The organism is Streptosporangium sp. NPDC049376, assembly GCF_044466505.1.
GTDB lineage: Bacteria > Actinomycetota > Actinomycetes > Streptosporangiales > Streptosporangiaceae > Streptosporangium.
Genome location: NZ_JBITMT010000007.1, coordinates 226,393 through 337,532 on the forward strand (window position 1 = coordinate 226,393; position 111,140 = coordinate 337,532).

96 protein-coding genes (1 of these 96 running past the window's edge) are annotated in these 111,140 nt (G+C 69.8%); 43 read left to right on the forward strand and 53 right to left on the reverse strand.

Annotated features, from left to right (window positions below):
• Nucleotides 1-150, reverse strand: partial view of a hypothetical protein gene (locus ACIBVQ_RS20510; RefSeq protein WP_352011318.1) — the 5' end (the start) only. 450 nt of this gene lie to the left of the window's left edge; 150 of the gene's 600 nt are visible here — the first part of the coding sequence; the start codon lies at nucleotides 148-150; its stop codon lies beyond the left edge, outside the window.
• A 197-nt stretch (nucleotides 151-347) separates the two neighbouring features.
• Here ACIBVQ_RS20510 and ACIBVQ_RS20515 point away from each other — a divergent pair, with 197 nt between their 5' ends.
• Entirely contained in the window at nucleotides 348-899 is a 552-nt protein-coding gene (locus tag ACIBVQ_RS20515) for a hypothetical protein (protein WP_352011317.1), read from the forward strand.
• Nucleotides 900-956: 57 nt separating this feature from the next.
• On the opposite strand, the gene ACIBVQ_RS20520 is transcribed toward ACIBVQ_RS20515, so the two are convergent.
• Nucleotides 957-2,075, reverse strand: coding sequence for a hypothetical protein (locus tag ACIBVQ_RS20520; RefSeq protein WP_399179160.1), 1,119 nt, complete (start codon nucleotides 2,073-2,075; stop codon nucleotides 957-959).
• Nucleotides 2,072-2,602 carry a sigma-70 family RNA polymerase sigma factor gene (locus ACIBVQ_RS20525; protein WP_362775535.1) on the reverse strand — a complete coding sequence of 177 codons (531 nt, stop codon included), beginning with the start codon at nucleotides 2,600-2,602 and terminating at the stop codon, nucleotides 2,072-2,074. The genes ACIBVQ_RS20520 and ACIBVQ_RS20525 overlap by 4 nt, the downstream gene beginning before the upstream one ends.
• Before the next feature lie 199 nt (nucleotides 2,603-2,801).
• Between ACIBVQ_RS20525 and ACIBVQ_RS20530 the strand changes: the two genes are divergently transcribed.
• Together ACIBVQ_RS20530 and glgX are read left to right on the forward strand one after the other, a co-directional pair.
• Nucleotides 2,802-3,230: an OsmC family protein gene (locus ACIBVQ_RS20530; protein ID WP_352011314.1), complete on the forward strand. Its 429-nt coding sequence runs from the start codon at nucleotides 2,802-2,804 to the stop codon at nucleotides 3,228-3,230.
• A 331-nt stretch (nucleotides 3,231-3,561) separates the two neighbouring features.
• Nucleotides 3,562-5,679: a glycogen debranching protein GlgX gene (gene glgX, locus ACIBVQ_RS20535; RefSeq protein ID WP_352011313.1), complete on the forward strand. Its 2,118-nt coding sequence runs from the start codon at nucleotides 3,562-3,564 to the stop codon at nucleotides 5,677-5,679.
• A 10-nt stretch (nucleotides 5,680-5,689) separates the two neighbouring features.
• Here glgX and ACIBVQ_RS20540 read toward each other — a convergent pair whose 3' ends face one another.
• On the reverse strand, nucleotides 5,690-6,079 hold the full coding sequence (locus ACIBVQ_RS20540; RefSeq protein WP_352011312.1) for a hypothetical protein: 390 nt from the start codon (nucleotides 6,077-6,079) through the stop codon (nucleotides 5,690-5,692).
• Between the two features lie 126 nt (nucleotides 6,080-6,205).
• Here ACIBVQ_RS20540 and ACIBVQ_RS20545 point away from each other — a divergent pair, with 126 nt between their 5' ends.
• A complete protein-coding gene (locus ACIBVQ_RS20545; RefSeq protein WP_352011311.1) occupies nucleotides 6,206-6,928 on the forward strand; it encodes a dihydrofolate reductase family protein in 723 nt (240 codons plus the stop codon).
• Between the two features lie 41 nt (nucleotides 6,929-6,969).
• Complete coding sequence (locus ACIBVQ_RS20550; RefSeq protein WP_399179163.1) at nucleotides 6,970-8,007, forward strand: ATP-dependent DNA ligase; 1,038 nt, start codon at nucleotides 6,970-6,972, stop codon at nucleotides 8,005-8,007.
• Nucleotides 8,008-8,019: 12 nt separating this feature from the next.
• Here the strand turns inward: ACIBVQ_RS20550 and ligD are convergent, their stop codons facing one another.
• On the reverse strand, nucleotides 8,020-9,015 hold the full coding sequence (gene ligD, locus ACIBVQ_RS20555) for a non-homologous end-joining DNA ligase (RefSeq protein ID WP_352011309.1): 996 nt from the start codon (nucleotides 9,013-9,015) through the stop codon (nucleotides 8,020-8,022).
• A 370-nt stretch (nucleotides 9,016-9,385) separates the two neighbouring features.
• Between ligD and msrB the strand changes: the two genes are divergently transcribed.
• Nucleotides 9,386-9,787 (forward strand): peptide-methionine (R)-S-oxide reductase MsrB, encoded by a 402-nt coding sequence (gene msrB / locus ACIBVQ_RS20560; RefSeq protein ID WP_399179166.1) that lies wholly within the window; start codon nucleotides 9,386-9,388, stop codon nucleotides 9,785-9,787.
• A gap of 226 nt (nucleotides 9,788-10,013) precedes the next feature.
• On the opposite strand, the gene ACIBVQ_RS20565 is transcribed toward msrB, so the two are convergent.
• The 3 genes from ACIBVQ_RS20565 to hemG form a co-directional block, all read right to left on the reverse strand.
• Nucleotides 10,014-10,637 carry a hypothetical protein gene (locus ACIBVQ_RS20565; protein WP_399179168.1) on the reverse strand — a complete coding sequence of 208 codons (624 nt, stop codon included), beginning with the start codon at nucleotides 10,635-10,637 and terminating at the stop codon, nucleotides 10,014-10,016.
• A 63-nt stretch (nucleotides 10,638-10,700) separates the two neighbouring features.
• The gene (gene hemQ / locus ACIBVQ_RS20570) at nucleotides 10,701-11,342 is read right to left on the reverse strand and encodes a hydrogen peroxide-dependent heme synthase (protein ID WP_386190635.1); all 642 of its coding nucleotides are present in this window, start codon (nucleotides 11,340-11,342) and stop codon (nucleotides 10,701-10,703) included.
• A gap of 62 nt (nucleotides 11,343-11,404) precedes the next feature.
• Nucleotides 11,405-12,844: a protoporphyrinogen oxidase gene (hemG, locus tag ACIBVQ_RS20575; protein ID WP_362775528.1), complete on the reverse strand. Its 1,440-nt coding sequence runs from the start codon at nucleotides 12,842-12,844 to the stop codon at nucleotides 11,405-11,407.
• A gap of 132 nt (nucleotides 12,845-12,976) precedes the next feature.
• Here hemG and ACIBVQ_RS20580 point away from each other — a divergent pair, with 132 nt between their 5' ends.
• Complete coding sequence (locus ACIBVQ_RS20580; RefSeq protein ID WP_399179170.1) at nucleotides 12,977-13,930, forward strand: DUF4349 domain-containing protein; 954 nt, start codon at nucleotides 12,977-12,979, stop codon at nucleotides 13,928-13,930.
• 5 nt (nucleotides 13,931-13,935) lie between these two features.
• Here ACIBVQ_RS20580 and hemE read toward each other — a convergent pair whose 3' ends face one another.
• Complete coding sequence (gene hemE / locus ACIBVQ_RS20585) at nucleotides 13,936-14,973, reverse strand: uroporphyrinogen decarboxylase (RefSeq protein ID WP_399179172.1); 1,038 nt, start codon at nucleotides 14,971-14,973, stop codon at nucleotides 13,936-13,938.
• A gap of 626 nt (nucleotides 14,974-15,599) precedes the next feature.
• On the opposite strand from hemE, the gene ACIBVQ_RS20590 reads away from it, so the two are divergent.
• Nucleotides 15,600-16,196: a DUF3000 domain-containing protein gene (locus ACIBVQ_RS20590; protein WP_352011302.1), complete on the forward strand. Its 597-nt coding sequence runs from the start codon at nucleotides 15,600-15,602 to the stop codon at nucleotides 16,194-16,196.
• Nucleotides 16,193-17,419, forward strand: coding sequence for a ribonuclease D (locus ACIBVQ_RS20595; protein WP_362911602.1), 1,227 nt, complete (start codon nucleotides 16,193-16,195; stop codon nucleotides 17,417-17,419). Before ACIBVQ_RS20590 ends, ACIBVQ_RS20595 begins: the two co-directional genes overlap by 4 nt.
• Nucleotides 17,420-17,491: 72 nt before the next feature.
• On the opposite strand, the gene ACIBVQ_RS20600 is transcribed toward ACIBVQ_RS20595, so the two are convergent.
• Together ACIBVQ_RS20600 and ACIBVQ_RS20605 are read right to left on the reverse strand one after the other, a co-directional pair.
• Nucleotides 17,492-17,833, reverse strand: coding sequence for a YciI family protein (locus ACIBVQ_RS20600; protein WP_399179284.1), 342 nt, complete (start codon nucleotides 17,831-17,833; stop codon nucleotides 17,492-17,494).
• Between the two features lie 195 nt (nucleotides 17,834-18,028).
• A complete protein-coding gene (locus tag ACIBVQ_RS20605; protein ID WP_362775521.1) occupies nucleotides 18,029-18,661 on the reverse strand; it encodes a DUF1524 domain-containing protein in 633 nt (210 codons plus the stop codon).
• Nucleotides 18,662-19,074: 413 nt separating this feature from the next.
• Between ACIBVQ_RS20605 and ACIBVQ_RS20610 the strand changes: the two genes are divergently transcribed.
• The 3 genes from ACIBVQ_RS20610 to ACIBVQ_RS20620 all read left to right on the forward strand — a co-directional run bounded on the left by ACIBVQ_RS20610 (nucleotide 19,075) and on the right by ACIBVQ_RS20620 (nucleotide 22,854).
• Nucleotides 19,075-20,274 (forward strand): thiolase family protein, encoded by a 1,200-nt coding sequence (locus ACIBVQ_RS20610; RefSeq protein ID WP_362775519.1) that lies wholly within the window; start codon nucleotides 19,075-19,077, stop codon nucleotides 20,272-20,274.
• Nucleotides 20,271-22,355, forward strand: a complete 2,085-nt coding sequence (locus ACIBVQ_RS20615; RefSeq protein ID WP_399179174.1) for a 3-hydroxyacyl-CoA dehydrogenase NAD-binding domain-containing protein — start codon at nucleotides 20,271-20,273, stop codon at nucleotides 22,353-22,355. The genes ACIBVQ_RS20610 and ACIBVQ_RS20615 overlap by 4 nt, the downstream gene beginning before the upstream one ends.
• Nucleotides 22,356-22,464: 109 nt before the next feature.
• A complete protein-coding gene (locus ACIBVQ_RS20620; protein WP_399179176.1) occupies nucleotides 22,465-22,854 on the forward strand; it encodes an SSI family serine proteinase inhibitor in 390 nt (129 codons plus the stop codon).
• Nucleotides 22,855-22,858: 4 nt separating this feature from the next.
• Here the strand turns inward: ACIBVQ_RS20620 and ACIBVQ_RS20625 are convergent, their stop codons facing one another.
• On the reverse strand, nucleotides 22,859-24,346 hold the full coding sequence (locus ACIBVQ_RS20625) for an amino acid permease (RefSeq protein ID WP_362911604.1): 1,488 nt from the start codon (nucleotides 24,344-24,346) through the stop codon (nucleotides 22,859-22,861).
• Between the two features lie 142 nt (nucleotides 24,347-24,488).
• Here ACIBVQ_RS20625 and ACIBVQ_RS20630 point away from each other — a divergent pair, with 142 nt between their 5' ends.
• Nucleotides 24,489-25,169: a DedA family protein gene (locus ACIBVQ_RS20630; protein WP_399179179.1), complete on the forward strand. Its 681-nt coding sequence runs from the start codon at nucleotides 24,489-24,491 to the stop codon at nucleotides 25,167-25,169.
• Here ACIBVQ_RS20630 and dxs read toward each other — a convergent pair.
• The gene (gene dxs / locus ACIBVQ_RS20635) at nucleotides 25,114-27,048 is read right to left on the reverse strand and encodes a 1-deoxy-D-xylulose-5-phosphate synthase (RefSeq protein WP_362775511.1); all 1,935 of its coding nucleotides are present in this window, start codon (nucleotides 27,046-27,048) and stop codon (nucleotides 25,114-25,116) included. The genes ACIBVQ_RS20630 and dxs overlap by 56 nt on opposite strands.
• 119 nt (nucleotides 27,049-27,167) lie before the next feature.
• Here dxs and ACIBVQ_RS20640 point away from each other — a divergent pair, with 119 nt between their 5' ends.
• Both ACIBVQ_RS20640 and ACIBVQ_RS20645 read left to right on the forward strand, forming a co-directional pair.
• The gene (locus ACIBVQ_RS20640; RefSeq protein WP_399179181.1) at nucleotides 27,168-28,124 is read left to right on the forward strand and encodes a neutral zinc metallopeptidase; all 957 of its coding nucleotides are present in this window, start codon (nucleotides 27,168-27,170) and stop codon (nucleotides 28,122-28,124) included.
• Nucleotides 28,125-28,314: 190 nt separating this feature from the next.
• On the forward strand, nucleotides 28,315-29,085 hold the full coding sequence (locus ACIBVQ_RS20645) for a neutral zinc metallopeptidase (RefSeq protein WP_399179183.1): 771 nt from the start codon (nucleotides 28,315-28,317) through the stop codon (nucleotides 29,083-29,085).
• Nucleotides 29,086-29,091: 6 nt separating this feature from the next.
• Here ACIBVQ_RS20645 and ACIBVQ_RS20650 read toward each other — a convergent pair whose 3' ends face one another.
• The 5 genes from ACIBVQ_RS20650 to ACIBVQ_RS20670 form a co-directional block, all read right to left on the reverse strand.
• Nucleotides 29,092-29,574 carry a hypothetical protein gene (locus tag ACIBVQ_RS20650; RefSeq protein ID WP_399179185.1) on the reverse strand — a complete coding sequence of 161 codons (483 nt, stop codon included), beginning with the start codon at nucleotides 29,572-29,574 and terminating at the stop codon, nucleotides 29,092-29,094.
• A 421-nt stretch (nucleotides 29,575-29,995) separates the two neighbouring features.
• Nucleotides 29,996-30,415 (reverse strand): hypothetical protein, encoded by a 420-nt coding sequence (locus ACIBVQ_RS20655; protein WP_352011290.1) that lies wholly within the window; start codon nucleotides 30,413-30,415, stop codon nucleotides 29,996-29,998.
• 460 nt (nucleotides 30,416-30,875) lie between these two features.
• Nucleotides 30,876-31,361, reverse strand: a complete 486-nt coding sequence (locus ACIBVQ_RS20660) for a hypothetical protein (protein WP_399179188.1) — start codon at nucleotides 31,359-31,361, stop codon at nucleotides 30,876-30,878.
• Nucleotides 31,362-31,775: 414 nt separating this feature from the next.
• Nucleotides 31,776-32,168 carry a hypothetical protein gene (locus ACIBVQ_RS20665; RefSeq protein ID WP_362775500.1) on the reverse strand — a complete coding sequence of 131 codons (393 nt, stop codon included), beginning with the start codon at nucleotides 32,166-32,168 and terminating at the stop codon, nucleotides 31,776-31,778.
• Between the two features lie 82 nt (nucleotides 32,169-32,250).
• A complete protein-coding gene (locus ACIBVQ_RS20670; protein WP_399179190.1) occupies nucleotides 32,251-39,249 on the reverse strand; it encodes a LamG-like jellyroll fold domain-containing protein in 6,999 nt (2,332 codons plus the stop codon).
• Between ACIBVQ_RS20670 and ACIBVQ_RS20675 the strand changes: the two genes are divergently transcribed.
• The gene (locus tag ACIBVQ_RS20675) at nucleotides 39,239-39,385 is read left to right on the forward strand and encodes a hypothetical protein (protein WP_399179192.1); all 147 of its coding nucleotides are present in this window, start codon (nucleotides 39,239-39,241) and stop codon (nucleotides 39,383-39,385) included. The two genes, ACIBVQ_RS20670 and ACIBVQ_RS20675, sit on opposite strands and share 11 nt — an antisense overlap.
• A gap of 502 nt (nucleotides 39,386-39,887) precedes the next feature.
• Here the strand turns inward: ACIBVQ_RS20675 and ACIBVQ_RS20680 are convergent.
• From ACIBVQ_RS20680 to ACIBVQ_RS20700, 5 genes are all read right to left on the reverse strand, one after another.
• On the reverse strand, nucleotides 39,888-40,664 hold the full coding sequence (locus ACIBVQ_RS20680; RefSeq protein ID WP_399179194.1) for a M48 family metalloprotease: 777 nt from the start codon (nucleotides 40,662-40,664) through the stop codon (nucleotides 39,888-39,890).
• Between the two features lie 424 nt (nucleotides 40,665-41,088).
• Nucleotides 41,089-43,857 carry an aconitate hydratase AcnA gene (acnA, locus tag ACIBVQ_RS20685; RefSeq protein WP_352016149.1) on the reverse strand — a complete coding sequence of 923 codons (2,769 nt, stop codon included), beginning with the start codon at nucleotides 43,855-43,857 and terminating at the stop codon, nucleotides 41,089-41,091.
• A gap of 196 nt (nucleotides 43,858-44,053) precedes the next feature.
• Nucleotides 44,054-44,782 carry a metal-dependent hydrolase gene (locus ACIBVQ_RS20690; RefSeq protein WP_352016150.1) on the reverse strand — a complete coding sequence of 243 codons (729 nt, stop codon included), beginning with the start codon at nucleotides 44,780-44,782 and terminating at the stop codon, nucleotides 44,054-44,056.
• A 293-nt stretch (nucleotides 44,783-45,075) separates the two neighbouring features.
• Nucleotides 45,076-45,633, reverse strand: coding sequence for a hypothetical protein (locus ACIBVQ_RS20695; RefSeq protein ID WP_362911613.1), 558 nt, complete (start codon nucleotides 45,631-45,633; stop codon nucleotides 45,076-45,078).
• A 271-nt stretch (nucleotides 45,634-45,904) separates the two neighbouring features.
• Nucleotides 45,905-47,167, reverse strand: a complete 1,263-nt coding sequence (locus ACIBVQ_RS20700; protein ID WP_399179197.1) for an MFS transporter — start codon at nucleotides 47,165-47,167, stop codon at nucleotides 45,905-45,907.
• A 149-nt stretch (nucleotides 47,168-47,316) separates the two neighbouring features.
• On the opposite strand from ACIBVQ_RS20700, the gene ACIBVQ_RS20705 reads away from it, so the two are divergent.
• Both ACIBVQ_RS20705 and ACIBVQ_RS20710 read left to right on the forward strand, forming a co-directional pair.
• Nucleotides 47,317-48,114: a PadR family transcriptional regulator gene (locus ACIBVQ_RS20705; RefSeq protein ID WP_399179199.1), complete on the forward strand. Its 798-nt coding sequence runs from the start codon at nucleotides 47,317-47,319 to the stop codon at nucleotides 48,112-48,114.
• A 7-nt stretch (nucleotides 48,115-48,121) separates the two neighbouring features.
• A complete protein-coding gene (locus ACIBVQ_RS20710; protein ID WP_399179201.1) occupies nucleotides 48,122-48,760 on the forward strand; it encodes a DUF1707 domain-containing protein in 639 nt (212 codons plus the stop codon).
• Nucleotides 48,761-48,796: 36 nt separating this feature from the next.
• Here ACIBVQ_RS20710 and mug read toward each other — a convergent pair whose 3' ends face one another.
• The 4 genes from mug to ACIBVQ_RS20730 form a co-directional block, all read right to left on the reverse strand.
• Nucleotides 48,797-49,375: a G/U mismatch-specific DNA glycosylase gene (gene mug / locus ACIBVQ_RS20715; RefSeq protein WP_399179203.1), complete on the reverse strand. Its 579-nt coding sequence runs from the start codon at nucleotides 49,373-49,375 to the stop codon at nucleotides 48,797-48,799.
• A gap of 9 nt (nucleotides 49,376-49,384) precedes the next feature.
• On the reverse strand, nucleotides 49,385-50,794 hold the full coding sequence (locus ACIBVQ_RS20720; protein ID WP_352016156.1) for a sugar porter family MFS transporter: 1,410 nt from the start codon (nucleotides 50,792-50,794) through the stop codon (nucleotides 49,385-49,387).
• Between the two features lie 169 nt (nucleotides 50,795-50,963).
• Complete coding sequence (locus ACIBVQ_RS20725; RefSeq protein ID WP_399179205.1) at nucleotides 50,964-52,136, reverse strand: VLRF1 family aeRF1-type release factor; 1,173 nt, start codon at nucleotides 52,134-52,136, stop codon at nucleotides 50,964-50,966.
• 136 nt (nucleotides 52,137-52,272) lie between these two features.
• Nucleotides 52,273-53,199, reverse strand: a complete 927-nt coding sequence (locus ACIBVQ_RS20730; RefSeq protein ID WP_399179207.1) for an LLM class F420-dependent oxidoreductase — start codon at nucleotides 53,197-53,199, stop codon at nucleotides 52,273-52,275.
• Between the two features lie 146 nt (nucleotides 53,200-53,345).
• Here ACIBVQ_RS20730 and ACIBVQ_RS20735 point away from each other — a divergent pair, with 146 nt between their 5' ends.
• The 3 genes from ACIBVQ_RS20735 to ACIBVQ_RS20745 all read left to right on the forward strand — a co-directional run bounded on the left by ACIBVQ_RS20735 (nucleotide 53,346) and on the right by ACIBVQ_RS20745 (nucleotide 57,463).
• Nucleotides 53,346-54,455 (forward strand): hypothetical protein, encoded by a 1,110-nt coding sequence (locus ACIBVQ_RS20735; RefSeq protein ID WP_399179209.1) that lies wholly within the window; start codon nucleotides 53,346-53,348, stop codon nucleotides 54,453-54,455.
• A gap of 61 nt (nucleotides 54,456-54,516) precedes the next feature.
• On the forward strand, nucleotides 54,517-55,269 hold the full coding sequence (locus ACIBVQ_RS20740) for a Clp protease N-terminal domain-containing protein (RefSeq protein ID WP_352016160.1): 753 nt from the start codon (nucleotides 54,517-54,519) through the stop codon (nucleotides 55,267-55,269).
• 64 nt (nucleotides 55,270-55,333) lie between these two features.
• Nucleotides 55,334-57,463 carry a hypothetical protein gene (locus ACIBVQ_RS20745; protein ID WP_399179211.1) on the forward strand — a complete coding sequence of 710 codons (2,130 nt, stop codon included), beginning with the start codon at nucleotides 55,334-55,336 and terminating at the stop codon, nucleotides 57,461-57,463.
• Between the two features lie 180 nt (nucleotides 57,464-57,643).
• Here the strand turns inward: ACIBVQ_RS20745 and ACIBVQ_RS20750 are convergent, their stop codons facing one another.
• From ACIBVQ_RS20750 to ACIBVQ_RS20760, 3 genes are all read right to left on the reverse strand, one after another.
• Nucleotides 57,644-57,919 (reverse strand): carbohydrate-binding protein, encoded by a 276-nt coding sequence (locus ACIBVQ_RS20750; protein WP_362911622.1) that lies wholly within the window; start codon nucleotides 57,917-57,919, stop codon nucleotides 57,644-57,646.
• Nucleotides 57,920-58,176: 257 nt separating this feature from the next.
• Nucleotides 58,177-59,424 (reverse strand): class I SAM-dependent RNA methyltransferase, encoded by a 1,248-nt coding sequence (locus tag ACIBVQ_RS20755; protein ID WP_399179214.1) that lies wholly within the window; start codon nucleotides 59,422-59,424, stop codon nucleotides 58,177-58,179.
• A gap of 62 nt (nucleotides 59,425-59,486) precedes the next feature.
• A complete protein-coding gene (locus ACIBVQ_RS20760; protein ID WP_399179216.1) occupies nucleotides 59,487-61,529 on the reverse strand; it encodes an APC family permease in 2,043 nt (680 codons plus the stop codon).
• 115 nt (nucleotides 61,530-61,644) lie between these two features.
• On the opposite strand from ACIBVQ_RS20760, the gene ACIBVQ_RS20765 reads away from it, so the two are divergent.
• Nucleotides 61,645-62,310, forward strand: coding sequence for a TrkA family potassium uptake protein (locus ACIBVQ_RS20765; protein WP_352016165.1), 666 nt, complete (start codon nucleotides 61,645-61,647; stop codon nucleotides 62,308-62,310).
• Nucleotides 62,310-62,978, forward strand: coding sequence for a TrkA family potassium uptake protein (locus ACIBVQ_RS20770; RefSeq protein ID WP_352016166.1), 669 nt, complete (start codon nucleotides 62,310-62,312; stop codon nucleotides 62,976-62,978). Before ACIBVQ_RS20765 ends, ACIBVQ_RS20770 begins: the two co-directional genes overlap by 1 nt.
• A gap of 66 nt (nucleotides 62,979-63,044) precedes the next feature.
• On the opposite strand, the gene ACIBVQ_RS20775 is transcribed toward ACIBVQ_RS20770, so the two are convergent.
• The 6 genes from ACIBVQ_RS20775 to valS all read right to left on the reverse strand — a co-directional run bounded on the left by ACIBVQ_RS20775 (nucleotide 63,045) and on the right by valS (nucleotide 69,630).
• Nucleotides 63,045-63,707, reverse strand: a complete 663-nt coding sequence (locus tag ACIBVQ_RS20775; protein WP_352016209.1) for a DUF3159 domain-containing protein — start codon at nucleotides 63,705-63,707, stop codon at nucleotides 63,045-63,047.
• 32 nt (nucleotides 63,708-63,739) lie between these two features.
• Nucleotides 63,740-64,132: an OB-fold nucleic acid binding domain-containing protein gene (locus ACIBVQ_RS20780; RefSeq protein ID WP_352016167.1), complete on the reverse strand. Its 393-nt coding sequence runs from the start codon at nucleotides 64,130-64,132 to the stop codon at nucleotides 63,740-63,742.
• 48 nt (nucleotides 64,133-64,180) lie between these two features.
• Nucleotides 64,181-64,882: a DUF3710 domain-containing protein gene (locus ACIBVQ_RS20785; RefSeq protein ID WP_399179218.1), complete on the reverse strand. Its 702-nt coding sequence runs from the start codon at nucleotides 64,880-64,882 to the stop codon at nucleotides 64,181-64,183.
• 48 nt (nucleotides 64,883-64,930) lie between these two features.
• Nucleotides 64,931-65,374, reverse strand: coding sequence for a dUTP diphosphatase (gene dut, locus ACIBVQ_RS20790; protein WP_352016169.1), 444 nt, complete (start codon nucleotides 65,372-65,374; stop codon nucleotides 64,931-64,933).
• Between the two features lie 277 nt (nucleotides 65,375-65,651).
• Nucleotides 65,652-66,854, reverse strand: coding sequence for an AI-2E family transporter (locus tag ACIBVQ_RS20795; RefSeq protein ID WP_352016171.1), 1,203 nt, complete (start codon nucleotides 66,852-66,854; stop codon nucleotides 65,652-65,654).
• Between the two features lie 274 nt (nucleotides 66,855-67,128).
• Nucleotides 67,129-69,630 (reverse strand): valine--tRNA ligase, encoded by a 2,502-nt coding sequence (valS, locus tag ACIBVQ_RS20800; RefSeq protein ID WP_399179221.1) that lies wholly within the window; start codon nucleotides 69,628-69,630, stop codon nucleotides 67,129-67,131.
• Nucleotides 69,631-69,759: 129 nt separating this feature from the next.
• Between valS and ACIBVQ_RS20805 the strand changes: the two genes are divergently transcribed.
• Nucleotides 69,760-70,056, forward strand: a complete 297-nt coding sequence (locus tag ACIBVQ_RS20805) for a DUF4235 domain-containing protein (protein WP_352016173.1) — start codon at nucleotides 69,760-69,762, stop codon at nucleotides 70,054-70,056.
• Between the two features lie 63 nt (nucleotides 70,057-70,119).
• Here the strand turns inward: ACIBVQ_RS20805 and ACIBVQ_RS20810 are convergent, their stop codons facing one another.
• The 5 genes from ACIBVQ_RS20810 to ACIBVQ_RS20830 form a co-directional block, all read right to left on the reverse strand.
• Entirely contained in the window at nucleotides 70,120-71,493 is a 1,374-nt protein-coding gene (locus ACIBVQ_RS20810) for a trehalose-6-phosphate synthase (protein ID WP_352016174.1), read from the reverse strand.
• A gap of 53 nt (nucleotides 71,494-71,546) precedes the next feature.
• Nucleotides 71,547-72,479 carry a hypothetical protein gene (locus ACIBVQ_RS20815; RefSeq protein ID WP_399179224.1) on the reverse strand — a complete coding sequence of 311 codons (933 nt, stop codon included), beginning with the start codon at nucleotides 72,477-72,479 and terminating at the stop codon, nucleotides 71,547-71,549.
• A 79-nt stretch (nucleotides 72,480-72,558) separates the two neighbouring features.
• On the reverse strand, nucleotides 72,559-72,858 hold the full coding sequence (locus ACIBVQ_RS20820; RefSeq protein ID WP_184715811.1) for a DUF4193 domain-containing protein: 300 nt from the start codon (nucleotides 72,856-72,858) through the stop codon (nucleotides 72,559-72,561).
• Nucleotides 72,859-73,151: 293 nt separating this feature from the next.
• Nucleotides 73,152-74,450, reverse strand: a complete 1,299-nt coding sequence (locus ACIBVQ_RS20825; RefSeq protein WP_386190631.1) for a sensor histidine kinase — start codon at nucleotides 74,448-74,450, stop codon at nucleotides 73,152-73,154.
• 80 nt (nucleotides 74,451-74,530) lie between these two features.
• The gene (locus ACIBVQ_RS20830) at nucleotides 74,531-75,184 is read right to left on the reverse strand and encodes a response regulator transcription factor (protein WP_184715809.1); all 654 of its coding nucleotides are present in this window, start codon (nucleotides 75,182-75,184) and stop codon (nucleotides 74,531-74,533) included.
• A gap of 219 nt (nucleotides 75,185-75,403) precedes the next feature.
• Here ACIBVQ_RS20830 and ACIBVQ_RS20835 point away from each other — a divergent pair, with 219 nt between their 5' ends.
• Nucleotides 75,404-75,571, forward strand: coding sequence for a hypothetical protein (locus ACIBVQ_RS20835; protein WP_184715807.1), 168 nt, complete (start codon nucleotides 75,404-75,406; stop codon nucleotides 75,569-75,571).
• A 65-nt stretch (nucleotides 75,572-75,636) separates the two neighbouring features.
• Here the strand turns inward: ACIBVQ_RS20835 and ACIBVQ_RS20840 are convergent, their stop codons facing one another.
• Nucleotides 75,637-76,455, reverse strand: coding sequence for an inositol monophosphatase family protein (locus ACIBVQ_RS20840; RefSeq protein ID WP_399179226.1), 819 nt, complete (start codon nucleotides 76,453-76,455; stop codon nucleotides 75,637-75,639).
• Nucleotides 76,452-78,437: a prolyl oligopeptidase family serine peptidase gene (locus ACIBVQ_RS20845; protein WP_362775458.1), complete on the reverse strand. Its 1,986-nt coding sequence runs from the start codon at nucleotides 78,435-78,437 to the stop codon at nucleotides 76,452-76,454. Before ACIBVQ_RS20845 ends, ACIBVQ_RS20840 begins: the two co-directional genes overlap by 4 nt.
• A gap of 134 nt (nucleotides 78,438-78,571) precedes the next feature.
• Between ACIBVQ_RS20845 and ACIBVQ_RS20850 the strand changes: the two genes are divergently transcribed.
• On the forward strand, nucleotides 78,572-79,534 hold the full coding sequence (locus tag ACIBVQ_RS20850; RefSeq protein WP_352016179.1) for a ferrochelatase: 963 nt from the start codon (nucleotides 78,572-78,574) through the stop codon (nucleotides 79,532-79,534).
• On the opposite strand, the gene ACIBVQ_RS20855 is transcribed toward ACIBVQ_RS20850, so the two are convergent.
• The gene (locus tag ACIBVQ_RS20855; protein ID WP_399179229.1) at nucleotides 79,525-80,727 is read right to left on the reverse strand and encodes a lytic murein transglycosylase; all 1,203 of its coding nucleotides are present in this window, start codon (nucleotides 80,725-80,727) and stop codon (nucleotides 79,525-79,527) included. The two genes, ACIBVQ_RS20850 and ACIBVQ_RS20855, sit on opposite strands and share 10 nt — an antisense overlap.
• Nucleotides 80,728-80,917: 190 nt before the next feature.
• Here ACIBVQ_RS20855 and ACIBVQ_RS20860 point away from each other — a divergent pair, with 190 nt between their 5' ends.
• The 3 genes from ACIBVQ_RS20860 (at nucleotide 80,918) to sepH (ending at nucleotide 85,346) form a co-directional block, all read left to right on the forward strand.
• Complete coding sequence (locus ACIBVQ_RS20860; RefSeq protein ID WP_352016181.1) at nucleotides 80,918-82,075, forward strand: MFS transporter; 1,158 nt, start codon at nucleotides 80,918-80,920, stop codon at nucleotides 82,073-82,075.
• Between the two features lie 87 nt (nucleotides 82,076-82,162).
• Entirely contained in the window at nucleotides 82,163-83,488 is a 1,326-nt protein-coding gene (locus ACIBVQ_RS20865) for a D-arabinono-1,4-lactone oxidase (RefSeq protein WP_399179231.1), read from the forward strand.
• Nucleotides 83,489-83,933: 445 nt separating this feature from the next.
• A complete protein-coding gene (gene sepH, locus ACIBVQ_RS20870; protein WP_399179233.1) occupies nucleotides 83,934-85,346 on the forward strand; it encodes a septation protein SepH in 1,413 nt (470 codons plus the stop codon).
• 69 nt (nucleotides 85,347-85,415) lie between these two features.
• On the opposite strand, the gene ACIBVQ_RS20875 is transcribed toward sepH, so the two are convergent.
• A complete protein-coding gene (locus ACIBVQ_RS20875) occupies nucleotides 85,416-87,020 on the reverse strand; it encodes a PH domain-containing protein (protein ID WP_399179235.1) in 1,605 nt (534 codons plus the stop codon).
• Nucleotides 87,017-87,622: a PH domain-containing protein gene (locus ACIBVQ_RS20880; protein WP_399179237.1), complete on the reverse strand. Its 606-nt coding sequence runs from the start codon at nucleotides 87,620-87,622 to the stop codon at nucleotides 87,017-87,019. The genes ACIBVQ_RS20875 and ACIBVQ_RS20880 overlap by 4 nt, the downstream gene beginning before the upstream one ends.
• 470 nt (nucleotides 87,623-88,092) lie before the next feature.
• On the opposite strand from ACIBVQ_RS20880, the gene ACIBVQ_RS20885 reads away from it, so the two are divergent.
• The 8 genes from ACIBVQ_RS20885 to ACIBVQ_RS20920 all read left to right on the forward strand — a co-directional run bounded on the left by ACIBVQ_RS20885 (nucleotide 88,093) and on the right by ACIBVQ_RS20920 (nucleotide 101,230).
• On the forward strand, nucleotides 88,093-88,659 hold the full coding sequence (locus ACIBVQ_RS20885) for a YbhB/YbcL family Raf kinase inhibitor-like protein (protein ID WP_399179239.1): 567 nt from the start codon (nucleotides 88,093-88,095) through the stop codon (nucleotides 88,657-88,659).
• Nucleotides 88,660-88,842: 183 nt separating this feature from the next.
• Complete coding sequence (locus ACIBVQ_RS20890; RefSeq protein ID WP_362911636.1) at nucleotides 88,843-90,426, forward strand: hypothetical protein; 1,584 nt, start codon at nucleotides 88,843-88,845, stop codon at nucleotides 90,424-90,426.
• A 76-nt stretch (nucleotides 90,427-90,502) separates the two neighbouring features.
• Entirely contained in the window at nucleotides 90,503-92,758 is a 2,256-nt protein-coding gene (locus tag ACIBVQ_RS20895) for a SulP family inorganic anion transporter (protein ID WP_399179241.1), read from the forward strand.
• A 152-nt stretch (nucleotides 92,759-92,910) separates the two neighbouring features.
• Nucleotides 92,911-94,356, forward strand: a complete 1,446-nt coding sequence (locus ACIBVQ_RS20900) for a DNRLRE domain-containing protein (protein ID WP_362911638.1) — start codon at nucleotides 92,911-92,913, stop codon at nucleotides 94,354-94,356.
• A 4-nt stretch (nucleotides 94,357-94,360) separates the two neighbouring features.
• A complete protein-coding gene (locus ACIBVQ_RS20905; protein ID WP_399179244.1) occupies nucleotides 94,361-95,602 on the forward strand; it encodes an MFS transporter in 1,242 nt (413 codons plus the stop codon).
• Nucleotides 95,599-96,552: a hypothetical protein gene (locus ACIBVQ_RS20910; RefSeq protein WP_362911640.1), complete on the forward strand. Its 954-nt coding sequence runs from the start codon at nucleotides 95,599-95,601 to the stop codon at nucleotides 96,550-96,552. The genes ACIBVQ_RS20905 and ACIBVQ_RS20910 overlap by 4 nt, the downstream gene beginning before the upstream one ends.
• A gap of 599 nt (nucleotides 96,553-97,151) precedes the next feature.
• Nucleotides 97,152-99,788: a S8 family serine peptidase gene (locus tag ACIBVQ_RS20915; RefSeq protein ID WP_399179246.1), complete on the forward strand. Its 2,637-nt coding sequence runs from the start codon at nucleotides 97,152-97,154 to the stop codon at nucleotides 99,786-99,788.
• Nucleotides 99,789-100,201: 413 nt separating this feature from the next.
• Complete coding sequence (locus ACIBVQ_RS20920; protein ID WP_399179248.1) at nucleotides 100,202-101,230, forward strand: MmcQ/YjbR family DNA-binding protein; 1,029 nt, start codon at nucleotides 100,202-100,204, stop codon at nucleotides 101,228-101,230.
• Nucleotides 101,231-101,357: 127 nt separating this feature from the next.
• Here ACIBVQ_RS20920 and ACIBVQ_RS20925 read toward each other — a convergent pair whose 3' ends face one another.
• From ACIBVQ_RS20925 to ACIBVQ_RS20935, 3 genes are all read right to left on the reverse strand, one after another.
• Nucleotides 101,358-102,785, reverse strand: coding sequence for a DUF4041 domain-containing protein (locus tag ACIBVQ_RS20925; RefSeq protein ID WP_399179250.1), 1,428 nt, complete (start codon nucleotides 102,783-102,785; stop codon nucleotides 101,358-101,360).
• Nucleotides 102,786-103,176: 391 nt separating this feature from the next.
• The gene (locus ACIBVQ_RS20930; RefSeq protein WP_399179252.1) at nucleotides 103,177-103,482 is read right to left on the reverse strand and encodes a hypothetical protein; all 306 of its coding nucleotides are present in this window, start codon (nucleotides 103,480-103,482) and stop codon (nucleotides 103,177-103,179) included.
• A 2-nt stretch (nucleotides 103,483-103,484) separates the two neighbouring features.
• Nucleotides 103,485-103,814, reverse strand: a complete 330-nt coding sequence (locus tag ACIBVQ_RS20935) for a hypothetical protein (protein WP_399179254.1) — start codon at nucleotides 103,812-103,814, stop codon at nucleotides 103,485-103,487.
• Between the two features lie 415 nt (nucleotides 103,815-104,229).
• Here ACIBVQ_RS20935 and ACIBVQ_RS20940 point away from each other — a divergent pair, with 415 nt between their 5' ends.
• The 3 genes from ACIBVQ_RS20940 (at nucleotide 104,230) to ACIBVQ_RS20950 (ending at nucleotide 106,078) form a co-directional block, all read left to right on the forward strand.
• Nucleotides 104,230-104,697 (forward strand): hypothetical protein, encoded by a 468-nt coding sequence (locus ACIBVQ_RS20940; protein WP_399179256.1) that lies wholly within the window; start codon nucleotides 104,230-104,232, stop codon nucleotides 104,695-104,697.
• Between the two features lie 202 nt (nucleotides 104,698-104,899).
• Nucleotides 104,900-105,580, forward strand: a complete 681-nt coding sequence (locus ACIBVQ_RS20945) for an FHA domain-containing protein (protein ID WP_362911660.1) — start codon at nucleotides 104,900-104,902, stop codon at nucleotides 105,578-105,580.
• Between the two features lie 81 nt (nucleotides 105,581-105,661).
• The gene (locus ACIBVQ_RS20950) at nucleotides 105,662-106,078 is read left to right on the forward strand and encodes a hypothetical protein (protein WP_399179258.1); all 417 of its coding nucleotides are present in this window, start codon (nucleotides 105,662-105,664) and stop codon (nucleotides 106,076-106,078) included.
• Nucleotides 106,079-106,110: 32 nt separating this feature from the next.
• Here the strand turns inward: ACIBVQ_RS20950 and ACIBVQ_RS20955 are convergent, their stop codons facing one another.
• The 4 genes from ACIBVQ_RS20955 to ACIBVQ_RS20970 all read right to left on the reverse strand — a co-directional run bounded on the left by ACIBVQ_RS20955 (nucleotide 106,111) and on the right by ACIBVQ_RS20970 (nucleotide 109,284).
• Complete coding sequence (locus tag ACIBVQ_RS20955; RefSeq protein WP_399179260.1) at nucleotides 106,111-107,451, reverse strand: serine/threonine-protein kinase; 1,341 nt, start codon at nucleotides 107,449-107,451, stop codon at nucleotides 106,111-106,113.
• Nucleotides 107,452-107,811: 360 nt separating this feature from the next.
• Entirely contained in the window at nucleotides 107,812-108,309 is a 498-nt protein-coding gene (locus ACIBVQ_RS20960; protein ID WP_399179262.1) for a hypothetical protein, read from the reverse strand.
• A gap of 46 nt (nucleotides 108,310-108,355) precedes the next feature.
• Nucleotides 108,356-108,547: a hypothetical protein gene (locus ACIBVQ_RS20965; protein ID WP_399179264.1), complete on the reverse strand. Its 192-nt coding sequence runs from the start codon at nucleotides 108,545-108,547 to the stop codon at nucleotides 108,356-108,358.
• Nucleotides 108,544-109,284 (reverse strand): XRE family transcriptional regulator, encoded by a 741-nt coding sequence (locus ACIBVQ_RS20970; RefSeq protein WP_399179266.1) that lies wholly within the window; start codon nucleotides 109,282-109,284, stop codon nucleotides 108,544-108,546. The genes ACIBVQ_RS20965 and ACIBVQ_RS20970 overlap by 4 nt, the downstream gene beginning before the upstream one ends.
• Before the next feature lie 154 nt (nucleotides 109,285-109,438).
• Between ACIBVQ_RS20970 and ACIBVQ_RS20975 the strand changes: the two genes are divergently transcribed.
• The 3 genes from ACIBVQ_RS20975 (at nucleotide 109,439) to ACIBVQ_RS20985 (ending at nucleotide 110,834) form a co-directional block, all read left to right on the forward strand.
• The gene (locus ACIBVQ_RS20975; RefSeq protein ID WP_399179268.1) at nucleotides 109,439-109,636 is read left to right on the forward strand and encodes a hypothetical protein; all 198 of its coding nucleotides are present in this window, start codon (nucleotides 109,439-109,441) and stop codon (nucleotides 109,634-109,636) included.
• A gap of 7 nt (nucleotides 109,637-109,643) precedes the next feature.
• Entirely contained in the window at nucleotides 109,644-109,826 is a 183-nt protein-coding gene (locus ACIBVQ_RS20980) for a hypothetical protein (RefSeq protein WP_399179270.1), read from the forward strand.
• Nucleotides 109,827-110,294: 468 nt separating this feature from the next.
• A complete protein-coding gene (locus ACIBVQ_RS20985) occupies nucleotides 110,295-110,834 on the forward strand; it encodes a GIY-YIG nuclease family protein (RefSeq protein ID WP_399179272.1) in 540 nt (179 codons plus the stop codon).
• Nucleotides 110,835-111,140: the final 306 nt, after the last annotated feature.

The window sequence follows — 111,140 nt, forward strand, 5'->3', positions numbered from 1 at the left end:
CGCCAGTTCGTCGATCGCGGCGACGAGCTCCCTGCGCGGTGTCCCCGTCCAACGCCGGTGGATCACCCGTTCCAGCACGCCGCAGTCCCGGCTGCCGTCCCTCGGCAGCGGATCGCGGTGGCCCGTGCGGGCCGGTCCGGGGGTCCTCATCCGAAGCGCTCCGTCCTGACAAAGAATTGCTCTCCGGTGGTAAACGTCCGTCGCAGCGGAGTTCATTACGAGCGGCGGCCGGATATTCATTGATCCGCGAGGGCGCGAGAGCGGCCCCTCCCCGGCGGACGCGTCGTTTCCGGCCCGTCCCCGCCCTCGGAAGACGGCCGGTTTCACCCCCACCAAAAGGATCGAACATGACGACCAGCCTGAAAGCCCTGGGAGCGGTGTGCGGCGCGCTTTCCTGCCTGCTCACCGGTCCCCCGGCCACGCCGGTGCCGCCCTCCGTCGAACGTCCCTCCCCGTGCCAGGCCGACGTCGCGCGGGCGGTGGCCGAACAGCTCGCGAAGGCACCCGACGGGCGTTTCGTCCCGCCGGACACGGTCTCCTACGACGACGGCGCCGAGGTGATCACCTTCCGGCCCCCGTCGTGCGGCCCGGCCAGGCGTGGCGCCGAGCACGACTGCGACGAGGACGGCGTTCCCGGCAACGCGGTCTGCCTCTACGACCGCAGGGCCTACGAGGGATCACGGCAGGCCATCAAGGTGCCGGGCACGAGGAGGATCGACGGGATCGGCCTCTTCATGTCCCTCAGGAACGACCGCCCCTTCGTCTTCCTCGTCAAGAGGAACCGGGACGAGGAGGGGACCTGTTTCCCCGGCGGGTCGGGATACGGCAATCTCCGGGGTGTCGCCGACCGGCGCTGGGTCAACGCCCATCCCAGCCTGCGTGAGTGCCCCGGCCGATGAGAGGGCGACGGCGCCGTACGGTTTGGGCGGGATCGCACCGTACGGCGCCGCCGCCGGTCATGAGGTCAGGCCGGGACCGGCGACCCACCGGGCGGTGAGGTAGGTCCGGTACTCCTCGACGGCCGGGCGCGGTTCCCCCGGGCCTCTGAGCCTGATCAGCTCGGTCGCCAGCAGCCCCCCGGTCGCCGAGCTGACGACGAACACCCCGAGCAGCGGCCCGTCCTCGAACCCGAAGGCCCGCCCTGGCCTGCCGTTGCGGTCCCTGACCTGCCCGATGTCCCGCAGGTCGTCCTGGGCGGCGAGCGTCCGCCACAGAGCCGCGCGGAGGTCGGGCTCGACCACGTCGTGAGAGTGCAGGTCCTCGACGGCCCTGACCAGGCGGTGCGTGCGCGTCATGCCCGCCTGCGGCTCCCCGTCGAGCAGCTGGTCGCGCAGCTCCTCCTCGGAGCGCGACAGAGCGGCCGCCCTGGGGCCGAGGTCCGCCGCGGCGCCGGTCTCACCGTTCTCACCGCCCTCGGTGGCCGTCGCCTGGTCGGCCCCTGGCGTGATACCGGCCCAGCCGCCGCTCCCGAACGGCCTTCCGTGCCTGCGCGTCCTGTGGTAGGTGCCCCGATCGTCCTGCGGCGTCCAGCGGCTGACGACCCACGGTGTCATCCGCGAGGTCGTGCCGTCCCGGGTGACGCTGGTGGCCAGCAGCCACTCCTCGGTCTCGACGTAGCTCCACGGCCCCTCCTGTCTGCCCGGGCGGGAACCGGCGAGCCGGGCCAGGCCGAGCAGTCCTGCCGAGGCCCGGGGGAAGGACGACATCGGGAGCGGATGGCCGCGCAGCGGCTCGACCGCCGACAGGTGAACGATCCGTGCCAGGTCCGCGGTGATGGGCGGGCCGGTGCGCGAGGCGGCGGCGCCCGGCGGCGGGCCCTCCCCCGCCCCCTGCCGGTCTCCCGGCTGTCCCCGCTGCACGACCCTCGGCAGGACCGCCACCGCGACGGCGGTCGCCAGCAGGGCCACCACCAGGACCGACCCCCTGCCCCGCGCCCGCCGGGGGGTGCTCTCGCTCATGATCCGCCGTAGGACCTCCTCCTGCCCGTCGCCCATCCTCCGCCGCGCCTCGTGCGGGGGCACGGGGTTGCAGCGGACCATGAGCTCGCGGAACCGGTCTCGTCCCCGCGCCCTCACCGGCCTGCCTCCTCGCACCACAGGCACATGCCCCGCAGCAGGTCCGCCAGCCTCATGCGGGCCCGGCACAGCCGTACCCTGACCGCGTTCGGCGTCAGACCGAGAACCCCGCCGATCTCATCGATCGCGAGGTCCTCCCAGTAGTGCAGGCGGAGGACCTCTCCGTCCTTGGGGCGCAGGCGCGCCATGGCCGTCTCCATCGCGGTCCTGACCTCTTCCTCGTCGTGTGTCCCGTCACCGGACAGCTCCGGTGGCAGCTGTCTCAGCAGCGCCATGAGGCGCTGTCTGCGCCCCTCTCCGCGGGTGGCGTTGCGCACGTGCCCCCAGGCGACGCGGTACAGCCAGGCGACGACGGCGCGGTCGTCGTCCCTGGGAATCCTGTTCCTCTTGCGCCAGGCCGTCTGGAAGGTGCACGAGGCGACGTCGTCGGCCCCGGTGAAGCCGACCCGGCGCGCCGCGTAGGCCCAGACGGGCTCGTAGAAGGCGCGGAACATCTCCTCGAACCACTTCTCCTCGTCCTCCGGCACGGTCGCCCCTTCCCCACCTGGCGTCATGTTTCTTACGTCCACCACCAAGGGATCGATTACAGATTCCATTCGTAAAGTAACGCCGGGTAATCGAATCGCCTCGGGAACGGGGGCGACGGACGGCTCCGGGGACAAGCCTCGTGATCTCGGCGAGTAGGGTCGTTCCTGGTTAACGCTTCGTGATCGAAAGGACATCGCCATGGCGACGACACGTACCGCGACGACCCAGTGGAAGGGCTCGCTCCTCGACGGATCGGGCACCGTCTCGCTGGACTCGTCCAAGGTGGGCACCTTCGACGTGTCCTGGCCCTCCAGGGCCGAGCAGGCCAACGGCAAGACCTCGCCCGAGGAGCTCATCGCGGCGGCGCACTCCTCCTGCTTCTCGATGGCCCTGTCCCACGGCCTGGCCCAGGCGGGCACCCCGCCGCAGTCCCTGGAGACCAAGGCCGAGGTGACCTTCCAGCCGGGCGAGGGCATCACGGGGATCGTCATCTCCGTCCGCGGCCAGGTCGAGGGCCTGTCCGCGGAGGAGTTCCAGAAGGCCGCCGAGACGGCCAAGGCCAACTGCCCGGTGAGCAAGGCCCTCTCCGGCACCACGATCAGCCTCAACGCCGAACTGGTCGGCTGATCGAGCGTGTCTTCCGGCCGCGCCCGCCTCAGCGGCGCGGCCGGGAGACCTGCGTCCCATCCCCGCGAGGCGGGAAAAGCGCAGGTTAAAGCCTTGCGGCCAGGCGTTCCACCCGGTGACCCCGGGCGCGTACACTCAGGCGACCCCCATTCAGCCGGGCGGGCCGTCCCTCTTTCACGGCCACCGTCCGGCCGAGACCGCCGAGACCGTCAGAGGAAAGTCCGCACACCTTGTGAGCTCCCGCCCCCTCGTTTCGTGTCCCCCGGACCAGGGTGAGGAAGGCGACGGCACCTGTGCGCACGAGGGCTAGCTGAGGGAGATTGAGGGCCGAATGCGCGAGATCTGGCCGGGAGAGCCTTACCCCCTGGGCGGCACGTGGGACGGCGCGGGCACCGGCTTCTCGGTGTTCTCCGAGGTCGCCGAACGCGTCGAGTTGTGCCTGTTCGACGACGACGGCCGTGAGGAGCGCGTCGACCTGCCCGAGGTGGATGGTTTCGTCTGGCACGGCTACTTCCCCGGGGTCGCCCCCGGCCAGCGGTACGGCTACCGCGTGCACGGCCCCCACGACCCCTCGCGCGGCCACCGCTGCAACCCCGCCAAGCTGCTGCTTGACCCCTACGCCAAGGCGGTCGAGGGCGAACTGAGGTGGAACGAGTCGCTGTTCTCCTACCCCTTCACCGACCCGGCCAGCAGGAACGACGACGACAGCGCCCCCTTCATGCCGAAGAACGTGGTGGTCAACCCGTTCTTCGACTGGGGGAACGACCGGCCGCCGCGCACGCCGTACCACCAGACCGTGATCTACGAGGCGCATGTGCGGGGGCTCACCATGCGCCACCCCGCGGTGCCGCCCGAGCAGCGCGGCACCTACGCGGGGCTGGCGCACCCGGCGGTCATCGACCACCTGCTGGCCCTGGGCGTCACCGCGGTCGAGCTGATGCCGGTGCACCAGTTCGTGCCCGAGCACGCGATGGTCGCCCGCGGGCTGACGAACTACTGGGGCTACAACACGATCGCCTACCTGGCCCCGCACGCCGCCTATTCGAGCTCGGGGCAGCGCGGCGAGCAGGTGCTGGAGTTCAAGGCGATGGTGCGGGCGCTGCACGACGCCGGGATCGAGGTCATCCTCGACGTGGTCTACAACCACACGGCCGAGGGCGACCACATGGGGCCGACGCTGGGTTTTCGCGGCATCGACAACGCGGCCTACTACCGGCTGCACGACGGAGACCGGCGCTACTACCTCGACTACACCGGCTGCGGCAACTCCCTCAACGTCCGCTCCCCGCACGCGCTGCAGCTCATCATGGACTCGCTGCGCTACTGGGTCCTGGAGATGCACGTGGACGGCTTCCGGTTCGACCTGGCCTCCGCCCTGGCCCGGGAGCTGCACGACGTGGACCGGCTGAGCGCCTTCTTCGACCTGATCCAGCAGGACCCGGTCATCTCCCAGGCGAAGCTGATCGCCGAGCCGTGGGACGTGGGGCCCGGCGGCTACCAGGTCGGCAACTTCCCGCCGCTGTGGACCGAGTGGAACGGCAAGTACCGCGACAGCGTGCGCGACTTCTGGCGCGGCAACGGCTCGGCGCTGCCTGAGCTGGCCTCGCGGCTGACCGGTTCGGCCGACCTGTACGCCACCTCGGGGCGCCGTCCCGTCGCCTCCATCAACTTCGTCACCTGCCACGACGGGTTCCCCCTCACCGACCTGGTCTCCTACGACCGTAAGCACAACGAGGCCAACGGGGAGGACAACCGGGACGGCACCGACGACAACCGCTCGTGGAACTGCGGCGCCGAGGGTCCGGTCGACGACCCGGAGATCACCTCCCTGCGCCGCCGTCAGCGCCGCAACCTGCTGACCACCCTGTTCGTCTCGCAGGGCGTGCCGATGTTGCTGGCCGGCGACGAGTTCGGCAGGAGCCAGGGCGGCAACAACAACGCCTACTGCCAGGACAACGAGATCTCCTGGATCGACTGGTCCCCGGCCGGGACCGACAAGGAGCTGCTGGACTTCGTCAGGGGGCTGTCCGAGCTGCGGCGCGAGCACCCCGTCTTCCGGCGGCGCCGGTTCTTCCACGGCCGCAAGGCCGAGGACGGCACCCGCGACATCGTCTGGCTGACCCCCTCGGGCGAGGAGATGTCGGCCGCCGACTGGCACACCGGCTACGCCAAGTCGCTGGCGGTCTTCCTGAACGGCGCGGCCATCACCGAACCCGGCCCGCGTGGCGAGCCGATCGTGGACGACTCGTTCCTGCTGCTGATCAACGGCCACCACGAGGACCTGACCTTCACCGTCCCCGGCGCCAGGTACGGCGCGCGCTGGCTGTCCGTGCTGGACACCGCGCGGGAGGGCGGCGACGAGGCCGCCCACGAGGGGCCCTGGCCCGCCGACGCCCACGTCCCGGTGACCTCCCGCTCGATCAGGATCCTGCGCTGCCGACGCCCCTGACGGCGCCTCGCTAGGGCCTGGTCAGCAGGATGAGGACGAAGGTGGTCAGCCCGGCGAGAAGGTGCAGCAGGATCGTGAGGACCGGCGGGCGCTGGCCGGCGCCGCGCGCGTGACGGCCGCCGCCGAGCCAGCGGGTGGACATGGTGAAGCCGAGCAGGGCCGTCAGCGCGAGCGCCCCGAACGCCAGCCAGGCCAGCACCCGGCGGTCGGTGACCAGGTAGGCGCCCCAGCAGCTCAGGGCCGACATGGCGAGCATCGGGTGGGCGAAGAGCAGCGCGGCGGGGAAGCGGGTGACCTTCGCCGCCTGGCTGCGTGGCCCGCCGTGGAGCAGCCACAGCCGCAACAGGCGGACGCCGAACATCGCGGTGATCAACCACGTCACGATCGCGGCCAGCCCCACACTGCCTCCCCGTCTCTTTTGCCGCATCATGTAACGCCACTCGCCCCGATTTCACCGGAAGTGTCGAATCCGTTACCGAACGTTCTCACGGGAGGGCCGTACGGTCTCCTGTGCCAAGGTAGGAGGATGCGTCTCATCCACCCGGCCGCCTCCGACGAGGTCGATCTCGCCCGGCTCTACGCCTACCCCCGCGAACGGTGCGTCCGGCTCAACATGGTGGCCAGCGCCGACGGGGCCGCCTGGCTCGACGGGCTGTCCGGCGGATTGTCGGGCCGTGGCGACCGGCGGATCTTCGGGGTGCTGCGCGGGCAGGCCGACGTCGTCCTGGCCGGCGCCACGACGGTCAGGGCCGAGGGGTACGGCCCCGCCAGGCCCCGGGAGTCGTGGCGTCACCTGCGTGCGGGGCGTCCTGCGGCGCCGCCGGTGGCCGTGCTCACCCGGCTGCTCGACCTGGACCTCGAAAGCCCGCTGTTCACCGAGGCCGAGCCGTACGCCAGGACGATCGTGGTCACCTGTGAGGCGGCTCCCGCGCGGCGGCGTGCGGAGACGGCCGAGGTGGCCGAGGTGATCGTGGCCGGTGGCGACCGGATCGACCTGGCCGCGGCGCTGGCCGAGCTGGCCTCACGCGGCCTGGGGCGGGTGCTGTGCGAGGGCGGCCCCAAGGTCAACGCCCAGCTCGCCGAGGCCGACCTGGTCGACGAGCTGTGCCTGACGGTGAGCCCGATGCTGACCGGCGGCCCCGCGGCGCGCATCCTCAACGGCCTTCCGGCGTCGGTCCGGCTGGACCTGGCCCACGTCCTGGAGGAGGACGGTTTCCTGTTCACCAGGTATGTCCGTCCTCTCCGGTAGAAAGGTCAGGCTAGCCCGACGAACAGACGACGAGGAGTGACATGAACCTGCCGCTGCGGCCCCCGGTCGCACCGATGCTGGCCAAGGCCGTCAAGTCCCTGCCGCCGCAGGACGGCACCATGCTCTACGAGCCGAAGTGGGACGGCTACCGGTGCGTCGTCTTCCGCGACGGCGACGAGGTCTACCTCGGCAGCCGCAACGAACGGCCGTTCACGCGCTACTTCCCCGAGCTGGTGGAGGCGGTGCGGGCGGAGCTGCCCGAGCGGGTGGTGGTGGACGGGGAGATCGTCATCCGCGGCGGCCAGGCGCTCGACTTCGAGGCCCTGCAGCAGCGCATCCACCCCGCGGCCTCCCGGGTGAGACTGCTGGCCGAGCAGACGCCCGCCTCGTTCGTCGCCTTCGACCTGCTTGCCCTCGGCGACGAGTCCCTCATGGAGGTCCCCTTCGCCGAGCGCAGGGCACGCCTTGAGTCAATCTTCGACGACGCGGGCCGGAGCATACGGCTGACACCGGTGACCACCTCGCAGGAGCGGGCGGCCGAGTGGTTCGAGACGTTCGAGGGCGCCGGGCTCGACGGCATCGTGGCCAAGCCCGGCGGCCTGCCGTACCAGCCGGACAAGAGGGCGATGTTCAAGGTCAGGCACGAGCGCACGGCGGACGCCGTGGTCGCGGGCTACCGCGAGCACAAGTCGGGGCCGGTGGTCGGCTCCCTGCTGCTCGGCCTCTACGACGCCGAGGGCGCCCTGAGGCACGTCGGCGTCGCGGCCTCCTTCCCGATGAAGCGCAGGGCGGAGCTGGTCGAGGAGCTGGCGCCGTACGTGAGCCAGGACGGTCACCCGTGGAGCGCCGAGTCCCTGCCCGGGGCGATCTCCAAGTGGAGCGCGACCAAGGACCTGTCGTTCGTGCCGCTGCGGCCCGAGCTGGTGATCGAGGTCGCCTACGACCACATGGAGGGCACGCGTTTCCGGCACACCGCCCACTTCCGCCGCTGGCGCCCCGACCGGACCCCGGAGTCGTGCACGTTCGAGCAGCTCGAACAGCCTGTCTCCTACGACCTGGACGACATCCTGGCCCGCTGAGGGGCCGGTGGATCAGTCTCGCGCCTTGCTCGGCTGCACCCGCTTCGGCTCGCCGGGCATCTTGGGGTAGTTGGGGGGATAGGGCAGGTCCTGCGCGCCGTCGCGTTCGTACCATTCGAGCAGTGGCTCGATCGAGAAGGCCTGGTCGTCGATCGCGGCGTGCACGTCGCCCAGCTTGGCGAAGCGGGCCGGAACCGTACGGATGTCGAAGTCGCGCGGGTCCGCGTCGGCCAGCTCCTCCCAGGTGAGCGGGGCCGAGACCGGGGCGTTCGGCCTGGCCCGCACCGAGTAGGCGGCGGCCAGGGTCCGGTCGCGGGCGTTCTGGTTGTAGTCGATGAAGATCCGCTCGCCCCGCTCCTCCTTCCACCAGGCGGTGGTGGCCAGGTGGGGCACCCGGCGCTCGACCTCGCGGGCGAGGGCGATGCCCGCGTGGCGCACCTGGACGAAGTCCCAGCGCGGCTCGATGCGCACGGCCACGTGGACGCCCCGGCCGCCCGAGGTCTTGGCGAAGCCGGTCACGCCGAGCTCCTGGAGGATGTCGCGGACCGTGAAGGCCACCTGCCGCGCCTGCGCGAAGCCCGTTCCCGGTTGCGGGTCGACGTCGACGCGCAGTTCGTCGGGGTGCTCGGTGTCACCGGAGCGCACCTGCCAGGGGTGGAAGTCGATGGTGCCCAGGTTGGCGCAGTAGGCCAGGGAGGCGACCTCGGTCACGCACAGCGCGTCGGCGGTGCGCCCGCTGGGGAAGCGGACCGTGGCCGTGCGCACCCAGTCGGGTCGCTTGACGGGCATCCGCTTCTGGTAGATCTCCTCCCCCTCGACCCCGTCCGGGTAGCGCCTGAGGTGGGTGGGACGGTCGCGGAGGGCGCGCAGCGCCCCCTCGCCCACGCTCACGTAGTACTCGACGAGCTCCCGCTTGGTCACCCCGATCTCGGGGAAGTAGACCTTGTCGGGATTGGTGACCTTGATCACCCTGTCTTCGACAGTGAGTTCGATGTACGGCGACGGCATACGTCCGACCGTACCCCTTGTGAGCCTTCAGGGGCCCGCTCCCACACGACGGGTCGTGGGGCGGGTCCGTCCCGGAGCCGCCGCGGCGGCGGGACCGCGTACTCGACGGGACGGACCACGTGACCGTCCGCCTGCTCTCCGGTCCGAGCGCTGGCGCGTCACCCGGCCGGCGGCGTTCTTCGGCCGTCCTGTTGATCCTCGGACGACCGGGCGGACGATCTCACCCTTCAGCAGGAAGGCGAAATACCCCCCACATCTCTAAAGACGCCAAAACCGGCATAAATGGATGCTTCGCCTCCAAGATTTTTTCCTCCCGGGTGTACGGCGGGAACCACCCGGGGACACCGCCGGGAGCGCATAGGCTTGAGGGATGGAAAAGGTGGTCAAGAGCGACGCCGAATGGCGCGTCCAGCTCTCTCCCGAGGAGTTCCACGTGCTCCGCCAAGCGGGCGCCGAGCGCCCCTTCACCGGTGAGTACGTCGACACCAAGACCGAGGGCGTCTACAGCTGCCGGGCCTGCGGGGCCGAGTTGTTCCGCTCGGACACCAAGTTCGACAGCCACTGCGGCTGGCCCAGCTTCTACGAGCCGTCGCAGTCGGAGGCGGTGACCCTGATCGAGGACCTCTCGCTGGGCATGGTCCGGGTCGAGGTCCGGTGCGCGACCTGCGACTCCCACCTCGGTCACGTCTTCCACGGCGAGGGCTACGGCACCCCGACCGACGACCGTTACTGCATCAACTCCGTGTCCCTGCGGCTCGAACCCGCCGAATAACCGGCGCCCGGCGCCCCGCGACGCGATCCCCCATGGGAGCGCGGGAGCCCGGCACGGCACGGCGCCATAACTCAAAGTACGCTACCGCCTCCGCAACGTGTTCTTGCTCAGGGAGCAACCGTGCATCTCCGGCACAGGTGGGAGATCGTCGAGACCATTGGCCGGGTGATCACCCAGCGCTGCAGGATCTGCGGCAGGACCAGGGTCCGGGTGAGATGACCCGTCGTCACTTCGGCTCGGGGTAGGTGAGGCGGCAGTCACGGTCCTTGGAGCCGATGATGTTCGCCAGGACGGGGTTGCCGTTCTCGCCGAACCTCGCCTGGACGAAGACCACCGGGTTCGGATCGCCGACCTCCCCGACGAGATAGTCACGACCCGTCTCGCAGAGCTTGAGGGCCTGCTTGGAGTTGCTCGCGGAGTCGGGAAGGTCGGTGTAGATGCGCAGGTAGCCGCCGACGATCCGGATGTCCTTCAGACGCTTGGTCGCCTTGTGCTCGACGAAGTAGGCCAGCGCCTGCTTGTCGGTGTGCTTGGACAGCCCCCCGGCCTTGGCCTCCTGCCCCTTCTTCGCCTTACGCGGCTTGTCGGCCGTGGCCTTCTCCGCGGCCTTCCCGGTGGCCTTCCCAGGGTCCTTCGCCGGGCCCTCCGTCTCGGCGGGCGCCGCCACGGGGGCGGTCACCAGCGCCCGCCCCATCTCCTGCTCCTGCGTGCGCGCGCCCGGCCGCAGCAGCGAGCCGCCGAGCACCAGCAGCGCCGCGACCAATGCGGCCGCCCCGACCAGCGCCCGGAGCGTCCCCGGGAGACGGGACCAGCTCCGGCTCCTCCTGCGGCGGTTCCCGCCCGTTTCCATCCTCGGCCTCACAGACGGCGTCGTTCTCCCCGGGCCTCCCCCGGGGGCGGTGTCATGGCGCCGCTACGGCAGCGCGGCGATCAGCTCTCCGGCCGGCTTGCGGACGCCCGTGTAGAAGGGGATCTCCTCCCGGGTGTGCAGCCGTGCCCGCGCGCCCCGCAGGGTGCGCATGAGGTCGACGATGCGGTGCAGTTCGTCGGCCTCGAAGGCGAGCATCCACTCGTAGTCGTTCAGCGCGAAACAGGCGACGGTGTTGGCCCTGACGTCGGGGTACTCCCGGGCCATCTTGCCGTGCTCGGCCAGCATCGCACGGCGCTCGGCGTCCTCCAGGAGGTACCACTCCAGGGAGCGGACGAACGGGTAGACGCAGACGTATCCGCGTGGCTCCTCCTCGGCGAGGAAGGCCGGGATGTGCGACTTGTTGAACTCGGCGGGCCGGTGCAGCGCCATGACCGACCAGACGGGCTCGGCCAGCCGCCCCAGCTCGGTGCGGCGGAACCTGGAGTAGGTCTCCTGCAGATCGTCGGCGGACGGCGCGTGCCACCAGAACATGAAGTCGGCGTCCGCGCGGAACCCGGCGACGTCGTACAGACCCCGGGTGACCACGTCCTTCTCCGCCACCTGGGCCAGGAGGTCCTCGACCTCGTCGGCCATGCCCTCGCGGTTGGCCGGGCAGCGCTCGCGCAGCCGGAAGACCGACCACATGGTGTAGCGGATCACCTGGTTCAGGTCGCGTGCCTTCGGCCGCGGGTTCCCGTCCGTCGTCCTCACCCCTTCGTCAGCGAATCAGCTTTCCCATGCCATTGTCCCGCCGGATCCAGGTGGTCCAGAATCCGGGCCGCCGCGGTACGGGCGGTCGCGACGCAGGCGGGGACGCCGAGGCCGTCGTAGGCGGCGCCGCACACGGCCAGGCCGGGCTGCGAGGCGACGGCCGCGCGGATGCGGGCCACCCGGTCGAGGTGGCCGACGTCGTACTGCGGCAGGGAGCCGCCCCAGCGGGTCACCCTGGAGTCGCGGGGCAGCCCGCGCGCCCCGGCGACCTCGGCCATCTCCTCCACCGCCAGGGCGACCAGATCGGCGTCGTCGCGCTGGAGCAGCGCCTCCTCGCCCAGGCGGCCGACGGAGCAGCGCAGCATGACCAGATCGGGGTCTGCCTCGGCCAGGTGCGGCCACTTGACCGAGCTGAACGTGGCGGCCTTGACCGCGCGCCGCTCGACGGGCGGGACCAGGTAACCGCTGCCGGTCGGCGGTACGGGGAAGGCCGCCCTGGGGTAGGCGAGCGTGACGACGGCCATGCTGGCGTACTCGATCCTGGCCAGCTCGGCCGCGGCCCCGGGCACCTCGGCCGCGAGCAGGCGACCGGCCGCCGGAGCGGGCACCGCGACGACCACGGCGTCCGCCTCGATCACCTCGGGCTCGGGCACCGGCCCCGCGACGAGACGCCAGCCGCTCTCGGTACGGCGCAGCTCCCTGACCGTGACACCGGTCCTGATCTCCGCGCCGGAGGCCTCGGCGACGGCCGCGGGCAGGGAGCCCATGCCCCGGTGCAGCGTGGTGAAGACCGGCCCTTCCTTCCGCGCCCCGGTGACGATCTCGCGGGCGGCGGTGAGCAGTGACCGCTCCGACCTGGCCGCCGCGGCGATCCCGGGCATCGTCGCCTCAAGCGACAGGCGCTCGGCCCGGCCCGCGTAGACGCCGCCGAGCATCGGCTCGACCAGCCGCTCGACGACCTCCTCGCCCATCCTGGCCCTGATGTAGGAGGCGACGGAGACGTCGGTCGTGACGAGGGTGGCGGGCAGGACGCGATCCAGTGGGACACGCGCGAGACCGGCGGGGCTCAGCACCCCCGACCTGACCAGCGCGGCCAGGTCCGAGGGGACGCCCATGACCTGCCCCGCGGGCATGGCGCGCAGCGCGCCCCTGCTGAGGATGGCCGCCTGGGTCGTCGCGGGGTCGCGTAGCTCCCCGCCGAGGCCGACGTCCTCGGCCAGGGCCCTGCCCTCGGGGCGCCGCGCGAGCATGGCCTCCGCCCCGGCGTCCACCTGGACACCCGCGACCTCGGAGGCGAACAGCTTGCCGCCGATCCGCCGGGCGCCGTCGAGCACGGTCACCCGGACGCCCTCACCGCCCTGCCTGAGGTACCACGCGGCCGCCAGACCCGCGATCCCCCCGCCGACGACCACCACATGGCACCGGTTGCCTTCCATGACTCCTGACCGTACCTCCCGCCATGGCCGCCCGCGTGTCTCCCCCCGCCCCGTGGCGGGCCGTACCGGAACGTGATGCCATCGTGATCCCCCCGGCAAAACCACGCCGCCGCCGGGGCCGTCTCCAGGGGCATGAGAAAACTCGCGTACGGCGTGTGCGTGACGGCCATCGCGCTGTCCCTGTCCTCCTGCGCCGGACAGAGCATGCGATCGATCCCGGACTCGGGTGGCTCCGCCGAGAACCAGGCCGCACCGGCGATGGCCGAGTCGTCCCCCCGGCCGAGGAAAGAGGCCGCACCCAAGCGGGACGAACAGGTGAAGCTGGTCGCGCAGGATCGGGTGATCATCTACACGGCCGAGCTGACCGTCCGCGCCAAGGACGTCGTCGCCGCGGCCGACACGGCGCGGCGGATCGTCACCACGGCGGGCGGCTACCTGTCCACGGAGAAGTCGGACACCGGCTACGGTGACCGCGCCTCGACCAGCCTGACCTTCAAGGTCCCGCCCTCGGCCTACCCGGGGGTACTGCAGCGCCTGGGCGGGGAGCTGGGCAGACGGGAGTCCCTGCAGCAGAACACCGAGGACGTCACCGAGCAGGTCGCCGACGTGGAGAGCCGGCTGCGGTCGTCGCAGGCCGCGCTCGACTCGCTGCGCTCCCTCATGAAGAAGGCCAAGACGATCGGTGAGGTGCTGGACGTCGAGCGGGAGGTCTCGGCACGCGAGGCCGACCTCGAATCCCTCCAGGCCCGGCAGAAGACGCTCGCCTCGCAGACGAGCATGGCGACGCTGACGCTGAACCTGATCGGTCCTGAGGTCACCGTCGAGGAGCCGGAGGAGGAGTCCCCCGGTTTCCTCGGCGGTCTGCGCTCCGGCTGGCGGTCCCTCGTCTCGGCCGTCGGGATCGGCCTCGTCGTGCTGGGCGCGCTGCTGCCCTGGCTGGCCGTACTGGGCCTGGTCGGGCTGGCCGTGGTCCTCCTGCGGCGCCTGTTCAGGGGCGGGTCCGCGCCCGCCGCACCGGATCGGGAGCCGGTCGAGCCCGCCGAGCCCGCCGGGGTCTCCGGGCCGGCTGAGACCGAGGAGACCTGACGGCCTCAGCGGGTCGAGGCCTCGTGGACGAAGTCCGTCAGGCGGGCGAGCTGGTCGGGATCGGTCGAGGGCAGCACGCCGTGGCCGAGGTTGAAGACGTGCCCCTCGGCCTTGGCGCCGCGCGCCAGGATGTCGGCGGCCCTGCGTTCGACGACCTCCCACGGGGCCAGCAGGATCGCCGGGTCGAGGTTGCCCTGCAGCGCCCTGCCCGGCCCGACGCGCCTGGCGGCCTCGTCGAGCGGGACCCGCCAGTCGACGCCGACCACGTCCGCCCCGGCCTCGCCGAGCAGCCCGAGCAGCTCGCCGGTGCCGACGCCGAAGTGGATGCGCGGGATGCCCAGGTCGGCCAGTTCCTCGAAGATCCGGGTGGTGTAGGGCATGACGAACTCGCGGTAGTCGTCGGGCGCCACGGCGCCGACCCAGGAGTCGAAGAGCTGTACGGCCGAGGCCCCGGCGTCCGCCTGGACGCGCAGGAAGCCGACGGTGATGCCGGTCAGCCGCTCCATCAGGGCGTGCCACAGGTCGGGCCTGCCGTACATCATGGCCTTGGTGTGGTCGTGGTTCTTGGAGGGGCCGCCCTCGATGAGGTACGAGGCCAGGGTGAACGGCGCGCCCGCGAAGCCGATGAGAGGGGTCGAGCCCAGCTCGGCGGTCAGGGCGCCGACGGCCTCGGTGACGTAGGAGACGTCTCCGGGTTCGAGCGGGCGGAGCCTGCCGATCCCCGCGGCGTCCCTGATCGGCTCCGCGACGACCGGGCCGACGCCGGGCTTGATGTCGAGGTCGATCCCGATCGCCTTGAGCGGCACCACGATGTCACTGAAGAAGATCGCCGCGTCGACGCCGTAGCGGCGCACGGGTTGCATGGTGATCTCCACGATCAGATCCGGGGTCGCGCAGGCGGTGAGCATGGGCACCTCACCGCGCACCGCCCGGTACTCGGGCAGCGAACGACCGGCCTGCCGCATGAACCACACGGGAGTGCGGGAGACGGGCTGGCGGCGGCATGCGCGCAGGAACGGAGAGTCGGCGAGCTCGGGAGTCACCCCACCAGGGTGCCATGCCGGTGACGCGGTCCGTTCTTCACGGCTGCTGAGCGTCGTTCTGGGTATGAAATCACCGGTTATTAAATGAGATCACACCTAACAACACCCAGACAGCTTCAAGTCATGATGACGATAGGGTTCTACCCGTTTCGAGCGCTTCGTCCGCCGCCCCACCGGCTGGAATCCTGGAGCGGAGCGCCCCGGGAGGCTCCGGGCCGCGCGAAGCGATCATGTTTCCGGGTACAGTTCCTCCCATTGACGAACCTGGCCCAGCCCTCGGCTGAGCCAAATGTTCGCCAAGTCACCGCGCGGCATCATTCCGGCACCACTTTCGGGACACGCCGAGCACGTTGCGCGGAAATGTCGGCGCGACGTGCCAACGTCGGACCACGACCCGACGAAAGGCCTGTGCGATGTCCACGATGTGGAGTTCACCTGAGCACCGCGGTGAGCACTGCGCTTCCTGTGCCGACGAGCGGGTGTCCGGGCAGCCCCCCCATGCCTTCCCCCACTACGCGGACGTGCCCGCCCCCCACCGGGCGGCGGCAGTGGCTTGATCGGTCCCGATGGCTCCTACACACACCCCAGTGGTCCCCATGCGTTCAGTTCCGACCTACGCTTCCGGTATGACCGCCGGTGACGCGCCGCCCGCTCCCGCCGCCTTCACGCGCGCGGCAGCCAGCATGCGCCCCACCGAGGTCAGACCGGAGATCGAGCTGGAGGACATCCCGGCGCCACAGCGCCTCGCCCCCTACTCGGCCGCCATCGGCGCGTCGGTCTACCGCGACGACGACGAACTCGCGGTCGGCCGTCTCATCATGCTCTTCGACCCGGACGGCCAGCGCGGCTGGGACGGCCAGTTCCGGCTGGTCGCCTACGTCCGGGCCGACATGGAGCCCGAGATCACCGAGGATCCGTTGCTCGGCCCCGTCGCGTGGAGCTGGCTCACCGAGTCACTCGACGCGCACGGCGTCGCCTACGCCGCCGCCGGAGGCACCGTCACCAAGGCGGTTTCCGAGGGCTTCGGCAACAAGGACGGAGATCCGGTGACCACGGAACTGGAGCTGCGCGCCTCCTGGTCTCCGCTGGAGGAGGACCTCTCCGGCCATGTCGCCGCCTGGTGCGATCTGATGTGCCTGGCGGCCGGTATACCACCCCTGCCACCCGACGTGGCGAGCCTGCCGCCACGCCGTCGCGAAGATCCGGAGTCCTTCCGAACGTGACCGACGAGACAACCATCGTTCCGCTGCTGGAGCCGCGAGAGGGAATCCCACCCGTCATCGAGGACGAAGCCGACCTCGCACGTGTCGTGCGCGCCTTCGCCGAGGGCACCGGGCCGGTCGCCGTCGACGCCGAACGCGCCTCGGGATACCGCTACAGCGGACGTGCGTATCTGGTACAGCTGCGCCGCGCCGGTGCGGGCAGCGCGCTGATCGACCCGACCCACTGCCCCGACCTGTCCGGGCTCGACGAGGCGCTCGCCGACGCCGAGATCGTGCTGCACGCCGCCTCCCAGGACCTGCCGTGCCTGGCCGAGCTGAACTTCCATCCCCGGGAGCTGTTCGACACCGAGCTGGCCGGGCGGCTGCTCGGCTACGAACGGGTCGGCCTGGGGATGATGGTGGAGAACGTCCTCGGCCTGAGGCTGGAGAAGGGTCACTCGGCCGCCGACTGGTCGACCCGGCCGCTGCCCGAGGACTGGCTGCGTTACGCGGCGCTCGACGTCGAGGTCCTGGTCGAGTTGCGTGACGTCCTCTACCAGGAACTCGACGCCAGCGGGAAGCTGTCCTGGGCCCAGGAGGAGTTCTCCGCGGTGCTGGCGCACAAGTCCCCCGCGCCCCGCTCCGACCCGTGGCGGCGCACCTCGGGCATCCACAAGGTCCGCTCGCTGCGCGGGCTCGCCGTGGTCAGGGAGCTGTGGACGCTCCGCGACCGGCTGGCCAGGGACTCCGACCTCGCACCCGGCCGGGTCCTGCCCGACGCGGCGATCGTCACCGCGGCCCTGGAACAGCCCCGCACCACCAAGGCGCTCACCGAGATCCCCCCGTTCACCGGCCGTAGCGCCCGCAGGCACCTGCGTGACTGGCTGGCCGCGATCGGCAGGGCGCGCGCGCTGCCCGAGGCTCAGCTCCCGCAGCCGAGCGCGCCGGGTGACGGACCGCCGCCCGCCAACCGGTGGATGGACCGTGACCCGGCCGCCGCGCGACGCCTGGCCGCCGCGCGGACCGTGGTGGCCGCGCTCGCCGACGAGCACCACATGCCGACGGAGAACCTCGTCCAGCCGGACGCCGTCCGCCGCCTGACCTGGGAGCCGCCGGCCGTCATCGACGACGAGACCGTCGCGGCCCGGCTGCGTGAGCTGGGCGCGCGGGAGTGGCAGATCGGGCTGACCGCCCACCCGATGGCCAAGGCGCTGCGCCGCCTTGAGACCAAGGGCGAGGCCTGATCCAGGCCGTTCGCACGGCTGTGCCCCTCGGGGCCGTTTTCGGCTGAGGCCGTCACGGCCCGAGGGGCGCCGTCATTTCGGGGGTTCGATCGGCCGGATCTCCACCGCGCAGATCCTCGCGTCGGGCCAGCGGGCGGCGATCTCCAGGGCGCGTTCCTCGGTGGCGCAGTCGATCACGCAGTAACCCGCCAGATGTTCCTTCGCCTCGATGAACGGCCCGTCGGTGATCATCGGGTCCCCGTCCCGCACCCGGACGGTCCTGCCCCGTGACCTGTCGGCCAGGGCGTCCCCGCCGGCCCACTCCCCCGAGGCGGTCAGTTCCGCCGCCAGTTTCCTGGCCTCGTCCATCAGGCCGTCCTGTTCCGCGTTCGACAGGACTTCCCAGGTTTCGGGATTGTTGTAGATCATCAGCATGTACTTCACGCGTGCGTTCCTCGCTGTCACGGCACCTGGAACGGGCATCTGTTCACAGGGTTGTCGAAGCGGTGGACGGTAGCAAGGCCCGCTTTTCCGGCGAAAGTGAAACGGCACTCCGGAAACGCCCGATTTCACCGTCTCCCTCGGTACGGCCGTCGCCCGTCGTGGGGCGGCGGCCGTACCCGGAGAGGGTCAGCAGGAGGAGAGCATGTCCTGCAGGGCGGCCTTCTCCGAGCTCTGCAGGGTCAGGTCGTAGGCCCACTTGACCTGGATCCAGGCCGAGGCGTAGGTGCAGCGGAAGCCGGGCAGGGAGGGCTGCCAGGTCGAGGGGTCCTGGTCGCTCTTCTGCTGGTTGACGTTGTCGGTGACCGCCCACAGCTGGGGACCGTCCAGGTCGTTGGCGAAGGCCTGCCGCTGGGCGGTGGTCCACGCCCAGGCCCCCGACCGCCACGCCTCGGCGAGCGGAACCATGTGGTCGATGTCGATGTCACTCGCGGCGGTCCAGGTGGCGCCGTCGTAGGGGGAGTACCAGCTTCCCGAGACCGCCGCGCAGCTGGAGTTGACGACCACGCCGGAGCCGTCCCGCTTGAGCACGGTCTCCCTGGTGTTGCACGTGCCGCTGATGGTGATCCAGTGCGGGAAGAGGGTGCGGCTGTAGGTGTCCTGGTGCGACTCGCTCTCCACGGTGAGCGTGTCGAGCCTGGCGGCGGCGGTGGACGGCGAGGGGATGCCGGGCGGGACGGCCCATGCCGTACCGGTGGTGAGGGTGGAGGTGAGGAGAACGGCGGTGAGGGCGGCGAGAGCCGCGGTGACGACTCGTCTCACGAGTGGCCCCTTCTGTCTCCCGCCCCGGCCAGTGGGAGGTCTGGGCTTCACGAGGCGGGAACAGACGGAACTTCTCAAGCGAGAATAACCACACAAATATCAGTGTTTGACGATGATATGGATATCGATTAGGCGGATAATGCCGCCAACCATCCAAAAAGGAACCTCTACCTGCGGCGACACCCGAAAAGGTCGTCGGACGGATGCCTTTTATCACCCCAAACAGGGAGCGAATTCCCGGTTAATCGATATTTCCGAGAAATACCCTCAATCGTCATCTCAATTTGAAACCCGATATATCAGCATCCGCTCGATGTCCGCCGCGACAGGGACGTGGCGCGCCCGGTCGTGCCAGGGGTTGTTACCGACGAGTAGCATGGACGGGTAGCCACCCAGCAACGAGGAGCGAACCCGTGCCTTCGTCTCGTGACGTCGTATTCGTCGACGGTGTGCGCACGCCCTTCGGCAAGGCGGGCCCCAAGGGTCTGTACGCCGAGACACGCGCAGACGACCTGGTGATCCGTGTCATCCGCGAACTGATGCGGCGCAACCCGAACCTGCCGCCCGAGCGCGTCGACGAGGTGGCGATCGCGGCCACCACGCAGATCGGCGACCAGGGCCTGACCATCGGCCGTTCGGCCGCCGTTCTGGCCGGGCTGCCCAAGACGGTGCCCGGTTACGCGATCGACCGGATGTGCGCGGGCGCCATGACCGCGGTGACCTCGGTCGCCGGGGGCATCGCCTTCGGCGCCTACGACGTGGCCATCGCCGGGGGCGTCGAGCACATGGGCCGCCACCCGATGGGCGAGGGCGTCGACCCCAACCCCCGCTTCCTCGCCGAGCGGCTCGTGGACGGCTCGGCCCTGGTCATGGGCATGACCGCGGAGAACCTGCACGACCGTTACCCGTCGATCACCAAGGAACGCGCGGACGCCTTCGCCGTCGCCTCCCAGGAGAAGGCCGCCAAGGCCTACGCCGACGGCCGCATCCAGCCCGACCTCGTCCCCGTGGCGACCCGCTCGGCAGAACGGGGCTGGGGGCTGGCCACCGCCGACGAGGCTCCCCGCCCCGGTACCACCCTCGACGGGCTGGCCCCGCTCAAGACCCCCTTCCGCCCGCACGGCCGGGTCACCGCGGGCAACGCCTCCGGCGTCAACGACGGAGCGACCGGCTGCATCGTGGCCGCCGCCGACGTCGCCGAGGAGCTGGGCCTGACGGCCAGGATGCGCCTGGTCTCCTACGCCTTCGCCGGTGTCGATCCGGAGGTCATGGGGATCGGCCCCATCCCCTCGACGGAGCGGGCGCTGCGCCTGGCCGGGCTCTCGGTCTCCGACATCGGCCTGTTCGAGATCAACGAGGCCTTCGCCGTGCAGGTTCTGGCCTTCCTCGAACACTTCGGCATCGCCGACGACGACCCCAGGGTCAACCCGTACGGCGGCGCCATCGCCTACGGCCACCCGCTGGCCTCCTCGGGGGTGCGGCTGATGACGCAGCTGGCCCGTCAGTTCGGTGAGCGCCCCGCCGTACGGTACGGCGTGACCACGATGTGCGTCGGCATGGGCATGGGCGGAACGGTCGTCTGGGAGAACCTCGCCTGGGAGGGCACGAAGTGACCGACAACGGAAGCAACCTCGAAGAACTGTTCCCCGACGAGGTCGTCACGAAGGCGATCGTCCACGACGTCGAGCTGCCCTACGGCGCCGGCCTCATGGCGCTGATCACCCTGGACAACGGCTTCGACCACACCAAGCCGTCCACCTTCGGCCCGGCGGGGCTCGCGTCGCTGGGCGAGGCGCTCGACGCGGTCGCGGCCAGGAACGACCTTGCGGCCGTCGGCGTCGTCGGCAAGCCGTTCATCTTCGCGGTCGGCGCTGACCTCAAGGGCCTCCCGGTGATCACCGGCCGGGAGCAGGCGCTGCGGATCGGCGAGCTCGGCCACCGGGTGTTCCGCCGCCTCGGCGAGCTGGACGTGCCGTCGTTCGCGTTCGTCAACGGCGCGGCCATGGGCGGCGGCCTGGAGATCGCCCTGCACTGCACCTACCGGACCGTCTCCTCCGGCGTGACGGCCGTCGCGCTGCCCGAGTGCTTCCTCGGCCTGGTGCCCGGCTGGGGCGGCACCCAGCTGCTTGCCCGCCTCGTCGGCCCGGCCGCCGCGATCAGGCTGATCATCGAGAACCCGCTCTCCCAGAACCGCATGATCAAGGGCCGGGAGGCCTTCGAGGCGGGCGTCGCCGACGCGATGTTCGAGCCCGCCGACTTCCTTGAGGAGTCGCTGCGCTGGGCGGCCCGGGTGCTGCGCGGCGAGGTGACCGTCTCCCGGACCGACCACACCGCCGGCGACTGGTCCAAGACCCTCGCCGACGCCCGCTTCCTGGTCGACATGAAGCTGCGTGGCTCCTCCCCCGCCCCCTACCGCGCCCTCGACCTGATCGAACTGGCCCGTACCGCCTCCCGCGACGAGGGTTTCGCCGCCGAGGACCGGGCCCTGGCCGACCTCCTCATGGGCGACGAACTGCGCGCGGGCCTGTACTCCTTCGACCTGGTGCAGCGCAGGGCCAAGCGGCCCGCCGGGGCCCCGGACCGGGAGCTGGCCCGCAAGGTCACCAAGGTCGGCGTCGTCGGCGCGGGCCTGATGGCCTCCCAGATGGCGCTGCTGTTCGCCCGCCGTCTTGAGGTTCCGGTCGTGCTGACCGACCTGGACCAGGACAGGCTGGAGCGGGGCGTCGGCCACGTGCACGCCGAGATCGACAAGCTGCTCGGCAAGGGCCGGCTGTCCGCCGACCAGGCCAACCGGCTCAAGGGCCTGGTGACCGGCTCGCTGACCAAGGACGCCTTCGCCGACGCCGACTTCGTGATCGAGGCGGTCTTCGAGGACCTCGGGGTCAAGAGGAAGGTGTTCGCCGAGGTCGAGGAGGTCGTCTCCGCCGAGTGCGTGCTGGCGACCAACACCTCCTCCCTGTCGGTGACCGAGATGGCCGCGGGCCTGCGGCACCCGGAGCGGGTCGTCGGGTTCCACTTCTTCAACCCGGTCGCCATGATGCCGCTGCTGGAGATCGTCCGGGGCGCGGAGACCGACGACGCCGCCCTGGCCACGGCCTTCACCGTCGGCAGGACGCTGAAGAAGTCGTCGGTGCTGGTCAAGGACGCGCCCGCCTTCGTGGTCAACCGGCTGCTCACCCGGTTCATGGGCGAGGTCATCGCCGCCGTCGACGAGGGCACCCCGCTTGAGGTCGCCGACCACGCGCTCGACGGGCTCGGCCTGCCGATGACCCCGTTCACGCTGCTCCAGCTCGTCGGTCCCGCCGTCGCGCTGCACGTCGCCGAGACCCTGCACGCCGCCTTCCCGTCCCGCTACGGCGTCTCGGAGAACCTCGCCCGGCTGGTGGCCGAGGGCAGGCCGGGGGTCTACGCCCCCGACCTGTCGCTGGACCCGCAGGCCACGGCCCTCTTCTCCGGCGGGTCCTCCCCCTCGACCGCGCAGGAGGTACGGCTTCGCGCCCTGCGCGCGCTGGCCGAGGAGATCCGTCTCATGCTCGACGAGGGCGTGGTCGCCGCGGCCCAGGACATCGACCTGTGCATGATCCTCGGCGCGGGCTGGCCGTTCCACCTGGGTGGCGTCACCCCTTATCTCGACCGTACGGGCGTCGCCGAGCCCCGTTTCCTTCCTCCCGGCGTCGCCTCCGTCCCGGCGTGACGCCTACGGTGGCCGTCCCGCACGGGGGCGGCCACCGCCGGGTGATCCTTGGGACGATCCGGTTGCGATCTTTGCCCGGGGGCGGGAGTGACCGGGAACAACGGATGGCATGAGAACCGCCAAGATCGTGTCCGCCGTCCTGACGTTCGCCGCCGCGGCCGCGCCGTCCGCGCTCTCCGGCGCGGTCTCCGGGGCGCTCCCCGCCTCGGCGGTCGTGCTGAGCCTGTCGGTCGGCGGCGGTCCCGCCAGGAGCGTCCTGCTGCGCTGTGGCCGGGCCGAGTCCCGCCCCTCCTTCACCACCGCCTGCGGCATGCTCGGGAGGTTCGGGGGCGACCTGGCGAGGATGACCTACGACGTCGACAGGATCTGCGGCCGGAAGCACGTGGCGCACGCCGTGAGCGCCTCGGGGACATGGGAGGGCAGGCCGGTGCGGTTCGAGCACACCTATGACAACCGGTGTGAGATGACGGCCCTCACCGGCCCGGTGTTCTCCTTCTGACCTGCTACGAGCCGGTCTCGGCCGAATGGGCGACGCGACTGTGGCGGTAGCCGTACAGGGCGTAGATGACGACTCCGATGATCATCCACACCACGAACCTGAGCCAGGTCTCCACCGGCAGGTTGAGCATCAGGTAGAGGCAGGCCAGCACCGACAGGATCGGCACCAGCGGTACCAGCGGCGTACGGAACGAACGCGGCAGATCCGGACGGGTCCGGCGCAGGATGACCACCGCGATCGAGACGACCACGAACGCGAAGAGCGTGCCGATGTTGACCAGCTCGGCGATCGTGGACAGCGGGACCAGCCCCGCCAGCACGGCCACGACGACGCCCATGATGATCGTGATCCTGGCCGGGGTGCCGAACCTGGGGTGGACCCTGGCCAGGCTCCGCGGCAGCAGGTTGTCGCGGGACATCGCGAACAGCACCCGTGACTGGCCGAGCATGAGGATCATCACGACGGTGGTGAGACCGGCCAGCGCGCCGACGCTGATGAGCGTGGCCGCCCAGGTCTGTCCGACGGCCTTGAAGGCGTCCGCGAGCGGCGCGGCCTCACTGAGCTTGGAGTACGGCTGCATGCCGACGACGACCAGGGAGACCGCGACGTACAGGACCGTGCAGATGGCCAGTGAGGCGATGATGCCGATCGGCAGGTCGCGCTGCGGGCGGCGGGTCTCCTCCGCGGCGGTCGCGACGATGTCGAAGCCGATGTAGGCGAAGAACACGATCGCCGCCGCGCCGAAGATGCCGAAGACGCCGAAGGCGACCGGTGTGACCCCGAACAACACCTGGATCAGCGGAGCGGCCAGGCCCTCGACCGCGGGCGTCTGCTGCGCCGGCGGGACGAACGGCGTGTAGTTCTCCGCGTTGAGGAAGAACAGCCCCGCGACGATGACCAGCAGCACCACGGCGACCTTGATCGCGACGATGATCAGATTCACCCGGGACGACAGCTTGACCCCGGCGACCAGGACCGCGGTGAGGATCAGCACGATCAACGCGGCCGGCAGGTTGAAGGCCGCCCCTTCCCCCGCGATCGCATCGGGCAGATGTATCCCGTAGGAGCTCAGCAACGACGTCAGGTAGCCCGACCAGCCGACCGCGACGACCGCGGCCGCCAGGGCCATCTCCAGCGTCAGGTCCCACCCGATGATCCAGGCGGGGAACTCGCCGAGTGTGGCGAAGGAGAAGGTGTAGGCCGAACCGGCGACGGGCACGGTCGAGGCGAACTCCGCGTAGCAGAGCGCGGCCAGCGCGCAGACGACTCCGGCCACCACGAACGACAACGCGACCGCGGGTCCCGCCAGGTCTCTGGCGACCCGCCCGGTGAGCACGAAGATTCCGGTGCCGACGATGACGCCGATCCCGAAGACCGTCAGGTCGAGCGCGGAGAGATCCTTGCGAAGCCGGTGCTCGGGGGCCTCGGTGTCCCTGATCGACTGCTCGACCGACTTTACGCGTAATACTCCTCTGGCACGTTGCGCACCCATGGGGTCCTCCTTGACCATCCACAGTCGCCCACCTTTATGGAGCAAGTCATGCCCAACCGATCAGTCGCTGAACGGTGATACTCGGGGTTCTTTAGGGGAAAATCCCGATGTCCGCCTGCCCGTCCAGAGGAAGCATGGGGTCATGCTCTTGGACACGCTGGGCCAGCTGGACCCATTCCTGGTCGGCGCGGTGCTGCTGGCGCTGCTCACGCTGGACGGTTCCCTGCTGATCGGGACCGTGGTCCCCGGGGACGCCGCGATCGTCGTGGCGGGAACCGCGCTGACCGGCCCCGCCGAGATCGCGGTCGCGGCGCTGGCCGGGGTCGTGGGCTGTTTCCTCGGCTCGACCGGCGGCTGGCTGATCGGCCGCCGGTACGGCTCGCGCGTGCGTCACAGCAGAGCGGGCCGGTGGATCGGCGAACGCCGCTGGAGCAGGGCCGAGCGGGTGGCCATGAGTGAGGGAGGCGGCCCCGCCCTGGCCGCCTCCTACTTCCTGCCGCTGGTCAACGGGCTGACCCCGGTCCTGGCGGGGAGCCTCGGCGTGCCGTACAGGAGGTTCATCCGCTGGGCGGTTCCCGGCAGCGCCCTGTGGGTGACGACCTATCTGACGCTCGGCTCCGTGGCGGGCACCTTCGCCCGTGAGCACCAGCACCTGCTGGTGCCGATCGCCGCCTGCGCCACCGTACTGGCCGTCGGCCTGTTCGTGATCGTACGGCGCAGCCGCGCCGCCAGGGCGGCCGTCTCACCGGCCGCCGAGGCGACGGCGGTCAGCGGGCCGGCTGGTTCTCCAGAGCCGGAGAGCGCCGCGCGACCGCCTCGGTGATCTGGCGGGCGATGTCCTGCGCGGTCAGCCCGATGTCGCCGAGGATCTTCGCCCGCTTCGCGTGGTCGAGGAAGCGCTGCGGGATGCCGTGGGTGCGGACCGGGACGTCCACGTCGGCGTCGCGCAGCACCCTGGCCACCGCGTCGCCGACGCCGCCGACCCGGCCGTTGTCCTCGACGACCACGACCAGCTTGTGCGCGCAGGCGGCCTTGACCAGGGCCTCCTCGTCGAGAGGCTTGACCCATCGCGGGTCGACCACGGTCGCCGAGATGCCCTGGGCGTCGAGCAGCGCGGCCGCCTCGACGCACAGCTCGGCCATCGGGCCGACGCAGACCAGCAGCACGTCGGAGTCGCCGCCCTGCCGCCCCTGGCGCAGCACGTCCATCTCGCCGAGCCGTCCGACCGCCTCGATCTCCGTGGACACCGGCCCCTTGGGGTAGCGGACCACGCTCGGGCCGTCCTCGATCGCGACCGCCTCGGCCAGCAGCTCGCGCAGGCGCGGCTCGTCACGCGGCACGGCGATCGACAGGCCGGGGACGACCTGCAGGATCGACAGGTCCCACATGCCGTTGTGGCTGGCGCCGTCGTCACCGGTCACACCCGCCCTGTCGAGCACGACGGTGACCGGCAGGCGGTGCAGGGCGACGTCCATGAGCAGCTGGTCGAAGGCCCGGTTGAGGAAGGTCGAGTAGAGCGCGACGACCGGGTGCAGCCCGCCGAGGGCCAGGCCCGCCGCGCTGGTCAGCGCGTGCTGCTCGGCGATGCCGACGTCGTAGAGACGCTCGGGGTAGGCCTCGGAGAACGGGATCAGGCCGACCGGGCCGAGCATCGCGGCGGTGATGGCAACGATGTCCTGGCGTTCTGCGGCCAGCCGTACGATCTCCTCGCTGAAGACGTTGGTCCAGCCGTGCGGCTTGGGCTTCTCCTCGCCGGTCAGCGGGTCGAAGGCGCTGGGCGAGTGGAAGCGGTCCTCGTCGTGGTTCTCCGCGAAGGAGTAGCCGAAGCCCTTCTTGGTCAGGACGTGCACGATGACCGGGCGGCGGAAGTCGCGGGCCTTGCGCAGCGCGGCCTCGACGGCCTGCTCGTCGTGGCCGTCGACCAGGCCGATGTACTTCAGGCCGAGGTCCTCGAACATCACCTGCGGGGCCAGGACGTCCTTGATGCCCTTCTTCACGCCGTGCAGCGCGTCGTAGACCGGGGAGCCGACCACGGGGACCTTCGCCAGGTTGTCCTTGACGAACTCCAGCATGTCCTCGTAGCGCTGGGTGGCGCGCAGCGAGGCCAGGTGCGAGGCGAGACCGCCGATGGTCGGCGAGTAGGAGCGGCCGTTGTCGTTGACCACGATGATCAGCGGCAGGTCCTTGTGGGCCGCGATGTTGTTGAGCGCCTCCCAGGCCATGCCGCCGGTGAGCGCTCCATCGCCGATCACCGCGACGACCGTGCGGTCGTTCTCGCGGCGCAGCCGGTGGGCCTTGGCCAGGCCGTCGGCGTAGGACAGCGCGGTCGAGGCGTGCGAGTTCTCGATGACGTCGTGCTCGGACTCGGCCTGGCTGGGGTAGCCGGACAGGCCGCCCTCCTGCCGGAGCCGGTCGAAGTCCGCCGCCCTGCCCGTGAGCATCTTGTGGACGTAGGCCTGGTGACCGGTGTCCCACAGGATGCGGTCGCGCGGGGAGTCGAAGACCCGGTGCAGCGCGATCGTCAGCTCGACCACACCGAGGTTGGGGCCCAGGTGACCGCCGCCACGCGCCGTCGAACTGATCAGCAGATCCCGGATCTCCGCGGCGAGCCGGGGCAACTCGTCCGCCCCCAGCGCCTTCAGGTCCCGTGGTCCCTTGACCGAATCCAGCAGACTGCCAGGCCGTCCGGTCCGCTCGCTCACGGAATCATCCCCTCTGTCGGTCAGCGTCAGAGCCGAGTCTAGTTCGCATGACGGACACCTCCCCCGGGGACGGCGATTCTGCACACTTTATCCACACTTGCAATACCCTTTGCCTCACCATGCGCACTTCCCCCTCCGGGCAACAACCATCACTCACCACCGCGATCACGGCATCTCTCCTGCTCGTGGTCGTCGGCGCCGTGAGTGCGTGCGCTCCCATCGGTCCCTTCACCGGCCCCCTCGGTGGCGCCAAGCCCGCCACAGCCGCCTCGGCCACCACGAACCTCAGCACCCCCGCGGCCGACTCACCGGCGGCCAAGCCGTCCCCCCAGCACTCCCGGCTCTCCGGGGGCGCGCAGCGGGAGGCGCCCACCGGGCGCGCCGCCGCCACGACCAGCCCCCTCTACCGGGTGCGTGGCGTCTCCTCGTCCTCACGGTGCCTGGCGGGGGGAATCCGCGAGGGAAGCGCCTCCTCGTACCGGACGTTCATGACCCGCATCACCCGCTGTCTCGACCGGGTGTGGAGGGCGCGGCTCACCGCCGCCGGCCTGCCCTTCTCCCGCCCGGCCCTGCGCTTCACCACCACGACCAAGGTGACCAGCCCGTGCGGGCGGTGGCCGGCCAAGGCCGCGGGGTTCTACTGCTCGACCAACCGCACGATCTACATCGGTGTGCTCCGCGAGGCGCTGAGCAACCCCTACCCGATCAACCACGCCCAGTTCATGGCCCACGAGTACGGTCACCACGTGCAGAAGCTCATGGGCGTCATGGACTACTACGGCAGGAGCGTCTGGAACGCCAGGCTCTCGACCAAGCTCGCCTTCTCCCGCCGCCTCGAACTGCAGGCCGACTGCCTGGGCTCGGCCTTCCTCCGCCAGGTCTCCGCCGACCTGTCCGTCGAGCAGGCCGACTGGGACTCGATCATCGAGTGGGTCACGGCCAACGGCCACAAGAACTGGATCAGGAACGACCACGGGAAGGGCCGCAACCAGGCCTACTGGATGCAGCGCGGCTTCGAGGTGGGTTCCCCGTCGGCGTGCAACACCTGGTCCGCCTCCGCGAGCACGGTCTCCTGACCTCTTCCGTCGCTTTCAGGATTTTTCGCGTTATCTCTTCGGATGCCTCTTATCTCAGCTTTCGGTCGTCTTTAAACCGCCCTCGGTCCGCCTATCAGGCTTAACATCCGATATCCTCCGTTTCGTTGACCATACCCACCAGGGGCATTTCGCTTTACCCCCCTCTTTACCTCCATTAAGGTTCGGGATCATGCGTATCCCCGCCATCTCCCTTGTTTCCGGTGTGCTGGCGAGCCTGCTGTTCGCCGGTACGGCCGGCGCGGCCCCCTTCGCGCAGGCGTCCGTGAGCAAGGACCCCACGAAGAGCAACCCGATCTACGACAGCGGGCGGTTCAGGATCAAGTCGTGCGACGAGCAGCCGACCCAGCCCGACGACCTCGACGCCGCCCGGGTCGACCTGGAGTTCCTGCTCGACTGCCTGAACACCGGCTGGGGAGACCATCTGACCGAGGCGAATTTCTCGTTCTCCAGGCCCAAGCTCGTCACGACCACCCGGACGGACCTGCAGACCGGCTGCGGCAAATACCCCAAGACCGCCCAGGCCGTCTACTGCCCGAACAACCAGAGGATCACCTTCCGGCTCGACCGTGACATCCTCTCCAAGCAGACAGAGCTGCTCCTGTTCGCGACGATCGCCCACGAATACGGTCACCACGTGCAGCAGCTCACCGGGATCATGACGTCGTATCTCAACCGCAAGTACAGGAACAAGGCGGCGGAACTCGACGCGACCCGCAGAATGGAGCTCCAGGCCGAGTGCTTCGGCGGCGCCTTCATCGGAAGCGTCTGGATGTCCCTCGGCCGCCGCAAGAGGGACCTGGACTACATGATCAAGGTCGCCATCGGCAACGCCACCCACGGCAAACACGCCAACATCGCCTACTGGATCCGCCGAGGCTTCGCCGCCGACTCCCCCGACGCCTGCAACACCTTCACCGCCCCGGCCTCCAAGGTCGCCTGACTCCGTTCATCTTCGAGGGGCGTCGTCCAGCCGGGTTCTGCCCCTCAGAACGGGACTGTTCGATCGGCATGCGCAGTCCTGCCTCTTGGCCTGGACACACGGATCAGGCCGGCCATGAAGGACGGAAGAACGGTCAGACTTGTCCTTCTGGTCTGTCAGGTGGTCCATGCCTCTTATCCACGTACTGTGCTCTTCGGCCGTGACACCGATGACGGCGTTTCCGGGGTTCGACCTCGTGACGAACTCCGGCTCTCCAGGATCAAGCGCCAGCTCCTGGGCCAGCCGGACGTCACCTGGCTGATCCAGACGCCCCGCCCCGGAGGGAGACGGCAGGAAGGTCCCGTCACGGTCGATCACCCCGTTCCGGCGCGCGACGTTCTCCCACTGCCGGTTGACCTCCCCGAGGTGATCCTCGCTTTCCTCGTCCACGGCCGCAGGGGGCTCGACCCCGGTTGAAATCACAAGCCTCCACGCGTCCTCCGGCCGCATCAGGCCTCCCGACGCCGTACGCCCAGCACGACAAGACCGGCTTTCTCAAGCCGAGAGTCACGCTCTGGAGGGTTGGCCGTTTCCGTCCATGAGTACCGCCGTGATGCCGAGCAGGAGAACAACGTCCTCTTCACCGCGGTTTCAAGAGCTCGAAGGTTCGGTCCTCACTCTCAAGACCGTTGGAGGGCGTGCTTACGAACACGACCCGGCCGCCGAGAAGGTGGTTCATTTGGCGACGACCCACCGGACCACCCGCAAACAGTCGATTCAATGTGTCGGCCCACGCTGTATTGCACCTTTTCAGCGGCCAGCCGGATCACCTGAAAAAATCACGTCCGCCGCGGTCACAATGTCGAGCCCGTGAGGGCACCAGGCCTTCAGCTGAGTCGTCTCCAGCCTTCAGGACCGGAGACCATGACCCTCAAAGACAGCGGAGATCCCAGAAGCCGCCGTCGTGATGGTTGTCCTGAAGTTCGACGATGATCCGCCGACGACCGCCGTTCTCCTTCGGATCGTCCATAGGAGAAGCAGGGGGACCGAAAGGTTCCCAGACGTTGACCGCCAAGTCACCCTCTCCGACAGGGGTGATTTTCGCGGTCCGATAGTACGTCAGCACCTCTTCGGCCGAGGCTTCCGTCTCGATCTCAAAACGAACGTGATAGTTGCACAGATCGGCGCCTGGTCTCACTTCGCTCTGTGGCTCGTAGTCCCCGAGATCGCTCCCCTTCGGCAGGGGGTAGCCCAGAGCCCGGTCAACCAGACCGGCCAACTGATGGTCGTGCATCCACGCCGGTGTCATGACGACCACGTAAAGCAGCAGAACCGGCGCGAGCACCCACACTGCACGACGAGGCCATCGCTTCCACGGACCCGACTCGCTTCGTTTCCCTTCCGAAGAGGCAACCAACGTCCCACCGCCCTTCCACGAGTACCCTCTTCCTCCTCATCTTCCCGCATCCTATGGCTTTTTCAAAGCCCTAACAGAATGAATCATCCAATAACGACCGGCGAATCACGCGGGCACGACAGGCACATGCCAATCAAGAATTTTCTCGCACGGTCACCGAATTGCACGTAACGGAAACCATGACCAACGGCTCATCATCAATCCTCAAGAAGGATGATCCATTCAAGCCCAAATACAGCTCCGCCCGTCGGCCTCTTCGCGAAGAAACCGACGGGCGGAGCTCACCTCACCTTAGGCACCTATGGACCACAGCAATCAGAATCCAGCTAAGGCATGAAGCGCGTTTCATCTTCTTGTTTAAGTGCAACCCAGTGAACGGGAAACTGAATTATCGTCAGGTCTGATCCAGGCTCACGATCAGAAGCGTCTCCGGCCTGGTCGACGCCTTGATCGCTTTGCTGATCCCGTCTGGATAGGTCCGGCGTTCCTCGGAGTAGAGCGGCTGGAAATCCAGATATACGCCTTTCCATGCGTTCGACCTCATCTCAACCCCTTCGGGAGCCACCTCCCTGACAACCACCCATTTGCGGTCACTCAAGAGATCACGGGCCTTGCGGGACGCATCAGGGCCGTTCACGCCCCCGACATCGATGACGAGCAGATTCGTGACTTCGATTCCCGCTCCATAGTCCCCTTCGTCGGTGTCCTCTCCCAGCACCTTGCCGATACCACGCACCTCGTCGAGGACAGCCGGATCGACTTGAGTCTTCCCAGAGAACACCCCGCACCCCGACGTAAGGAGGCATGCGCCAAGGAAAACCACAGCCACGCCGAGGAGCCGACCTGTTCGTCGCACGCTCCCACCTATGATCAAGAACATTTCCTTGCAGACACCGCCTCATATCATCTACGACCCAGAGCGCGATCCAGGGCTCTTTGGGTAGCCCTTCCGGAAACGTATCTCTCCGTCTCCGCCCCGTCTCGTTATCCCCGCTGGTGAGCTGCATCCCTTCATCATCCTTTCGAAACCGATGAGCCTTTCCATCCTCCTCACCAGGCATCTTCAGAACGGTCGGCTCAGGGCTGCCCGGCCAAACTGGAGCGTCCTGCGAACTACTCAGTGCTTGCCTGCGGGTTCAGGATGAAAAGCTCATTATTCAGCACAAGTAGCGCACCAAATCAAACCTTGCAAAAATTCAAAGCACAGCCCGTTCTCCATTAAATCCATGGGCTGGTGAGGCCGAAGTTTCGGCCCCACCAGCCCATGGAACAACCTCAACCGTGAAGTCACGGATTACCGGTAAGAGATCTCTATTTCAAGGACGGGGCTCTTTGGCCTATCCAAAAGAGATACCTGGACATATCTTTCGTCCACGACCTTGCCAGCTTGTGCCACACAGGCCGAGCACTCGCCTTCCGACTTTTCGTCCATCTCCCACCCGTCTTTCTTAAACCTCCCAAGGATATCTCCTACCGACATTGAACGGTCAGCCTCGAAAGACAGATAAACCCCGCTGACACCCGAATCGCAGCTATTGTTTTCTGAGATCGTTTCTGCAATATCTGGCGCCAGTAGCGCCAAAGTTGCGTCTTTCAGACTATTGGCATCCTTCTCAGCCTGAGCAACGCACCTCTTCTCGCGAGCGATGACATTGCGACCATCATCAGCACATCCGACAGCTAGCACGAATGCCAGAGCAACACAGATTGATACAGAGATAATTCTCGATGGCAAGGCTTACACCATCCTAAGAGATTACAGATTCCGATTACCAGAGCGTACCATCCTTATAGAGGCTTCTGGCAACATCGAAGAGCGACTGAGCGAAGAAGTAGTTCACCCCTCTTGGGGTTTGAACTCGTGCTACAAGTTCATCTTTATGCGCCTTCCCATACCTCCTCCCTACCTCATTGTTGTGAGGATCCCTCACTGAATCGCAGCGCCCATACCTACCTTTTCCTCCACAACCATCTGCAGGCCAGTGAGTCTCTTCGTGGATTTGACCGAACTCTGCGGCCTTTTTCTCTCCGATTACTATGGCCAGCACCGCCTGCCATATGAAGTGACGTACCGCATTCCTCTCCCCAGTCTCCTTTTTTATTCGGCTGTGAACATAGTTCCAGACTGTCTGAGTGATGTCTTTGGTAGCCTTGCAGATGTTGAAGTTCTTAAAGCACCAATCTTTTTCTTTTGGCGTTGGATCAAGTCCGTTCTGCCCCCCTGAAGGGTCATCCAGCTTAGAGGAGGAAGAAACAAGAACTATTGAACTGATCGATAGTTTCCCATGCTGTTTTGCCGGATAAAGATTCAGCAATGCTGACCAGAGCCGCTCAAGTTCGGTTTTGTTCCAGTCGGCTATCTCATAGAGGAGCATGTAAGCTTTCCGCGCTTCCTCGGTTGCATTCCAGAAGCGTTCTGGCGCCGGCCTACCGTTCTCTGTAAAGCCTGCCCTCTCCCCTTCTTCTGCCGAGAAGAGCGGCGGTATCCAGCCCAGCCCATCGTTCTCCACATTGACACGTCCGCCCGGAGTGGTGGGTTCCGGAGCATATCCGGGAATGATCGATATAGATCCAGACTGCGGAGAGTAAGCATCCGGGTAAACTACACGGTCGGGTATCCCGGAGATGCCCCATGAAGACGATGTATCCCGCGAGACGTGTCCGGTGGGATCAACGTTGCTCAGGGGAGCGGCATTACCGTAGGTGTAACGGTTGCCCTGGACCGATGGGTCCGGGTTGAGGGTGGCGGTGTCGCGGGAGGTGAAGGCGCCGGTGCCGGGCTGGTACCAGCGGGCGTTCATGTTGACCTTGCCGGTGTCCGGGTCGGTGTACTCGCCCTGATAGCCCAGCCCACGGGTGGCGCCGGTACGCTGGATGACCTGCCCGAACGGGTCGTAGGCCGTCGAGTCGGTCAGCGCGGTGCCGGAGAAGGTCCCCACCAGGTCGCCGTGCAGGTCGGTCATGGCGCCCACGGCGGTGGTGCCGCCCTCCTGCAGGCCAAGCAGTCCGCCGAACGGGTCGCGGCCGTACTTGGCCTGGACGGCTCCGACGCCGTCGGTGACGGCGGCGATGTCGTTGGTCAGGCCGGAGTAGACGTAGCGCTGCTGGTCGGTGCCCTTGCTGCGGGAGACAACCCGGCCTAGGGCGTCGTAGCCGTAGCTGACGTCACCGTCGGAGACGAGCCGGTCGAAGGCGTCGAAGGCCAGGTTGCGGGTGGTGCCCGCCTTGGTCTCGGTCGCCGTCGTGCCGCGGGGGGTGTAGGTGTAGTCGGTACCGTCCCCAGACAGGAGGCGGTTGCGTTCGTCGTAGGTGTAGGTCGTGGACCCGGCCTTGGTGCGGTTGCCCGCGTCGTCCCACTCGTAGCCGGTGACGGCGCCGCCGGGGGCGGTCCAGGAGGTTAGCCTGCCGGAGCGGTCGTAGGTGTAGGTGTTGGCGCCCGCCCCTGCGGTGCCGACGGTGGTCTTGCCGGTGAGGTTGTCGTCCTTGTCCCACCCGTAGGTGATCTTCGCCAGCTGGGTGCCGGAGCTGTTCTTCAAGGTGTGGGTGGCGACACGGTCGACGGCGTCATAGGTGTAGGCCTGGCTGTTGACCGTCCCCGCGGAGGTCTGGCTGGTCAGCCGGTCGGCGTTGTCGTAGCCGTAGGTCCAGGTCCGCCCGGTCACCGGGTCGGAGGCGGTGGCCAGCCGGTTGGCGTTGTCCCAGGTGAAGCTCGCCGTACCGGTCGGGTCCACCCGCTGGGTGGGGTTGCCCAGGTTGTCGTAGGCGTAGGTGGCGACCTGGGTGCCCGCCTTGGAGACCTTGGTCAGCAGGCCGCGGTCGTTGTACTCCAGGGTGTAGTCACCGAGCGTGGTGACCCGGCCCGCCTGGTCGTAGACGGCGTCACGGTCGGGGGTGGTGACCGAGGCTCCGCTGCCGGCCTGCTTGGTGACCTGGTTCAGCGGGTCGAAGGTGCGGTCGATGCGCACCCCGCCCGGCTGGATGGTGGACACCGCGTTGCCGCTCGCGTCGTAGGCGGTGGTCCAGGTGCGGTCAGCGGCATTGGGGTGGGCGGTGGTGGACGGCTCGATCACCGACTCGGCCAGGCCCAGGCTGTTGTAGGTGGTCCAGGTGGCGTTGCCCCGCCCATCGGTGACGCGGGTACGGGCGCCCGCGGCGTCGTAGCCGAACGTGGTGGTGATCGTCTTGGTGGCGGAGACCGGCTCGACCAGCGAGGTCAACCTGCCCGCCGCGTCGAAGGCGCGGGTGGTGACATGTCCTTCGCCGGAGGTCGTGCTGGTCGCGTTACCGGCCGGGTCGTAACCGGCGCTGACGGTGCGCACGGTGGCGCCGGTGCCGTCCAGGTCCTTCACGTCGGTCTTGCGGCCGGCCAGGTCGTAGACGGCCTCGGTGGCGTTGCCCAGCGGGTCGGTGACCTTGGTCTGGCGGCCCTGGATGTCGTAGGCGAACGTCGTGGAGTGACTCAACGGGTCGGAACTCGCGGTGACCTCTCCGGCGGCGTTGACCGTGAAGGTGGTGGTCTTGTTGCCCGGCGCCACGGATTTGGTGAGGTTACCGGCGTTGTCGTAGGTCAGCTTGGTGGTGTAGGACGCGGTGGTCGGGACACGCTCGATCTGCGTCTGGGTGATCTTCCGCCCCAGGTCGTCGTAGGTGGCCTCGCCCCGCGCCCCGGTCGGGCTCACCGTGGCGAGTTGCTCGCCCAGCAGGTCGAACTCCGACACCCACACCCCGCCCGGCCCGGACGATCCCGGGTCGGTCTGGCGCACCGGGCGTCCCAGCGCGTCATAGTCGGTCTTGGTGACATACCCTCGTGGATCGGTCGCCTGGGTACGGCGGCCCGCCGCGTCGTAGACGAAACTCACCGTCGGGGTGACCGCGCTGCCGCCCGGCGGGGTGTAGGACGGCGAGGTCACCGAGGTCAGGCGGCCCGCCTTGTCGAAGGCCGAGGTGATGGTACGGCCCTCGGCGTCCACACTGTGGGTGACCTCGCCCGCGGTGTTGTAGCCGGACGTGGTCGTCGGCCTGCCGTTGACGGCGGCCGCGCCGTTCTTCTCGATCGCCACCTGCGGCGCCTTGGTCTCCACCAGTTGCCCGACGATGTCGTAGCGCATCGTGGTGGTGAAGTCCGCCGCGGTGGCCCCGGAGACGTTACCCCGCGGATCGGTCTGCGACGTCAGCAGACCACGGTCGTCGTAGGTGCTGGTGGTGACCAGGTCGTCGGCGCCGTTCTCCACCGTCTGCCGGGTCACCTGGTTCAGGGTGTTGTAGACGTAGTCGGTGGACTCGGTGCGGGTGGTCCCGGCGCCGGTGAAGGTCTCGTTCGTGACGTTGCCGGCCGCGTCATAGGCGAAGGCGGTCTTGCGCTTGAGGGAGGCCGGGTCAAGCGTGGTGGAGGTCGTACGGCCCGCGGCGTCGTAGACGGTCTCGACGGTGGTCTTGCCGCCTCCGGTGATCTTCTTGGTGAGGTTTCCCGCCGCGTCGTAGGTGTTGTCCTCCAGCACCACGTCCACGGGGGTCGTGGAGCCGTTCAACCGCACGTCGTCGGCGGTCACCTGCGACAGTCGGTTGTCGGTGAAGTAGGTGTAGGAGGTCTTGCGGCCCATCGCGTCGACCTTGGCGCCCAGCCGCCCGGCCGGGTCGTAGGTGTAGGACTCCAGCACCTTGTCCTGTGGGGCCTGCGGGCTGACCGGGCTGCCGGTCCAGTTCTTCAGCGTCTTCGTGGCCAGTTCACCGCGGTTGGTGTAGCCGAACGTGGTCACCGTGCCCATCGGATCGGTCGCCGAGATGCGTGCTCCGATGTTGTCCCAGGTCGATTGGGTGACGCCGCCTTCGGGGTCGGTGACCGTCTTCAGACGGCCGTTCGTGTCGTAGGTGTAGGTGGTGGTGCGCGCCGCATCCCCACCGGTCACATCCGACAGGGTCTCGGTGAGCTTGTTGCCGTCGGCGTCGTAGGTGAAGGTCACCTTGGCGGTGTGGGTGACGTCGGTGACCTCGTTCTTCACCCCGGCCCCGGTCTGGGTGAGCACTCGGCCGAGCCCGTCGTAGGTGAACGTCGTGGTCACTCCGGCCGGGTTCGCCGTGGAGATCTCCTTACGGGAGGTCACCCTGCCGACCGCGTCATAGGTGAACGCGACGACCAGGCCGGACGGGCTGGTCGTCTCGGCCAGGTCCCCGGCCGCGGTGTAGCGGTAGGTCGTCTCGTTGTTCCTGGCGTCCTTGCCCGACTTCACCAGTCCCGCCGGGGTGAGACCTCCGCCGACCGCCGCCTCGGTGCCGTCGGTGTAGGTGTAGGTCACCGACCGGCCACTGGAGAAGTCCGGCGTCGCCGGGGTGGTCACTTTCGCCAGTTCACCGTAGGTGGTGTATTCGGAGGTGGTGGCGTAGGTGTTGTCGGTGGCGCTGGTCGAGCGGGCGTCCCGACCGGCGGTCACCTGGTCGTTGCGCGGGTCGAACTCGTCGCCGGTGTTGCGGTAGTAGGAGCGGTAGGTGGTCTGGCAGTTCCCCGCAGCCCGGCAGGTCGTGGCCGCGGTGATGTTACCCCGGGCGTCGTTGACCTGTTTGACGGTGTTGCCGTTGGGATCGGTGACCTTTGCCAGGAACCCGCCGGTGTCGTAGGTGTAAGAGGTGATCTTGCCGAGCTGGTCCTTCCGGCTCACCAGACGGTCACCGCGCCAGGCGTCGTGAGTGTACTCAAGAGAGTTGTTCTTGGGGTCGGTCACGATGACCGTCGCCTTGCCGGTGTTGGCGTTGTAGGTCTTGGCGCCGAGCTTCCACAAACCGCCGTTCTGGTCGGTGTGGGTCTTGAGCCGGTCGGTCACCGCGTCGTAGGTGTTGGTCACCCAGACCCGCCCCGACGCCTGGGTGATCTTCGTCAGCTCGTACGGCGCCGCCGCCTGCGCCGCGTAGTGCGCCTGCACCTCCTGCAGGGTCAGCGGCCGGTCGTACAGCGCCACTTCGTCGATCGATCCGGTGTAGGGCAGCCCGCCCGAGGTCGGGGCCGCAGGCCAGGTGCTGTAGTACTCTCCGGCACCGACGATGGCGTAGTCGATCCGTTTCGGACTCGGTGCGCCGGTCAGCACGCCGACCTGCTGGCCGTCGAGGTACATCCGCTGCTCGGTCTCGGTCAGGGTGAGCACCACATGGTGCCAGGCGTTGTCGTTGACCGTCCCGGACGAGGTGATCGGGGAGATCGGCGTGCCACTCTTCCGCTTGCGGAGCTGGCCGCGCAGTTTGCCGTCGGTGCCCACGTACAGCAGACCCTGCTCCTGGAACGTCCAGTCGTCGGTGAAGTTGGCCAGTGTCATCACGATGCCTGAGCCGCTGGTCTTGAACCAGGTCTCGAACGAGGCCGTGCCCTGCAGCCGGTTCAGGCTGTCACCGGGCAACTCCACACTGGCGGTGCCGTTGAAGGAGGCCGCGGTGTCGGTGGTGCCCGCCAGCGCGCCAGACTGGCCCAACGTCACGCTCTCGTAGGTTCCCTTGCCCGCGCCTCGGCCGGAGTCGGCGGCGTCCGTGCCGGTGGTCTCGTTCAGCCGCCAGTACCCCAACGGGTCGGAGTTGAGCACATTGGTGCGGTACAGCGATCCGGTGGCGTACTCGATCGTGGTGCAGTTCGGTGCCGCGACCGGTGCGCACACCTGGGTCAGCTGGTCCCCACTGTAGGTGTAGGTCCAGGTCAGGGCGGTGCCGTCGACCGGCGGGGTGGACACCGAGGCCACGCGGTCACCGCTGTAGGTGAAGGTCAGGAACCGTCCGCCCGGCGCGGTGACCTGAGTCAGCTTGCCGCCGGTGTCACGTTCCAGGTCCAAGGCGCGGTTACGGGCGTCGGTGATCTTCGTCAGGCGGCCCTGGGCGTCGAACAGATAGGAGGTGGAGGACTTGTCCATCAGCCGCCACCCACCGCCGCTCACTTCGCCGAGGGTGGCGTACATGCCGGGCGGCGGCTGGAAGGTCCCGTCCCCGTTGGCGGCGAACCGTACCTGTCGGCCGTCGGGGTAGGTCACCAGCAACGTGTCCACCGCGCCGCCCGTCTCGGGCTGGACCTTCATGTCGAAGCGGGTCGACCAACCGGCCCCGAACAGGCCGTCGCGGCGGGGGTCCATGCTGTTGTAGGAGCGCACGATCGACAGTGACGGTCCCGCGCCGGCCACCGTCGCGTCGGTGGCCGAGGTGGTGTAGTTCCCCGCCAACTGGTGGAACTCCTGACCGTTGACGCCCCGGGTGGCCAGCTGCGAGGTGATGGCGGGCTGACGCACCCCGGTGGTGAAGGTCCAGGTGCCGCTGGTGGTGGTGGCTCCGCTGTGGGCGTCCTTGATCTTCACCTCCCACCAGTACTGCTTACTCCAGGCCAGCTTGTAGGCCGTGGGCACCCGCCAGGTCGTCACATCCTCAGCCAGCTCCCCCGAGGACTGACAACCACTGCCGGTCATGTTCTCGTTGTCACAGATCTTGAAGGTGAACTGGACCGGGTAGTTGTCGTCGTTGCTGTGCCCCTCGACCACCAGCAACGGGGTACGGGAGTCCACCAGCATCTGATCCGTCGGGAACAACTGCGTCACCGACGGCGGCTGCCCCGTGGGATCAGGATCCACAGGCGGCGGGCACACCCCGTAGTCCGTCCAGAAGCCGCCGAATCCACCGCCGGGCGTCTGACCCACCGACTCCAGACGCGCGTGCCAGATGTGGCCGTTGTAGGCGACCACCGACCCCGCCGGATACAGGGTTGTCGAGTTGTAGTACGGATACGACGAACAGTAGTCAGTGAAGGTCATACTGCGTGCCTCGACCGGCAACGCCCCCTTCGGCAGCGCGGCCTTCCTCGCGACCGACGCCGCCACCTTGACCGAGGTGGCCGTCGCCTTCGCAGAGACCAACGAGGGCAACCCGGCCGCCGAACCAGACAACTGATCCGGGGTGTCAGGTAATCCTCCGGAAATGGTTACTTCCACGGCAGCCACGGGTAAGGCGCTGATCGGCACCAGGCCGGGAAGAACCGTAAATAAGATGAGAAGAATCCAGCGGGCTGATTTCCGCCATGACGGATTACGGCGCAAGGGCGCACCTTCCAAACTAATCAGCACGAAGTCCGATACCTCTGCGTCAGCGCATGGCGCAGCAGACCCATCCGGGGCCTAGGGAACATTCGGGGATGCTTCGCGCAAACGATCAAAATGTACACATCGATCACCCGTGCACACAAGATCTACATAAAGGGTAAATAAAGTGATCATTTTGGCGCTATCCGGCAACGCCGGATCTCGCATGAGCCATCACTCGCGGTAGCTTTCAACCGCCCAACGGGGGCGCCAACAACAGCGACGCGAAATCGACACCGCCGTTACCCGATTTCTCGAAAACAAAACACCTTTTTTGGTGAATCCTTCGTTTCACGACCGCGAATCCCAGGCCGTCACTCACGGGCCAGGGATCTCAGACCGTTCACCCGCTGGATCAACATGGAATGAGCCGGCCCGGAAGACACCAAGCCGAGGGCGGGGAGCCGGAGGGCCTGCGGCCTCGGGGTCGTGTGGACCTTCACGAGCATGGAGGCGAGCAGGGCGGGGCGGCCCAGTTGTACGGCGGCGCCCCGGTCGGCGGCCAGTTCCCGGTAACGGCTGAGCGGTCGCAGCGGAAGTCGGGCCAGGGCGATGAGGACACCGGCCACCGCGATGGGCAGCCCCGTCTCGAACAGTTCGCCGAGTCCGCGGCCGGCCCAGGCCAGTGCGATGGCGAACGAGCCGGCCAGGGTCGTCACCGCGACGTCGCGGTGACGGATGTGCGCGATCTCGTGGGCCAGCGCCGCGGCGAGTTCGTCGGGTTCCAGGACGCGCAGCAGCCCACTGGTGACGATCAGGGTGGTGTGCCTGCGGGAGCGACCGACGGTGAAGGCGTTGGGGACGGGGTCGAGGCTGACGGCGACACGGGGTTTGGGCAGTCCGCTGAGCGCGCAGAGCCGGTCGAGCGCCGCGTGCAGTTCGGGCTCGCGCTCGGCGTCGACGAACCTGGCCCCCGCGACCCGCCGGGCGAGCCGCTCCGTGCCGAACCACTGCAGCGCGACGGTCAGCGCGGTCAGTACGGCGACGACGGGCGAGGGAACCCCGCACCGCAGGGCGACGGCCACCGGGATCGCGTAGAGCGCACCGAGCAACGCCAGCGAGACGAACATCCGGACGTACAGGCCGCGCATGCCTCTCCTTCCAGCCACGTCGACGTAGCCGGAAGGTCTCCCCTGGTCCGCGCGGACCCTGCCTGACCGGGCGTTGGCCGTACTGACGACCAGGCAGCGTGAGGGTACTCCCCTTCCCCGTTCAGAAGATTGTCCCGACAATCCGCCTTCGAGACAACTCCTTCCGCGAACGTGAACGACCTCGCTTTTCGAGAGCGAGCTCCGCCCTTTGAGAAGTCCCGTGGAAAGCCCTACGGGGAAACCGCTCAGAAAGAAATTCCTTCAGAACTCGCCCCTTGGAACAGCCGAAGCCCTTAGTGAGCATCCCGTCACCCTCAGAAACGGTCTCTCCTTGGGGAGAAACGCGCCCGGCGGGAACAGTCCTGAAGAACGAAGAAAGGGCGGGTGAGACCCGTGAAGGTCTCACCCGCCCTTTCCGCAGGTGTTACTTGGCGATCAGGGAGCGCAGGACGTACTGCATGATGCCGCCGTGGCGGTAGTAGTCGGCCTCTCCGGGCGTGTCGATGCGCACGACCGCCTGGAACTCCTTGCCGTCCGCCCTGACCGTCACGGTCCGCGGGATTCCGCCGCCGTTGAGCTCCTCGACACCGACGATGTCGAAGGTCTCCTCACCGGTCAGGCCCAGCGAGTCGACCGTCTCGCCCTCGGGGAACTGCAGCGGAAGCACACCCATGCCGATGAGGTTGGAGCGGTGGATGCGCTCGTAGGACTCGGCGATGACGGCGCGGACGCCGAGCAGCGCGGTGCCCTTGGCCGCCCAGTCACGCGAGGAGCCCGAGCCGTACTCCTTGCCCGCCAGGACGACGAGCGGGACGCCGGCGGCCTGGTAGTTGACCGAGGCGTCGTAGATGAAGGACTGCGGGCCGCCCTCGACGGTGAAGTCGCGGGTGTAGCCGCCCTCGACGCCGTTCAGCAGCAGGTTCTTCAGCCGGATGTTGGCGAAGGTGCCGCGGATCATCACCTCGTGGTTGCCGCGGCGGGAGCCGTAGGAGTTGAAGTCCTTGACCTCGACGCCGTTGGCCTTGAGGTAGTCAGCGGCCGGGGTGCCGACCTTGATGGAGCCCGCCGGGGAGATGTGGTCGGTGGTGACCGAGTCGCCCAGCTTGGCCAGGACCTTGGCGCCCGTGATGTCGGTGACGGGGTCCGGCTCCTGCGGCATGCCGTCGAAGTAGGGGGCCTTGCGGACGTAGGTCGAGGCCGGGTCCCACTCGAAGGTGTCGCCGGTCGGGATCGGCAGCGACTGCCAGGCCTCGTCGCCCTTGAACACGTCGGCGTAGTCACGCAGGAACATGTCCTGGTCGATGGAGGAGGCCACGACCGCGGAGACGTCCTCGGGCGAGGGCCAGATGTCGGCGAGGAAGACGGGCTCGCCGTCCACGCCGGTGCCCAGCGGCTCGTTGTTCAGGTCGATGTCCATGGTGCCCGCGAGGGCGTAGGCGACGACCAGCGGCGGCGAGGCCAGGTAGTTCATCTTGACGTCGGGGTTGATGCGACCCTCGAAGTTGCGGTTGCCGGACAGCACCGCGGTGACCGCCAGGTCGTTGGCCTGGATGGCGGCGGAGATCTCCTCCTGCAGCGGGCCGGAGTTGCCGATACAGGTGGTGCACCCGTAGCCGACCAGGTTGAACCCGATCTTGTCGAGGTATGGCTGCAGCCCGGAGCGCTCGAAGTAGCCGGTCACGACCTGGGAGCCGGGGGCCAGGGAGGTCTTCACCCACGGCTTGCGGGTCAGGCCCTTGTCCACCGCGTTCTTCGCCAGCAGGGCGGCGCCCATCATGACGTACGGGTTGGAGGTGTTGGTGCAGCTGGTGATGGCCGCGATCGTGACGACGCCGTGGTCGATCTCGAAGCTCGTGCCGTCGGACAGGGTGACCTCGACGGGCCGGTGCGGACGCTCACCGTTGAGCCCGGCGGCGTGCGGCTTGTCGCCGTTGCCGTCGTGGCCGATCGCCGGGGAGTCGGAGGCGGGGAAGGACTCGGCGGAGGCCTCGTCGACCGGCCCCTGGATGCTGGGGGCGTAGTCCTTGACGGCCGCCCGCCAGGCCCGCTTGGCGTCGGACAGCGCGATGCGGTCCTGCGGGCGCTTGGGACCGGCGATCGACGGGACGACCGTGGCCAGGTCGAGCTCGATGTACTCGGAGAAGACCGGCTCGGGGGCGGACGGGTCGAGCCACAGGCCCTGGGCCTTGGCGTAGGCCTCGACCAGCGCGACCTGCTCCTCGGAGCGGCCGGTGAGCCGCAGGTAGCTGACCGTCTCGCCGTCGATCGGGAAGATGGCGCAGGTCGAGCCGAACTCGGGGCTCATGTTGCCGATGGTGGCGCGGTTGGCCAGCGGCACGCTGGAGACACCCTCGCCGTAGAACTCGACGAACTTGCCGACGACGCCGTGCTTGCGCAGCATCTCGGTGATCGTGAGGACCAGGTCGGTCGCGGTGGCGCCCGCGGGGAGCTTGCCGGTGAGCTTGAAGCCGACCACGCGCGGGATGAGCATGGAGATCGGCTGGCCGAGCATCGCGGCCTCGGCCTCGATGCCGCCGACGCCCCAGCCGAGAACGCCGATGCCGTTCTCCATGGTGGTGTGGGAGTCGGTGCCGACGCAGGTGTCCGGGTAGGCCTTGCCGTCACGGATCATCACGACGCGGGCGAGGTGCTCGATGTTCACCTGGTGCACGATGCCGGTGCCCGGCGGGACGACCTTGAACTCGTCGAAGGCGGTCTGGCCCCAGCGCAGGAACTGGTAGCGCTCGCGGTTGCGCTCGTACTCCCGGTCCACGTTGCGCTGGAAGGAGTCGGGGCCGCCGAAGAAGTCGACGATCACGGAGTGGTCGATGACCATCTCCGCGGGGGCCAGCGGGTTGATCCTGGCGGCGTCGCCGCCGAGCTCGCGCACGGCCTCGCGCATGGTGGCCAGGTCCACGACGCAGGGCACACCGGTGAAGTCCTGCATGATCACGCGGGCCGGGGTGAACTGGATCTCCACGCTGGGCGCGGCGGACGGGTCCCACTGGCCGAGGGCCTGGATGTGGTCGGCGGTGATGTTGGCGCCGTCCTCGGTGCGGAGCAGGTTCTCCAAGAGGATCTTCAGGCTGTACGGGAGGCGCCCCGACCCCTCGACGGCGTCCAGCCGGTAGATCTCGTATTCCGCGTCTCCGACGCGGAGCGTGTCACGGCTGCCGAAGCTGTTCGCGGACACGGTTCGCCTCCCTTGTCACCCTGTGTTGTCTGAAGCACCCACACGAAAAGGGCGCAACTGAATCCTGCCGCACCGCCGGATCGCCTCATTCGGTTAGGTATGCCTAACCAGCAGGACGTCCATCAGGTTGCAGCGGTTGTCTCGATATCAAGATATATGGGCATGTATCTCGATATCAAGTTACTCACGGGTATGGTCAGGGTTGGACGAGGCGGAAGTAGAGCAGGCCCAGGACGACCACCGAGAGCACCGGGGCGAGGAACTTCTGCTCGAAGGCGCGGCCCGTCTTGATGCCTATCTTCCAGGGCAGCAGCCAGCGCTGACGCAACGGCCACAGCACCGGGCAGCCCTTTTCCGTGCAGCAGTCTCCCACGACGTGCACCAGGCAGCCGACCGCGACCGCCACCCCCAGCCAGGCGTACCCCACGTTCTCATTGCGGAAGACCACGAACAGCCCGAAGGTCAGGCCGATGTTGACCATCGCGGAGGCGACCTTCTTGCCCGGGACGCCGATGCCGATGGCCCGCAACGCCAGGCCGATGAGCAGCACGACGAGGATGTCCCTGCCGATCGGATAGGTGTTGGCCAGGTAGTGCGCCCCGAACCCGACGGCGACCGCGAACAGCAGCGAGTGGGTGGCGTGCCGGTGCCCCCCGCTCAGCCACGAGACGGCCTTGCTCAGCCCCCAGGTGACCGGGCCGAAGGTCTGGGCGATCGTCGCGCTCGGGTGGTCCAGGTCCGGCAGCATCGCGGCCCCGGCGCAGACCAGCGTCCCGGCGATGAACTCCGCCGGGGTGAGCGCGTGCACCATGACCCCGGTCTCGATGAACCTGGAGGACTCGGTGAGCAGCGGCAGGGCCGCCAGCGTCGGCGCCACTCCCAGCCACGCCACCGCCCCCGTCAGCGCGTGCGTGTGCCCCATCATCGGCCAAACACTCCCATCAAGATCACTTTGATCGACTGTACGGCAAAGCCCGCCCAAACAGAGGATCAAGTCATTCTTCATCGTCGGCGTGTCGGCCGTAAGTGCTCGATGGGAAACATACGCGCGACCGGAGCAGGGCGGAGCGGCTTCGAACCACTCCCCGGATCCGTCCGCATGAGGGCCGTACCGGCCCCGCGCGCCGGCGGGTCCTCCAGGGGCCTCCTCGCCGCCCCTGATCCCGGACCCACGAAGGGGCCCCTACCCGAGGGACGCCCGCCGTGATCGCCCGGAGCTCAGCCGAGGGGGCGCCCGCCGTTCCGGTCGTCGGCCCTGTCATACCCGCCGTGACTTCTCCGGCCGGACCGGTCACCGCTCCATGACCGATCGCCGCCTCTGGAGCGGTCGTATCCACGGTCGGCGAACCGTCCGGTACCCCGGCCGCCGCGCCGTGCGCCCGTCCGGCCGCCGGAGCCCTCGAACGTCCATCTCCTGGAGCGCGTTCCTCCGTGTGGCCCGCCCCTGGCGTGCGTCCCGTCGAGTTCGCCGGCCCGCCGGGTGTTCCGCCCCGCCCGGTGTTTCCTCGACCATCCGGCCTGCCACTCGTCGGCCCACTCGGTGCCCGCGGAACGCCTGTTCCCCCGGTCGTGTCCCCATCGCCAGCCGCGTCGGCCGGCTCCCGGGTTCGTCCGTCCGGTGGCCCGCCTTCCGGCGTGCTCACCGGCCGGGGGCCCCTGCCGTCCGACCGTCCAGCCGGTGGAGCTGTCGTGCCCCGGTTTCGAGTGCTGCTGCGTGGCTCCCACGGCCGCGATCCCCACGAGTACGGCCAGCAGTCCGGCGCGCATCATGTCCATTGGTTTCTCCCCCTGGTCCGTTCGATCTTCAGGGGGCAGATCTCCACAGACGTTCTACCCGGGGGCCGGGAACGGCTAACGGACGCGAGAAGGGGCGCGAGGCCACGCATGAGAAGGGCGACCCGGGGGAAGATCTCCCTCAGGCCGCCCGTTTCTCCACAAACGACAGACGGGACCGTTCCGTGCCGAAAGCACCCCCCAGCCCTTCCGGCGCGGAACGAATCCCGTCTATGTCCTTTGTAACGTGCAGGTCTCAGGAGTTGTTCCAATTTCAGCCGGGAATTACGTGATCTATCTCACTTTCTCGTCTCGCAGCCGAGAGTTCGCCCTCCGTGACGGTCCGCAGGAAGGGCACGACCGGCACGACGGCCAGTACGGCGAAGCCCGCGAAGGCGGCTCTCACCCCCGACAGTTCGGCGAGCAGCCCGGCCAGTCCGGCACCGACGGGCAGGGTTCCCCAGCTCAGCAGGCGTGAGGCGGCCGAGTAGCGTCCCAGCAGGTGGTCGGGGACGATCAGCTGCGCCAGGGTGCGGCTGTTGACCGTCCAGAGCGTGCCTCCCATGCCGCCCAGGAACGCGGCCGCGCCCACCGCCCAGGCCTGGGGAAGGGCCGCGGGGACGACCATCATCAGGATCGTGCCGACGAGGTCGAGGAACAGCGCCCACCGCACACCGAGCAGGCGGTTGACCGGGCCGGTGAGCACCGCACCGGCCAGGCCGCCGACGCCGATCGAACCGAGCAGCAGGCCGTACGCGGCGGGGTCGAGGCCGAGGGTCCGCACGGCGTAGGAGGGCAGCAGGGCCAGCCAGGCGCTCCAGCAGGCCACGAGCACCGCGATGGTCAGTGACATCGTGCGCAGCAGGCGGTGCCGCCACAGGAAGGCGAGCCCTTCGACCATCTCCCCCCGCACCCCGCTGGGTCGCGTGGCCGTACCGGCCGGGCGGGCGACGCGGAAGCGGCCCGCGAGCAGGGCGAGCAGTACGGCTCCGAGCGCGAAGGCCCCGGCGGAGGAGCCGAGCGCGAAGGCGGCGCCGACACCGGTCAGCAGGCCGCCGACGGCCGGTCCGGCGAACTCGTTCGCCACGGTCTCCGCGCCCGCGATCCAGGCGTTGGCCCGGCCGAGCCGTTGCCTGGGCACCGCGGCGGGGACCAGGGCGCCGACCGCGGAGTTCGCGACGACCTCGGCCAGGCCGATCAGGACTCCCGACAGGTAGAGCAGTGGCAGGGTCAGCGCCTCCGCCGTGACCGCGGCCAGCAGGGCGAGCGCGACCGCGAGCCTGACCAGGTTGGCCAGGGCGGCCAGGCGTCTGCGGTCGCCCCGGTCGACGAGCACGCCCACATGGAGGGAGGCCAGCAGCCACGGCAGCGTCAGGGTCAGCCCGACCCCGGCGACCAGGCCGGGCGAGTCGGTCAGCTCGACGGCGAGCAGAGGGAGCGCGATCTTGGCCACCCCGTCGGCGAGGTTGGTCGCGACGGTGAAACCGATGAGCACCGTCTCGTTGCGCCGCGGCGCCCGTTCCGCGTAAGTCATCATCAGCTAACCCCCAAAACACTTTAGAAGGTTACAAGGTAGCCCTGAAGCCCGAGATGCGAAATCAGGGGTTGTTCTTAGAACGCTCTCGATATATCTTTGACACATCAAGAGCGGTCGGAGGACGATCGCCGAGAACAGGGGGTACCGACATGTCGGCGGAAGCGATGGGAGGCTGGGCCTCGGGGGCCGTGCCGCACGAGATCAGGCGCGAGATGAGGCGCGCCGCCAGGGAGGTCTTCAGGGGCATGGCCACCGCCTGGCACCACGACGGCCCGGGCCCGCGCGAGCACGGCCCGCACGCCTTCGGGCCGCACGAGCACCACCACAGGGAGCACAGGGAGCACGGAGAGCGCCGGGAGCACAGGGAGCGCGGTGGCCGCCGCAGCGGGCCGTTCCCCGGTGGCCCCTTCCCCTGGGACTTCGGCAGGGGCGGTCCGTTCGGGCGAGGGGGCCCGTTCGGCGGGGGCGGCCCCTTCGGGCGAGGGCGCAAGGCGAAGCGGGGCGACGTCCGCGCCGCGATCCTCGCACTGCTCTCCGAGGAGCCGCGCAACGGCTACCAGATCATCCAGGAGATCGCCAAGCGCAGCCAGGGGGGCTGGAAGCCCAGTCCCGGCGCGGTCTACCCGGCGCTCCAGCAGCTCACCGACGAGGGCCTCGTCCTGTCCGAGGAGGCCGACGGGCGCAAGTCCTTCCAGCTCACCGAGGCGGGCAGAGCCTATGTCGCCGAGCATCAGGAGGAGCTGCGCGCGCCGTGGGAGGAGATGACCCCCGATCTCGGGGAGAGTTCCTGGGAACTGATGGATCTGGCCCGCCAGTCAGCCGTCGCTCTCTTCCAGGTCTTGCAGAATGGCAGTGAGGCGCAGATCCGCCAGGCCCGGCAGATCATGATCGACACGCGCCGCAAGCTCTACCAGATCCTGGCAGACGGCGAACCCGGCGAGGAGTGATCCCACGATGACGTTTCCCGACGATCTCCGCATCGGAGACGCCGAACGCGACGCCGCCACGGAGGCCCTGCGTGAGCACTACGCGCAGGGCAGGCTGAACCACGAGGAGTTCGAGGAACGCCTCGACGTGATCATGACGGCGCGTACAGGTCGTGATCTGGCCCGCGCGGGCGCCGACCTGCCCGATCTGCCCGGCATGTACGGCTTCGGCGCCACCGAGAACGGCGGCCACGGCGCCGTCGCGGAGGGTGGCGGGGAGCGGTGGGACCATCACTCATGGGACCAGCGGGAGTGGCGCAGGCAGTGGCGCGATCAGTGGCGTGAGGCCCGCAGGCTCCACCGGCACGCCCATCACGGCTGGTCCCACTCCGGCCAGTGGCAGCAGCAGTGGAACGAGCAGTGGCGGAACCAGGCGGCACTGCAGCGGCTGACCGCCCAGCGGTGGGCCGCGGCCCGGCATCACCGGCCGGGGCACCACCGGGGCGGGGGCGCGTTCGTGCCGGTGCTGATCGGGGTGGTCGCCCTGACGGCGATCATGGGGTTCGGCGTCTTCAAGATCCTGTTCCTGGCCTGGATCGTGATGGCCGTGGCGGGCGTGTTGCACCGCAAGCACTGGCACCACCGGATGGGCCACGGCCGCAGGTGAATCCCCTGGTCCGGCCCCTTCCGTCCACGGGAGGGGTCAGGCCAGAGACTCCCTCAGCAACCGCAGCTCTCCGGCTATCCGGTCCAGCGTCCAGTGGGCGTTCAGCCCGCTGGGGTTGGGCAGCACCCACACGGTCGTCTCGCCGATGCGTCTGTCCTGCGGCCCGATCACCGCGCCGCGCTCGGCGAAGGCCGTCCGGTAGGCGGTGACGCCCAGGACGGCCAGCACCTTCGGCCTGACCTCGGCGACCAGCCCGGCCAGCCGTACCCCTCCCTCACGGAACTCCTCGGCGGACAGCTCCGCCGCCTGGGCCGTGGCCCGCGCGACCACGTTGGTGATCCCGAGGCCGTAGGAGGGCAGTTCCCACTGCTGAGCGGGGGCCAGCAGCCTGGGGGTGAAACCCGACAGGTGCAGCGCCGGCCAGAAGCGGTTGCCGGGCCTGGCGAAGTGGTGACCGGTCACCGCGGAGTACAGACCGGGGTTGATGCCGCAGAACAGCACCTCGATCGAGGGGCCGAGCACGTCGTCGACGGTCAGGTCGGCCGCGGCGGCCAGCTCGGCCTTCGTCGGCCTCGGCGGCTTCGCCGATGGCGGGGTTTCCGGGACCGGGGGCACGGGACGAACCTAACCCATCTCCTCCAGTTTCCTGCCCTTGGTCTCACGCACCTTGAACAGCACGAAGAAGAAGGAGAGCACGGCGAAGAAGGCGTATCCCACGTAGGCGCCCGCGAGACTCCACTCGGCCAGGGACGGGAACGAGACGGTGATCAGCCAGTTGGCCACCCACTGGGCGGCGGCGGCCACGGACAGCGCGGCCGCCCTGATCCTGTTGGGGAACATCTCTCCCAGCAACACCCAGACCACGACACCCCACGACAGCGCGAAGAACAGCACGAACACGTGCGCGGCGACCAGGGCGACGGTGCCCTGCGCCGACGGCAGCCGTACGGTGTCGCCGATGTGGACGCCCGCGCTGAAGGCCCACGCGGCGACGGCGAGGGCGACCGCCATGCCCGCGGAGCCGATCAGCAGCAGCGGCCTGCGGCCGATCCGGTCGACCAGCGCGATGGCGATGAACGTGCCGACGATGTTGATGATCGAGGTGGAGAAGCTGATCAGCAGCGAGTCGCTCTGGTTGATGCCGACCGACTGCCACAACGACGCCGAGTAGTAGAAGATGACGTTGATTCCGACGAACTGCTGGAACACCGAGAGCAGGATGCCGATCCAGACGATCGGCAGCAGGCCGAACGCCGGGCCGCGCAGGTCGCTGAGCCGGGGCCGGTGCTCCAGGCGCAGTGAGGCCTGGATCTCCTTGAGCCGTTCCTCAAGGTCGGTCCTTTCCCCCTCGACCTCCTTGAGCACCCGGCGCGCCATCTCCGTCCTGCCGATGGCGACGAGGAACCTCGGAGACTCGGGGATGATCGTCGAGAAGAGCAGATAGAGCAGGGCGGGCACCAGGCAGGCGCCCAGCATCCACTGCCAGGCCTGCAGGCCGAGCAGCCTGTTGTTGACGTCTCCCCCGGCGAGTTGCGCGATCGCGAAGTTGACCAGCTGGGAGACCGCGATGCCCAGCACGATCGCGAGCTGCTGGAAGGAACCCAGACGCCCCCGGTAGGCGGGCGGCGCGACCTCGGCGATGTAGGCGGGGCCGATCACCGAGGCCATGCCGATGCCGACGCCGGCGAGCACCCGCCACAGGGCCAGGTCCCAGATCGCGAACGGCAGCGCCTGGCCGAGGGAGCTGACCGCGAACAGCAGCGCGGCCACCTGCATCGTCCTGGTGCGTCCCCAGCGGTCGGCGATGCGCCCGGCGATCCACGCGCCCAGCGCCGAGCCGAGCAGCGCGATCGCGACGACGAACCCGATCTGGACGGGACCGACCTGGAAGTGCTTCTGGATGCCGGTCACGGCGCCGTTGATGACCGCGCTGTCGTAGCCGAAGAGGAACCCGCCGATGGCGGCCGCGGCGGTGATGAAGACGACGTGCCCGAGGTTCTCTTTGGGGGTGCCCGAAGGGGTGGTACCGACCATGACAGTCCTTTCCCCGAAACCCATGTGCCTAACGGGCCGCCCCGCGATGCCCCCTCGCCTTCTGAACCTGCCCTGAACTGCGGAAACATCCCTGTTCTGAGTCTCTCACGCCACCCTCGCACGCCGGCGGCGCGACTCACCCGGCCCCCTCACGGCCCGCCCGTACGGCTCACCAGCGCAGGATCGCGGCCACCCCGCCGGACTCGGCGAGGTCCTGTGCGGCCTCTCCGTCCAGCACGATCACCTCGGCGTCGATGTCGAGGGCGCGTTCGATCATGCGTTCCCCCATCGTGGGATCGGGCACGACCTCCTCCCCCGGTTCGCCCCGCGGGACGTCTCCCCGGGCGTAGAGCCGCCCGTCCTCCGTACGGCCGCCGTCCCACTCGCCGGACTCGTTCAGCAGCAGCTGCGCCACCCGACTGTCGTTCAGCGCGCCGAGCGTCGCCTCAAGGCCCAGGGCGCCGGGGCCGCCGGACAGGGCGGCGTCCCTGGCCCGCTCGGTCAGCTCGACGCCGTGCCGGGTGCGGGCGGCCCTCAGCTGCGGCTCGACGTACTCGGCGAGCTTGGCCGGGGGCAGCGAGTCGACGACCGCGTCGACCTGGAGAACGTCCCCGCCGACCAGGGGCGCGACGGTCTCGGTCAGCTGGACGTCGCCGAGGAGCACGACCGTCTGCCAGCCGCGCCGCCTGGCCTCCTCGGCCACTCCCGGAGCCGCGGCGCGCAGCTGCCGGGTGAGGTTCTCCTCGACGCGGCGTTCGAACTTGTCGCGGTGCGTCGCGGCCGACCTGGCGAGTTCCGCGGTGGCCGGGCCGCGCATCTGCTTCCACTCCTCCACGGGGATCTCGAAGGAGGTACCGCCCAGGTCCTCGGTCAGGCCGTACCGGTAGTCGATCATCTTCAGGCCGTCCCTGGAGAGCACGACGAGACCCGCGGGAGGCGCGGCCTCGACCGCGTTGACCAGCGGGCGCACGTACGCCGTCGACTCCATGACGATCTGGTCGGCGACCGGCACCTGGAAGGAGAACGACCGCGCCCGGCCGTCGCCGACCGGTGCGAACATGACGCGTCCCAGGCCTGACTCCGTCGGGTCGAGCAGCTGCTCGAAGTCCGTCTCCAGTTCGTCGAGCCGGTTCAGCAGGGCCGTCCGCCGTTCTCTGTCCCTGACGGCCGTCATCTGCTCCCGCAGCTCCGACAGCTCGTTGCCGAAGCGGATCCGCCAGGCGGGTTTGACCGCCGCCTCCTCCTGCGGGGAGGCGGTCACGTAGAACGACAGCACCCCCAGCTCGTCGTGCATGGAGACGACCTCCCGCAGAGCTGCACGGCCGAATCGCTCGAATTCCACGGCGCCTCCCCTGATGGTCGGGTTCTCACCACAGTAAGGAGAGATACGGGAGGGATATGGGACACATCGTGGAATATGCCCTTCCGCTGCGCGTGTCTTTACCCGGGCGCCGGACGCCCGGCGTCCGGCGCCCGGTCTACACCCCGGGCAGGACCTCGGTGGCGATCAGTTCGAGCTGGTCGAGGTCCGACAGGTCCATGACCTGCAGGTAGACCCGCTCGACGCCCAGCTCGGCGAACTCCCCGATCTTGGCGACCACCTCGGCCGGGGTACCCGCCAGGCCACTGGCCCGCAGCGCGTCCAGCTCCTGGCCCGCGGCCCGGGCGCGGCGCGCGATCTCGGCCTCGCCGGTGCCGACGGCCACGGTCTGCGCGACGGAGAAGACGATCGGCCGGTCGCGTCCCTCCTCCTCACAGGCCTTCCTGACCCGGCCGAAGGCGGCGGCGCTGTCCTGCGGGGTGTGGAAGGGGACGTTGTACTCGTCGGCGAACCGCGCGGCCAGGAGCGGGGTGCGCCTGGCGCCGAACCCGCCGATGATGATCGGCGGCCTGGGGCTCTGCTCGGGCTTGGGCAGCGCGGGTGAGTCCGCGAGCCGGTAGTGGGCCCCCTCGAAGGAGAACGTCTCCCCGACCGGCGTGCCCCAGAGCCCGGTCAGGATCTCCAGCTGCTCCTCGAAACGGGCGAAGCGCTCGCCGAGCGGCGGGAAGGGGATCCCGTACGCGACGTGCTCGGCGTCGAACCAGCCGGTGCCCAGGCCCAGCTCGACCCGGCCGCCGCTCATCCGGTCCACCTGGGCCACGCTGATCGCCAGCGCGCCGGGATACCTGAAGGTGGCGGGGGTGACCAGGGTGCCGAGCCTGATCGTGGAGGTCTCCCTGGCCAGGCCCGCGAGGGTCACCCAGGCGTCGGTCGAGCCGGGGCCGGGGTCGCCGGGGCCGATCCGCTGGTAGTGGTCGGAACGGAAGAAGGCGTCGAAGCCCAGTCGCTCCGCGGTCCGCGCGACCGTCAGGAGCTCGTCGTATGTGGCGCCCTGCTGCGGTTCGGTGAAGATCCTCAACTTCATGAACATCATTATCCGGGCACTACGGACGCCGTCCATGGAAACACAACGGCGTGGCGGAACACTTGCTACCGTTCATTCTTCGGTGCGCAAAGTGACCGTACAGGCACCCATCGCAACCGTTCTGTGCCGTCGAGGAGGGAGATCCCATGCCGGTGGCGACAGAGTCGGCGACCGGGCCGGAGGCAGGTCCTGAGCCCGGAGCCACCACCCGCCGCGTCCGCGAACCCGGCACTCCGCCGCGTTCCCTTGTCGCGCTCGCCTCCCTGGCCCTCGCCGCGGGGACGGGCGCCGCCCTCTGGGTGCTGCCCGGCGGGGCCGTACGGCCCGCGCGGGCCCAGCGACCGGTCGCTCCCCCGCCCGTCCCGGCCCCCACCCCGCTCGCCTCGGCCCCCGTCCCGTCTCCCGCCGGGCGGCCCGGTCCCGTCGCACGCCCCTCGGGGTTCGTGACGTTCGTCGACGCCGCCAGGAACCCGTCGTTCACGGCGCCGTTCACGCCCCCGGGGCCGTCCGCGCCCGGCCGGGTGCACTGGTTCACCCTGGGACACCTCACCGCGGGCGAGGACGGCTGCACCCCCGAGTGGAACGGGCGGGACCCGGGTCTGTCACCCGCCGGACGCCTGGCGCGCCTGCGGGCCTCCGGTGGGGAGGCGGGACTCGTCTTCGGCGGTCCCGGAGGCAGGGAACTGGCCGCCACCTGCGCCGACCTCGGGCGCCTCACCGACGCCTACCGGCGCGCGGTGAACGCCTCAGGCGCGGGCTACGTCGACTTCGAACTCGGCGGAGGCGACAACGAGGCGACCGTCCTGCGCCGCGCGGCGGCCATCGCGTCCCTGCAGCGTGAGGCCGCCGCGGCGGGCGGGACCCTCACGGTGAGCTTCACCCTGCCCGCGGACGGCGACGGTCTCAGCCTCGCCGACCAGCGGATGCTCAGGGTCACCCGGGGGCACGGGGCCGAGATCTCCGCGGTCAACCTCCTGGTCCCGATCCGGAGCGGTCCCGGGCGTCGCTCCCGGCTGCGGCCGATCGCCGAGGCCGTACGGGCGGCCCATCCCCAGGTCGTCAGGTCCCTGGGCAGGACGGGCACGGGGCACCGGATCGCCCTGTCCCCGTTCCTGAGCGGCGCGAAGGACCTGACCTCCGCCGACGCCCGCAAACTGGTCGCCTTCAGCGCCCGCGAGGGGATGGCCTGGCTGTCCACCAGGGGAGCCGCCCCCTCCTGGCGCGTGTCCCGCCTGCTGGCGGGCCTGGCCCACTAGACAGACACCCCACATGGGGTTATACATGCGCCGCAGTCCTCGTCGAACCCACAGGGGAGACATGCCGAAGATCAACGTGTACCTGCCCGACGAACTGGCCGAGGCGGTCAAGGCTGCGGGGGTCCCGGTCTCCGCCGTCTGCCAGCGTGCCCTGGAGCAGGCCGTACGGCGTATCACCGCCATCAGGGAGACCGGGCTCGGCTCCCCGGGACTCGACGGCTCCGGCGCCCGCTTCGCGAGCTTCACCCCCCGAGCCCGTACGGCGGTGAGCCTCGCGCTTGAGGAGGCACGCGCGGGCGGGGCCGCCGAGGTCGGCACCGAGCACCTGCTGGGCGGCCTGCTCGCCGAGGGCACCAACCTGGCCCTGCACGTCCTGCGCGCCGTGGAGGTCGATCCCGGGCAGGTACGGCGTGAGCTGGACGCCCTCGGCGGGAACGGCGCCGTGTCCGCCGCCCCGGCGCGATTCAGCGGGCCCGCGGCCGCGGCCCTCGAACTGACCGTCTCCGACGCCATCGCCCTGGGACACAACTACGTCGGGTGCGAGCACCTGCTCCTCGGCCTGGTCGCGGAGCCGGAGGGAACGGCGGGACGCGTCCTGCGGAGGCTCGGCGCCGAACCGAGGCTGACCCGCCGCGCCGTCACCGCCGCGCTGGCGGGCTACGTCCACCTCAGGGCGCAGGACCAGGCCGCGGCCGAACGGCCGCCGAGGTCTTCGCCGGAATCCCTGTCCGAGGCCGTCCGCCGGGAGCTGCGGCCCATCGTCCAGCGCCTGGAACGGCTTGAGGAACGGCTCGGCCGGCCCGCGGAGGGGTGAGGGCACCCAGACTGTCGCGAAAAATCCCCTGAAGCCGGACATGTAACGGCTATAGGGTTCGCCCGTGGACAATCTTGAAAGCCTCGTCATCACGAGACGGCTTCGGGTCCCCGTCGACACCCCGCACGAGGCCGCGCCAGGGTGGGGGGAGGTGGCCGCCCGCCAGCTCGACGCCGCGTTGCTGAGCGTCGGCTTCACCTGCTCGGCCGCGCTGCTCGAACGCCTGTCGAGCCTGCCCGGCGAGGAGGTGATCGATCTCGGCGCACGGGTCGTGTCCGTCGTCCGCGGCCTGGTCGGCGACCACGTCCAGCACAACGCCTACTTCGTCGACTTCCCGAGGAACGTGCCGGACACCCTGGAGTTCTGGGCCGGCATGCTCCACGAGGCCCTGCTCGACCCGGTCGCCGCGGACCGCCTCCGGGGCCCCGCGCTCAACCTGCTCGAACTGCCCGACTACGGCCGTTACCAGCACACCTACGCGGACCTGCTCGCCGCCCACGCCGAGCTCGTCCCGCTCGCCGGAGACCGGGTGACCGTGCTCGACCTGGGCGGAAGCCTGCGGGACGAGGCACGGGAGCTGTACTTCTCGCTGGCGGGCTCCGAGGTGCCGCCGGCCGTCGAGGACCTGGCCGCGCTGCGCGCCCTGGCCGCCTTCTGCGTCGCCTCCGGGACCGGTCACCCCGAGCGTGTTCCCGTGCGGGAGAACCGCGCGGTCCTCAACGAGGTACGGCTCGCCGCCGGCCTGCCCCTCCTCGTCGACACGGTGACCGACGTGCTCAGGCTCGCCTGCGGCCTGTCCGGAGGCGACGTCACGCTGGCCGTGCCCACGAGGTTCCGTTCGTTCCGCCGCGCCGAGCGCCGGTCCCTGCTGCGGTCCCTGGACTCGGTGGCCACCCCGGCCGGGCTCGGCGACGTGTCACGTCTCCGGGAGCGGTGGAAGCGGCTCGGGGAACGGCTGCACCCCCACGAGCACCCCGGCTTCCCACGCGCCGCCCGGGTCTTCGAGGTGGCCAGGGGCGACCTGCGGGTCGCGGGAACCGGCAGCCGGGTCGAGGCGGCCCTGGCCGCGGGCCGTACGGCCGAGGCCGTCGAGCTGCTGGAGAACGCGCCCGGGGCGCTGTTGCGCCGCCTCGACCACCTGCTGCGGACCGGGTCCGACGAGCGTGCGGTGTTCGAGGCCGTGGAGAGGGCGGTCACCGGTGCCTCCGGCCGTGTCCTGCTGTCCCTGCGCGAGCACATGCAGAACCGGCTCGTCCCCGCCGCCGGGCGTGTCTTCGTCAACCGGCACGCCAGGGCGTGGACGGCCCCCGACCTCCGTCCGCCGCTCGCCGGGGAGGTCCTGACGCGGGTGCTGGCCGTACTGGACGCCGAGATCGTCCGGCGGCTCCCGGACCCCGGTGAGCTGGTCGTCGATCCCGACGCGCTGGACGTCGCCCTGCCGCTGTCCGCCAAGGCCGTCTCCCCCGGGCTCGGCATGCTGCCCCGCGGCTCGCTCTCGGCGGTCGACGGCGAGCTGCTCAGGTTCTTCGTGCACTGGCGCGAGGCCAGGCGGCGCACCGACTACGACCTGTCGGCGCTCATGCTCGACGCCTCCTACGGCTCCCCTGAGCAGGTCTCGTGGACGAACCTCGCCAACGGCTTCGCCCGGTACTCCGGTGACCTCACCGAGGCTCCCGCGCCGCACGGCGCCTCGGAGTTCATCGACATCCGGCTCGCCGAGTCGACCCGTCCGATCGTCATCCCCCAGGTCAACGTCTTCTCCGGGGAGTCGTTCGACGAGGCGGCCGAGGCGTTCTTCGGCTACATGACGAGAGACGCCGCGCAGGAGGGCATGCCCTTCGAGCCGCGTACCGTGCGGATGAAGTCGGACCTGCGCGGGTCGGGGCAGATCGCCCTGCCGCTCGTCTTCCTGCGCGGCGACGACGGCCACTGGCGGGTGAAGTGGCTGCACCTCTACCTGAGGGGCTATCCCCAGTTCAACCGGGTCGAGGACAACCGGCTCACCGCCTCACTGCTGGTGCGCTCGATCGTGGAGCGCGACTACCTGCGGGTGCGTCACCTGGTCGAGCTGTGGCGCGCGAAGGGGCCCTCCACCGGGCGGCACGTCACCTACATCGGGTTTGAGGCGTCGGCGGCGCCGCCGGGTGCCCGGGTCCACACTCCGGCGACGCTGCACGAGGTGATCCCCGCCTGATACGGTGTGGCCGCGAGGCCATGAGGGGACTTCCTTCTCACCATTTCCCGGTAGTCTCCCCGCTCTCCTCGCGGTCCGGTCGTGAGGCCATTCGAGGGCTTCCTTCTTCCTGGTTCGATTCCAGGTAGGCCCCATGGGCCTACTGGCGCTCAGCCCCCGAGCCTTCCTCACGACCGGTTTCTACATCTGCTGCCACAGAGGGGGCGTCGTGTCCGGCTCCCATTCGGGCAGCGAGGTGTGCGCCTGCAGGCAACGGTAGGTGGCGCCGTGATAGGCGACTATTTCTCCCACCTCGTACGGGAAATAGGTCCTCCACACGATGCTGGTGAAAGAGTTGTCGGCTTGGGCGACAGTCGGCCCGCCGGGAACGTCGGCGGCGGCGGGCGGGACGACGGCCAGGACGCCTGCGGCCAGTGCCGCCGCGAGCACGACGGCATGGGGTCTTCGGAGGTTCACCACGGTCTCCTCGTGAGATCCATCGGGACACCTCAATGTGACTACCGGCCTCCCCGGGCGAGAAGCTCGCACTTCTCCATATTTCGGGCGAATGGTCGCCCCGCCCACGCCCTTCCGGACAGCCGCGCGTCCACGTCGTGGAATGCCGGCAGGGCCTCCACGGGGAGAGAGCCGGCCACGCCCGCGTGCGGCGCTTCCCGGTTCAAGGACATGACGGCGCCCCCGCCCTGAAGGCGGGGGCGGTTCCCCGCCGGAGGCTAGGTCGGGTCACCGGTCAGCAGGGCGACGCACTCCACGTGGTGGGTCATCGGGAACGCGTCGAAGGCTCGCAGGTCGGCGAGGCGGTAGGAACGGTCGCCGAACCAGGCCAGGTCACGGGCCATCGTCGCCGGGTCGCAGGAGACGTAGACGATCCTCGTGGCCCCGAGGGCGGCGAGCTGCTCGACGACCTCGCGGCCGAGACCGGCGCGGGGCGGATCCACGACGACCAGGTCGGCGCGCTCGATGCCGAAGCGGTCGAGGGCGTTCTCCACCCGGCCCCTGGCGAAGCGGGCCTGGGGCAGGTCGCGCAGGTTGCGCTCGGCGTCCCGTACGGCCACCGACTCCGACTCGACGCCGAAGACCGCGCCCTCCGGGCCGACCGCCTCGGCCAGGCCCGCGGCGAACAGGCCGACACCGCAGTACAGGTCGAGGGCCCACTCCCCGGGACGTGGGGCGGCGAACTCCATGACCGCGCCGAGCAGGGTCTCCGCGGCGCCGGGGTGGACCTGCCAGAAGCCGCTGCCCGTGACCTGGAAGTCGCGTTCGCCGACCCGCTCGACGAGATGGTTGCGGCCGTGGACGACACGGCTTCTGCCTCCGCCCTCGTCCACGAAGACGGCCACGCTCGCGTCGATGTCGGGCACCGCGACCGTACGGCGCGGCCTGGGAGCGATCACGACGGCCTGGTCGCCGGTGTTCGAGGCGATGACCTCGACCGAGGAGGCGTTGCGCCAGTTCATGACCTCCGCCCCGACGTTCTCCACCTCCGGGTGGGCGATCAGGCAGGCGTCGATCGGCTCGATGTCGTGGGAGCGGTGGCGCCGCAGGCCGAGGACGCCGTCGCGGTCGACGGCGAACTGAACCCGGGTGCGCCAGCCGAGCCCGTCGGGGGCGCCGGGCACCTCCTCGACGACGCCCTTCCACTCGATCCCGGCGAGCCTGCCCAGCTGTTCGGCGACCACGGCGGTCTTCAGCAGGCGCTGGGCGTCGAGGGAGGCGTGCTGCCAGTCGCAGCCCCCGCAACGGCCGGGGCCCGCGAACGGGCACGGCGGGGTCACCCGGTCCGGGGAGGGGTCGAGGATCTCGACCGCGTCGGCCCGCAGGAACCGGGTGGTCTCCTCGGTGATCTCGGCCAGGACGCGCTCACCGGGGAGCGCGTGCCGTACGAAGACCACCCTGCCGTCATGGCGCGCGACGCACCAGCCACCGTGCGCGACGGGTCCCACCGTCAGTTCGATCGCCATCGTCACGCCCCCAGGTCTTTCGTCGGTCCGGCCTCCTCGTGATCACGAGTGCATACGAAAGGTTATGCCTTCGCGCCCTGGTCCCGAGCCATCTCGTGCCGGGGGCGCCGCACCGCGCCGGGGGCGGCGGGCTCGGGACGGCCCTTGAGCCGGTCGGAGGAGTGCAGCTGCCAGGGGACGCTGGTGACCATCACACCCGGCTGGAAGAGCAGGCGCCCCTTGAGCCGCAGCGCGCTCTGGTTGTGCAGCAGGTGCTCCCACCAGCGACCCACGACGTACTCCGGGATGTACACGGTCACCACGTCGCGGGGCGAACGGCGCCGCAGCGACTTGACGTACTCCAGGATCGGCCGGGTGATCTCCCGGTAGGGCGAGTCCAGCATCTTCAGCGGGACCGGGATGCCCCTGCGCTCCCACTCCTCCTGCAGGGCCCGCGCGTCCTCGCCTTCGACGCCGACGGTGACGGCCTCAAGCGTCGAGGGCCGGGTCGCCCTGGCGTAGCTGAGCGCGCGCAACGTGGGCTTGTGGATCTTGGAGACCAGGACGATGGCGTGGTTGCGGGCGGGCAGCATCGACTCGTCCACCTGGAGATCCTCGTCGACCGCGAGTTCGGCGGCCACGTTCTCGTAGTGGCGGTGGATGCCCTTCATGATCAGGAACAGCGTCGGCATGGCGACGCAGACGATCCAGGCGCCGTGGGTGAACTTGGTCAGCAGCACGACCACCAGCACCACACCGGTCATGACGGCGCCGAAGAAGTTGATGACCCGCGAGCGCTTCATCTGCGCCCTGGTCTTCGGCGCGGTCTCGGTCTTCAGGTGCCTGGTCCAGTGCCTGACCATGCCGATCTGGCTCAGCGTGAAGGAGACGAAGACGCCGACGATGTAGAGGTTGAGCAGGCGGCTGACGTCCGCCTGGAACCCCCACAGCAGCAGGCAGGCGCCCGCGGCCAGGATGACGATGCCGTTGGAGAAGGCCAGCCGGTCGCCCCTGGTGTGCAGCTGACGGGGCAGGTAGCGGTCCTGGGCCAGGATGGAGCCGAGCACCGGGAAGCCGTTGAAGGCCGTGTTGGCCGCCAGGAACAGGATGAGGGCCGTCACCGCGGAGATCACGATGAAGAACAGCGAGCCGTTGCCGAAGACCGCGTCCGCGACCTGGGCGATGATCGGCTGCTGGTAGTAGTCCGGGCCCGCGGGCTTGCCGTTGATGAGCACGTCGCGGGCGGCGGTGGCCGGGTCGGCGAGCTTGACGCCGGAGGCCAGGCCGAGCGCGATGATGCCGACGAACATCGTGACCGCGATCAGGCCCATCATCAGCAGGGTCGTCGCGGCGTTCTTGCTCTTCGGCTTGCGGAAGGCGGGCACGCCGTTGCTGATCGCCTCGACACCGGTCAGCGCCGCACAACCGGAGGAGAAGGCCCGCAGGATCAGGAACGCCGCGGCCAGCGAGGTCAGGTCGGTCTGTTCGGCGACGATCTGGTACCCGGCGGTCGGCGCGCGCAGTTCTTCGCCCATGACCAGCAGCCGGAACCCTCCCCACAGGACCAGGCCGATGACCGAGACCATGAAGGCGTAGGTGGGGATCGCGAACGCCACACCGGACTCGCGGATGCCGCGCAGGTTGACCAGCGTGAGCAGCACGACGATGGTGATGGCGACCATCGGCTTGTGCTCGGCGACATAGGGGATCGTCGCGCCGACGTAGTCGACCCCGTTGGCCACGGAGACCGCGACCGTCAGCACGTAGTCGACCATGAGGGCGCTGGCGACGGTCAGACCGGCGTTGGGCCCCAGGTTGACCGTGGCGACCTCGTAGTCCCCGCCTCCGCTGGGGTAGGCGTGCACGTTCTGCCGGTAGGACGCCACCACCGTGAGCATCACCAGGACGACCGCGATGGCCACCCAGGGAGCGAAGTGATAGAACGATAGTCCGGCGATGGAGAGGATTACGAGAATCTCCTGCGGCGCGTAGGCGACCGAGGAGAGCGCGTCACTCGCGAAAACCGGCAGCGCGATGCGCTTGGGGAGCAATTGCTCGTGTAACTGCGTGCTGCGCAGCGCGCGCCCGATGAACAGGCGCTTGACGAGGTCCGTCACCTTTGACACGTCTGCCGATGCTAGTCCCCATCCATACGCCCCGCTGACGCGGCACTCCCGAAGCGGGCCATACTGACTAGGTACATACGAACAAGATCCGCCTCAATGTGAGCGGCGGGGGAGCATGCATATCGTGATCATGGGATGTGGCCGGGTCGGATCGACCCTGGCGCACATCCTTGAGGACAGCGGCCACTCGGTCGCGATCATCGACCGTGACCCACAGGCCTTCCGCAGGCTGCGAGCCGGCTTCCGGGGACGCCGGGTGACCGGCATCGGCTTCGACCGGGACGTGCTGGAGGAGGCGGGCATCGGAACCGCCAGCGCCTACGTCGCGGTCAGCAGCGGCGACAACTCCAACATCATCTCCGCCAGGGTCGCCCGCGAGACCTTCGGCGTGGACAACGTGGTCGCCCGGATCTACGACCCCCGGCGCGCCGAGGTCTACCAGCGTCTCGGCATCCCCACCGTCGCCACGGTGCGCTGGACCGCCGACCAGATCCTGCGGCGTGTCCTGCCCGAGGGGACCGAACCCCTCTGGCGCGACCCCACCGGCTCCGTCGTGCTGGCCGAGGTGGCCTACCACCCCGCCTGGATCGGCACCAGGAGCAAGGACCTGGAGGAGGCCGCGGGCACCCGTGTCGCGTTCATCAACCGGATGGGCGAGACCCTGCTGCCCAAGAACGACTCCGTGGTGCAGGAAGGCGACATCCTGCACGTCATGGCGGCCGAGAACGACATGGAGCGCATCAACAAGGTGCTCTCCGGCCCTCCCGAGGGGAGCCACTGATGCGCGTCACCATCGCGGGCGCCGGAGCCGTCGGACGGTCCATCGCCGCCGAGCTCCTGGAGAACGGCCACGAGGTCCTGCTCATCGACATCGACCCCAAGGCCATCAAGATCGACACCGTGCCGAGGGCGGAGTGGCTGCTCGCCGACGCCTGCGAGATCTCCTCCCTGGACGAGGCGGGCCTGGCCGACTGTCACGTGGTCGTGGCCGCCAGCGGTGACGACAAGGTCAACCTCGTCGTCTCCCTTCTCGCCAAGACCGAGTACGGCGTGCCGCGCGTGGTGGCCAGGATCAACCACCCCAAGAACGAGTGGCTGTTCAACGAGTCGTGGGGCGTCGACGTGGCCGTCTCGACCCCGAGGCTGCTGAGCGCGCTGGTCGAGGAGGCGGTGAGCGTCGGCGACCTGGTCCGCCTGATGACCTTCCGCCAGGGGCAGGCCAACCTGGTCGAGCTCACCCTGCCCGAGGACGCCCCGGTCGTCGGCCACCGGGCGGGCTCGGTGCCCTGGCCCGCAGACACCGCGCTGGTGGCGATCCTGCGCGAGGGCCGGGTGCTGGTGCCCAGCGCCGACGACCCCCTTGAGGCGGGCGACGAGCTGATGTTCGTGGCCAGCCAGGAGGTCGAGGAGGAACTGGGCAGGTTGCTGTCCCCGCACCGCTCCGCCTGACCCCCTCACACGCGAAACGGTCCCGTACGGCCTGGCCGTACGGGACCGTTCTTCGTCACAGGCTCGTCACGGGGAGGCGGGCGTGGCCGGGGTCCTGCCTCTGGCCAGCAGCCAGACCATCGCGCCCAGGGCCGCGACCTGCAACGGCCAGCCCATCACGATCTTCAGGATGCCGAGTTCGGCGACCGCGTCGTTCCCGCCGATGAGGTAGACGGGCAACTGCACGGCCACCCGCACCACACAGGGGATCATCAGCAGCCAGGTGAGCCTGGAGCACAGGCGCACCACGGCCGGGTCGGCGCGCCAGGCGGTCGGATCACCGGTGACCGACCCGATCAGGAAGCCGACCACCGGCCAGCGGACGACGATCGACAACAGCATCGCCACCGCGTAGCCCGCGTTGTAGAGGATGCCGGGCAGGAACACGTCCTTCGCCTCACCCGTCCGGGAGGCGAAGAACGCGCCGATGGCGATGCCGAACAGGCTGTTGAGCACGAACTGCGGCGTCGAGCGCTGCAGCACGCGCGCCAGCAGCAGGACGACCGAGGTGGAGACGCTGACGATCAACGACGTCCTCAGGTCGGATGTGGTGATCCACATCAGCGTGAAGACGATCGTGGGCACGGCGGCCTCGATGGTCCCCCGTACGCCGCCGAAGGCCTTGGCGAGCTGCCCGCGCATCGCCGCCTCGACGGTCACGTACGCCGCGTTCTCCTCGGTGGTGCTCATCTTCTCGCTCACCGCTCCGTGGTCGTCTTCACTCACGCACCGCCCGCCGGGCGCAGCTCGTACTTGGGGTTGAACATCACCTTGCGCCCGTCCTGAAGGCTGACCAGCCCCTCGGCTAGCACCATCCTGCCCGGCTCGATCCCCGCGATCTTCCTACGTCCGAGCCAGACCAGGTCGATCACGTCGGAACCGTCGTAGAGCTCCGCCTCAAGGGCGGGCGCGCCGCCACGGGGGCGCAACGTGACCGTACGTAGCGTACCGGTTACGCAGAATCTGCGTCGCCCGCCACAGGAGACGATCGGCGTCGCGCCGTGACGATCGAGGTCCTGCTGGAGCTCGTCGGCCTCCAGTTCCGCCTGGCTCGTCGTCAGCCGACGGAGGAAGCCTCGAAATCCGCCCTGTTTATGCGGTTCCTGAGAACCCACGGCCTCTCCTTCGCATACGTGTTGAATCAGCGTACGCGATCCCTCACGTCAGCGGATCTCGGCGATCTCAGGACCGCGTTCGAAGGGGTTGAGGTCGGGCACCTCCTGCTCGGCGGCCTGTTGTTCCGCGGCCTGCCTGGCCTCGGGAGGAAGCCGAAGCTCGATCGACTCCTTCGGGGCCATCGGCTCGTCGCCGCGGACCACGACGATGTCGCCGACCACCCCTTCCAGGACCGCGGCGACCTCCTCGTCCACGACCGCGCGGCCGCTGACCACCGCGCGCAGGAACCAGCGCGGACCGTCCACGCCGATGTAGCGCACCGGCTGGGGCTCCTGCGCCCCCTCGGCGGGGATGCGCGCGAACAGTTCGACCCCGAACGGGCCCTCGCGCTCCTCGACCGTGCCGCCCGCGGCGCGCACCCCCTCGGCGAGGTCGGTACGGACCTCGTCCCAGATCCCGCTGCGCCTGGGCGCGGCGAACGCGTGCACCTGCAGGGCGCTGTCCTCGACCATGACGACCGCGCCGACGATGCGGTCGCCGGACAGGTTCAGCTGCACCTCGAAGCCGGAGTCGATGGGCAGGCGCAGCCCGCCGAGATCGACGCGTTCCCGCTCCGGATACGGCTCACCCGAGTCCCACGGCCCCGAGGGGCGGCTGCGAGGCTCCTCGACGGCCTTCTCGCTCTGCGCGGCCTTCTCCGCGGTGGCCGGGGGCTCCTCGCGACGGCGCCGTTTGAACACTTTCCTCACGCTCCTTGAGAGTTCACTGGAGGCTCGCCACCCGGGCCCCGCCCCGCATCAGCGTCCGGTGGACCCGAACCCGCCGGCGCCCCGCGCCGAGCCGGGCAGCCGGTCCACCTCGTAGAACACCGCCTTCTCCACCCGCTGGACGACGAGCTGCGCGATGCGGTCTCCCCTGCGCAGCCGTACGGCCTCCTTGGTGTCGGTGTTGATCAGCGTCACCCTGATCTCGCCCCGGTAGCCCGCGTCCACGGTGCCGGGCGCGTTCACGAGTGTCACCCCGTGCCGGGCGGCCAGGCCCGAACGCGGATGGACGAACGCGGCGTATCCGTCGGGCAGGGCGATCGCCACACCGGTGCCGACCGTGACCCGCTCACCCGGAAGCAGCTCGACGTCCTCGACGGCGCGCAGATCGGCTCCCGCGTCACCGGGATGGGCGTACGACGGCATGGGCAGGTCGGTGTCGAGCCGGTGGATCAACACCTCGACTTTGCCGGTCACGGGTTCCCCTCGTCATCGTGGTGCTCGTCGGTGACCGCCCGGCCGTCGGCGCGGGCGGAGCGCTCCCCGTCCACGCCGGCGCTCCGGCCGGCGCGCTCGCCGATGCGGAACGCGACGACGCGTGTGGCGGCCGGGCCGTACGGACCGCCGCGACGTCCCTCAGCCTCACGGTACGCCTTCCGGCCCGCGCCGGAGGCACACCTGTCACACGTGGACGGCGACGGGCCGCCGTGTGCGAAAGCGGAGCACGAGGTGGAACGGGTCACGGAGGAGAACGTTACCCGTTGTGCTGGGCGGACTCCTCATTCACGGCGGAGTCCGGCCCCGGAGTCACCGTCTCGGCGCCCGTCGGCTCGTCTCCCCGCTCCTCCCCCGGCTCGTCCGCCGGTGGCGGGTGCTCCGGCGCGGCGGGCAGGGCGATCGGCGGGTCGGCCATGAGTTCGGGGATCGCCCGGTAGATGACGGCGGCGACCGGGACCGCGACCGCCGCCCCGGCGATGCCCGCCAGGATGCCGCCGACGGCCAGCACCAGGATGATCGCCAACGGGTGGAAGCTCAGCGCCCTGCCGACGATCAGCGGCTGCAGGACGTGGTTCTCCAGCTGCTGCTCGACGATCAGGATGCCGAGGAAGATCAGAGCGTAGATCGGGCCCTTCGCCCCCAGGGTGACCAGGGTCGCGACGCCTCCGGCGAAGAAGATGCCGACGATCGGGATGAAGCTGGCCAGGAAGATCATCACCGCGAGCGGAGCCCAGAGCGGCACGCCCATCCCGGCGAGCACGATGCCCATGACCACGCCGTGCACGGCGGCAACCGCCACGGTGCCCTGCACGTAGTGCGACAGGGTCACCCAGGCCGTACGGCCCGCCTTGTCCACCCGGGGCGCCGCCGAGCCGAAGCCCTTCAGGAACCAGCTCCAGATGCGGTCGCCGTCCTTCAGCAGGAAGAAGGTGACGAACATCAGCAGCACGATGGAGGCGAGCACCTCGAAGGCGACCGTCGCGCCGGTGAGCACGGTCTGGGTGATCTGGTTGCGTTGCGCGGTGATCTGGGTGGTGATCTCGTCGATCCAGGAGGTCAGCTGGTTGGGCTGCAGGTGCAGGGGGCCGGTGTAGAGCCACTGCTCGACGGTCTTCGAGGTGGCGCGCACCTGGTCGACCAGGCCGGGGAACTCGTCGTTGGCCCGCAGGCCGATGAACCAGCCCGTGCCGCCCAGCACCCCGAAGGCCACCAGCATCGTGATCCAGGTGGCGTATATGGGGCGGACGCCGACCGCCCTGAGTCTGCGGGTCACCGGGAACAGCAGCGCGGTCAGCAGCAGCGCGATGGCCACCGGCAGGACCACGATGTGCAGTGTCGCGATGAACTGCGCGAAGTAGAAGACCGCCCAGCCGATGACGATCAGGCAGAGGCACCAGACCGCCACTCGCAGCAAGGTGCGCGGCACGAGGTTCGTCAGGCGTTCCCGATCGGAGATCACCCTTCCAGACTGTCATGCCACGGCCTGTGACGCGCATGGTTATCGGCCCAACACGCAAAGCCGCGGCACCGGACCGTAAGAAGGCCGTGGGGCCCGGCGGGCCCCACGGCGGGTGGATCAACGCTCTCCCGGCGGCCGGGTGATCACCCTGTCGTCGAGGTAACAGTCACAGTTGCCGCAACCCGGGATCATGTCCTCCTCCTCACCTGCTCGTGTCTCGACCGTACGGCAGGAGCACGGGACGGCAAGGGAAGATTCGCGTGCGGCCGGGGACTCAGACGAGGGTGACCTCGACAAGCAGGTCGCCGTCGCCCTCGGTGAGCACGAACTCCTCGACGACGCCCGCGCCGCACAGGTCGTCCTGCGCCTGGCGCACCAGGCCTGCGGGACCTCCGGTGACGGTCAGCCGGGTGACCTCGGCGCGCATCGACAGTTTGGCGTCCGACTTGGCCTTGCGGACGTGGTGGAGGACCCCGGCCACCGCGGGGAGCAGCCCCCTGTCCCCCTCCCTCTCGGCCAGGCCGTGCGCCTGGGGCCAGGCGGCGCGGTGCACCGAGCCCTCACGCCACCAGGACCAGACCTCCTCGGTGACGAAGGGCAGGAACGGGGCGAACAGCCTGAGCATGACGTCCAGCGCCCGGCGCAGCGCGGCGTGCGCCGACCCGGCCGCCGGGTCGTCCCCGTAGGCCCTGAGCTTGACCAGTTCCAGGTAGTCGTCGCAGAACTCCCAGAAGAACCGTTCGGTCCTTTCGAGCGCGCGGGCGTAGTCGTAGGCCTCGAAGGCCCTCGTCGTCTCCTCGACCACCTCGGCGAGTCTGGCCAGCATCGACAGGTCGATCGGCTCGGTGACCTCGCCGCCGTCCTCCCCGAGCCCCAGCACGAACCTGGAGGCGTTCAGGATCTTGATCGCCAGCCTGCGGCCGATCTTGATCTGGCCCGTGTCGAAGGTGGTGTCCGTACCGGGCCGCCCGCAGGCCGCCCAGTAGCGGACCGCGTCGGAGCCGTGCTGTTCGAGCAGCCCGAGCGGGGTGATCACGTTTCCCGCCGACTTGGACATCTTCTTGCGGTCGGGGTCGAGGATCCATCCGGAGATCGCGATGTCGCGCCAGGGCAGGGTGCCCTCCTCCAGGTGCGCCCTGACCACGGTCGAGAACAGCCAGGTGCGGATGATCTCGTGGGCCTGCGGGCGCAGGTCCATCGGGAAGACCCGCGCGAACAGGTCCTCGTCGCGCTCCCAGCCGCCCGCGATCTGCGGGGTGAGTGAGGAGGTCGCCCAGGTGTCCATGACGTCCGGGTCGCCGGCGAAGCCGCCCGGCCTGCCACGCTGCTCCTCGGTGTATCCGGGCGGCGCGTCGGAGGCGGGGTCCATCGGCAGCGCCGACTCCGGCGGCACGATCGGCGAGGAGAGGTCGGGCTCCCCCGTCTCGTCCAGCGGGTACCACAGCGGGATCGGCACGCCGAAGAAGCGCTGCCTGGAGATCAGCCAGTCACCGGACAGGCCCTCGACCCAGTTGTCGTAGCGGACCTTCATGTGCGGCGGATGCCAGGACAGCTCCTCACCACGGGCCAGCAGCGCCTTCCTGAGGGTCTGGTCCCGCCCGCCGTTGCGGATGTACCACTGCCGGGTGGTGACGATCTCCAGCGGCCGGTCACCCTTCTCGTAGAACTTCACCGGGCGGTTGACCGGCCTGGGCTCGCCCTCCATGTCGCCCCGGGCGCGCAGCAGCTCGACGATCCGCTCGCGGGCGCCGTGCACGGTCCTGCCCGCCAGCTCGCCGTACGGCTCGGCGGGCACGCCGGGAGGCGCCTCGGGCAGCATCCTGCCGTCCCTGCCGACGACGGCCCGGGTCGGCAGGTCCAGCTCGCGCCACCAGACGACGTCGGTGACGTCGCCGAAGGTGCAGATCATGGCGATGCCCGAACCCTTGTCCGGTTCGGCAAGGCGGTGGGCGAGCACCGGCACCTCGACACCGAACAGCGGCGTGGTGACCGTGGTCCCGAACAGCGGACGGTAGCGCTCGTCGTCGGGGTGGGCGACCAGCGCGACGCAGGCGGGCAGCAGCTCGGGCCGGGTCGTCTCGACCCAGACCCGCTCCCCCGCCCCTCCGGCCGGGGTGAAGGCGACACGGTGGAAGGCCCCGGGCCACGGCCTGTCCTCAAGCTCGGCCTGGGCGACGGCCGTACGGAAGGTCACATCCCACAGGGTGGGGGCCTGGGACAGGTAGGCCTCGCCGCGGGCGAGGTTGCGCAGGAAGGCGCGCTGGGAGGCGGCGCGCGCCAGGCCGTCGACGGTCGCGTAGGTCAGCGACCAGTCGACCGAAAGGCCGAGCCTGCGCCAGAGCTCCTCGAAGACCTTCTCGTCCTCGATGGTGAGCCGTTCGCACAGCTCGATGAAGTTGCCGCGTGAGACGGGGATCTGGCGTTTGGCGTCCGGCTTGGCCGGGGGCTGGAAGGCGGGGTCGTAGGGGACGGACGGGTCGCAGCGCACACCGAAGTGGTTCTGCACCCTGCGCTCGGTCGGCAGGCCGTTGTCGTCCCACCCCATGGGATAGAAGACCTCCCGCCCGCGCATGCGCTGGAAGCGGGCGATCGTGTCGGTGTGGGTGTAGGAGAAGACGTGTCCGACGTGCAGGGACCCGGAGACGGTCGGCGGCGGGGTGTCGATGGAGTAGATCTCCGGCCGGGTGCGCGTCCTGTCGAAGCGATAGGTGCCCTCGGCCTCCCAGCGGGCCGACCATACGGCTTCCAGCCCGTCGAGAGAAGGCTTCTCGGGCATGGGCGCATGGCGCGGTCGCTGTGGTGTCATGCCTCCCTATGGTATGGCGTCTGGTATGGCGTCGTGTGCCCTCGTGACGGAGGAGACTAGTGTTCTCGTGCGAAGCGAAAACAGCGGGGAGGGGGCCACATGGCCGACAAGTCCGAGAAGCAGGATCTGGCGTGGCGGGTCATCGGCGGCCTCGCGGGGCTGGCGACCGCCTGGGCCGCGCGGAAGGTCATCGGGTTCGCCTGGGAGAAGACCACCGGCAAGAAGCCGCCCGCGGACAACGAGTCGCTGGACATCAGCATGGGTGAGGCGATCGGTTACGCCGTGGTGATGGGGGTCGGCATGCAGGTGGCGCAGATCGTGGTCGCCCGCACCGCCAGGAAGCGCTACGACGCGTGGAAGTCCCTGCGGGGGGCGGCCAAGGAGATCTCGCTCTGACCCGGCCGTGCCCCGCCGCCCGCCGGTCAGGCGGGGACGGGGCGCGGCGCCGTGCGTTCCGGGTCAGGATTCGAGCGAGGCGAGGAACTCCTTGGCCCAGCGATCCACGTCGTAGGTCGCGACCCTCCTGCGTAGTGAGCGCATCCGGCGTGACAGGTCGTGCGGCGTGGCCCGCATCGCGGCGAGCATCGTCCGTTTGAGGCCGTCCACGTCGTAGGGGTTGACCATGAACGCCTGCCGCAGTTCGTCGGCCGCCCCGGCGAACTCGCTGAGCACCAGGGCCCCGCGCAGGTCGTTGCGGCAGGCGATGTACTCCTTGGCGACGAGGTTCATGCCGTCGCGCAGCGGGGTGACCACCATCACGTCGGCCGCCAGGTAGAGCGCGGCCAGTTCCTCCCGGCCGTAGGACTGGTGCATGTACTGCACCGGCTGCTGGCCGAGTTCGCCCTGCTCTCCGTTGATCCGGCCGACCTGGAGCTCGATCGAGTCGCGCAGGCGCATGTACTCCTCGACCCGCTCCCGGCTGGGGGTCGCGATCTGCACGAAGGCCGCCTCCCCCGGTTTGATCGAACCCTCGGACAGGAGTTCGCCGAAGGCCTTCAGGCGCTGGCCGATGCCCTTGGTGTAGTCGAGCCGGTCGACGCCGAGCAGCAGGCACTCGGGGTCGCCGAGCTCGGCGCGGATCTCCTTGGCCCGCTCGGTGATGTGCGGTTCGCGCACCAGCGAGTCGAGCTCCCCGAAGTCGACCGAGATGGGGAAGGCCGCGGCCCGCACCACCCGGTCCTCGACGTAGATCTCGTTCTTGTGGTGCTGGAGGCCGAGCAGCCGGCGGCACAGCCGGATGAAGTTCGACGCGCCGCCGGGGCGCTGGAAGCCGACCATGTCGGCGCCGAGGAGCCCCTCGACGATCTCCCTTCGCCAGGGCAGCTGGGAGAACAACTCGACCGGTGGGAACGGGATGTGCAGGAAGAACCCGATGCGCAGGTCTGGACGGAGTCTGCGGAGCAGGGCCGGGACCAGCTGCAGCTGGTAGTCCTGGATCCACACGACCGCGTTCTCGGCCGCCTCCTCCGCGGCGGCCCTGGCGAAACGCTCGTTGACCGTCCGGTAGGCCTCCCACATGACGCGGGAGTAGACCGGGGGTGCCACCACGTCGTGGTAGAGGGGCCACAGGGTGGTGTTAGAGAAGCCCTCGTAGTAGAGCTCGACCTCCGACTCCGACAGCGGCACGGGGATGAGGTGCATGCCGTCGTGTTCGAAGGGGTCGAGATACTCACCGGGGGCGCCGTGCCAGCCGATCCACGCGCCCTCACGTCGCTGAAGGACGGGAGCGATCGCGGTGACCAGGCCGCCGGGGCTGCGCCGCCACATGTCGTCACCCACACGGTCGACGGGGAGGCGGTTTGCGACGATCAGAAACGAGCTGCGGCCCTGCACAAAATCCTCCAGGTAGTCGGACTACTCCTAACAACTACCCAATTCAGGCGTTTCTATGACTTACCGGGTGGAAGCGCCCCACTAATTCTTAGATCACCCCTGACCGCCTCCGCGAGCCTTCTTGTGGCGGCGCGGTTGAGGGCCCCACCTGCGACGGCGCCCGTGAGGAAGGGGCCGAGGGTGGTCAGATGGCGGCCGAGGGTGCGCAGCAGCCTGTTGCGCAGCGCCGTCTTGGCCGCCGCGCCGAGCGCGATGCCGACCGTGGCGGGCGACAGCGGGTCGACGCCGCGCTGCCTGGACCAGGCGGCCACGAAGACCATCGCACGCTGGGCCCCTGTTCCCGGCACCCGTACCCCGTAAACCTCGTGGAGCTCGGCGAGCAGCTTGACCTCGATCGCGGCGACCACCAGGGTCTCGGCGACGAGCTGGGCGGGGGCGGACAGCAGCAGGGGCGGGGTGACGAACTCGGCCGCGGCCAGCGCGCCACCGATGGCGCCGACCGTCATGGTCGCCTTGGCGGCCGTCCGCACGAGATCGTCGGCGAGGGCCTCGGAGGTCAGGCCGTGGTGGTGCTCGGAGAGGGTGGCCAGATCCCGGATGGGAATGCGAGGGGCGACGGCGGTGAACACCTCGGCCAGCCAGCGGCCCCGGCCGACCCCCGTCGCCTTGGCCCTCCTCGACCCTCTGGCCAGGAGTGTGGTCAGGCGGCCGAGCAGCCGTCGCCGCTCGGTGCCCGCGAGCCCTTCCGGCTCGATGAGTTTTCCGACGAGCTCGGCCATCTCCTGGTCGTTCGCCCCGTCGGCCGTTCTCTCGACCGTGCCCCCGGCGCCCCCGGCGCCCTCGGCCGGGCCCGGCCGGTGCTCCCGCGTGCCCGCGGGCTCGGTTCGCCCGTTCGCCGCGCGGTCCTCGTTCGCGGGTGCGCCGGCCGACTCCCCGGCGATGGAGTCGCCCGGCTTCGCACCGGTCTGTTTGTTCTCTGACGTCATGTCGCGGAACCTCCTCAGGGCTGTCCCGGCGTCCTTCCCGTCGTCGGGAGGACGACCTCGGACGGCCGTCGGAATATCGTCAGGCCGCGCACTCCTTGCAGATCTGCTGGCCGTTCCTCTCGGTGGCGAGCTGACTGCGGTGGTGCACGAGGAAGCACCGCGCGCAGGTGAACTCGTCGGCCTGGCGAGGAATCACCCTGAGCGAGAGCTCCTCGTTGGACAAGTCCGCGCCCGGCAGTTCAAGCGACTCGGCGAGGTCCGTCTCGTCGATGTCGATACTGCCCGAGGACTTGTCGGTACGGCGGGCCTGCAGTTCCTGAAGACTGTCCTCGCCGAGGTCGTCGTCAGTCTTGCGTGGGCTGTCGTAGTCGGTAGCCATCGGTCTGCTCCATCCCCCTCATCTATCTATCTGTCCGCGCTTGTGATCCGTTTGCGCTCGTTCGCGCGTGTGTAACGCTTGAGAGGCCCAACTTGTGCCCGATCCGCCAGATAGATTCCTGCTTCGGTACCCCGTCGGAATGGCCGATGAACCTCCCCACACGTGAGGGACCTCCCACCAATGGGCGTGGTTAGCCAAATATGGCGTAAACCACAACATTGGCGGCATGCACCACCGTGTTCGACGGCACATCCAACCACATGTACGGCGTGAACGAGACGCCCCCCGCCGGATCAGCGCGACTGAAGTCTCACCGTCACCACGAGGCCTCCTCCGTCCCTGGGAACGGCGGCCACGTTGCCCCCGTGAGCACGCACGACCGCGCGAACGATGGACAGCCCGAGCCCGGCCCCCTTTGAGGAGTCGATCCGTTCGGCGTTGAGCCTCCGGAACGGCTCGAACAGGCTGTTCACCTCGTAGGCGGGCACGTGCGGTCCCGTGTTGGCCACCTGAACGACGAGGGCCCCCTCAACAATTCCCGTGCGCACCCACACGCGTCCCTCTTCGGGGAGATTGTGCTTGATGGCGTTCTCGACCAGGTTGGAGACGCAGCGTTCCAGGAGCACCGGATCGCCGACCGTCTCGGCGCTCTGCAGCTCGGTGGTCACGACGACCCCGGCCTCCTTGGCGCGCGGGACGAGCTGCTCGACCGCGGTCTCCGCGACGTCCTTCACGTCCACCGGCTTGCGCACGCTCAGCTCCCGCTCGCTGCGCGCCAGCAGCAGCAGCCCCTCGATGAGCCGCTCGTTGCGCGCGTTGACCTCAAGCAGCGTACGGCCGAGCGCCTTGAGGTCCTCCGAGGCCTGCGGGTCGCCCAGCGCGATCTCCAGGACGGTCCGGTTGATGGTCAGGGGGGTGCGCAGCTCGTGCGAGGCGTTGGCCACGAACCTCCGCTGGGTGTCGAAGGCCACGTTGAGCCTGGTCAGCATCGCGTCGAAGGTGTCGGCCAGCTCCTTGAGCTCGTCGTCGGGGCCTTCGAGGTCGATCCGCTCGTGGGCGAGGGTGCTGTCGGAGAGCCTGCGCGCGGTCGTGGTCATCTGCTGGATCGGCCTGAGCGCCCGGTCGGCGACGAGATAGCCGATGATGATCGCCAGGATGCCGACCCCGGCCAGCGCGGGAACCGACCTGGTCAGCAGGGCCTTGCGCGCCCCGGTGACCGCCAGGTGCAGGTTGGAGTTCCACCACTGCTGGACCTGGACCGCGAGGTCCTGGGGCATGTCGTCGGTGACCGCCCTCGGCCACGCCGACTCGATCGCCCAGCCGACCATCATGTAGATGACGAACAGCAGCAGAACCCCGGCGATGAAGAACAGCACGCCGTAGGTGATGGTCAGGCGCCAGCGGATGCTGATCCTGCTGACCGTCGTGTGCAGCCGTTCCAGCGGGGTCGGCGAGAGCGAGGTGTCACCGGGCGGGGGCGGCCCGTCCCAGGCGGGCGGCCCGGTCGGCGGGGGCGCCTGGACGCGGACCGGCGTCACGGTGGCCTGGCGCCCGCCGTTCCTCGCGCTCCGCTCGGAGTGCGGACTGATCATGGGGTGGGTCGGCACCCCCGGCCCCGCCTCCTCGGCGGGGCCGTCCGCGAAGCGGCCCTTCCCCGCGCCCTCGCCCGTGCTCACAGCTTGTATCCCACCCCGGGCACCGTCTCGATCACCTGAGGCTCACCCAGTTTCTTCCTCAGGGTCATCATCGTGACGCGCACCACGTTGGTGAAGGGGTCGATGTTCTCGTCCCACGCCTTGTCGAGCAGGTCCTCCTGGCTGACGACCGCGCCCTCGGCGCGCATCAGCTCCTCAAGGACCGCGAACTCCTTCTTGGTGAGGGCGATCTCCTCGCCGTCCCTGGTGACCAGCCGCTTGCCCGGGTCGAGACGGACCCCGGAGCGCTCCAAAACGGGAGGCAGCGCCGGGGCGGAGCGGCGGCCGAGCGCCCGCACCCGCGCGACGAGCTCGACGAAGGCGAACGGCTTGGCGAGGTAGTCGTCGGCGCCGAGCCCCAGCCCCTCCACCCTGTCGTCGACGTCGCCTGAGGCGGTGAGCATCAGGATCCGCGACGCGGTCCTGTCGGCGACCAGGCGGCGGCAGACCTCGTCGCCGTGGACCTTGGGCAGGTCCCGGTCCAGGACGATCACGTCGTAGTCGACGTAGCCGGTCCGTTCGAGCGCGCCGGCGCCGTCGTAGGCGACGTCGACGGCCATAGCCTCGCGCCGGAGCCCGGTGGCGATCGCGTCGGCGAGCACCCGCTCGTCCTCAACCACAAGCACGCGCACGACCTCTGCTACCTCCCGTGAAAGATCCGCGAAACCCGCGGCAGCGACTTTTCATTGTCGCCATACCCCGCGTAAGACGGGGGTAAGGCCGGTCTCACCATACGAACAATCCGTGATGTAAGACACATATAGGTTTAGCCATCCCATCGGCGTGGGTAGAGCTCAAAACCCAGTCCCCCGCCAGCCCAATCCTTCAGCCCCCGTGAGAAAGAAGGTGAGATGGGCGAGTTCACCACCACGATCGAACACCGCCTCGACCAGGCTTACAAAAACCTGCAGGAAGCCAGGTCCGCGGGCGACCACTACCTCGCCGACACCTTCACCGCCGAGATCGAGGATCTCCGCCGTCTGGCAACGGACAACGGCGTCGTCCCCGTCCAGCGCTGAGCGAACAGGCCCCCCGACGCCCTGCCCGGGGGGCCTGTTCGTGCTCCGGACGGGTCCCGGGCCCGTCAATCGTCGCGTTCCGGGTCCAGCGGTGCCAGCAGATCGTGCAGTTCCTCGAAGAGACCGGGCGCCGCGCAGATCGTCAGGTCCGGGTTGGGTCGTCTGCTCCCCAGACCGCCGATCCTGGCCCCCGCCTCCGCGGCGATGAGGCCGCCCGCCGCGTGGTCCCAGTACTGCGGGCCGCGCTCGTAGTAGCCGTCGACCCGCCCGGCGGCGACCGAGCACAGGTCCGAGGCGGCCGAGCCGCCCCTGCGGATGTCGCGCACCCGCGGCAGCACGTGGGCGAGCACCCGCGCCTGGACCGCGCGCCGTCCGGCCCCGTAGCCGAACCCGGTGGCGATCAGGGCCCGGTCGAGTGACACGCCCGTGGTGCAGCGCAGCCGTTCCCCGGCCAGCCAGGCTCCCTCGCCTTTGACCGCGGTGAACACCTCGCCCCTGGGCACGACGTTGACCACCCCGGCGACGACCTCACCGTCCACCTCGACGCCGACGCTCACCGCCCACTCGGGCAGGCCGTACATGAAGTTGACGGTTCCGTCGATCGGGTCGACGATCCAGCGGACCCGGCCCTCGCCGGTCGAGCCGCCCTCCTCACCGAGGATCGCGTCGCCCGGCCTGGTCCGCCTGATCCGGTCGCGGATCAACTCCTCGGCGGCCTGGTCGAGCGCGGTCACCACGTCCGTCGGGCTGGACTTGGTCGCCAGGACCTCGGGCCTGGCGGGCCGCTTGGCCAGGAGCATCTCCCCCGCCTCCCTGGAGATCTCCTCGGCCAGCCGGGCGAGAAGCCGCGCGTCCTCCCCGGCCGGCGGCCCGCCGCGCGTCACGACAGCGACTCCGGTCGCTTCCACTCCCTGCCGAGGACGTGCTGGGCGAGGAAGGCGAGCACGGTCTCGTACCAGACCACGGCGTTGCCCGGTTTGAGCACCCAGTGGTTCTCGTCGGGGAAGTACAGGAACTTCGACTCGACCTCCGAGCGCCGCAGGTCCCACCACAGGCGCAGGGCCTCACCGATCGGCACCCGGTAGTCCTTGTCGCCGTGGACGACCAGCATGGGCGTGGAGATCCGCTCCAGCGACAGGTGCGGCGACAGGTCCCGGTACGGCTGCCCGCCCGGGGGCCCGAACTCGCGCTGGAAGTAGACGGCGGCGTCGGTCGTGCCGATGAACTGCTCCAGGTTCCACAGCGAGGCGTGGGTGACGATCGCCTTGAACCGGTCGGTGTGCCCGGCGATCCAGTTGGCCATGTAACCGCCGAACGAACCGCCCATCGCGGCGGTCCGCGAGGCGTCGAGTTCGGGCAGTTCGAGCGCGGCGTCGGTGATCGCCATCAGGTCGGCGTACGTGCGCGGCCCCCAGTCGGCCCAGCCCCGCCGGATCGCCTCAAGGCCGTAACCGGTGGACAGGCACGGGTCGGGCAGCAGCACCGCGTAGCCGTTCTGCGCCATGATCCACGGGTTCCACCGCCACGACCAGTCGTTCCAGCTCGACAGCGGGCCGCCGTGTATCCACAGCAGGAGGGGCGCCGGGCTCTGCGCCGAGGCGCCCTCGGGCAGCACCAGCCAGGCCCTGACGGTCTCGCCGTCGTCGGTGGTCGCGCTGACCTCGGTCAGGGTCCCGGGAAGTTCGAGACGGGGGGCCGGGGAGGGCAGCGTCCCGACCGTGCCGTCCACGGTGACGTGGACCGGGACGGCCGGGCTGTCCACGGCGCCGCGCAGCGCGTAGACCGAGCCGTCGGGCGCGGCCTGGAGCGACAGGTAGGCGCCGTCGTCGGCGGTGAGCCGTACCGCCTCGGAGCCGTCGGCGGGGACGCGGAAGATCGGGCGGCGCCCCTGATGGTCGGCGGCCAGGTACAGCGTCCGGGAGTCGGGCGCCCACACGAAGTCGACCGGCCACAGGAGGTGGCTCTCGAAGCGGCCCGCGACGTGCCCCTCCCCGGTGGCCATGTCCACGATCCACAGGACGCTCTCCGCGGGCACGTCCGTCGAGCCCCGTACCTCGCGCACGCACGCGACCAGGCGCCCGTCCGGCGAGACGACGGGTTCCCCGAGGTCGTGACCGTCCTGCTCGGCCAGGACCCTGCGGGTGCCGTCCGCCACGTCGATCGCCACCAGATGGGAGCCGAGTTCCCCGCCGGGCAGGGGGACCGTCCAGCTCGTCACGACGGTCGCGCCGTCCGGGGTGAGGTCCCACGAGGCGAGGGCCAGGCTCTTGCCCGGCTGCGGGGTGAGGTCCATGGTCCCGGTCAGCCGCTCCTGCCCGAGCGCCCCGGCGAACAGCCTGACCTCACCCGGCCCGAGGTCGTGGTCCCAGTGGCGCACCAGCAGGTCCTCGTGCAGGATCGCGCTCACCCCGTTGTCCTTGCGCGCCTTGCGCCGCTCCGCCTCGGTCGCCTCGTCTCCGGGCAGCACGTCGGAGCCGAAGACCACGTTCCCGCCCGCGGTGGCGAACCCCGCCACACCGCCGGGCCGCGAGGCGACCTGCCTCGCCTCTCCTCCCGCGCGCGGCAGCAGCCAGAGCGCGGGGACCCCCTCCTCGGTCTCCTTGACCGTCGGGTCGGGGCGGCGGGAGCAGAAGAGCAGATCGCCGCCGGCCGTGAACTCCGCTCCTGTCTCGCCTTTCACCGACCGGGTCAACCGGTACGGCTCACGCCCGTCGAGAGGGATCTCCCACAGGGACGTGCCGTAGGACTTTCCATCGGGGTTGAGTGCCTGGACCACGCTCACCAGGCGAGTCCCGTCGGGGGAAAGCCGCAGGGAAGTCACCCGGGGTACACCGACATAATCGCGGATGTCGCTAAATGGGGTCACGCTTGGAACCTACCCTGCGCCTCTTCTTCGATCACTCCCGCCGGGAGGCCACTTTCCATACCACTCGGCTCCCCCCGGCGCGATGATGCGCGGCGATGCGGGAGGATTCCCCGCCATGCGGTTTGATGAGAGTCATGGGGACTTACGACGCGCTGCTCGTCGTCTCGTTCGGAGGGCCTGAGAAGCCCGGCGACGTCATGCCGTTCCTGGAGAACGTGGTGCGGGGCCGGGGAGTCCCGCGTGAGCGGCTGCTGGAGGTCGAGGCGCACTACCAGCGATTCGGGGGGCGCAGCCCGATCAACCAGCAGTGCCGCGACTTGATCGCCGCCGTCGAGCCGACCGTCGACGTGCCGGTCTACTGGGGCAACCGCAACTGGCATCCCTACCTTGAGGACACGCTGCGGCGGATGGCCGCCGACGGCGTGCGCAGGGCCGCCGCCTTCGTCACCTCGGCCTACGCCTCCTACTCCGCGTGCAGGCAGTACCTCGACGACATCGCCCTGGCCAGGGCGGCGGTCGAGGGCGCCCCCGAGGTCGTCAAGCTCAGGCACTACTTCGACCACCCGGGGTTCGTCGCGGCGATGGTCGACCACACCCGCCAGGCCCTCGATCGGCTGCCCGCCGAGCACCGGGACGCCGCGCGCCTGGTCTTCACCGCGCACAGCGTCCCCGTCTCGATGGCCAGGACGGCCGGGCCCGGCGGCGGGCAGTACGAGGCACAGCTACGCCGGGCCGCCGCCGCGGTCGTCGCCGGGCTGGGCGGCGAGCGGGAGTGGGACCTGGTCTGGCAGAGCCGCAGCGGCCCCGCGCACGTGCCGTGGCTGGAGCCCGACGTCTGCGACCACCTGCAGAAGGTCGACGCCCCGGCGGTCGTCCTGGTGCCGATCGGTTTCGTCTCCGACCACATGGAGGTCGTCTACGACCTCGACGTCGAGGCCGCCCAGACGGCCGCCGGGCTCGGTCTCCCGCTGGCCAGGGCGGCGACCGCGGGCACCCATCCCCGGTTCGTCGCGATGGTCGGCGAACTGCTCGCCGAGCCCGAGCCCGTCCCGTGCGCGGCCACCTGCTGCCCGGCCCCGCCCCGCCGTCACGGGTAGGCGCGGGCGTAGGCCTGGGCCACGGACAGGACCTTGTTGACGTAGGCCGTGGAGTGGTTGTAGAACCACACGGCCTTCGCCAGCTTCTTGCCGCCCTGTCCTGCGCCGTTCGCGCACAGGTAGTTGGCCGCGCCGGGCACGGCGTCGTAGGGACTCCAGATGTCGGCTACGCCGTCGCCGTCCCCGTCCACGCCGTAGGCCTTCCAGGTGGCGGGCATGAACTGCATCGGGCCGAGGGCTCCGGCCGAGGAGGGGCCGTTGTTGCGCCCGTGTGAGCTCTCCACCTGGCCGATGGCCGCCAGCACCGTCCACGAGAGACCGGGGCAGACGGCGGCCGCCTTGCGGTACAGCTCCAGATAGCTGCCCGGCCGCCCGACCGTGGCCCTGTTGCCGGTAGGCGCCCGTTCCCGCACCTGCTCGGCCTTCACCTCTGTCTTCCTGGCCGTACGGCTCCCGCCGACGACGACCACCTGGGCGCCGGAGCCGAGGAGCTTGCGCACCCCGGCGTCCATCGCGGCGACCGCCTTCTCCGGGCCGTTGACCAGCAGCGCCACCCCGGGCAGCAGGCCGAGCCGCCGTCCCGTCTCGGCGCCGACCAGGCCGTCGACCCCGGGCAGGCCGAAGGACGCCGAGGCGGCGACCCGCAGCGCCGGTCCGGAGTCCACCTGGTACCTGGCGCCGAGGACCAGCCCGAGCCGCCGGACCGCGGCGCTGTCGGCGATGAGCTCCCCTCTGTTCAGCGCCTCCCAGACCCTCGGCTGGTCGGCCACGGCCTTGGGCGCCCAGGCGCGGAAACGGGCCGGTTCGACCGCGAGCAGGTTGAGCGCGGTGCCGGAGACCCGTACCGCTCCCCCGTCGAAGGAGTCGACCTTCTGGACGTGCCCGAGCCGGGCGATGTCCTGTTTGGTGCGTTCGGGAAGCGTCGACTGGGAGACCACGAACAGCCGGGGCGGAGTGAGGGTGATCCCCGGCCCGCCGGTCGCCGCGACCACCGGGGCCGGGGTGGCGGGGGGCGGGCTCGCCTGGGTGAGGTCGGCCTGCGGGGCGAGCCTGGCCAGGTCCCGCACGGTCGTGTCCCGCCGGAGGTCGGGGGACGCCTTACGGACCTGTGCCGGGGAGTCGGCCGGGCTCAGGACGAGGAAGATCGCGCCTGTGGTGACCGCGAGGGCGGTCACGGCGAGTATCGCGACCAATACCCCCAACCTGGGATGATGTGACACTGCCCTCACGTTAGCCCAAGCACCACCGGTTCGCTCTGTTGCGCGAAAAATGAGTTGCCGTGTGATGGTTTGGTTAGAAATGGTCGATACGATCGACGACGAAAATGTGGGAAAGGGGCAGTCCGTGGTCGGGCCGTACCGGAGATTGTTCAACAGGCCCGGCGTGAAGGGGTTCGTCATCGCGGGCTTCTTCGGACGGATGCCCATGTCGATGCTGGGCATCGGCATCGTGCTCCTCGTCGAGGCCCTCACCGACTCCTACGCCATGGCGGGAGCGGTCGCGGCCACCGTCAGCGTCACCTTCGCCGTCGCCGCACCCCTGTCGGGCCGCCTGGTCGACAGGTACGGCCAGGCGAGGATAGCCGTCCCCCTGGTGCTGACCCACGGCGTCTCACTGAGCGGCCTGATGCTCTGCGGCGGGCTGGGCGCGCCCGCGTGGACCCTGTTCGTCACCGGCGCCCTGGCGGGCGCCAGCGCCCTGTCCCTCGGCTCACTGGTACGGGCCCGCTGGTCCCACCTGCTGGGCCGCTCGGACGAGCTGCACGTGGCCTTCTCCTTCGAGTCGATCGCGGACGAGGTCATCTTCGTGGCCGGTCCCGCGCTGGTGACCGCGCTGGCCACCTCGGTCAGCCCGTACGCCGGACTGATCGTCGCCCTGGTCTCCACGGTGATCGGCACCGTCGCCTTCGCCATGCAGCGAGGCACCGAACCCCCGATCATCCCCAAGGGGGAGAGTTCGAGGAGCCCGATCACCATTCCCGGCGTCGCGCTGCTCTCGTGCGTCTTCCTGGCGGTCGGCTCGGTCTTCGGCTCGGTCGACCTGATCACCGTGGCCTTCGCCGAGGAGCACGGCGCCAAGGCCGCGGCCGGGCTGCTGCTGTCGGTCATCGCCACGGGAAGCCTGCTGTCCGGCCTCTGGTACGGCGCGCGGCGCTGGAAGTCCTCGATGCGCAGCCGGTTCGTCACCACCCTCGGGATCTTCGCCCTGGGCGTCTCCCCCTTCGCCCTGATCGAGCACGTCGGGGTGATGGCGCCGTTCATGTTCCTCGCCGGGCTGGCCGTCTCCCCGACGCTCATCACGGGATACTCGCTGATCGAGCGGCTGGTCCCGGCCCGCCTGCTCACCGAGGGCATGGCGTGGCTGTCCACCGCGGTCGGCTTCGGCGTGGCGCTCGGCTCGTGGGCCGCCGGACGGCTGACCGACCTCTACGGCTCCTCCAGCGCCTACGTCTTCCCGCTCGGCTGCGCCCTGCTGGCCGTGGCCGTCGGCGTGGGCGGCTTCGCCTGGCTGCGGCCCCCTGTTCTCCAGGAGCAATCGTGAGTATGGTTCATGTCTCCTGGCGGGACGGAGCCGTGCCCGCGGCGTGAGCCGGGCACGCCACGCGACATCCCCGGCCGAGGAGCGACCATGAGCCGGACCCCCGCCGCCTTCCGCAACTGGGCGGGCAACCAGTCCGCCGTCCCCGCCGAGGTCCACGCGCCCTCCTCAGCCGAGGAGGTCGCCCTGGCCGTACGGCGGGCGGCCGAGACGGGGCGGCGGGTGCGCATGGTCGGCACCGGGCACTCCTTCACCGGCGTCGCGCTGACCGACGGCCTGCTCCTGCGGCCCGAACGGCTGACCGGCGTCCTGCAGACCGGCGAGGGCTGGGTGCGGGCGGCCGCGGGGACCCCGCTCAGCGTGTTCAACGAGGAACTCGCCCGCAGGGGCCTGGCGCTGGCGAACATGGGCGACATCACCGCCCAGACCCTGGCCGGAGCCGTACAGACCGGCACCCACGGCACCGGCGGCAGGATCGCCGGTCTGGCCGACCAGGTGATCGCACTGGACCTGGTGCTCGCCGACGGCGAGAGCGTCACCGTCTCCCGCGAGGGCACCGCCGAGATCCGTGACGGGGTCACCGAGCGGGACCTCTTCGACGCCGCCAGGGTCGGCCTGGGCGCACTCGGGGTGGTGACCGCGCTGACCTTCGCGGTCGAGCCCTCGTTCCTGCTGCACAGCGTCAGGCAGCCGATGCGGCTGAGCGAGATCCTCGGCTCACTCGACAAGATCACCGCGGACAACGAGCACCTCGACTTCTTCTGGCTGCCGCACACCGACACCTGCCTGACCAAGCGCAACAACCGCCACCCCGGCCCTGCCAGGCCGCAGAGCGCCCTGAGGCACTGGCTGGACGACGTCTTCCTGGAGAACACGGTGTTCGGCGCGCTGTGCGGGCTCGGCGCGCGCCTGCCCGCCGCCATCCCCGGCATCAACGCGCTGTCGGCCTCGGCGCTGTCGGCCTCCGAGCGCGTGGACACCTCCTACGAGGTCTTCGCGACCGTACGGCGGGTGCGTTTCCTGGAGATGGAGTACGCCATCCCGCGCGAGCACCTCGCCCAGGCCCTCAGGGAGACCCGTGACCTGATCGATCGCCGGGGCTGGCGGATCACCTTCCCGATCGAGGTTCGGGTCACCCCGCCGAGCGACGCCTGGCTGTCCACCGCCTACGGCCGCGACTCGGCCTACGTCGCCTGCCACGTCTACCGGCCGACACCGAACCCGGACTACTTCGAGGGCGTCGAGGAGATCATGGTCCGGCTCGGCGGCCGGCCGCACTGGGGCAAACTCCACACCCGCGACGCGGCCTACCTGTCCACGGTCTATCCGCGTTTCGCGGACTTCCTGCGGCTGCGGGACCTGCTCGATCCGGGACGGGTGTTCTCCAACGACTATCTGGACACCGTCCTGGGCTGACCGGCGCGTCCCGCGATCCAGGGAACTCCCCGGGCCGGCCCCCCTGCGTGCGACCTCCCCTGGAGGGTCACGTGCCGGCGTCCTGTCGCCTTGACGCGGACGCCGGAGCGGATTCGCAGACGCCCACGTCGCCCGGCTCCGAGGGAGTCCGCCGGAGACGACCGTCACCCGGGCCGGTCGCCCCGAACCGGGGGCTCTTGCACCAAGTTCGCGACGGCGCCCTGGGTTATTGGGGAGAATCCGTCGGGGACTCCGAATGTACTGCTCCACAACGGTGCCCGATAAGCAGGTAAATGGAGCAAATGTGACCGGCGTCACATCGCTGCGAGCCCCATCCAGGAAGGCGATGTTCGGACATGCCGGGTACGGTGCTGGCAGGCAACCGGCACACGCGAGAGACTCAAGGGTCCGGGGGAAGATTGAGCACGACGACGAAGGGACTCGCATGCAGGAGCTCCGTCTCGTCGCGGTGAGTGAGGACGGGACCTACCTTGTGCTGGCCACGGCCGGCCGGGGGACCCGGTTCACGCTGCCCGTCGACGACCGGCTCCGCGCTGCCGTCCGCGGCAACTTCTCCCGTCTCGGCCAGTACGAGATCGAAGTGGAGAGTCCGTTGCGCCCCAAGGAGATCCAGGCCCGGATACGCGCAGGAGAGACCGCCGAGGAGATCGCCGCCACGGCGGGCATCCCGGTCGAGCGCGTGCGGTGGTTCGAGGGCCCCGTGCTCCAGGAACGTGAGTACATGGCCCAGCAGGCGCAACGCTGCGCCGTACGGCTTCCTGGGGACTCCGCTCCCGGCCCCACCCTCGGTGAACTGGTCGCCGAACGGCTGACCCGTCGCGGCGTGCCCGCCGACGAGATCGACTGGGACTCCGCGAAGCGGGACGACAACCTGTGGCGGATCAAGCTCGGTTTCGTGTGGAACGGTCACAGCCGCAGGGCGGAATGGATCTTCGACCCGCGGCGGCGTCACATCACCCCGCACGACGACGAGGCCATGCGCCTGTCGTCGGGCGACCAGGCCGAGCCGGCCGAGGACAGCACGGTCACCCCGTTCGTGCCCCGGGTCGCCAAGCTCGCGCCGGTGCCCCCGCTGGCGCCCGAGCCGCTGGGCCAGCCTCCGGTCTCCTTCCCCTCGGTCCTGCGCCAGGAGCAGTCGCCCTCCGACGACTCGCCCCAGCCGCCGGAGGCGCCCGCGCCCCAGGAACGCTCCGCTCCGGCCGCCTACACACAGCCTCCGATGCCGCCGTTGCCCCCGGGCTACGATCCGCCGAGGCCCACCGTGCCTCCGCTGCGCGCGCCCGACTCCATGGCCCCGTTCGAGCAGCCGATCAGGACCCCCGAGGCCGCGCCCGTCGCCCGGATGCGGCCCCAGGAGTCCCCGGTGCTCGTGACACCCAGGCCGCTCGCCACGCGGGAGCAGGTCATGGAGTCCGAACCGGCGGCCCCCGAGGTCACCGAGACCACCGAGGTCGCCACGCCCGCCGAGTCGTCTCCGGAGGTCCAGGGGACCACAGAGACCACCGGGTCCACGGAGACCGGCGTCCCCGCCGAACCCGCGGAGGAGGAGGCGGCCGCGGTGCCCGCCGCGCGTCTCAGCCTGGACGAGCGGGCCAGGGAGGAAGCCGCCGCCGCGCCCCCCGAGCCCGTCGTGGAGAAGGCCGCCGAGCAGGTTCCGGAGAAGGTCCCAGAGCAAGTCGCCGAGAAACCCGCTGAGAAGGTCCCGGAGAAGGTCGCGGAGAAACCCGTCGAGCCGCCGAAACCGGCCCCCGCACGGCCCGCGAAGCGAGCCAGGGGACGGCGCGCCTCGGTGCCCACCTGGGACGAGATCATGTTCGGCGCCAGACGTCAGGACTGACCACAGGACACGCGAAGGCGGGGGCGGCACGGGAGACCGGCCGCCCCCGCCTCGCCGTACGGAAGGTGTTCACTCCACCGGCTTGGGCCGCTCGGAGTTTCCGGTCAGGAGGAACGGCGCCAGCCAGGCGGGGGTGACCTCGGCGGCGAAGGCCACACCCTGGGCCTCGCCGACGTCGAAGGCCGAGTAGCCTCCGCTGCCCGCCCCGACCCCGGCGGTCACGGTCAGCACCCGGGCCTGGCGTTGGAAGGGCGTCTGGGTCAGCTTCCAGCCGACCACCGCGCGTTCCTCGATCACGACCTGGGAGCGGCGCAGGGAACCCGACCTGACGGACAGGCGGGCCCCGTCGTAGGCGTGGCCGAGCGAACGGTAGCGGTCGAGGCCCAGCGGGACGCCGAGTGCCGCCAGGAGCAGGGCGACGGCGGCGGGCCCCCACCACAGCGGCGACCACACGAGCCCGGCCGCTCCCGCGCAGCCCGCGATCACGAGCCACGGGAAGACCGCCCTGAAGAGCCTGCGTCTGCGCGCCGCGGGCGGATGCGGCCGCAGCCGGGAGATCGTCGGGCCGACCGCCTCCCCGACCACGTCCAGCGCCTTGGACCTGGGCACCACGGGCAGCAACTGACCCCGGGTCTGCGAGTCGCCGAGCCCGGTCACGACGGCCCATGCCCTGGCGACCCCCGCCCAGCGTTCGGCGACCCCCTCGACCAGCTCGAACCCGCGCACCCTGCGGCGTTCGAGCGAGACGCTCCTGCGGGTGAGCAGACCGCGCCCGGCGACGAGGTACCCCTCCCGCACGCGCAGGGTGAAGTCCCAGTTGAACACGGCGTACATGACGCCCCCCGCGACCGGCATGGCCAGTACGAGCAGCACCAGGGCCACGAGCAGCACCAAGGGGTGGTCCCAGAGCCACTCCCCCGCGCCGACCAGGAACCGTCCGTCGACGCGCAGCTCGTTGCCCCACTGGAAGGCCAGGCCGACCGCGCCGGCCGCGAGCGCGAACGGGGTCAGCAGGTAGGCGCCGGACAACGGCCCGTAGGCCAGCCACCGGCGCGGCACCACGAAGAGCACCCGCTCGGCCTGCGGCCGGTCCACCGGCGTGGGGACCCCCTCCTGGTACGGCCCGGCGGGCACGGCCACCGGGTCACGGCCGCCCTCGCCCGTCTGCGCGCCGGCCCTCGCGTGCCGGAGCAGCACGGCCTTGAGGCGCTCCGCCTCCGCGACCGTCACCCCGTCGAGCTCGCCCTCCTGCTTGTCCTCGCCGCCCGCGCCCGTGTCGATCTTCAGAACGGCGATGCCGAGCAGCCGGTGCAGCGGCGGGTTGCTGACGTCGACGCCACGGACGCGCTCCAGCGGGATCGTCCGTACCGACCTGCTGACCAGGGCCCGGGTGAGTTCGAGCCTGTCCCCGGCGACCTGGTAGGTGAAGGTGGCCCAGCGGACCACGGCGTAGGCGACGGAACCGGCGACGCCGAGGGCCGCCCAGAGGAAGGAGCTCGGCGAGAAACCTCCGACGAACAGCACCCCGGCCAGCGGCAGGAAGAGCGAGGGGAGCATCCTGATCGGCTCGGTCAGCAGCACCTTGGGGCTCAGCCGCTGCGGCGGACCAGGGAGCGGGGCCCCCGGCCCCTGGTGGATGCCGGGGCTCGGAGGCGCCTCGTCCTGACCGGTCACGTCGCGTCGTCCCTCAGCTCCTCGGCCCGCCGTGCGAGCTCCTCGGCCAGGGTCGCGGCGACCTCGTAGTCGAGGCCCTTGATCGTGGAGGACCCGGCGTGGGAGGCCGTCCGGATCTCGACCGTGGCCAGTCCCAGGACCCGCTCGAACCAGCCCTGCGCCTTGTCGACCGTCTGGATCCTGCTGACCGGGACGAACGCCCACTCCCTGCTGATCCAGCCGGAGCGGGCGTAGACCACGTCCCCGCTGAGCTCCCAGCGGTGCACGGCGTAGCGCCAGAACGGCTCGGCGATCGCGGCGGGCAGGGTGGCGAGCGTCACCAGCGCGGGCAGCCACCAGATGTTGCCGAGCACCCATCCGGGCAGCCAGGACCAGCGGTCGCCGTCGATCCAGCGCGTGAGGAGGAACGACCCCCCGATCAGGACGACGGACCAGAACAGCCCCTCGAACAGCCACAGCGCGATCGCCTTGCGGGAGACCGCGTTCGCCGGGGCCCGCAGGGGGATCCTCAGGGGGTCGCGTGAGGGACCATGACCACCCGTGCCGGGCAGGGCCGTGGCCGCCCTCTCGGGTTCGGCGTGCTCTTCGGCGTGGTCTCTCACGGTGCCAGCCTAAAGGGTTCCGTCCCAGGGGGCTGACCGTCATGCCCGCGTTGTACGGCTTGGCCGTACGGTGCCCTCTGGCGTCGCCCCAGAGGGCCGTGGGGGGACCGGGGGAGCCCGGGCGCGGGGGAACGACCCCGAGAGGTTTCCCGAGCGTTCACGACACTCCCGCACCGCAACTCCACAGGATTCACAACCGGGCCGGGCCGCCCGTCCGGAAGGCGGCCGTCCCGCCTGCGGCGAGGCCGCGCCCATACCTTGATCGTCGATCATCGGCTCCGGATATCGGCAGGTGGGGATGGATGCGAGGGCTCCGGGGCATGGGCGCCTCCTCCCGCCGGGGCGGCGGCCCCCGGACCGGGAAGCGCTCTCTCCGCCCCGGGTTCGTGTCCGATTCCCGGGTTTTTCCGCGCCATGGAACCTCGCGATCCGGTCTGCGCATCTGCCAGATCCGCGTAGCATCATCGGGCATGGGGCAGCCGCACACGTCTACACGCCGCCCGCGACCTGCCGTGGGGACGGCACTGGCCGCGGCGTTCGTCGTCGTTGCCTCGGGCTGTGGCCTGACGGGCGGCTCCGCGTCCGCCGACCGGCTGCAGCTGGAGCCGATCAGTGTCTCCAGCCCCCAGTTGCGGGACGGCACGGCTCTGCCCTCCGACTACTCGTGCAAGGGGTCGGCGGGCAACCCGCCACTGCGGTGGTCGGGGATTCCGAACGACACCAAGTCGGTCGCGATCGTGGTCGACAACAACTCACGCACCGGTGGAGAGGTGAACTGGGTCGTGTTCGACATCGACCCGCGCACCAACGAACTGGCCGATGACAGCGTCCCGGTCGGCGCCGTGGAGGGAAGCACCACCAGCGGTAAGACGGGCTACAGCCCGCCCTGCCGCGACAAGGAGAGCTACCGCTTCACCGTCTACGCGCTCAACGACCGGATCGAGCTTCCCAAGGGCGCCTCCCTTGAGAAGACCCTGAAGAGCATCGCCTCCAGGACGATCGCCTGGGGCCGGCTCACCACGACGCACATCGAGTGACAGGTCAAACACCGGAGGTAGTAATGGTTACCGATTCTTCACTTAGGGTGTGACAACGCTCATAGTGGTCCGACACAATCAGATCCAATGTCCGTGCGCAGGTGATGCAAGGGGGCAGGTCGCGTCGATGGCCGCGCGACCTCACCGGCGCCGCTGGAAGGCCATGGCCTTGAGGGTGGTGCAATGATCGCGGTCGTAGCAGGTCTGGTCGCCGTCGTGCTCCTCGTGCTCGTCGTCGTGGCACTGGGCATGCGGTCGATGAACCGCAGGGAGAGTGCGCTCCCCGCGGAACGCCTTCGCGAGTTGGAGGAGAAGGAGGCGCAGACGCCTGCCTTGTCCATCGACGACTTCGCGACCCGGGAACCGAAGATGAAGCACTTCAGTCCCGACCTGACCCCGTTCGACGAGCCGAAGCCGCCCCGTCCGCCCCGTCCCGCGGGTTCGCGGGGGAAACGCGGCGTGAACGAGTTCGGCCAGGCCGACGACTACGACGACGACTACTGGACGCGGCTCCAGGCTGACGAGGGCGGTTTCGGAGGGTCCTTGGCAGCCAAGATGGGCGCGAGCCGTCCCGCGTCGGAGACGCCGGGCCAGCCGCCCGCGGCCCCGGTTCCGCCGGTCCCCCCTGTCGTCCCGATCGCGGCCTCGGCCGCCGACGCGGTGACCGTGCAGGCGCCGCTGCCGAACAGGCCGCAGGCCCCCAGGCCCGCCCAGGTTCCCGTGCCGCCGCCCGCCCCCGCCGTCGCCTCGGCCTCGCTGCCGTCCGGCCTCGCCGACCTGATCGAACCGGTCCAGCCGAACCCGGCCCCCACCGCCGCCGCGCTCGCCGAGCAGAAGACGGTGACCTTCGCGGCCCCGACGCCCGGCGCGTTCGGTGAGCCCCGCACACCACGTTCCCGCAGGAGCGGGCGCGCCGCCGCCGCGAACGCCGCGGCCGGTGGCAACACGGGCCCCGGCCCCCTGCCGGGCGCGCCCGCGCGACCCGACCCGCTCAACGAGCCGCTCGCGCCCCGCCCGCGCGGCGCCGCCCCCGCTCCCGCCTCCGGTGCCGCCGGACGCGGTGTGGGCGGGGCCCCCGTACGGGACCCCGGGGCCGGGCAGGTTCCGCCGCCGATGCCTCCGATGGGCCCGACCACCAGCGGTGGGTTCCCCGCCGCCTTCCCCGCGGGCGCCTCCCCGAACACCGCGCCGGGTGCCGCTCCGGCCCCGTCGCCCGCGCCGTACGGCTCCGGCGGTGTGCCCGAGCCGTCCAGGCCCGTCGCGGACAACCCGTGGGCGCGGGCCACCTCGCCCACCTCGGGCGGCTGGCCCGCGGCTGGCAGCCCGGACATCCTCGACGACCCCGGACCGTCGTACGCCTCCTACCAGAACCCGGTGTACAACGCCCCCTCCGCGGCCCCCTCGGCCACCTCCTACGAGGTGAGCACGGGCTGGGCCACCATCGACGACGACGCGCTCACCGGGCCGACCCCGGCGATCTCCACCCCGACCGCGCCCTCCAAGGCGGTCGGCTCCTACGACGAGCAGCCGCGTACGGCGGGCAGGCCCTCCGGCGGGCAGGGCCACGAACCGGTCCCCTCCACCGCCTGGCCGGAGCCCACCCCCGCCCCCGGTGGCGGCGCGGGCACGGTGTGGCCGAGCTACGGCGACCTGTACGGCACCGGTGTCCCCGAGGTCGCGACGACCCCCGACGGGCAGGCGGGGCCCTCTCCCCGTGGCAGCCGTCACCGGGCCCAGGAGCCCGATTACCCCGACTACTACCGCTGACCGATCCGTCCCGGCGTCCGTAACAGGCCACGCCGGGCCACTGAACCGCGAGGCGTCGGCAGCGTAGTGTCTGCCCATGGGGACGAACACGAAGAGTGACATCGCGCTCACCGGACGCACCCTCGCCTCCGTAGTACGTCATGATCTGCCCGCCTCCCTGGTGGTCTTCCTTCTCGCGGTGCCCCTGTCCCTGGGCGTCGCGGTCGCCTCCGGGGCGCCGCCCGCCGCCGGGCTGGTCGCCGCGGTGACGGGCGGGGTGGTCGCGGGCCTCCTCGGGGGCTCCGCCGTCCAGATCAGCGGGCCCGCCGCCGGGCTGTCACTGGTGGTCGCCGAACTGATCGCCGTGTACGGCTGGCGGGCCACCTGCCTGATCACCCTGCTGGCGGGCGGTCTGCAACTGCTGCTCGGCACCTTCAAGGTGGCCCGCGCGGTGCTGGTGGTCTCCCCCGCCGTGGTGCACGGCATGCTCGCCGGGGTGGGTGTGGTGATCGCCCTGGGCCAGGTGCACGTGGTGCTCGGCGGCGCCCCGCAGCGCTCCGCCGTGGAGAACCTCGCCGAGCTGCCCGGCCAGCTCGCCGCCGTCCATGGTCACGCGGTCCTCGTCGGCCTGCTCACCGTCGGCGTCATGTTCGGCTGGAACCGGCTGCCCCGGCGGTCACGGATCGTGCCCGCGCCGCTGGCCGCCCTGGCCGTCTCCTCGGCGACCGCCCTGCTGGCCGGCTGGGATGTCACCCGGCTCGATCTGTCGGCCGGCCTGGTCGGCTGGGTGGCCCCGGTGTGGCCGGAGGGAGACTGGCACGGGATCGTCGCAGCGGTGCTGCTGGTGGCGCTGCTGGCCGGGGTCGAGTCGCTGTTGTGCGCGGTCTCCGTCGACAAGCAGCGTGACGGCGGGCGCAGCGACCTGGACAGGGAGCTCGCCGCGCAGGGCGTGGCCAACATCGTCAGCGGCGCGCTGGGCGGGCTGCCCGTCGCCGGAGTGATCGTGCGCAGTACGGCCAACCTGCGCGCCGGGGCGCGCAGCCGCTGGTCGGCGGTCCTGCACGGCCTGTGGATCCTGCTGTTCGCCGTCTGCCTGTGGCGGACGATCACGCTGATCCCCGCTGAGGCGCTGGCCGCCCTGCTGATCTTCATCGGCGTCCGGATGGCCGATCTGCGACGTCTGCGTGGCCTGCACGGGCACGGGGAGATCCCGATCTACTTCGCCACCATGGCCGGGGTCGTGCTGCTCGGCCTTCCCGAGGGGGTGCTGCTCGGTCTCGGTCTGGCCGCGCTGTCCGCGCTGCGCCGCCTCACCGGGGTGACGGTCCGGGCCAGGCCCGAGCCCGACGGCCGCTGGCACGTGCTGATCGGCGGTTCGCTGACCTTCCTCGGCGTGCCCAGGATCGTCGCGGAGCTGCACACCGTTCCCCCCGGCGTGGCGGTCGACCTCGACCTGAACATCGACTTCATGGACAACGCGGCCTTCGAGGCCGTGCACGCCTGGCGTCAGGAGCACGAGCGCGGGGGCGGCAGCGTGGACGTCGACGAGCTTCACGACGAGTGGTACGCCATGGCCGCCGGCGGCGCCAGGATGTTCCCGGCGAAGTCGCCGCCCCGCGACCCTGAGCGCTGGTGGCTGCCCTGGGCGCACCGGCGCGGTCCCACGCTCCTGCCGGCCGGGCCCTCCCCGGCTGGGTCTCCGCCTGAGCGGGCCGGACCGGTCCCGGCCCCCGACCACCTGCTCGCCGGGGCCCGGGAGTTCCACCGCCGTACGGCGCCACTGGTCAGGCCGTTCCTGCACGCGATGGCCCGTGGGCAGGACCCCTCCCATCTCTTCATCACCTGTGCCGACTCCAGGGTCGTGCCCAACCTGATCACGGCCAGCGGGCCGGGTGATCTGTTCACCGTCCGTAACATCGGCAACCTGGTCCCCCGCTGGGGCGCGGTGCCGCGCGACGACTCGGTCATGGCCGCGATCGAGTACGCGACCGGCGCGCTGGGCGTCAGGACGATCACGGTCTGCGGCCACTCGGGCTGCGGGGCGATGGCCGCGTTGCTCGACAGCGGCGAGAAGGCCGCGGGGCTGCCCTCACTCGGCCGCTGGCTGCGTCACGGCGACCACAGCCTGGCGCGTTTCCTCTCCGGCCCGGACGCGGAAGCCGACGAGGGGGCGCTCGACCGGCTGTGCCGTACGAACGTGGTCCAGCAGCTGGAGAACCTGCTGACCGTTCCCCGGGTGGCCGAGCTGGTCGGGCGGGGGCGGCTGGAGCTGGTCGGCCTCTACTTCGATATCCCCACGGCCCGGGTCCACGTGCTCGGGCCGGTACCTGGCCTTGTGGATAGACATCCGTAACCCCGATTCGGCCACCATGCTTTTCCCGGTTGGTGTGTGGGTCATTAACCTTCCCGTCTCCGTCTGATTCCTCCGCGCTCATCGAACCGAGTCCTTGGCGGCCTAGCGTCCGTGCTTGCCTCCCACAACCCTCCGTGCATGAGGAGTGACGCATGTTCCGACTGCTCCGACCGTCTCGACCCTCCCGACGCAGGGCGCTCACGGCGGCGTCCGCGGCCGTCGCCGTCGGCGGCGCGACCGTGTTCGCGGCCGTCTCCCTGTCCGCGGGGGTGGCCAACGCCGCCTCCACCACCTTCACCCCGGTGGCCGACACCTATGTGGACAACAGCCACACCGGCACCAACTACGGCACCTCCGGACAGCTCGGCGTCGACGGCTCCCCGGTCAAGCGGTTCTTCCTGCGGTTCACCGTCACCGGCGTCACCGGCACGGTCGGCAACGTCAAGCTGCGCGTCCACACCGACGACGTGAGCGGCTCGGAGAGCGGCAGCGGCGGCACCTTCAAGGCCGTCGGCAGCACCACCTGGTCCGAGACCGGCACCACCTGGAACAACCAGCCGTCCATCGACGGGGCCACGCTGGGCACGCTCGGCCCGGTGGCCCGCAACTCCTGGTACGAGCTGGACGTCACGCCGTACGTGACCGGCAACGGCACCTACAGCATCGGCGTCACCTCCTCCAGCTCGGACGGCGCCGACTACGACGCGCGGGAGAGCGGGTCCTCGACCGCGCCCCAGCTGGTGGTGACCACCGACACCGGTTCGACCCCGACGCCCACGCCGACCTCGACGGCCTCCGGCGATCCGGTGCTCGTCGGGGCGGGCGACATCTCCAACTCCGGCTCCGGCGACAGCGCGACCGCCGCGCTGCTCGACTCCATCCCCGGCACGGTCTTCACGCTGGGCGACAACGTCTACAACAACGGCACCACCTCGGAGTTCAACACCTACTACGACCCGACCTGGGGACGGCACAAGGCGCGGACCAGGCCGGTGCCGGGCAACCACGACTACAACACCTCCGGGGCCTCGGGCTACTACGGCTACTTCGGCGCGTCGGCGGGCGACCCGTCCAAGGGCTACTACTCCTACGACCTCGGGGCGAACTGGCACGTCGTGGTGGTCAACTCCAACTGCTCGGCCGTCGGCGGCTGCAACGCCGGGTCCGCGCAGGAGCGGTGGCTGCGCGCCGACCTGGCCGCGAGCACCAAGCCGTGCACGGTCGCGATGTGGCACCACCCGCGTTACACCTCCGGCGCCAACCACTCGCCGGACACCTCGGTCGCCCCGATCGTGCAGGCGCTGTACGACAACGACGCCGACCTGATCCTGACCGGCCACAACCACCAGTACGAGCGGTTCGCGCCGATCAACCCGGCCAACCAGCTCGACAACGCCCGGGGCATCCGGCACTTCGTCGTCGGCTCCGGCGGCGCCAGCCACTACTCGTTCGGGACGATCCTGCCCAACAGTGAGGTCCGCAACAGCGACACCTACGGCGTCCTGAAGGTGACCCTGCACGCCAACAGCTACAGCTGGCAGTTCGTGCCCGAGGCGGGCAAGACCTTCACCGACAGCGGCACCACCGCCTGCCACTGACGACGTGTACCTCTCCACTCTCGACAGGAACCGGACCGCCGGCGGCCCCGTCAGGGCCGTCGGCGGCACGGTGCTCGCGCTCGGCGCCGTCAGTCTCGTCACGGACGTCTCGGCGGAGATGGTGACCGCGATCCTGCCGCTGTACCTGGTCGTCGGGCTGCAGTTCAGCCCGGCGGCCTACGGCGTCATCGACGGCCTGTACACCGGCGCGACCGTGCTGCTGCGGCTGGTCGGCGGATACGTCGGCGACCGGGTCAACCGGCACAAGACCGTCGCCGGACTCGGCTACGGGATGTCGGCGTTCGCCAAACTCGGGCTGCTCGCCGCCGGTGCCTCGGGACCGCTCATCGGGCTGATGATCACGGCGGACCGGGCGGGCAAGGGCCTGCGCACGGCCCCCAGGGACGCGCTGATCACTCTCGCCACCCCGCAGGACCGACTCGGCAGGGCCTTCGGGGTGCACCGGACGATGGACGCGACCGGCGCCTTCCTCGGACCGATCGCCACGCTCGCCGTGCTCGCGCTGGGGAACGGGGCGTTCGGACCCGTCTTCGTGACGAGTTTCTGCGTCGCGCTGCTCGCCGTACTGATCCTGGTGCTGTTCGTGCCCGCGGCGGCCGGTCCCCGTCCTCGCCCGGCCGAGGTCTCGTGGCGGGCCGTCGCCCGGCTCGGACGTGGCCGTCTGCTGCCCGCCGCGTGCCTGCTCGGCCTGGTCACGATCGGCGACGGGTTCGTCTATCTCGTCCTGCAGCGGCGTGTCGAGCTGGGGATCGGCTGGTTCCCGATCCTCGCGGTCGGTACGAGCCTGGTCTATCTGCTGCTGGCCGCGCCGCTGGGCAGGCTGGCCGACCGGATCGGACGGCTGTGGGTGTTCGCCGGCGGGAACGCCCTGCTCGCCGCCGTCTACCTGCTGCTGCACGGCCCGCTCGGCGGCCTGCCGCTGGTCGTCACGGTGCTGGTCCTCTACGGGACGTTCTACGCGGCCACCGACGGCGTCCTCATGGCGCTGGCCGGTTCGGTGTTCCCGCCCGAGCTGCGCGCCACCGGGATGGCCCTGGTGCAGAGCGGCCAGGCCCTGGCCTACTCGGCCTCCTCGGTGCTCTTCGGCCTGGCCTGGCAGACCTGGGGCGCGGGTGCCGCCTGTCTCGCTGCGGCCGTGGCGGCCCTGCTCGCCCTGCCCCTGACCGTCTTCCTGCTCACCAAGGAGTCACGATCACTCTCAGCCCGCGCGCACGTGTCCTCGTGACGGTCCTGGCGGCCCTGTTGCTCGCCGGGGTCGCCGTCACCTACACGGCACTGGCCGGGGACCGGCCCGTGTCCGCTCCTTCCTCTGGTTCGTCCGCCTCCTCCGGAGCTCCGGGCGCGGGGCCACGGTTGCAGGTGCTGACCAACGGCCTGTTGTCGACGGTCTCCCGTGCCGATCCCGGCGGTCCGCGCGAGGTCACCGAGCTGCGCTGCGACCGCGCCTACGTCGCGGGGGGAACCCTCGCCTGCCTCAAACCCGTCGGCCCGCTCAGCTCGTCCGGGCTGATCGTCCTCGACCCCTCTCTCAAGGAGCGCAGGAGCCTGCCGCTGACCGGCTTCCCGAACCGGCTGCGTGTCTCGGCCAGCGGCCGCATGGTCGCCTGGACGCTGTTCATCGACGGGCACTCCTACGCGACGACCGGTTTCTCCACCCGGGCGGGCATCCTCGACACCCGCACGGGACGGCTGGTCTCCTCGCTTGAGGACTTCTCGATCACGCTGGACGGCAGGCCGTACCGGAACTCCGACGTCAACTTCTGGGGCGTCACGTTCGCCTCGGACGACAACCGCTTCTACGCGACGTTGTCCACGAACGGCCGTCGTCACCTGGTCGAGGGCGACTTCGCCGCGGGGACCGTCAGGACGCTGCGGGACAACGTCGAGTGCCCGTCCCTGTCCCCCGACGGAACCCGGATCGCCTACAAGTCCGCCGTCGACGCCGATCCGAAGAAGGGCTGGCGGCTCTCGGTCCTGGACCTGGCGACCCGGCGCGTCACCCCGCTGGCCGAGACGCGCAGCGTGGACGACCAGGCCGCCTGGCTCGACGACCGGACCGTCGCCTACGCGCTGCAGACCGGTGACGGCACCAACAACGTCTGGTCCGTCCCCGCGGACGGCACCGGGACTCCTCGGCTGCTCGTCCCCGGCGCCGGCTCCCCCGCCCCGGCCTGACCTCACGGAAAACACCGGCGCGTCCCGCCTCCGGGCGGGGCGCGCCGTTCCGTGCGAATTCCTTTTTCTCGTTCCACATGGAGGAATGCCGAAGATTTCGCGCCGTCCAGGCGTTTGTTTGCGTTTCTGTGTAACACGGAGGGCGATCACTCGGTCACGAATGACCGGCCGCTCCCCTGCCATTCAGCGACACGTCCTCCCCGTCGGCAAACGGAGATCGATCCGGTAAACGTCCGCAGGTCTGTGACGTTCCTTACCCTCTCAGGAAAACGAGGTTCATCGTCCATACGTCGCGCATCCTCCCCTGTCAACCACGGAGAGGGAGCTTCTTTCCGTTCCATGAATCACCGAAAATCACTTCACGCGCCCGCCCGGAAACTGACCGTGCAATCCATTTTCGCAGTTGATTTTCACACGGGTTCTCGGTCATGCTGACTCGTCGGATCAGTTGTTTTCATGATGTACGGCGAAGCGCGGCATACGGAAAGGCCTTGGTCCGAGGCGGCAGGACAGGCGTTCCATCGATTTCCGCATTCTTGGAGTCACGGCTTGTAATGCTCCGTGCCCGCACGCCGAGAACGACGCCAGAGGAGAATTTGTTGTCACTTCGCTCTGATTCCCGGAGCCGCGGAGGACCACGGTCACGGCGACTCGCCGCGGCCCTGCTCGCCGTGGCCGTCGGCGCGCTGTCCGGCGTGGTCGCCGCGGGCCCCGCCTCGGCCGAGCCCGCCCCGGCCTACGACCACAGCAAGGACAAGGGCACCGCCCCGGGAACCCACGGGCCTCTGCCCAAGGGCTTCTCCACGACCGAGCTCTCGGTGAAGTTCAAGCCCGGCCTCGCCGTACGGCTGCGCGGGCAGGGCCTGGTCGCCAAGGACTCCGAGGACGCGACCGAGATCCAGCGGGTCCTGGCCAGGTACAAGGACGCCTCCATCAGGCCCCTGTCCTCGGTCTCCGAGACGAAGATCACCGAACGACGGCTCCAGCTGGAGAGGAAGACCGGCAGGCAGCTGCCCGACCTGAACTCCTGGTTCGTCGTCACCGCCCCCAAGAGCGGCGTCGAGGGCCTGCTGAAGGACCTCAACGCCCTGCCCTCGGTGGAGATCGCCCAGGCCAGGATGACCCCCGTCGCCACCTCCGAACCGCTGGCCTCCTACCAGAGGTACCGCAACGCCGCCACCTCCTCGCTGGGCGCGGGAGTGGACGCCGACTACGCCAACGCCCAGACCGGTGGCAAGGGCGACGGCATCACCGTCACCGACATCGAAGAGCAGTCCACCTACATCCCCTACTTCGGCCCGCAGACGATCGCCGCGGGTCAGGACCACTCGCTGCTGATCACGCGGACTCCGGCGCTCGGGCAGGTGTGGGCCTGGGGCGACAACAGCCAGGGCCAGCTCGGCCTGGGCAACACCACGGCCAAGAAGGTCCCCTCCCAGGTCCCCGGCCTGACCGGCGTCACCTCCGTCTCCGCGGGAGACGACTACTCTCTGGCGCTCAAGAGCGACGGCACCATCTGGGCCTGGGGCGACAACAGCCAGGGCCAGCTCGGCAACGGCACCACCACCGACAGCACCGTCCCGGTGCAGGTCACCGGGATCTCCAACGCGGTGGCGATCAGCGCCGGTCTCGGCCATGCCCTGGCCGTCCTGGCCGACGGCACCGTACGCGCCTGGGGCGACAACAGCCTGGGACAACTCGGCTACGTCGGCCCCGACTCCCCGGCCGCCGTCGCCGTCGCCGGCCTCACCGGCGTCCGCACCGCGCCGGACTCGGTCGCCGCGGGCGGCGTCCACTCCCTGGCGCTGATGGCCGACGGCACCGTCAAGGGCTGGGGCGCCAACGGCATCGGCCAGCTCGGCGACGGGACCACCACCGACCGTGCCACCCCCGCCGCCGTCACCGGCCTGACCGGCGTCACCCAGATCAGCAGCCGGGGCGACCACGCTCTGGCGCTCCTGTCCGACGGCACCGTCAAGGCCTGGGGCGACAACAGCGAGGGACAGCTCGGCGACGGGACCACCACCGGCCGGACCACCCCGATCTCCGTCCCCGGCCTGGCCAACGTCAACAGCATCGCCGCCGGAAGCAAGCACAGCGTCGTGACGGCCGAATCGGTCTCCTGGGCCACCTACGCCTGGGGTGACAACAACCAGGGACAGCTCGGCGACGCAACCACCGTCGACAGGTACTCCCCCACCGTGATCCCGGCGACCAGTGACATCGCCGCGGCGGGCCTGGCCCACACCATCACCAAGCTCGCCCAGACGTTCCACGTCTGGGGCCTCAACAGCAGCGGCCAGCTCGGTGACGGAACCACCACCAACCGGCACGGCCCCGTCGAACTGGTCGCGTACACCAACCGGTGGAACCTCTGCCACGAGGACCTCGCCGGACGCGTCGCGACCGGTCAGATCGTCCAGGTGCCGTCCGCGTTCGGCGACCCCTGCACCAACGACCTCTCGATCCGTCACGGCACCGCGGTGGCCGGGATCATCGGCGCCCAGGACGACAACGGTGTCGGCATGGCCGGCATCGCGCCCCACGCCACCCTGCACCTGTCCGGCACCGCCGTGTTCGACACCGTCGCCTACGCCACCGCGCACTCCCAGCCGGGTGACGTCATCCTGTTCGAGATCGCCGTCAAGCCCAGCACCCGGCAGTACCCCTGGGAGTACCAGAGCAACGTCTACGACCAGGTCGTCCTGGCCACCGCCGCCGGAATCACCGTGGTGGAGCCCGCGGGCAACAGCGGCGTCGACCTCGACGACTCCACCGACCCCTACGTCGCCGTCATCATGGGCCGTCCCGACTCCGGCGCCATCATGGTCGGGGCGGGGACCCCGCCCAGCCCCAGCTGCGTCGGCACACCTCCCTCCGCCGACCGCACCGCGCTGCCGCTGTCGTCGTACGGCGTCCGCGTGGACGTCCAGGCCTACGGCGAGTGCGTGGCGTCGACGACCGCTCCTGGCTGGCAGGACCTGACCCCCTTGGAGACCGACCCCAACAAGACCTACGCCGGTGGCTTCGGCGGCACCTCCGGCGCCGGCGCCATCGTCGCCGGAACCGTCGCCTCCCTGCAGGGCGTCGCCAAGGCCAACGGCGGCGTGCTCACCCCCGCCCAGGTCCGCGACACCCTCAAGCTCACCGGTACGGCCCAGCCCGCCGGTGACCCTCACCGCATCGGCCCGCAGCCCAACCTGCGCGCCGCCATTGACGACATCCTGACCCCGTAGGACGTCGGCTCATGCGAGCGGGGCGCCCGGGAACCGCTTCCCGGGCGCCCCGTCCCGATCCGGGAGCCGCCTACCGCCCGGTCATGGGGATCTCCGGCGTCCCGCGAGACCGCCTTCGTCCTTGATCGACCTGAGCAGCAGGGTCTGATCCAGCGGGAGCCGCACCCGTCCGATCGCCGGGCGAAACAGATCGTGCTCACCGCGTCCGGCCAACGATGCCGGGCCCGCGTGATCGAGCGCCTCAGCGCCGAGTCGCCGCCGACCGGCCAGGTCGTCGACGCGGTGACGGCACGCCCGACTTCGCCTACTGTATGGTCCGCCGACGGCGAAGAAACGGTCTCCGGCCGCGGCGTCGGCACACCCGAACCGTTCGACGAGCGGTGGGAGCGATCTGGAGGAGGTCCGGTCCACCGATGAGGTCCGCTCAGACGGTCACGGTCGAGCAGGTGCGCGAACTTGCCCTGTCCCTGCCCCGCACGCATGAGGCCCTGGTCAGGGACCGGATCAAGTTCCGGGTCGGGAAGATCGTCTACCTCTCCTTCTCCAGGGACGAGGAGCTGATGGGCTTCGCCTTCCCCAAGGAGGAGCGCGCGGCGCTCGTCGCCTCCGAGCCGGAGAAGTTCCTGATGCCGGTGCCGTCGGACGAGCGCTTCAACTGGGTCCGGGTCCGGGTGGACGCCGTCACCCCGGCGGAGATGCGGGAGATCGTCGTCGAGGCGTGGCGCATGGTCGTGCCGAAGCGCGTGGCGGCCGCCCACCTCCAGGGCACCGGCCCGTCCGTTGTCTCCACCGCGCCTGTCACGGACGCTCCCACGCTGGACGGGCTGCGGGCGGCGGCCCGGGTCTTCAACGGGTTCTCCAACGTCGACGCCGGATGGCTGAGGTTCCTGGAGACCACGGGCCCGGCGGTCGACCTGTCGCGTGCCGGGCACCGGGCCGCGCTGCTGCGCTGGCTGAACTCCTGGGGCTGCCGCATCCGCTACCCCCGCGAGGGCGAGCCCGACCTCCTCGACTCCGGCCTCGCCGAATGGTGGCGGAACCGGGCCGCCGACCTGCCGTCGGTGAGCCTGGCGGTGCTCTCCGACGGGGAGATCGACGTTCTCTCCCGGGCGTACGCGGAGCTCGCCGCCCTTCCCGTCGCCACCGGCCGGGCGGCCCGCTCGCTGGGCCCGACCGCCGCGGCCAAGGCGCTGTACGGCCTGCGGCCACGCGCCGTGATGCCCTGGGACGCCGCCATCGCCGTACGGTTGCACGCCTCGCGCGACGGTGCGGCGTTCGGCGCCCACCTGCGGATGGGCCGGGCCTGGGCGCAGGCCGTACTCCAGGCGGCCGGGACGGACGAGGACACGCTGCCCCTCCTCGCCGGACGACCCTCGGTGTCACTCGCCAAGGTCCTGGACGAGTACCTGTACGTCACGATCACCATGGCCTCCCAGGAGTAGGGACCCGCCGTACGCGGACGTCCCGGCGCGTACGGCGGGCCCGGGTCTCCGTTCCCCCGGGCCGGGTTCCGGTTCCGCCCGCCCCTGAAACGCGACTCGGTGGTCTGTTCTCCACCGCCATGCGGCCTCAGACGCTCGCCTCGTCCTTCCCCACCGCCGGGTGAACCGACTGCCGCCACTCCAGCGCCTCGGGAACGTCCCGGTACTCCAGCAGGTGCTGACCCGCGATCTGCTGGAGCAGGTCCCTGACCTCCGAGGGTGTGGCACGGAAGAACTCCCTGCGCGGGTTGACCCGGTTGACCCGCCGATCGTTCAGCGCGGCGTGCAGCCGTCCCTCCAGCCCGACCGCGTCGTCACTGAAGATCAACGCGTGCGTGTCGAACCGGAACGGCACCGAGGCGTCCCCCAGTTCCCGAACCCGGTCCTCCGGCTCCAGGCGGCGGGTCATGCCGATCTTGACGACGTCCTCACCGAACGCCCCGATGTTGGAGATCACGTACACGTACCCGGCCCGGACGTTGGCCTCGCGCGCCTCCACATCGCTGACCGCCGTGCCGATCTCCTCCAGCTTCGCCTTCAGCTCCTCCGCCCCGGCCTCGTCGCCCTTGGCGATCAGCTTGGACAGCGCCGACCTGTAGTGGGCCTCCTCCTTGCGCAGCCGGGCCTTCTCCCGCTCGAACTCCCGGCGCGCGGCCTCCTCCTCGCGCTGCTGCTCCCGCTGGGCGCGGGTGCGCTCCTTCTCCTCCTCCTGCTTGGCCAGGTGGTCGGCGGTCAGCTCCAGTTCGTAGACCCTCAGCCGGTGGTAGTCGCCGCTGACGTGGATGTCCATCGTCTTACCGAGCTTGACGATCATCTCCACGGCCTTCTCCAGCCGGTCGACGGCCGACTGCAGCTTGTACGGACGCATCGTGCGCACGCAGTTGTCGGCCTCGGCGTTGTAGGCGCGCAGCATCAGCTTGGAGAAGTCACGCACCATCCGGCGCCCCTCGGCCGCCGACCCGTTGACCTGCCAGCCCGTGGAGCCCAGCACCGCCTTGTTCTCCCTGGCCATCGCCTTGATCCGGGCCTTGACCTCCGCCAGCCGCTCCTTGTACGCCACCGCGTCACTCAGCGGATGCCGGTAGTCGTAGACCCCGGCCTCCTGCAACAGCACGGTCTCCTCGGTCTGCACGACCTGACGCTCGACCTCGCGCAACCGCCTCGTGGCGTCCGCCACGGCCGCCCGCAGCCGCCCGTGCTCGGCCCGTAGCTCCTCGGTCAGCGCGGAGACGCCCATGGCGTCCAGCCCGCCAAGCCGCTCGACCCACGCCCGAAGCTCGGCGTTCTCCGCCTCCAGCTTCTTCTTCCCGCCGAACAGCCCTCCGCCGCTTCGCTCCGGCAGCACGGGTGCCGGAGCCGGGGCGGGGGCGGGCTGCGGCGCCTGTACGGCCACCCAGAACTGCCAGCCGGGCGGCGCCGGGGGCCATGACGGATCCGGCTGCCACCCCTGTGGAGGCTGCCAGCCCACGGGCGGAACCGGCCATCCGGGAGGCGAGTTGAACCGGTACTCCATCATGAACACCCTCCTCGGCCGTGTGTTCCACACAACACATGCCACAGGAGGACAGCCGTCCGGTCTGATCGGTTTACATCTGAGGGAGCGCACCCGGGTGGCCAGGCCTTGTTCCCTCCTGCGGGCCTGAGTGATCTACACGGCCGACGGCGAAAACTCGATCGCCCGCCTGGCCGGGTTACGCCTACGCGTTTTCCGTCGGAATTTCAAGAAATCGATCGCCATTCGGTGCTGCCGCCGCCCCACCTGACGGTACGGCGGGCGGAGCGATCAACGTCTCCTGCTCGTTCCGCGCACGCTCCGGAAGAACGGGAATCCGGCACTTCGCAAGGAGCCGACGTCGGGGGCGAGGCCGTACCCGCCATCGCACGTCCGCCGCGAATTCCCCGGACCGTCAATCCTCATCCGGTAGGTCGTCTTCGTCGAAGATGTTGATCAGTTCGAATTCCGGCGGATCCTCCGCCGGCCAGAAGCGGACCAACACCACCAAGCTGTCCCGGGGCCGGAACGCCCTGATGGAGAGAACGGGTTGATCATTCGCCAGATCCTCGGGCGGATGCCACCTGCTGCGCCAGGTCCCGTCGGCGATCGTTCGCAGAACCTCGCAGACAAGCTGCTGATCGCCCTCCTTGGGCTTGGCCGATTCCCACCACCGCGCAAGTATTTCTTCACTTCCCGCTTGGAGCCGGAGCTCCGCCATGGTCACTCCATGATTCGGTTCAGCACCTCTTCGACGTCCAGCGCCTCGCCCGATCCGCGAGGGTTCCCGGGGGCGTTTTCCAGCGCTTCCGCATAGGCGGGGATGCCGCGCAAATGAACGGTCGCGAGCAGATTCTTTGCGAAATCCGTCAGATGGTCAATGTTCATGGTCCGCTCAAAGGCCAGTGCCGCCCGGCAGGAACTGCGCAGAAGTTCTCTCTGTTCGGAGGGCCGAAGCACATCAATCGTCTCCATGGCCCGTTCGACCGCAGGGTCATCATGGGAAACAGAACCGGGCGGGAAGAATTCGTCTTTCATGACCCACTGCTCCATTTTCCGACTTTCTTCTGAGGTTCAAGGGAAAGCAGCGCCAACCGGCGCCTTCCGAAAAAGCGGATGGCCGGAAGAGGACAGTTTCCCCGACAGAGTCCACCAAGACCGAAGCACGTCGACCTCATCGAACCCGCATTCGATCCCGGCAGCGGCCGACGCCGGCCGTTCCAGGCCACCCTGACGTGACGGGACGGCTCCCGGTCCCGTTTCGACCAAACGGGTTGGTCTCGTGAACCAAGTGGGACGGACGGGCGTCTCCATGATCTCCGGGCCCTGCCCTGCGGACGCCCCATACCGGACCAGGCCGGAAAGGCGGACAAGAGGGATTACGATTGCGGGCGTCTCACGACACTTCCGCTGTTTTCGGTGCTCCCACGCAACAGCGACGGAACAGGGCAGAAGCTTGGAGGCGCCCGTGACGATGCCCAGGAAGGGCTCGCGGCTCATCTGCGTCGACGGCACCGCCTTCCGCTGGCGGATCCGGCACAAGCCCACCTACCACCAGGGCAACGGCTGGAGCCCCCTCACCGTCACCGTTGAGCGGGCCGCGGAGCCGGGATGTGTTCTTGCGGTGTCGCTTCCCTGCGCCCGGCCGGACAACTGGCTCGGAGAACGGACGATCGCGGTCCGCCCCGCCCTCGTCGCCGGCTGCGTCCGGCGAGCCGTCGAACAGGGGTGGAACCCCAGGCGACCAGGCGCGGCGTTCACCCTCACCATCGCCGAGGACGAACTGGCCGTACTCCTGGGCGAACCGCCTCAGTACCTGATCCCCTTCCTCTGGGGCACGATCCCCGAAGGCGGAGGCATCGAGGACCTCCCTCGGTGCACCGAAATCCGGAGCCGGGACAAACAGCACACCAGCCGGGCACCTTCCGATCCGTAGGGAGGGGCGGACGCCTCGGGCTGCGCGACCGGATCCAGGTGGTCATCTGTGCCTGCGAGTCGGGCCTCATCCAGCCGGGTCCCTGGCGCCGCTGACCCCACCTGCTGTTCTCGGCCCGTACGTGCTGTCGCCTCCGCGCCCGCCGACCGGGACTCCGGTGAAACCTCAGGCCGCGACCTCGGTACGGATTACGGTGGCGATTATGAAATCGATCATCGTTCAGATCGAGGGGGACGACCGGAGCTGGGAGCTGGAACCGGGGGAATCGCTCGTCTTCGGCAGGGCCGACACCTCCGACATCGTCCTCGGCGATCCGGCCGTCTCACGCCGGGCCGGGCAGCTGCGTGCCACCGGCGACCACTGGGTCCTCACGAACCTGAGCGGCCGGGTGACATACGTCGTCGAGAACCCCGAGGGAGGGGGAGAGTTCATCAAGGTCCCCCCGGGCCGGATGGACGCCCCGGTGTGCTTCGAGTTCGCCAGAATTCTGGTGCCCGGAGCTCAGGAGGCGCTGCTGGTGTTCGCGCCCTGCCAGGCCTTCACCGATCCCGACCTCGTCGAGACGGGCGCGGAGACCCTTCTGGCGTACCCGCTCGACCGTACCGCCAAGTACTTCCTGGTGCTCGTCGCCCTCTGTGAGCCGCGTCTGCTCGACCCCGCCTCCACGGTCACCCCCAGCACGCCGCAGATCCAGGAACGGCTCAAGAAGTACGGCCTGAGCCGCAAGGCCATCGCCTTCCAGATCGAGTACCTGGCCTCGCGCAAGCTCCGGATCAAGGACAGCTCCGGCGAAGGACGAGCCGACTGGCAGCGGGCCGCCCTGATCGCGACCGCCCTGCGCTACGACCTGGTCAACGCCAAGCACCTGGAACTGCTCGGGTGACCCTGGCAGCTGCCGGATAGTCCGGGCGTCCCGTCCGGGCGGATGCTGTGACAGTCACAGCGACCACCCGAAAGGAATGACATGTTCAAGATCGGTACAGTCACCGTCATGGCGGCCGTCGCGCTGGCCGCGTTCAGCACCTCCGCCAGCGCCGACACCGGTCCCGCCAGGGACGGGGCCGTGCGGACCAGCAGCGTCTCGGTCCAGCAGGGGCCCTGGGCCGGCTGTCCGGTCGGCGCGGTCTGCCTCTACAAGGGGTCGACCTGGGAGAGCGGCGTCGACAAGATGTTCTGGAGCTACGGCGCGCACAACCTTTCCAGCGTCTACGGTAGCCGCATCCTGTTCAACAACCAGGTCGCCGACGGGGGCCGGCCGGCGCTGGCCACGGAGTGCTACCAGTACAACGGGGGCAACTGCGTCAGCGATCCCATCGACATGTACACCTACAGGACTCGCAACTTCGACCAGATCAACTCGGTGAAGCTGTACCTGGGTTAAGCCTCGCGGGAGCTGGCCGACTGCCGTTCCGATCAGGACCCGTAGTCGGCCAAGAAGGCACGTACTCTGTCGGTGTAGGGCCTCAAGGAGGGTTTTATCCCGCCGGCTTCCCGCACTGAATCTGAGCTCGTCCGGTAGACGGCGGCGAGTTTCAGTGCGGGATCGCCGGGCACGTCGGCCACCTGGGGCCCGTACCGGCACATCAGTTCGCCCATCTTCGGGATCGCGATCTCCGGGTCGAGAGCCGCCTGCTTGGCGTCCATGCCCGGGGACAGGTACCACTGCAGGACTCGGGGGGTCCAGCGGGCGATGCCGTACTCGTCCTTCGGGATGTCCACCAGCTTGGGGTCGAATCCGCTCTCCGCTTTCAGCATGGCGGCGATCAGTGCGGGGCTCAGGCCCTCCAGATTGCACCACGTCCCGGCCTCGACGATCAGCCCACGGTACTCGGCGGGGACGTCGGTGCCCTCCAGCTTCGGGGAGTCGGGGATGAGCAGCGCCGCCGCGACGCCGGTGCCGGCGCAGAGCCCGGCCATGCCGTACACCCACACCCGGGGCAGTCGTCGGAGCAGCCGCCGAAGACGCCACACACGTCCGGCTCCGCCACCGGCGGCAGCGGCGACCAGTGCCCGCTCGAACGCCTCCACCGAATCCCAGCGACGCTCACGTACCGGGTCGAGCGCGCGGACGACCACCTCGTCGACGGCCGCCGGCACCTCCGGCCTGAGTCGGCGCGGCGAATGCGCGTCGGGTGCCGGCACCTGGCCGGTGAGCAGGTGGAAGACGATCGCGCCGAGCGCGTGCACGTCGGTGCGCTCATCGATGGAGCCGCCGGGCTGCCGCTGCTCGGGAGCCATGTAGCCGGGTGTGCCCGCGATGGTCAGCCCGGTCGGATCGGCGGCGGCCTTGGCCAGGCCGAGATCGGCGACGAGCAGTCGCCGTCCGCCTTCCGGGGTGCCGCAGATCAGGATGTTGGCCGGTTTCAGATCCCGGTGGATCACGCCGAGCCGATGCAGATCGGCGACGCCCGCGCAGATCTGTCGCATCAGGTCGATCGCCTCGGGCAGCGGAGGTGGCCCCTGATCCAGCAGGTCCTGCAAGGTTCCCTGGTCGGCGAAGGCCATCACGAAGTACGGCCGGCCGTCCGCCTCGCCGAGGTCGTACACCTGCACGACGTGTGGCGAGGCTGCCTGGCGCAGCAGGCGCGCTTCCTGCAGGAAACGTTCCCGGACGCCCGGACGCTGCGCCCAGTGCTCGGCGAGCACCTTGATCGCGACCGGCGCGGCCAACTGATCATCGTATGCTCGCCAGACCGAAGCGAAAGCCCCAGTACCTACTAGGTCACTCGCCCGGTATCTGCTGAAGGCAATCACGACCGACTATTACCGGAGAGCCGGAGAGCAACGCAAGAACCATTTCTGCCTTTGTGTACTTTTCGCTACGCTTCTCTGCCTGTCCCCCTAGCAAGGCAATTACCGCCATTCTCGCAATTGAGGGCATTTCAGAATTAATCGCTTGAACCGGACATCGGCTGCTGATCAGTGCGGGCGAATCCACGGGCCAGGTTCGACACGCTGGGCGCCGATTTCGCCGAGGAACGCCCCGAGTCGGTCGAGGCGCTGACCTACTGCGACATGACCACCGGCCCGGACGGCCTGCCGGTCGATTACCAAGGACACGCCGTGCATCGTCGCGGCCGTGGACGCCGTACAGGCCGCGCTGGGGCACAGCGGTCAGTAGCCGCGGCTCTCGGCCTTCCTGCGGATCTTCGCGCTGCCGTACTCTCCACGTTCCAGACAGCACGGGCACGGGAACCTGCCGTGGGCGTTGGGCATGTACCGCCAGCCGGTGACCCGGTTGACTCCGCGTACCCGATGGATCTCCTTGGCGCCGATCGCCCGAGGGACGAACACCTCATACCCCCGGGCGTCCTCGCATCCGGCGATCAGGGCGGCGGCCTCGGCGCCGGTGCGTTCGACGTGCCGGTGGTCGTAGCGGCCGACCAGAACCGGTTCGTCGTCGGGCAGCCGGAAGTCCACGGCGACCATCGTGCGCCGCCCGCCGCGGCGGTGCAGTTCCCGGCCCCACTGGTGGGTGAGCTGGTAGGAGGGCATGACCGGCAGGCAGAACACCCCGGCCCGGCCGTCGTGGTCGCGGCTGCGGGCGCGAATACCGGCCCGCCGGATCGAACGGATGTCATCGGCTGGGGAAAGGTGCGTGAACAGGATCATCGAGCGCACCTTATGGACACCGGCCAGGCCCGGCCAACCGGTTTTCCTACCCGATGTACGGCCCGGCGCCGTCGAGGAGGTGAGCGAGCCGCAGCCGCATCGACCGGTCCGTGATCAGGAAGCCGATCTCCCCACGCGGCCGGGACTCCCCCAGGCCCAGTTGCCGTTGCCGGTACGGCAGGTCATCAGGATGTCGCCCACGCCGTTGACGACTGGGGACGGGGCCGTCATGGGTCACGATCCTACGGGGGTGGCTCCGGCCCAGACGGCTTCGAAGCTGTCGATATAGGTCGAGACCATGTCCCCGCCCGCTACCTTGCGCAGGTGCATGACCGGGGCGTCGGTGGCGAACTTGCCGTAGACATGGGTGTTGACGAGAAGCTGATCGTCTCCTCGGTAGATGGAGTTGTACAGGATGGTGTGGTGCAGCCGGATCTCGATGCCCTCGACCTGCTGTAACGGCCGGTAGAGCGTCAGGGCCATCCGGGTCTGCGCGGCCATGCCGTCGCCGAGGCCTTCGTCCGCGCCATGCGGGGCGGCTTCGAGCGCGTCCGGGTTGCCCAGCAGGATGCGGACACGCACACCGGCCTCGGCCTTCTTGGCGAAGGTGCGCATGATGCCGGTGTCCTGGGCGATGAAGATCCCGCTGTAGACCAGTACGCCGATCTCCCTCTGGGCCGCGGAGAACAGGCGTTCCCAGATCTCCTTTGGTACGGCCCAGCGGTGCGGGTAGACGGTGACGAGTTCGCTTCCGGAGACCGCGGCGGCCTGTTTGGGAGTCAGCGCGTCCGGCCACAGATAGACCTCCTCGACCCCGAGGAGTTTGGCGAGCGCGAATCTGTGCTTTCGGTACGGTACACGGCCCTGGGTGATCCATCGTTCCACGGTCTTGGCGTCGACCTCGACGGCCTCGGCCACCTCCACGATGGTGGTTCCCCGTTCGAGTAACGCCGTGCGCAACCGCTCGTTCGCCATCTCACCTGCCTGAAAGCCGGGGACGTCCAGGGACGGGGCAATCGTAGACCGGACGTCCTGTACATGTCCCGTCCTGTAGTGATCACGTCCTCCCTGCTCGTCGCACCCTCGATACCGCACGGCAGCACCGGTGGCGACGAGAGGAGAGACAACAATGATCAACCACATTCGGCCGATCGACGAGACGCCCACCTGCGGATGCGGTGCGGTCCTGGAGGAGGGACGGTTCGTCTGCCGCAAGTGCCTGGCCCGGGAGCGGTGGACCCGTCGTCAGGCGGCCCGGCGCAGGACGGCCGACCGGCGGCGCGGTCAGGTGCGGCGCGCCCGTACGGCACCGCCGAGGCGGGGGTGATCTGGACGTGAGCGCGACCATGATCCCGCTGATCATCGGCCTGGTGCTGGGCGCGGCGGTGTTCGTCGGCTACGTGGTCGTCCTGGTCGGGATGCGCCAGGAGGACCGGCGCATGCAGCTCGGCGAGGCGCCTCCGAGCCGGGCGGCGGCCCTGGCCCGCCGGGTCACCGGCTGCCACGTGCGCGGGTGAGCGCGCTGTTTCCCCTCGTCCTGGTCACGGTGAGCCTCGACCCGAGAAGCATCGAACACCATCTAAGCCAGGCGGCTCCGCCGCAGGTCAGAGGCGGGGAAGGCGGACGAGTCGGCCTGTAGGCCGGGTTCTAATCCCACCCGCCCCTGACCTGCGACTCCCTCAGCGGCCTGCGCCCTGACCTGCGAGAACACTACCGTCCTCTGCCACTGCCCTCCACCGTCTTCCAACGCCATGTGCCCCCGATGTGCCCCGGGGGCCATGTCGTCAGACCCGCCCTCTCTACCGTTGTGTGAACCGACCGCCGCCAGGAAGCAGGCGGGATTCAGTGGGTGGGGTGTGGTCGCGTAAGACGGTGCCGCTGTACGGCAGCGCGCGCAGCCCAGGAGCGAGCACTGTGCCGGTGTTGTCGGCACCATGTTCTAGCGTCTCCTCATCCGTGCGGGTCTATTGGAAGAGGCGATGAACATGAGGGATCTCCTGGAGCCTGACAGGTTGTGGTCGGCGGCCGAGGTGCTGACCCGGCCAAGCCCCGTCCCTGCCGTCCCCGGCGTCTACGGCTGGCACTTCGAGCAGTCCCCCGATCCCCGGCTGTCCTCCGGGCAACTTCTGTACGTCGGAATCGCCCCCCGCCGGATGGCAACCCGAACCAGCAGACAGAACCTGCGCACCCGGGTCCGTTACCACTTCCGCGGCAACGCCGAAGGCTCCACCCTGCGTCTCACCCTGGGCTGTCTGCTCGGCCTCGAACTCCGTCGCGTGGGCAGCGGCAAGCGTCTGACCTTCGGCCAGGCCGGTGAGAAGGAACTGACTGCCTGGATGGCCGAGCACGCCCGGGTCTGCTGGCTGGCTCACCCCGAACCCTGGATCGCCGAATCCGAACTGATCACCCAACTAGACCTTCCGCTCAACCTCGACCAGAACAGAAGCCATACCTTCCACCAGCACCTCAGCGCTCTACGAGCCTCCGCGAAAGCTCGCGCCCGGGAACTCCCCGTCGCCAGCTGATCAGCCACCCCAATCGCAGACTGCCCCGCCCTCATAGATCTGGGTGATCTCCGACACCGGTTACATTCATCTGCGGAAACAACCTGATCACGCCACTGAGCAGGGGCTATGCCTGCGGCCGTCTCGCGTCGCTTCTCACTGTTTTCGGTGCTCCCACGGAACAGCGACGGAACACCGCACCTCATCGACTGGGAGGCCGCCAGCCCGGCCCCTAGGAGCTGTTCGGGGTTCGGATCTCGGTGGGGCCGGAGAGCGGGCTGGCTGTGGCTGGTAGAACTCGGACGTGGCGCGTTTTGATGTGACGGA

What these genes read in the sequence shown, in the direction of transcription:
- ACIBVQ_RS20930 (WP_399179252.1), bottom strand. Translation starts at nt 103,482, where the DNA reads ATGGCGGAGCTCCGGCTCCAAGCGGGAAGTGAAGAAATACTTGCGCGG.
- ACIBVQ_RS20890 (WP_362911636.1), top strand. Translation starts at nt 88,843, where the DNA reads ATGATCGCGGTCGTAGCAGGTCTGGTCGCCGTCGTGCTCCTCGTGCTC.
- ACIBVQ_RS20735 (WP_399179209.1), top strand. Translation starts at nt 53,346, where the DNA reads ATGCCGGTGGCGACAGAGTCGGCGACCGGGCCGGAGGCAGGTCCTGAG.
- ACIBVQ_RS20650 (WP_399179185.1), bottom strand. Translation starts at nt 29,574, where the DNA reads ATGCGGCCGGAGGACGCGTGGAGGCTTGTGATTTCAACCGGGGTCGAG.
- ACIBVQ_RS20805 (WP_352016173.1), top strand. Translation starts at nt 69,760, where the DNA reads ATGGCCGACAAGTCCGAGAAGCAGGATCTGGCGTGGCGGGTCATCGGC.
- ACIBVQ_RS20900 (WP_362911638.1), top strand. Translation starts at nt 92,911, where the DNA reads ATGTTCCGACTGCTCCGACCGTCTCGACCCTCCCGACGCAGGGCGCTC.
- ACIBVQ_RS20935 (WP_399179254.1), bottom strand. Translation starts at nt 103,814, where the DNA reads ATGGAGCAGTGGGTCATGAAAGACGAATTCTTCCCGCCCGGTTCTGTT.
- ACIBVQ_RS20920 (WP_399179248.1), top strand. Translation starts at nt 100,202, where the DNA reads ATGAGGTCCGCTCAGACGGTCACGGTCGAGCAGGTGCGCGAACTTGCC.
- ACIBVQ_RS20530 (WP_352011314.1), top strand. Translation starts at nt 2,802, where the DNA reads ATGGCGACGACACGTACCGCGACGACCCAGTGGAAGGGCTCGCTCCTC.
- ACIBVQ_RS20825 (WP_386190631.1), bottom strand. Translation starts at nt 74,450, where the DNA reads ATGATCAGTCCGCACTCCGAGCGGAGCGCGAGGAACGGCGGGCGCCAG.
- ACIBVQ_RS20850 (WP_352016179.1), top strand. Translation starts at nt 78,572, where the DNA reads ATGGGGACTTACGACGCGCTGCTCGTCGTCTCGTTCGGAGGGCCTGAG.
- ACIBVQ_RS20985 (WP_399179272.1), top strand. Translation starts at nt 110,295, where the DNA reads ATGAGGGATCTCCTGGAGCCTGACAGGTTGTGGTCGGCGGCCGAGGTG.
- ACIBVQ_RS20690 (WP_352016150.1), bottom strand. Translation starts at nt 44,782, where the DNA reads ATGATGGGGCACACGCACGCGCTGACGGGGGCGGTGGCGTGGCTGGGA.
- ACIBVQ_RS20700 (WP_399179197.1), bottom strand. Translation starts at nt 47,167, where the DNA reads ATGATGACTTACGCGGAACGGGCGCCGCGGCGCAACGAGACGGTGCTC.
- ACIBVQ_RS20770 (WP_352016166.1), top strand. Translation starts at nt 62,310, where the DNA reads ATGCGCGTCACCATCGCGGGCGCCGGAGCCGTCGGACGGTCCATCGCC.
- ligD (WP_352011309.1), bottom strand. Translation starts at nt 9,015, where the DNA reads ATGCCGTCGCCGTACATCGAACTCACTGTCGAAGACAGGGTGATCAAG.
- ACIBVQ_RS20580 (WP_399179170.1), top strand. Translation starts at nt 12,977, where the DNA reads ATGAGAAAACTCGCGTACGGCGTGTGCGTGACGGCCATCGCGCTGTCC.
- valS (WP_399179221.1), bottom strand. Translation starts at nt 69,630, where the DNA reads ATGCCCGAGAAGCCTTCTCTCGACGGGCTGGAAGCCGTATGGTCGGCC.
- ACIBVQ_RS20755 (WP_399179214.1), bottom strand. Translation starts at nt 59,424, where the DNA reads ATGGCGATCGAACTGACGGTGGGACCCGTCGCGCACGGTGGCTGGTGC.
- ACIBVQ_RS20945 (WP_362911660.1), top strand. Translation starts at nt 104,900, where the DNA reads ATGAAATCGATCATCGTTCAGATCGAGGGGGACGACCGGAGCTGGGAG.
- ACIBVQ_RS20660 (WP_399179188.1), bottom strand. Translation starts at nt 31,361, where the DNA reads ATGTTCTTGATCATAGGTGGGAGCGTGCGACGAACAGGTCGGCTCCTC.
- ACIBVQ_RS20820 (WP_184715811.1), bottom strand. Translation starts at nt 72,858, where the DNA reads ATGGCTACCGACTACGACAGCCCACGCAAGACTGACGACGACCTCGGC.
- hemG (WP_362775528.1), bottom strand. Translation starts at nt 12,844, where the DNA reads ATGGAAGGCAACCGGTGCCATGTGGTGGTCGTCGGCGGGGGGATCGCG.
- ACIBVQ_RS20710 (WP_399179201.1), top strand. Translation starts at nt 48,122, where the DNA reads ATGACGTTTCCCGACGATCTCCGCATCGGAGACGCCGAACGCGACGCC.
- ACIBVQ_RS20765 (WP_352016165.1), top strand. Translation starts at nt 61,645, where the DNA reads ATGCATATCGTGATCATGGGATGTGGCCGGGTCGGATCGACCCTGGCG.
- ACIBVQ_RS20865 (WP_399179231.1), top strand. Translation starts at nt 82,163, where the DNA reads ATGAGCCGGACCCCCGCCGCCTTCCGCAACTGGGCGGGCAACCAGTCC.
- ACIBVQ_RS20895 (WP_399179241.1), top strand. Translation starts at nt 90,503, where the DNA reads ATGGGGACGAACACGAAGAGTGACATCGCGCTCACCGGACGCACCCTC.
- ACIBVQ_RS20645 (WP_399179183.1), top strand. Translation starts at nt 28,315, where the DNA reads ATGCGTATCCCCGCCATCTCCCTTGTTTCCGGTGTGCTGGCGAGCCTG.
- ACIBVQ_RS20950 (WP_399179258.1), top strand. Translation starts at nt 105,662, where the DNA reads ATGTTCAAGATCGGTACAGTCACCGTCATGGCGGCCGTCGCGCTGGCC.
- ACIBVQ_RS20835 (WP_184715807.1), top strand. Translation starts at nt 75,404, where the DNA reads ATGGGCGAGTTCACCACCACGATCGAACACCGCCTCGACCAGGCTTAC.
- ACIBVQ_RS20545 (WP_352011311.1), top strand. Translation starts at nt 6,206, where the DNA reads ATGCGTCTCATCCACCCGGCCGCCTCCGACGAGGTCGATCTCGCCCGG.
- ACIBVQ_RS20730 (WP_399179207.1), bottom strand. Translation starts at nt 53,199, where the DNA reads ATGAAGTTGAGGATCTTCACCGAACCGCAGCAGGGCGCCACATACGAC.
- ACIBVQ_RS20565 (WP_399179168.1), bottom strand. Translation starts at nt 10,637, where the DNA reads ATGGAAACGGGCGGGAACCGCCGCAGGAGGAGCCGGAGCTGGTCCCGT.
- ACIBVQ_RS20695 (WP_362911613.1), bottom strand. Translation starts at nt 45,633, where the DNA reads ATGGACATGATGCGCGCCGGACTGCTGGCCGTACTCGTGGGGATCGCG.
- ACIBVQ_RS20815 (WP_399179224.1), bottom strand. Translation starts at nt 72,479, where the DNA reads ATGACGTCAGAGAACAAACAGACCGGTGCGAAGCCGGGCGACTCCATC.
- ACIBVQ_RS20680 (WP_399179194.1), bottom strand. Translation starts at nt 40,664, where the DNA reads ATGCGCGGCCTGTACGTCCGGATGTTCGTCTCGCTGGCGTTGCTCGGT.
- ACIBVQ_RS20620 (WP_399179176.1), top strand. Translation starts at nt 22,465, where the DNA reads ATGAGAACCGCCAAGATCGTGTCCGCCGTCCTGACGTTCGCCGCCGCG.
- ACIBVQ_RS20925 (WP_399179250.1), bottom strand. Translation starts at nt 102,785, where the DNA reads ATGATGGAGTACCGGTTCAACTCGCCTCCCGGATGGCCGGTTCCGCCC.
- ACIBVQ_RS20720 (WP_352016156.1), bottom strand. Translation starts at nt 50,794, where the DNA reads ATGGTCGGTACCACCCCTTCGGGCACCCCCAAAGAGAACCTCGGGCAC.
- ACIBVQ_RS20885 (WP_399179239.1), top strand. Translation starts at nt 88,093, where the DNA reads ATGGGGCAGCCGCACACGTCTACACGCCGCCCGCGACCTGCCGTGGGG.
- glgX (WP_352011313.1), top strand. Translation starts at nt 3,562, where the DNA reads ATGCGCGAGATCTGGCCGGGAGAGCCTTACCCCCTGGGCGGCACGTGG.
- ACIBVQ_RS20590 (WP_352011302.1), top strand. Translation starts at nt 15,600, where the DNA reads ATGACCGCCGGTGACGCGCCGCCCGCTCCCGCCGCCTTCACGCGCGCG.
- ACIBVQ_RS20640 (WP_399179181.1), top strand. Translation starts at nt 27,168, where the DNA reads ATGCGCACTTCCCCCTCCGGGCAACAACCATCACTCACCACCGCGATC.
- ACIBVQ_RS20740 (WP_352016160.1), top strand. Translation starts at nt 54,517, where the DNA reads ATGCCGAAGATCAACGTGTACCTGCCCGACGAACTGGCCGAGGCGGTC.
- ACIBVQ_RS20775 (WP_352016209.1), bottom strand. Translation starts at nt 63,707, where the DNA reads ATGAGCACCACCGAGGAGAACGCGGCGTACGTGACCGTCGAGGCGGCG.
- hemQ (WP_386190635.1), bottom strand. Translation starts at nt 11,342, where the DNA reads ATGTGGTCGGTCTTCCGGCTGCGCGAGCGCTGCCCGGCCAACCGCGAG.
- ACIBVQ_RS20670 (WP_399179190.1), bottom strand. Translation starts at nt 39,249, where the DNA reads ATGACCTTCACTGACTACTGTTCGTCGTATCCGTACTACAACTCGACA.
- ACIBVQ_RS20625 (WP_362911604.1), bottom strand. Translation starts at nt 24,346, where the DNA reads ATGGGTGCGCAACGTGCCAGAGGAGTATTACGCGTAAAGTCGGTCGAG.
- ACIBVQ_RS20960 (WP_399179262.1), bottom strand. Translation starts at nt 108,309, where the DNA reads ATGATCCTGTTCACGCACCTTTCCCCAGCCGATGACATCCGTTCGATC.
- ACIBVQ_RS20600 (WP_399179284.1), bottom strand. Translation starts at nt 17,833, where the DNA reads ATGCTGATGATCTACAACAATCCCGAAACCTGGGAAGTCCTGTCGAAC.
- ACIBVQ_RS20630 (WP_399179179.1), top strand. Translation starts at nt 24,489, where the DNA reads ATGCTCTTGGACACGCTGGGCCAGCTGGACCCATTCCTGGTCGGCGCG.
- ACIBVQ_RS20550 (WP_399179163.1), top strand. Translation starts at nt 6,970, where the DNA reads ATGAACCTGCCGCTGCGGCCCCCGGTCGCACCGATGCTGGCCAAGGCC.
- msrB (WP_399179166.1), top strand. Translation starts at nt 9,386, where the DNA reads ATGGAAAAGGTGGTCAAGAGCGACGCCGAATGGCGCGTCCAGCTCTCT.
- ACIBVQ_RS20515 (WP_352011317.1), top strand. Translation starts at nt 348, where the DNA reads ATGACGACCAGCCTGAAAGCCCTGGGAGCGGTGTGCGGCGCGCTTTCC.
- ACIBVQ_RS20975 (WP_399179268.1), top strand. Translation starts at nt 109,439, where the DNA reads ATGATCAACCACATTCGGCCGATCGACGAGACGCCCACCTGCGGATGC.
- ACIBVQ_RS20970 (WP_399179266.1), bottom strand. Translation starts at nt 109,284, where the DNA reads ATGGCGAACGAGCGGTTGCGCACGGCGTTACTCGAACGGGGAACCACC.
- ACIBVQ_RS20705 (WP_399179199.1), top strand. Translation starts at nt 47,317, where the DNA reads ATGTCGGCGGAAGCGATGGGAGGCTGGGCCTCGGGGGCCGTGCCGCAC.
- sepH (WP_399179233.1), top strand. Translation starts at nt 83,934, where the DNA reads ATGCAGGAGCTCCGTCTCGTCGCGGTGAGTGAGGACGGGACCTACCTT.